The organism is Collinsella aerofaciens, from assembly GCF_964243765.1.
Classification (GTDB): Bacteria; Actinomycetota; Coriobacteriia; order Coriobacteriales; family Coriobacteriaceae; genus Collinsella; species Collinsella aerofaciens_BU.
The window spans coordinates 57063-172405 of the sequence record NZ_CAXTGI010000002.1; the positions used below are offsets into that span (position 1 = coordinate 57063).

General features: G+C 58.2%; 96 protein-coding genes, 2 tRNA genes and 2 pseudogenes (2 of these 100 cut by a window edge). 82 read left to right on the forward strand and 18 right to left on the reverse strand.

Features of this window, described 5'->3' with window-relative positions; translation table 11 throughout:
• Positions 1–1287, reverse strand: the 5' portion of a protein-coding gene (locus tag ACESSC_RS01780; RefSeq protein WP_158555300.1) for an AAA family ATPase. The gene continues 147 nt to the left of window position 1, outside the view; only the first 1287 of its 1434 coding nucleotides appear in the window; its start codon is at positions 1285–1287; its stop codon lies beyond the left edge, outside the window.
• 350 nt (positions 1288–1637) lie between these two features.
• On the opposite strand from ACESSC_RS01780, the gene ACESSC_RS01785 reads away from it, so the two are divergent.
• The 7 genes from ACESSC_RS01785 (at position 1638) to ACESSC_RS01815 (ending at position 19295) form a co-directional block, all read left to right on the forward strand.
• Entirely contained in the window at positions 1638–1838 is a 201-nt protein-coding gene (locus tag ACESSC_RS01785; protein ID WP_199411019.1) for a hypothetical protein, read from the forward strand.
• 353 nt (positions 1839–2191) lie between these two features.
• Positions 2192–3154, forward strand: coding sequence for a dTDP-glucose 4,6-dehydratase (gene rfbB, locus ACESSC_RS01790; protein WP_373160995.1), 963 nt, complete (start codon positions 2192–2194; stop codon positions 3152–3154).
• A gap of 105 nt (positions 3155–3259) precedes the next feature.
• On the forward strand, positions 3260–6658 hold the full coding sequence (locus ACESSC_RS01795) for an RICIN domain-containing protein (RefSeq protein ID WP_373160996.1): 3399 nt from the start codon (positions 3260–3262) through the stop codon (positions 6656–6658).
• A 197-nt stretch (positions 6659–6855) separates the two neighbouring features.
• Positions 6856–10419, forward strand: a complete 3564-nt coding sequence (locus ACESSC_RS01800) for an RICIN domain-containing protein (RefSeq protein ID WP_373160997.1) — start codon at positions 6856–6858, stop codon at positions 10417–10419.
• A 71-nt stretch (positions 10420–10490) separates the two neighbouring features.
• Positions 10491–14015 (forward strand): RICIN domain-containing protein, encoded by a 3525-nt coding sequence (locus ACESSC_RS01805; RefSeq protein ID WP_373160998.1) that lies wholly within the window; start codon positions 10491–10493, stop codon positions 14013–14015.
• A 306-nt stretch (positions 14016–14321) separates the two neighbouring features.
• Positions 14322–18314, forward strand: coding sequence for an RICIN domain-containing protein (locus ACESSC_RS01810; RefSeq protein ID WP_373160999.1), 3993 nt, complete (start codon positions 14322–14324; stop codon positions 18312–18314).
• Positions 18315–18362: 48 nt separating this feature from the next.
• The gene (locus ACESSC_RS01815; RefSeq protein WP_147330831.1) at positions 18363–19295 is read left to right on the forward strand and encodes an RICIN domain-containing protein; all 933 of its coding nucleotides are present in this window, start codon (positions 18363–18365) and stop codon (positions 19293–19295) included.
• A 187-nt stretch (positions 19296–19482) separates the two neighbouring features.
• On the opposite strand, the gene ACESSC_RS01820 is transcribed toward ACESSC_RS01815, so the two are convergent.
• The gene (locus ACESSC_RS01820; RefSeq protein ID WP_233504181.1) at positions 19483–20436 is read right to left on the reverse strand and encodes a glycosyltransferase family 2 protein; all 954 of its coding nucleotides are present in this window, start codon (positions 20434–20436) and stop codon (positions 19483–19485) included.
• Positions 20437–20658: 222 nt separating this feature from the next.
• Here ACESSC_RS01820 and ACESSC_RS01825 point away from each other — a divergent pair, with 222 nt between their 5' ends.
• From ACESSC_RS01825 to ACESSC_RS01850, 6 genes are all read left to right on the forward strand, one after another.
• A complete protein-coding gene (locus tag ACESSC_RS01825; protein WP_373161001.1) occupies positions 20659–22488 on the forward strand; it encodes a DUF6020 family protein in 1830 nt (609 codons plus the stop codon).
• A gap of 1 nt (position 22489) precedes the next feature.
• Entirely contained in the window at positions 22490–23512 is a 1023-nt protein-coding gene (locus ACESSC_RS01830; RefSeq protein ID WP_117736708.1) for an acyltransferase family protein, read from the forward strand.
• Between the two features lie 18 nt (positions 23513–23530).
• A complete protein-coding gene (locus tag ACESSC_RS01835) occupies positions 23531–25675 on the forward strand; it encodes a hypothetical protein (protein WP_373161003.1) in 2145 nt (714 codons plus the stop codon).
• 66 nt (positions 25676–25741) lie between these two features.
• Positions 25742–26761 (forward strand): dTDP-glucose 4,6-dehydratase, encoded by a 1020-nt coding sequence (gene rfbB / locus ACESSC_RS01840; protein ID WP_117736706.1) that lies wholly within the window; start codon positions 25742–25744, stop codon positions 26759–26761.
• 265 nt (positions 26762–27026) lie between these two features.
• On the forward strand, positions 27027–28097 hold the full coding sequence (locus ACESSC_RS01845; protein ID WP_373161004.1) for a glycosyltransferase family 2 protein: 1071 nt from the start codon (positions 27027–27029) through the stop codon (positions 28095–28097).
• A gap of 18 nt (positions 28098–28115) precedes the next feature.
• Positions 28116–29336, forward strand: coding sequence for a glycosyltransferase family 2 protein (locus tag ACESSC_RS01850; RefSeq protein WP_117736704.1), 1221 nt, complete (start codon positions 28116–28118; stop codon positions 29334–29336).
• 133 nt (positions 29337–29469) lie between these two features.
• Here ACESSC_RS01850 and ACESSC_RS01855 read toward each other — a convergent pair whose 3' ends face one another.
• Complete coding sequence (locus ACESSC_RS01855) at positions 29470–30600, reverse strand: LicD family protein (protein WP_373161006.1); 1131 nt, start codon at positions 30598–30600, stop codon at positions 29470–29472.
• 3 nt (positions 30601–30603) lie between these two features.
• The gene (gene tagD / locus ACESSC_RS01860; protein ID WP_117736702.1) at positions 30604–31155 is read right to left on the reverse strand and encodes a glycerol-3-phosphate cytidylyltransferase; all 552 of its coding nucleotides are present in this window, start codon (positions 31153–31155) and stop codon (positions 30604–30606) included.
• Positions 31156–31434: 279 nt separating this feature from the next.
• Between tagD and ACESSC_RS01865 the strand changes: the two genes are divergently transcribed.
• The 7 genes from ACESSC_RS01865 (at position 31435) to ACESSC_RS01895 (ending at position 37687) form a co-directional block, all read left to right on the forward strand.
• Positions 31435–31902, forward strand: a complete 468-nt coding sequence (locus tag ACESSC_RS01865) for a sugar nucleotide-binding protein (protein WP_233504180.1) — start codon at positions 31435–31437, stop codon at positions 31900–31902.
• 134 nt (positions 31903–32036) lie between these two features.
• Positions 32037–32849 carry an ABC transporter permease gene (locus ACESSC_RS01870; RefSeq protein ID WP_117736701.1) on the forward strand — a complete coding sequence of 271 codons (813 nt, stop codon included), beginning with the start codon at positions 32037–32039 and terminating at the stop codon, positions 32847–32849.
• A gap of 9 nt (positions 32850–32858) precedes the next feature.
• Positions 32859–33614, forward strand: a complete 756-nt coding sequence (locus tag ACESSC_RS01875) for an ABC transporter ATP-binding protein (protein ID WP_373161007.1) — start codon at positions 32859–32861, stop codon at positions 33612–33614.
• Position 33615: 1 nt separating this feature from the next.
• Positions 33616–34725, forward strand: a complete 1110-nt coding sequence (locus ACESSC_RS01880) for a glycosyltransferase family 2 protein (protein ID WP_373161008.1) — start codon at positions 33616–33618, stop codon at positions 34723–34725.
• An 8-nt stretch (positions 34726–34733) separates the two neighbouring features.
• Complete coding sequence (locus ACESSC_RS01885; RefSeq protein ID WP_373161009.1) at positions 34734–35792, forward strand: glycosyltransferase family 2 protein; 1059 nt, start codon at positions 34734–34736, stop codon at positions 35790–35792.
• Between the two features lie 21 nt (positions 35793–35813).
• Positions 35814–37049 (forward strand): glycosyltransferase family 4 protein, encoded by a 1236-nt coding sequence (locus tag ACESSC_RS01890; RefSeq protein ID WP_373161010.1) that lies wholly within the window; start codon positions 35814–35816, stop codon positions 37047–37049.
• A gap of 77 nt (positions 37050–37126) precedes the next feature.
• Positions 37127–37687, forward strand: coding sequence for a nucleoside hydrolase (locus ACESSC_RS01895; protein ID WP_373161103.1), 561 nt, complete (start codon positions 37127–37129; stop codon positions 37685–37687).
• A 554-nt stretch (positions 37688–38241) separates the two neighbouring features.
• On the opposite strand, the pseudogene ACESSC_RS01900 reads toward ACESSC_RS01895, so the two are convergent.
• A pseudogene (locus ACESSC_RS01900) lies at positions 38242–38619 on the reverse strand (glycosyltransferase family 2 protein); the annotation flags it as partial.
• 122 nt (positions 38620–38741) lie between these two features.
• Here ACESSC_RS01900 and ACESSC_RS01905 point away from each other — a divergent pair.
• The 4 genes and pseudogenes from ACESSC_RS01905 (at position 38742) to ACESSC_RS01920 (ending at position 41923) form a co-directional block, all read left to right on the forward strand.
• Positions 38742–39508: pseudogene (locus ACESSC_RS01905) on the forward strand (ABC transporter ATP-binding protein).
• Between the two features lie 53 nt (positions 39509–39561).
• Positions 39562–39635: transfer RNA gene (locus ACESSC_RS01910), tRNA-Arg, on the forward strand.
• A gap of 312 nt (positions 39636–39947) precedes the next feature.
• Positions 39948–41243, forward strand: a complete 1296-nt coding sequence (locus tag ACESSC_RS01915; protein ID WP_373161011.1) for an AAA family ATPase — start codon at positions 39948–39950, stop codon at positions 41241–41243.
• On the forward strand, positions 41240–41923 hold the full coding sequence (locus ACESSC_RS01920; RefSeq protein WP_373161013.1) for an HNH endonuclease family protein: 684 nt from the start codon (positions 41240–41242) through the stop codon (positions 41921–41923). Before ACESSC_RS01915 ends, ACESSC_RS01920 begins: the two co-directional genes overlap by 4 nt.
• A gap of 363 nt (positions 41924–42286) precedes the next feature.
• On the opposite strand, the gene glf is transcribed toward ACESSC_RS01920, so the two are convergent.
• The 9 genes from glf to aroF all read right to left on the reverse strand — a co-directional run bounded on the left by glf (position 42287) and on the right by aroF (position 51946).
• A complete protein-coding gene (gene glf / locus ACESSC_RS01925; RefSeq protein ID WP_373161015.1) occupies positions 42287–43411 on the reverse strand; it encodes a UDP-galactopyranose mutase in 1125 nt (374 codons plus the stop codon).
• A gap of 78 nt (positions 43412–43489) precedes the next feature.
• Entirely contained in the window at positions 43490–43927 is a 438-nt protein-coding gene (aroQ, locus tag ACESSC_RS01930) for a type II 3-dehydroquinate dehydratase (protein ID WP_373161016.1), read from the reverse strand.
• A gap of 83 nt (positions 43928–44010) precedes the next feature.
• A complete protein-coding gene (locus ACESSC_RS01935; RefSeq protein ID WP_373161017.1) occupies positions 44011–45261 on the reverse strand; it encodes a shikimate kinase in 1251 nt (416 codons plus the stop codon).
• Entirely contained in the window at positions 45262–46407 is a 1146-nt protein-coding gene (gene pheA / locus ACESSC_RS01940; protein ID WP_373161018.1) for a prephenate dehydratase, read from the reverse strand.
• A 43-nt stretch (positions 46408–46450) separates the two neighbouring features.
• Positions 46451–47548, reverse strand: coding sequence for a chorismate synthase (aroC, locus tag ACESSC_RS01945; RefSeq protein ID WP_373161019.1), 1098 nt, complete (start codon positions 47546–47548; stop codon positions 46451–46453).
• Position 47549: 1 nt separating this feature from the next.
• Positions 47550–48869 (reverse strand): 3-phosphoshikimate 1-carboxyvinyltransferase, encoded by a 1320-nt coding sequence (gene aroA / locus ACESSC_RS01950; protein ID WP_117757150.1) that lies wholly within the window; start codon positions 48867–48869, stop codon positions 47550–47552.
• Entirely contained in the window at positions 48863–49969 is a 1107-nt protein-coding gene (gene aroB, locus ACESSC_RS01955; protein WP_373161020.1) for a 3-dehydroquinate synthase, read from the reverse strand. The genes aroA and aroB overlap by 7 nt, the downstream gene beginning before the upstream one ends.
• Before the next feature lie 36 nt (positions 49970–50005).
• Complete coding sequence (locus ACESSC_RS01960; protein WP_373161021.1) at positions 50006–50920, reverse strand: prephenate dehydrogenase; 915 nt, start codon at positions 50918–50920, stop codon at positions 50006–50008.
• 3 nt (positions 50921–50923) lie between these two features.
• A complete protein-coding gene (gene aroF / locus ACESSC_RS01965) occupies positions 50924–51946 on the reverse strand; it encodes a 3-deoxy-7-phosphoheptulonate synthase (RefSeq protein ID WP_117629151.1) in 1023 nt (340 codons plus the stop codon).
• 204 nt (positions 51947–52150) lie between these two features.
• On the opposite strand from aroF, the gene ACESSC_RS01970 reads away from it, so the two are divergent.
• The 19 genes from ACESSC_RS01970 to rsfS all read left to right on the forward strand — a co-directional run bounded on the left by ACESSC_RS01970 (position 52151) and on the right by rsfS (position 72021).
• Positions 52151–52227 (forward strand) — tRNA-Arg (locus tag ACESSC_RS01970).
• Positions 52228–52303: 76 nt separating this feature from the next.
• Positions 52304–55021, forward strand: coding sequence for an HAD-IC family P-type ATPase (locus ACESSC_RS01975; protein WP_373161023.1), 2718 nt, complete (start codon positions 52304–52306; stop codon positions 55019–55021).
• Positions 55022–55124: 103 nt separating this feature from the next.
• Complete coding sequence (locus ACESSC_RS01980; RefSeq protein ID WP_373161025.1) at positions 55125–56273, forward strand: zinc ribbon domain-containing protein; 1149 nt, start codon at positions 55125–55127, stop codon at positions 56271–56273.
• Between the two features lie 101 nt (positions 56274–56374).
• Positions 56375–56917, forward strand: coding sequence for a peptidylprolyl isomerase (locus ACESSC_RS01985; RefSeq protein WP_055249980.1), 543 nt, complete (start codon positions 56375–56377; stop codon positions 56915–56917).
• An 11-nt stretch (positions 56918–56928) separates the two neighbouring features.
• Positions 56929–58233, forward strand: coding sequence for a tetratricopeptide repeat protein (locus ACESSC_RS01990; protein WP_368130459.1), 1305 nt, complete (start codon positions 56929–56931; stop codon positions 58231–58233).
• A 127-nt stretch (positions 58234–58360) separates the two neighbouring features.
• Entirely contained in the window at positions 58361–59392 is a 1032-nt protein-coding gene (locus ACESSC_RS01995; RefSeq protein ID WP_006236061.1) for a rod shape-determining protein, read from the forward strand.
• A 78-nt stretch (positions 59393–59470) separates the two neighbouring features.
• Complete coding sequence (gene mreC, locus ACESSC_RS02000) at positions 59471–60412, forward strand: rod shape-determining protein MreC (protein ID WP_373161026.1); 942 nt, start codon at positions 59471–59473, stop codon at positions 60410–60412.
• Positions 60413–60423: 11 nt separating this feature from the next.
• Complete coding sequence (locus tag ACESSC_RS02005) at positions 60424–60990, forward strand: rod shape-determining protein MreD (RefSeq protein WP_372540878.1); 567 nt, start codon at positions 60424–60426, stop codon at positions 60988–60990.
• A 13-nt stretch (positions 60991–61003) separates the two neighbouring features.
• Positions 61004–63073 (forward strand): penicillin-binding protein 2, encoded by a 2070-nt coding sequence (gene mrdA / locus ACESSC_RS02010; protein WP_373161028.1) that lies wholly within the window; start codon positions 61004–61006, stop codon positions 63071–63073.
• Positions 63074–63082: 9 nt separating this feature from the next.
• On the forward strand, positions 63083–64309 hold the full coding sequence (locus tag ACESSC_RS02015; protein ID WP_099431830.1) for an FtsW/RodA/SpoVE family cell cycle protein: 1227 nt from the start codon (positions 63083–63085) through the stop codon (positions 64307–64309).
• Between the two features lie 18 nt (positions 64310–64327).
• A complete protein-coding gene (locus ACESSC_RS02020; protein ID WP_055249990.1) occupies positions 64328–65257 on the forward strand; it encodes a YcjF family protein in 930 nt (309 codons plus the stop codon).
• A 10-nt stretch (positions 65258–65267) separates the two neighbouring features.
• Positions 65268–67145, forward strand: a complete 1878-nt coding sequence (locus ACESSC_RS02025) for a TIGR03960 family B12-binding radical SAM protein (RefSeq protein WP_373161029.1) — start codon at positions 65268–65270, stop codon at positions 67143–67145.
• Positions 67142–67954 carry a TIGR03936 family radical SAM-associated protein gene (locus ACESSC_RS02030; RefSeq protein WP_195404108.1) on the forward strand — a complete coding sequence of 271 codons (813 nt, stop codon included), beginning with the start codon at positions 67142–67144 and terminating at the stop codon, positions 67952–67954. The genes ACESSC_RS02025 and ACESSC_RS02030 overlap by 4 nt, the downstream gene beginning before the upstream one ends.
• 67 nt (positions 67955–68021) lie before the next feature.
• Positions 68022–68396, forward strand: coding sequence for a 50S ribosomal protein L21 (rplU, locus tag ACESSC_RS02035; RefSeq protein ID WP_035138585.1), 375 nt, complete (start codon positions 68022–68024; stop codon positions 68394–68396).
• A 33-nt stretch (positions 68397–68429) separates the two neighbouring features.
• A complete protein-coding gene (gene rpmA, locus ACESSC_RS02040) occupies positions 68430–68687 on the forward strand; it encodes a 50S ribosomal protein L27 (RefSeq protein WP_006236075.1) in 258 nt (85 codons plus the stop codon).
• A gap of 85 nt (positions 68688–68772) precedes the next feature.
• Positions 68773–70236 carry a GTPase ObgE gene (gene obgE / locus ACESSC_RS02045; RefSeq protein WP_195404107.1) on the forward strand — a complete coding sequence of 488 codons (1464 nt, stop codon included), beginning with the start codon at positions 68773–68775 and terminating at the stop codon, positions 70234–70236.
• A gap of 3 nt (positions 70237–70239) precedes the next feature.
• Positions 70240–70917 carry a nicotinate-nucleotide adenylyltransferase gene (gene nadD, locus ACESSC_RS02050; RefSeq protein ID WP_055249998.1) on the forward strand — a complete coding sequence of 226 codons (678 nt, stop codon included), beginning with the start codon at positions 70240–70242 and terminating at the stop codon, positions 70915–70917.
• A gap of 86 nt (positions 70918–71003) precedes the next feature.
• Complete coding sequence (gene yqeK / locus ACESSC_RS02055) at positions 71004–71537, forward strand: bis(5'-nucleosyl)-tetraphosphatase (symmetrical) YqeK (RefSeq protein WP_197736885.1); 534 nt, start codon at positions 71004–71006, stop codon at positions 71535–71537.
• Between the two features lie 28 nt (positions 71538–71565).
• Positions 71566–72021 (forward strand): ribosome silencing factor, encoded by a 456-nt coding sequence (gene rsfS / locus ACESSC_RS02060; RefSeq protein WP_055250002.1) that lies wholly within the window; start codon positions 71566–71568, stop codon positions 72019–72021.
• A 98-nt stretch (positions 72022–72119) separates the two neighbouring features.
• Here rsfS and dinB read toward each other — a convergent pair whose 3' ends face one another.
• Entirely contained in the window at positions 72120–73373 is a 1254-nt protein-coding gene (gene dinB, locus ACESSC_RS02065; protein WP_195404106.1) for a DNA polymerase IV, read from the reverse strand.
• 201 nt (positions 73374–73574) lie between these two features.
• Between dinB and rpsP the strand changes: the two genes are divergently transcribed.
• The 26 genes from rpsP (at position 73575) to ACESSC_RS02195 (ending at position 100307) form a co-directional block, all read left to right on the forward strand.
• A complete protein-coding gene (rpsP, locus tag ACESSC_RS02070; protein WP_022094749.1) occupies positions 73575–73916 on the forward strand; it encodes a 30S ribosomal protein S16 in 342 nt (113 codons plus the stop codon).
• 42 nt (positions 73917–73958) lie between these two features.
• Positions 73959–74204: a KH domain-containing protein gene (locus ACESSC_RS02075; protein WP_171021534.1), complete on the forward strand. Its 246-nt coding sequence runs from the start codon at positions 73959–73961 to the stop codon at positions 74202–74204.
• Positions 74205–74238: 34 nt separating this feature from the next.
• On the forward strand, positions 74239–74730 hold the full coding sequence (gene rimM, locus ACESSC_RS02080) for a ribosome maturation factor RimM (protein WP_226812527.1): 492 nt from the start codon (positions 74239–74241) through the stop codon (positions 74728–74730).
• A gap of 10 nt (positions 74731–74740) precedes the next feature.
• Entirely contained in the window at positions 74741–75499 is a 759-nt protein-coding gene (gene trmD, locus ACESSC_RS02085) for a tRNA (guanosine(37)-N1)-methyltransferase TrmD (protein WP_055250008.1), read from the forward strand.
• 2 nt (positions 75500–75501) lie between these two features.
• Positions 75502–76065 (forward strand): signal peptidase I, encoded by a 564-nt coding sequence (gene lepB, locus ACESSC_RS02090; RefSeq protein ID WP_055250011.1) that lies wholly within the window; start codon positions 75502–75504, stop codon positions 76063–76065.
• A 59-nt stretch (positions 76066–76124) separates the two neighbouring features.
• Positions 76125–77036 carry a glycine--tRNA ligase subunit alpha gene (locus tag ACESSC_RS02095; protein ID WP_006236091.1) on the forward strand — a complete coding sequence of 304 codons (912 nt, stop codon included), beginning with the start codon at positions 76125–76127 and terminating at the stop codon, positions 77034–77036.
• 3 nt (positions 77037–77039) lie between these two features.
• Complete coding sequence (gene glyS, locus ACESSC_RS02100; RefSeq protein ID WP_373161032.1) at positions 77040–79136, forward strand: glycine--tRNA ligase subunit beta; 2097 nt, start codon at positions 77040–77042, stop codon at positions 79134–79136.
• A 34-nt stretch (positions 79137–79170) separates the two neighbouring features.
• The gene (locus ACESSC_RS02105; protein ID WP_373161033.1) at positions 79171–80046 is read left to right on the forward strand and encodes a pyruvate, water dikinase regulatory protein; all 876 of its coding nucleotides are present in this window, start codon (positions 79171–79173) and stop codon (positions 80044–80046) included.
• A 346-nt stretch (positions 80047–80392) separates the two neighbouring features.
• Complete coding sequence (ppdK, locus tag ACESSC_RS02110; protein WP_373161034.1) at positions 80393–83143, forward strand: pyruvate, phosphate dikinase; 2751 nt, start codon at positions 80393–80395, stop codon at positions 83141–83143.
• Between the two features lie 209 nt (positions 83144–83352).
• On the forward strand, positions 83353–83694 hold the full coding sequence (gene rplS / locus ACESSC_RS02115) for a 50S ribosomal protein L19 (protein WP_006236098.1): 342 nt from the start codon (positions 83353–83355) through the stop codon (positions 83692–83694).
• A gap of 93 nt (positions 83695–83787) precedes the next feature.
• Positions 83788–84576 (forward strand): ribonuclease HII, encoded by a 789-nt coding sequence (rnhB, locus tag ACESSC_RS02120; RefSeq protein WP_373161035.1) that lies wholly within the window; start codon positions 83788–83790, stop codon positions 84574–84576.
• A 189-nt stretch (positions 84577–84765) separates the two neighbouring features.
• Positions 84766–85251 carry a YraN family protein gene (locus ACESSC_RS02125; protein ID WP_373161036.1) on the forward strand — a complete coding sequence of 162 codons (486 nt, stop codon included), beginning with the start codon at positions 84766–84768 and terminating at the stop codon, positions 85249–85251.
• Positions 85251–86774 carry a YifB family Mg chelatase-like AAA ATPase gene (locus ACESSC_RS02130; protein WP_373161037.1) on the forward strand — a complete coding sequence of 508 codons (1524 nt, stop codon included), beginning with the start codon at positions 85251–85253 and terminating at the stop codon, positions 86772–86774. Before ACESSC_RS02125 ends, ACESSC_RS02130 begins: the two co-directional genes overlap by 1 nt.
• Positions 86774–87706, forward strand: a complete 933-nt coding sequence (locus ACESSC_RS02135; RefSeq protein WP_373161038.1) for a DNA-processing protein DprA — start codon at positions 86774–86776, stop codon at positions 87704–87706. Before ACESSC_RS02130 ends, ACESSC_RS02135 begins: the two co-directional genes overlap by 1 nt.
• Before the next feature lie 14 nt (positions 87707–87720).
• The gene (trmFO, locus tag ACESSC_RS02140) at positions 87721–89058 is read left to right on the forward strand and encodes a methylenetetrahydrofolate--tRNA-(uracil(54)-C(5))-methyltransferase (FADH(2)-oxidizing) TrmFO (RefSeq protein ID WP_373161039.1); all 1338 of its coding nucleotides are present in this window, start codon (positions 87721–87723) and stop codon (positions 89056–89058) included.
• Between the two features lie 8 nt (positions 89059–89066).
• On the forward strand, positions 89067–89975 hold the full coding sequence (locus tag ACESSC_RS02145) for a tyrosine recombinase XerC (protein WP_373161104.1): 909 nt from the start codon (positions 89067–89069) through the stop codon (positions 89973–89975).
• Positions 89976–90194: 219 nt separating this feature from the next.
• On the forward strand, positions 90195–90923 hold the full coding sequence (rpsB, locus tag ACESSC_RS02150; protein ID WP_006236109.1) for a 30S ribosomal protein S2: 729 nt from the start codon (positions 90195–90197) through the stop codon (positions 90921–90923).
• Positions 90924–90968: 45 nt separating this feature from the next.
• A complete protein-coding gene (tsf, locus tag ACESSC_RS02155; RefSeq protein ID WP_373161040.1) occupies positions 90969–91838 on the forward strand; it encodes a translation elongation factor Ts in 870 nt (289 codons plus the stop codon).
• Positions 91839–91955: 117 nt separating this feature from the next.
• Positions 91956–92678, forward strand: coding sequence for a UMP kinase (gene pyrH / locus ACESSC_RS02160; RefSeq protein ID WP_040359955.1), 723 nt, complete (start codon positions 91956–91958; stop codon positions 92676–92678).
• A 2-nt stretch (positions 92679–92680) separates the two neighbouring features.
• Complete coding sequence (frr, locus tag ACESSC_RS02165; protein ID WP_089573404.1) at positions 92681–93217, forward strand: ribosome recycling factor; 537 nt, start codon at positions 92681–92683, stop codon at positions 93215–93217.
• Position 93218: 1 nt separating this feature from the next.
• Positions 93219–94013 (forward strand): undecaprenyl pyrophosphate synthase, encoded by a 795-nt coding sequence (gene uppS, locus ACESSC_RS02170; RefSeq protein WP_089573403.1) that lies wholly within the window; start codon positions 93219–93221, stop codon positions 94011–94013.
• A 2-nt stretch (positions 94014–94015) separates the two neighbouring features.
• Positions 94016–94915 carry a phosphatidate cytidylyltransferase gene (locus ACESSC_RS02175; RefSeq protein ID WP_231500749.1) on the forward strand — a complete coding sequence of 300 codons (900 nt, stop codon included), beginning with the start codon at positions 94016–94018 and terminating at the stop codon, positions 94913–94915.
• Positions 94915–96102: a 1-deoxy-D-xylulose-5-phosphate reductoisomerase gene (dxr, locus tag ACESSC_RS02180; RefSeq protein WP_117564265.1), complete on the forward strand. Its 1188-nt coding sequence runs from the start codon at positions 94915–94917 to the stop codon at positions 96100–96102. The genes ACESSC_RS02175 and dxr overlap by 1 nt, the downstream gene beginning before the upstream one ends.
• A 25-nt stretch (positions 96103–96127) precedes the next feature.
• Entirely contained in the window at positions 96128–97489 is a 1362-nt protein-coding gene (locus tag ACESSC_RS02185) for a M50 family metallopeptidase (RefSeq protein ID WP_117564266.1), read from the forward strand.
• Positions 97490–97502: 13 nt separating this feature from the next.
• On the forward strand, positions 97503–98585 hold the full coding sequence (ispG, locus tag ACESSC_RS02190) for a flavodoxin-dependent (E)-4-hydroxy-3-methylbut-2-enyl-diphosphate synthase (protein WP_373161041.1): 1083 nt from the start codon (positions 97503–97505) through the stop codon (positions 98583–98585).
• Entirely contained in the window at positions 98586–100307 is a 1722-nt protein-coding gene (locus ACESSC_RS02195) for a proline--tRNA ligase (RefSeq protein ID WP_373161042.1), read from the forward strand.
• A 176-nt stretch (positions 100308–100483) separates the two neighbouring features.
• Here the strand turns inward: ACESSC_RS02195 and ACESSC_RS02200 are convergent, their stop codons facing one another.
• A complete protein-coding gene (locus tag ACESSC_RS02200) occupies positions 100484–101248 on the reverse strand; it encodes an aminoglycoside phosphotransferase family protein (protein WP_006236119.1) in 765 nt (254 codons plus the stop codon).
• Positions 101249–101336: 88 nt separating this feature from the next.
• Positions 101337–103985, reverse strand: coding sequence for a bifunctional acetaldehyde-CoA/alcohol dehydrogenase (gene adhE / locus ACESSC_RS02205; protein ID WP_055250041.1), 2649 nt, complete (start codon positions 103983–103985; stop codon positions 101337–101339).
• Positions 103986–104316: 331 nt separating this feature from the next.
• Here adhE and ACESSC_RS02210 point away from each other — a divergent pair, with 331 nt between their 5' ends.
• Complete coding sequence (locus ACESSC_RS02210) at positions 104317–105093, forward strand: transposase (protein ID WP_117637246.1); 777 nt, start codon at positions 104317–104319, stop codon at positions 105091–105093.
• Between the two features lie 186 nt (positions 105094–105279).
• On the opposite strand, the gene rpmB is transcribed toward ACESSC_RS02210, so the two are convergent.
• Entirely contained in the window at positions 105280–105468 is a 189-nt protein-coding gene (rpmB, locus tag ACESSC_RS02215) for a 50S ribosomal protein L28 (protein WP_373161043.1), read from the reverse strand.
• A 449-nt stretch (positions 105469–105917) separates the two neighbouring features.
• On the opposite strand from rpmB, the gene pyrR reads away from it, so the two are divergent.
• From pyrR to ACESSC_RS02275, 12 genes are all read left to right on the forward strand, one after another.
• Positions 105918–106502 (forward strand): bifunctional pyr operon transcriptional regulator/uracil phosphoribosyltransferase PyrR, encoded by a 585-nt coding sequence (gene pyrR / locus ACESSC_RS02220; protein ID WP_006236123.1) that lies wholly within the window; start codon positions 105918–105920, stop codon positions 106500–106502.
• Between the two features lie 4 nt (positions 106503–106506).
• Entirely contained in the window at positions 106507–107451 is a 945-nt protein-coding gene (locus ACESSC_RS02225; RefSeq protein ID WP_373161044.1) for an aspartate carbamoyltransferase catalytic subunit, read from the forward strand.
• Positions 107435–108724 carry a dihydroorotase gene (locus ACESSC_RS02230; protein WP_117786050.1) on the forward strand — a complete coding sequence of 430 codons (1290 nt, stop codon included), beginning with the start codon at positions 107435–107437 and terminating at the stop codon, positions 108722–108724. The genes ACESSC_RS02225 and ACESSC_RS02230 overlap by 17 nt, the downstream gene beginning before the upstream one ends.
• A 116-nt stretch (positions 108725–108840) precedes the next feature.
• Positions 108841–109608 (forward strand): dihydroorotate dehydrogenase electron transfer subunit, encoded by a 768-nt coding sequence (locus ACESSC_RS02235; protein ID WP_373161105.1) that lies wholly within the window; start codon positions 108841–108843, stop codon positions 109606–109608.
• A 14-nt stretch (positions 109609–109622) separates the two neighbouring features.
• The gene (locus ACESSC_RS02240) at positions 109623–110531 is read left to right on the forward strand and encodes a dihydroorotate dehydrogenase (RefSeq protein ID WP_373161106.1); all 909 of its coding nucleotides are present in this window, start codon (positions 109623–109625) and stop codon (positions 110529–110531) included.
• Positions 110525–111241: an orotidine-5'-phosphate decarboxylase gene (gene pyrF / locus ACESSC_RS02245; protein WP_022094720.1), complete on the forward strand. Its 717-nt coding sequence runs from the start codon at positions 110525–110527 to the stop codon at positions 111239–111241. The genes ACESSC_RS02240 and pyrF overlap by 7 nt, the downstream gene beginning before the upstream one ends.
• A 239-nt stretch (positions 111242–111480) precedes the next feature.
• Positions 111481–111789 carry an integration host factor, actinobacterial type gene (gene mihF / locus ACESSC_RS02250; RefSeq protein WP_006236130.1) on the forward strand — a complete coding sequence of 103 codons (309 nt, stop codon included), beginning with the start codon at positions 111481–111483 and terminating at the stop codon, positions 111787–111789.
• On the forward strand, positions 111790–112359 hold the full coding sequence (gene gmk, locus ACESSC_RS02255) for a guanylate kinase (RefSeq protein ID WP_099431806.1): 570 nt from the start codon (positions 111790–111792) through the stop codon (positions 112357–112359).
• Between the two features lie 5 nt (positions 112360–112364).
• Positions 112365–112646: a DNA-directed RNA polymerase subunit omega gene (locus ACESSC_RS02260; RefSeq protein ID WP_035138532.1), complete on the forward strand. Its 282-nt coding sequence runs from the start codon at positions 112365–112367 to the stop codon at positions 112644–112646.
• A complete protein-coding gene (gene thiI, locus ACESSC_RS02265) occupies positions 112647–113891 on the forward strand; it encodes a tRNA uracil 4-sulfurtransferase ThiI (RefSeq protein WP_373161045.1) in 1245 nt (414 codons plus the stop codon). It begins immediately after the preceding gene.
• Positions 113892–114104: 213 nt separating this feature from the next.
• Positions 114105–114818, forward strand: a complete 714-nt coding sequence (locus ACESSC_RS02270) for a helix-hairpin-helix domain-containing protein (RefSeq protein WP_158550964.1) — start codon at positions 114105–114107, stop codon at positions 114816–114818.
• A 101-nt stretch (positions 114819–114919) separates the two neighbouring features.
• Positions 114920–115343, forward strand: the start of a protein-coding gene (locus tag ACESSC_RS02275; RefSeq protein ID WP_373161046.1) for a DNA internalization-related competence protein ComEC/Rec2. 1775 nt of this gene lie beyond the right edge of the window; 424 of the gene's 2199 nt are visible here — the first part of the coding sequence; its start codon is at positions 114920–114922; its stop codon lies beyond the right edge, outside the window.

The following is a 115343-nucleotide window of genomic DNA, read 5'->3' on the forward strand; positions in this document are numbered from 1 at the left end:
CATCCTGGCATACCTCTTTGCCGGGTTAGTGGTGGTGAAGGCAATGAAGCCACGATCGATGGTTTCAAGTGGCCTCAGGTTGTGGCAGGTGAATATGAGCTGGCCCTGACCGTGTTCGGACACGATGCTGAGCAACTCGCCCAAAAGGTACTCAAACACGCCAGAATCAATCTCATCGATCACAACCGTCACAGAGGGATCGTTGAACATGAGTATGAGGAGGTGGAGGAAGGACACGATGCGCTTGATGCCCTCAGACTCGCAGCTGAGGGGGATGGTCTTGCCGTTGCGCACAGAGACGAGCTGGACATTAACCCCAGTATCACCGCTCTTCATAACCTCCGCGCCAAGCTTAAGAAGTGAGACCTCAAGACCTGGAATGAGTTCGCGAAGGACGATGTTCATGTTCTCTATGGCAGTGTTCACTGGCTCATAAATACGCTCGGGTATTGTCTGTGCGCCACTCATAGGCAGTATGGCTCCACCGCCCGTTATCTTCTTTCCCCCAACAACACGGAATGGAAAGGGCAGCGCATCGAGAGCAAGCATTCCTACATCACGAGTATTCAGCACGAACATTTGAACTGCCGCAAACCTCTCCAGGGCGTTCAGTGCGTTCATAGCATCTTTGACCGTCTGAGAGGGGGCTCCCTCATCCTTATTCTTTTCACGGATGGTCTGTTTTAGCTTTTTTGAAAAGATGAATGAGCGAGACTCACGATACGCCAGCCTCTTCTCGACCGTCAGCTCGACGCCCTCTTCTGAGTCTTTACCTATGAGCTGTTTGTATTTGGCAGCGGGACCAAAAGCACCGTTGCCAGACGTGTCAATCAGTGTTGTCATACGGGACTTCTTGCCAGGCGTGTCATTAGCCACGGCAAGCCGCTCGTCAAACACTAGAAGCACGAATTTCTCGCCTTCTTCAGGTTGGTCTTCGGTTTCGCTTAGCTCCGCAACATCGCTTTTCACTTTAAATGAATAGACCACGCGATAGGCATTGCTGCCGTCAGGCTGGCGGACGCTCAGCTCGCATTCCACGATACCAAAATCCGCGTCAACACTTACCAGTTGCGCGAAACGCCTATCGAGCCTGCGCCCCATCATGCACTGTTGAGCCATCTGAAGGGCGTCGACAAGCGTAGACTTGCCAGAGCCGTTCTGCCCGTACATTCCGAGCACGCTGGCCCCTTCCGGACGACGGGAGTTGGAGAAAGACACCTCCCCATGCCCAACGTTCTTGAGGTTATCTATTGAAATCCGTTCGAAGCGGATAATTGGAGCAGCCATGAGTTCTCCTTTCTGTGCCATATAAACAGTTTAGGGAAAACTCAATTCAAACACAAGATTCGAAATATATAATATCGTTTATCAATTTGATAGCCTCTTCTTCGGCAGACGAGCAACTGAGTAAAGCCTACTTATCTAGACGAGCTCTACAAACCGATAAACGCAGGCCCTAAGACAATCGTAGAGGGCTAATTATGGAAACACTGCGAGCTCGATATTGAGGGATGCGAGAGGGCCTCCAGCATTCGCGCTGGAGGCTGCGAGCGCAACCACGTCGAGATAAGGAAGCTGCTGCCCAAGGCGCCGGCCTCAGGTTCGACCGGCTCTCCCCGGCCGACCCGGCGTTCCCGATGCCGCACGTGAACTCCGAGCCCCGCGGCGCGCTCGGCTTCGCGACGCCCGCCCGCGCCTTCAGGGCGATGCTCGGTGACGACGCGGCGGCGCTGCCGGGCGCCTACGGCGTGGAGGACGTGCCGCTCGGCGAGCTCGATCTGACGCCGGGGCTGATAGGGTGGGCGCGCGCGGAGAGGGGCGATGCCCCGCTGTCCTAGCCTAAGGGGAAACTGAATAGACAGACCGGCCGTCCGGCTGAGTCTGGGAAGAGGTGCCGGGCGGAGGGCGGGGACGGCCGCCGGACCCATCGAAACACATCTCCACTTTTCCTTCAACTGGGAAAATGCCGCCCCCCGGGGCCCGGGGCCTCGGGGGCGTTCGACTTACTGCGGGAACGGCCTATCCGTTCAATGTGTTCGGCTGAGATCGGAAATCAACCGGCTCGATACGTGTTTTACCGCATTGCTGTAGCGCTCTGGGCCCGCATGCGAATTGGGTCGCGGCTGCCGGCCAAGTTGCTCTCCGCGATGTCACTGAATTGTGGGAGAATTGGTCAACAATAGCTGGGGGGATGGCGGTGCGTATAGCGTCACCATATAAAAATATTCTTGTGACGGGTGGTTGCGGTTTTTGCGGATCCGCCTTCGTCTGTTTTGTCGTGGACAGCGCTCCCGATGTGCACGTTACCGTTTTGGATAAGCTTGCCTACGCTGCAGACCTCGATAGCATCGCCGGGTTGTCTAAAGATGGGGTTGAGCTTGTCGTGGGGGACGTTTGCGATTCGAATCTTCTCGAGCGATTGGTTCCGGGCCATGATGCCATCGTTCACTATGCTGCCGAGTCTCATAACGACAATTCAATTGCCGACCCCGCGCCGTTTATTGCGACGAACATTGAGGGCACGTATACGCTCCTTCAGGCGGCCCGTGCATTCAATGTTCGCTTTCATCACATCTCGACCGATGAAGTGTTTGGTGATCTGGCGCTTGACGACCCTCGTAAGTTTACCGAGGAATCGCCGTATCGGCCTAGCAGTCCGTACTCCAGCTCTAAGGCCGCATCTGATATGTTGGTAAGGGCCTGGTCACGCACGTATGGCCTTAAAGCGACAATCTCAAATTGCTGCAATAACTACGGCCCACACCAGCATTCTGAGAAGTTCATCCCGCATTCGATTGCATGCATTCAGCGCGGCGAGCGTCCTAAGTTGTACGGCGATGGCTTGAATGTACGCGACTGGATTCACGTGGAGGATCATGCTCGCGCCGTTTGGTCCATTTTGACTAAAGGAGCGGTGGGGGAGACGTATCTTATCGGTGCTAATTGCGAGCATAGCAACCTCGAGGTTCTTAGGACCATTCTTAAGGCAATGGGGCAGAGTGAGGATTACGTTGACTGGGTGAGGGATCGCCCGGGGCACGATCGGCGTTACGCAATAGATGCGAGCAAGCTTTGGCGCGAGTTTGGCTGGACTCCTATTCATAATGACTTTACAGCAGAGGTTTCACGGCTATGTTGCGAAACGCCTCTTTAATTTGGTTGACCTTTCGGGGCCTAGCCCTTGCTATTCACGAATCCTTTGACGACGAAGAAGGCTTCTTGCCATAAAGTGTAATTAACTTTGCGAGAGGGGACGGCTATGGGCAATTGGAAAGCCTTATTTGTTTCGGTGTTTAGCACGCTACTGTTGGGATGCTGCCTTGTTCCTGCGTTTGCAGAAGATGCTGCAATTGCTAATCAAAATGGAAGCTCTGCTATAGCTATGGAGCAGTTGAACGTTCCTGACGATGCTTCTGGCGTTCATTCGGCCTTGGATGACGTATCTGATTCCGAGGCATCGGATACGACCGATGTTGTGACACCAGAAATGCCCGGGTCCGTTTACGACCTCGCCTCTGAGCATGCCGATGATCTTGTGGATGGACTTTATACCTTTGGGTCTTCGGTTGACAGCAAGTTTATGCTGGATGTTCCTGGTGGAACGGCAGGTGCCGGTAAGAAGTTGCAACTGTACGGAGCCAACAATACGAATGCCCAGATCTGGCATGTGTCTCACGATCAGAATGGCTTCGTTGTTATCTCTTCTGTCAAGGGCTGCACGCTGGATGTTTCGGGCGGAAGAGCCAGTAACAGAAATCCTATTCAGCTTTGGTCCGATAACGGGACCCTTGCGCAACGCTGGATTGCAATCAAGGAAACCGACGGCAGCTATACATTGATTTCGGCGCTCAACCAGTCGTTTGCCATTGATGTTTCGGGCGGAGTTGCCGCTAATGGCTCTGCCGTGCAGTTGTATGAGACAAACGGTACGGCGGCTCAGCGATGGGTGCTAACCCCCGCCAAAACTGAGCGGCAGCAACTCGATGATCGAGCGGCGGCGCACCTTGCCGACCTTCCCGATGGAACATACGCTATGTTGGCCTCGAGCGATTCGTTTGCGCTAATTGCAGGCGGCGGATCACTGTCCTTCGATAGGTTCGGGTATTCAGGTGTTCAAACGTTCGATGTTTCGACAACGGAGAACGGGTATCGCACCATTGCGATTCATGGTGCTGGGGCGGTTCTAGATGCGGCGGGCGGCAATGACGCCAACGGCACGAAGCTGCAGACCTATGCCGCCAATGGAACCAAGGCTCAAAAGTGGATCATTGAGAAAGATGGCGAGCACTTTCGTATTGTGTCGGCTCTGAACGGGCAAAAGGTCGCAGACGTCCCCGGTGGCTCTATTGCATCTGGTGCCGGGCTTCAGCTGTATAGTGCAAATGGAACGGCTGCCCAATCCTTCTACTTTGTGGATCCGACGGTCGTGCGTTCTGAGCTCGATAAGCTCGCTTCCGTTAACCGAGAAGTCGTCAAAGACGGGGAATATGCAATTACTGCCGGTCCAGATTTGTCTCGTATGGTTCTCGATGTTGCTGGTGGTTCAACTTCTAGCGGCGCAAACGTGCAGATCTTTCAATCGAATACGACTGCCGCTCAGCGTTGGCGTGTTTCTCATGACGATGATGGCTACCTCACGATAACGAATGTAAAGTCCGGCAAGGTACTTGATGCTTCCGCGGGTTCAACTTCTTTGGGAACGAACGTCCAACAATACGCGGCTTGTGGCGATGCGAACTATGCACAAAAGTGGATTGCGGTACCGAATAACGATGGAAGCGTTCGACTTCTTTCTGCTGTCTGGCAACAGCGCACGCTTGACGTTGCCGGTGGCTCTCTGAACTCTCAGACAAACGTGCAGTTGTATGCTTCGAATGGAACTGCCGCGCAGCGCTTCACTTTTATTGCCGCAAACCCTGCGTCAGTTGACCCATGCGATGACATTTTGAAAGACAAGGGTTGGTGCGTTATTTCGCCCTCCTCAAATGGCTCTGTTGCCTTTGACGTTGCTGGTGGCTCATTAAAGAACGGGGGCAACGTTCAGGCATATTCCTGCAACGGCACGCTGTCCCAGCTATTTAAGGCTGAGTACCGAGACGGTTATTATGTTCTTCGTAATGCTGGCTCCGGTAAGGTGCTCGATGTCGCAGCGGGCGACGTTGTCCCCGGAACGAATGTCCAACAGTGGGATGAAAGCCCCAACGACAATCAGCTCTTTAGCGTCGTTGTCAATAAAGACGGAAGCTATTCGTTCATAAATAAGGCTACGGGGCTCATGCTCGCGGTGTCCGGTTCAAATTTGGTTGCTGCTATTGTGGGAGATTCCGTCCAGACATCGTTTGTTTTTGCCGAGCAAGAAGACTTGCTGAGCGAAGGCCTTTATGAGATCTATCCGTCTGCAAATTCCTCCTATGTGCTTGATGTCGCGAGCGCATCTGCTGACTCCGGAGCCAACGTTCAGCTCTATTCCAACAATGGTTCCTTCGCCCAAAAATGGCTGCTTAAAAAGGTGGATGGAGCGAAGAATACCTATACGTTTGAATCTGTTTGCTCAACTAATAGACTTGCTGTTTCCGGTACCAATGTTTGCACGATGGCACCGGCAGATGTGAAGGCGCAGCAATGGGTGGCGCGAATCGATAGCAATGGTATTGAGTTTGTGTCTGCGGATGACCAAGACCTTTCGCTTGATGTGAAGGGTGGTAATTTTGCATCGACTTCCAATATTCAAGTCCACTCTTCCAATGGCTCCGCTGCGCAGAGATTCCGCCTGCGCGCTACTTCGGCAACCATCGACAATGGTACGTATTTCATCCGAATGGCTTCTCGCGCGGGTTCGGTCTTAGATGTTTCTGGCGGATCGCGCTCGGACGGTGCGAACGTTCAGATTTGGCAGAACAACGATTCGGGTGCTCAAAAATGGAACTTCTCTCGTAACGGTGATGGCTCTTACAACATCGTAAATGCCGCTAGTGGCAAGGCTCTTGACGTAAAAGATGCGGCTACATCTTCTGGAACCAATATCCAGCAATGGCCTAGGAACGGAAGTGCTGCTCAGCGTTGGTATATCGATTATGTACCCGGTGGATTTAAGCTGTCTTCCGCTCTGAATGGAGCGTTCGTTATCGATGTTTCTGGAGGCAGCAGCGTGAATGGAACGAACGTTGCTCTGTACGCAAGCAACGATTCAAGGGCGCAGCGGTTTACCTTCAGTGCCACTATGTACGTGCAGCCGCTCCCTGCCGATCAGCAGGCAATGTATAACCGTGCACAATGGTATAACAGCAACACGGAATGGCTAATTTTGACTGATACCATTGGATGCCGTACAGGTATTTTTAGGGGTTCTCGCGGCAACTGGAAGTTATGGTCTTTCTGGCAGTGCGCTCCTGGCAAGAATGAGTCGCCGACCGTGCTGGGTGAGTATTCCGTTTACGGAAAGGGCCTTTCGTTTGGGCATGGATATACCTGCTGGTACTACACACAGTTCTACGGTGACTATCTGTTTCACACGCAACCCTGCTATACGGGAACGTTTAATGTGATGGATCCCACTATGGGGCAACGCGCATCTGCGGGATGCATTAGGCTTACAACGGACCATGCAAAATGGATTTACGAAAATCTTCCCTACGGAACGAAGGTCGTTAATTACTAAGACAGAAGGCGGAACGCGTACTGCGTTCCGCTTTTTGCGCAAAGATTTGCATGATACGCATAACCGCGATTAAATGAATCTTGGGCACGGCAGTTTTGCTTTGTGCACCTCGCATGATTTGATGGTCGAGTCATGCGAGTTGTTTGTGGCAACAGATGTTGTGTTAATGGAATTGGCGAGGCTGTCTGGGGGATGTCGTGGGTCGTAAAAAGTGCGTTTGCATTTCATTGCGAATGGGGTTTTTGCTTGGGTTGCTATTTGCATTAACCCTCGTTCAAAAATCGGGTTCTACCGCGTTTGCTGAACCCTCTCCGGCCTATTCTTACGTTGAAGAAGTTACGAAGGCTGAAGGCGATGCAGATCCTTCTCAGGATTCGTCTTTGGACGAGACTGCTGAAGATGTCAGCGTGAGCGATGGGGACTCGGATATCGAGTCTGAATCTTCCGCCGAGTCAGGTGATTTGTCTAAATATTCGACCCTCGATGCTGGTACGTATTTTCTTACCTCGACTTTGCCGGGGCATCGAGTGCTCGATGTTCCGGGCGGTTCGGTGAGTGCCGGCGCTGCGATACAGTTATATGGGAGAAATGAGACGGCTGCACAGCAGTTTCTCCTTGTTGATCTTGGCAGCCGTCAATACGCTTTTAAGAACATTAAGTCGGGGCTGTACCTTTGCTACCCAAACGATGCCTCTCGTTTCTCGGACCATCCGCGTCTTACACAGAATACTGGCGATGATGGCGTTTGGGGTTTTGCGTGGCATGCTCGACAGGTTGGCGGCGGATATGTCTTTTCGCCTGTCGTCGATGATGATTTTTCCATCGACATCGCTGGCGCCAGCGATTCCAACGGAACAGAAATCCGCCTCTATCAATCCAATGAATCCGCTGCTCAGACGTTTACGCTCGAGAAGCCCAAGGCTACCATCCTCGCCGAGCTTGCCGCCGCCCACGCCTCCGACCTCGCTGACGGCACCTACTATATTCGCTCGGCAAAAAGTCCCTGGCAGACGCTTGATGTTGCGGGCGGATCTAGGTCATCGGGTGCGAATGTCCAAATATATGCTCTCAACGCCACAAATGCACAAACGTGGACCGTTTCTCATGACCAAAATGGCTTTGTCACATTAACCAGCAGTGGTTCCGGTCTTGTTCTTGATGTTTCTGGTGGAAGCGCTCAATCTGGAACGAATGTTCAGCAATACGCGTCAAATGGTTCTGCGGCGCAAAAATGGATTGCCGTTAAGGATGGGGTCGCCATCAAGCTGGTGTCCGCACTTGATCCGTCGATCTGCCTTGATATCGCCGGTGGCAATACAAGTAGCGGCACGAACGTGCGAACTTGGTCGGATAATGGCACGATTGCTCAACGTTGGACATTTTTCAATTTAGATGTTCAGCGCGAACAACTGGATGCACTTGCCCAGCAAAATGCTGGCAATATTGCTGATGGGCGCTATGTCTTTGCGCTCGGCGTCGGAGGAGCTAAGGTTCTGGACGTGAACGGTGGTTCTAAAGACAACGGCGGCAATGTTCAGTCGTATGTGTCGAATATGACGGCGGCTCAACAGTGGGACGTTTCGCATGATGAACTCGGCTATTTGATTATTAAAAATGTTTCCTCTGGCAAGGTGCTTGATATTGCGGGCGGCTCTTGTACGTTGGGAACCAATATTCAACAGTATTCATCCAATGGATCGCGTGCCCAGCGCTGGATCGCCGTTCCCTCGGTGCCGGGTGGCTCGTTCCGGTTGCAGTCCGCGGTCCTGTCCGATCTTGTTCTAGATGTTGCAGGCGGATCTTCCTCGAATGGTGCCAATATTCAAACATATGCGAGCAACGGTACCGCCGCCCAAAACGTTCGTTTTGTATCAGTCGTTCCCGATGTAGCCCCGTCCGACGATCTTGGTTTGGACGGCTGGTTCACTATTTCGCTGGCATCGGATTCATCTCGTGTGTTTGATATCTCCGGAGGGTCCTCTTCTAATGGGGCAAACGTCCAGACTTATGCTGCTAATGGCACGTTTGCTCAGGTCTTTAAATTTGTATATGAGAATGGCTACTATCGAATCGTGAACGCCCAGTCTGGCAAGGCTCTCGATGTCGATGGTGGCAATGTGTGCCCTGGAACAAATGTCCACCAATGGGGCGGTGACGGCAATAACGCAAATCAGCTGTTTTCCATTGTTCGTAACGATGACGGTTCCTATACGGCAACGAACAAGGCAACCGGATTGGTTCTAAGTGTCGCCAACTCTAATGTGTACGGAGACATCTCGTCTGATTCCGCGTCGCAGCGTCTTGCCTTTACAAAGCTGACCTCGCTTTTGCCCGAGGGCTTCTTTACCATTTCGAACTCTGCTTCCTCCTCTGCTGTTTTGGACGTTGCGGGCGGCTCGGCCAGTGATGGCGCTAACGTTCAGCTCTATGGAAGCAACAAGTCGATTGCTCAGAAATGGAAAGTTGCCAAGGTTGCTGACCGAGATAATACGTATACCGTTGAAAGCCTGGTGTCGGGCAAGGTCTTAACGGCAGATGAAGATGGCAACGTTTGCGTCCGATCTTTTGATAATGGTGATGCTCAGCTTTGGACCGCACAGATTGACAAGGGCGGTATCAACTTCGTTAACGTTGCAACCGGTAAGGTCCTCGATGCCGCAGGTGGCTCAACCCGCAACGGAACTAATATTAGGCTGTATGATTCTAACGGCACCTTGGCACAGTCTTTCAAGTTGTCTGCCTGCTCGTTAGTTGATTCGGGTACCTATGTTATTGCCGCTGCTTCTAACCGTTCTAAGGTGCTAGACGTGGCGAGTGGCTCTCGCTCCAACGGTGCTAACGTGCAGCTTTGGTCTTCCAATGATTCTGGCGCTCAAAAATGGAACGTCAGCGTTAACTCGGATGGAAGCATTTCGATTCAAAACTGCCGAAGCAAAAAATATCTCGATGTCCTGAATGCTCAGGGCGCTTCGGGCGCTAACGTTCAGCAGTGGCAGGGAAACGGAAGCTCCGCTCAGCGTTGGCGTGTTGACTACGTAGGCGGCGGCTCCTTTGTCATTCGTTCTGCGCTTAATGACTCACTCGTTTTGGACGTGAACGGGGGAGCGCTTAATGATGGAGCCAATATCCAGATTTACGCTGCTAATGGCTCCGACGCGCAGGGATTTTACTTTGCCCAGACGAGCTATACGCCCGAGGCGGTAAATCTGGCTGTCCCAGTTTACAATCAGTACTCCGTTGGTCTACCCAACGGCTGTGAATCGGCGGCCCTGACCAACGTCCTTAACTATTACGGTTTTGGTGTTGGTCCGTGCGAGATGGCCGATCGATGGATCCCCCGTAGCTCTTGGGACTTTGTCTGGTGCTTCTGGGGAGACCCTCACAGCTATAACAATGGTAACGAGATCTGCGCTCCTGGACTCAATAGGGCTGCCAATAATTTCCTGGCAAGTAGGGGGAGCAGCCTGCGTTCGTACGACGTGTCGGGAACCTCTCTGTATGACCTCTGCAATTACCTTGATGATGGACATCCGGTCATTATTTGGACTACCGTTCATCAGGGCAATGTTGGAAATATCTATGCCCGACAGGGTGGATATTTTGCTTGCGTTAACTCGCATACCGTTGTTCTGAAGGGTTATAACCGTCAAACAAATAAGGTCATGATCTCCGACACCATCGATGGCTATACCACCTGCGATCGAGATTGGATTGCTTGGGTCTACCAGCAACGAGGTGCGCAAGCGGTCGTTATTAAGTAACCAATTGCAACTATTTTGCGGCTCGTATCAACTATTATAGATTCAGTGTTAATTTGAATCGGGGGTCTGATATGAGTTCCAGCCGATATGCCCGTGGCCTTGCTGCTATTTCGGTAGTGGCTTTGGCTGCGGGTCTTTTTGTTTCCTCCGTTGGAGTGTCTCCGTTATTTGCCGAAGAAGTGTCCACGAACGAATCCGACGCTAATCGAGTAATCGAATTGGGTACTGCCGATAGCGGTGATGGCAGCTTCGCTCCGAATAGCTCGACTGCGCTATCTAGCGAGGGGCGATCTGAAGACCCGTCGACATCTGCCGTCGAATCGGTCGATGCTACGACGTCTCTAGATGCCGAGAACATTGAGGACTTAGCCGTTAAAAACAAAGGGACACTCTCTGACGGTGCGACCTATGTTTTTGCTTGCAGCAATGCCTCGCGCAAGGTGTGGGACGTTGCGGGAGGATCTTCCTCAAATGGCGCTAATGTTCAGATGCACAACTCGAATATGACTCAAGCTCAGCGCTGGTTGGTACATGAGGACGAGAACGGGTTTTTAACTTTCGAAAACACCGGTTCTGGTTTGGTGCTCGATGTCTCTGGCGGTATAGCCGAGTCTGGTCGTAACGTTCAGCAATATGTGGCTAACGGCACGCGCGCGCAAAAGTGGATTGCCGTTAAGGACGCCGATGGAGGCTTGACGATACATTCCGCCCTTAACTTTGATTACGTGCTCGATATCACGGGTGGTAGCTCTGCTGATGGAGCTAATATCCAGCTATATAAGGCCAATCAGACCGCCGCGCAGCTGTTTTTTGCAATCGACTCCAATCCGGTCGTTGACTCTTTAGGACAGAACGTCGCCGACGGTGTTTATTGTTTTGAATCTGCCGGGTTGGTGCTCGATGTGAAAGGCGCTTCTGCTGAGTCCGGTGCGACTCTTCAGTCGTATGCAAAGAACGATACCGTTGCGCAGGCGTTCCGTCTTACGTATGACAGTGCATCCGGTTATTACACGATCGCTTCGCTTGTTTCGGGCAAGTTGATTGACGCCGATTACGGTAGCGTCGTACCCCGCGGTGCCGCCCATCTCTACGGATCTCTTGACGACGCTGGTTCATATACAAAGAATCGTTTTTGGATCCTCGAGCCTTCTGGAGAGGGTTTTGCCATTAAAAACGTCGCGAATGGGTTATATCTTTCATTTGAAAGTGGCGTTGCCGCTACCTCTACTGATGCTGCTACCTGGACTTTGACGCAGGCGAAGGGCTTTACCTGGACGCAGGCTGATGTCGATGCCTTCGCTGCCGCACAGGGCTTGCAGATCCCCGATGGAACTTACGCCCTCGGCATGGGCTCATCTCCGCGGAGTGTTGTCGATGTTTCTGGTGGCTCTGCTTCGAATGGTGCCAACATCCAAATCTATGCCTCTAACAACACCGCAGCTCAACGCTGGGTTATCAAGAATACGCTCGACTCAAATGGTCAGCCTACCGGCTATGTGACGATTGCTCATGCAGGAACCTCTTCGGCCCTCGATGTCACGGGTGGAGGAAAAAAGTCCGGCACCAACGTTCAGCAATATGCCGTGAATGGCACCGCCGCGCAGCGATGGATTCCTGTTAAGCAGGCAAATGGGTCATTCGTGTTTTATTCCGGCCTTGGACGAAATCTTGTCTTAGACGTAAGCGGCGGAAGCGTCTCTAATGGCGCAAATGTTCAAATATGGACCGCAAATGGTTCTGCAGCGCAACGCTTTATTGCCATTAACGTAAATCCTCATGTTGAGGAGGGCACCCAAACGGTTGCCGATGGCATGTACCAGATTAATTCCGTGTCGGATTCTTCAAAATGCCTTGACGTGGCAGGGGGCTCCACCTCTAACGGTGCTCGCGTTCAAACGTATTTTGCAAATGGTACGCTAGCACAGTGCTTCAAACTTTCATATGACCCTGCTACAGGGTTTTACTCGATTCGCGCTGCGAGGACTGGTAAGGGACTCGATCTTGATGGCGGCGATATTATTCCTGGCGCAAAAGTTCAACAGTGGGATTTCCCCGGAATTGGGTCAAACCAGCAGTGGCGTATCGAGTCTGACGGGGATACCTATTTAATCCGATCCGTTGCGAGTAATTTGGTACTGGAGCGAAAGCCCGACGGCTCCGTAACGACTGCTGTTGAAAACGGTAGCGCTTCGCAGCAATGGACCTTTGAATCATTTACCGTGACGCTCAACGAGGGCTGCTACTCAATTTATTCGGACTCGGCAGGTAAAAACGTTGATGTCTCTGGCGGCTCTTATGCAGAGGGCGCCCCGCTACAGGTTTATGCGGGGAACGGGACTTTGGCTCAGAAGTTCTGGGCTCGTGCCGACGGTCAGGGATACTACTCGTTTCAGTGTGTCAATTCTGCCAAGTATCTCTCGGCGCGTGAATCTGACGGCGCTGTTATTCAGATTTCGGACAAGGATTCTGATGGGGCTAAATGGTCGCTTGGTGTCTGCTTTGGTAAAGGTATCGAGTTAAAGAACAAAAAGACTGGCAAGGTCTTGACTGCTCCGGGATCTGGCAACTCCATTGTTTGCACTGACGAGAATAGCTCTGCGGCACAAGGGTGGGCAATCGCATCCGTCTCCCTGATTTCTGATGGATTCTATGAGTTTGCTCCCATGCATGCGACTGGGCAACGACTTGATGTGGCTGGTGGGTCTCGCTCGAATGGCGCAAACGTTCATATATATGCTTCTAACGGTACATTAAGCCAGCGTGTGTGGGTCCGTAGCGTTGGCGGCGGCTGGTACTCGCTTACGGCTTGCTGCTCTGCTTACCCTCTTGATGTTCTCAACTGTTCCAATGCGGATGGCACTAATGTTCAGCAGTGGCAGTGGAATGGGTCGAATGCGCAAAAGTGGCGCTTCGAAATGGGGGAGAGTGGAATCAAGATTATCTCTGCCTGCGGCAATAAAGTTCTTGATGTAAGCGGTGCGGCTACTGCGAATGGGTCCAATATCCAACTGTGGTCTTATAACGGGTCCAGCGCTCAGGGCTGGCGCGCTATTTCTGCAGAGCGTCCTGCGAAAATTGGTTATCAGAATCCTGCGAGCTATCCGCAGGTTAGTAGTCTAACGGTTAGGCTTCCGAGCTATTGCACAGGTGAATTTACCTATGTGACGCCGTCTCGCATTGCAATTGACGCCACGCGAGATGATTGCGTTAATGCCTTTATCCAGCGTGCCTATGAATATGTCGGTACCAGGTATATCGAGCCCTACTCTACCGCGCCTGGTGGCGCCGTCGATTGCTCGGGGTTTGTGCTGCAGTGCCTCTATGCCACAGGTATGGATATGGGTATCTACAACCCCTATAACCATCGCTGGCTTTCCTGGCAAACCTACAACTCTATGAATTGGTATAACAACGGAACGTTTATGCCCGTAAGTGTTGGTAATATGCAACGTGGCGACGTCATTTACTACCGCGGCCATATTGCCATCTATTTGGGCGGCGGGCGCATGATTGACTCTTGGCCCAAGCAGGGTGTCGGTGTTCACGGCGTTTACGAGCGCGGCAACCCGATTGGTGCTGCTCGTCCGTTTGTGTAAGCTAATTTCCGTAGATTGAGGTTATATGCCTGAGACAGGTTTTGGGCATGTTGGCAGGATGGTGATCGAACCAATTGGATAGTTGTTATGATTGTTACTGCCCCGTCTCACTCCAATACGTGGGCAGGGTCCATCTGGGGCGATACTGCAATTATTATTGGAGATGGCAAAGTAATTGAGAACATTGGTCGTGTTAACGTCCGAGGGCTTGATGACTGGGTCAATTATTATGGGACAACGTATACGCCGCTTTGGGGCTGGTATCGCAATATCGCTCTTTGTTAGCTTGGGTTTTGGTTGATTAAAATGCGCAAGATTACATATGTTGCATCATCTTTGTTGGTCGCCTTCGGTCTGCTTTGCGGGCTGGGGGCAACCCCTGTTTTTGCCGATGACTCCTCGCTTCCCGTCGACGCTTCTTTAGAGGAGCGTCTTGCCTATGGCGAGGCACATCCCGACGATGACCTTGGCACCCATACCGCCGGTAGCTCGATGGAAGGTGAGCCGCTTGCCGCGGCACTCGATGCTCGCTCGGCTAATGGCTCCCCGTATTGGGGCGGTTCTAACGCATCTAAAACGTTCTATAACGGCTTCGACGAGGTGTTTGCATCTCCTGCCCTTAAGGTTATCGACGTCTCGGAATGGCAGGGAACGATTGATTGGAATAAGGTTAAAAACTCAGGCGTGGATGCTGTCATTTTGCGTTTTGCGCATTCAACGAGTCATTTCGACAAGCAGTTTGAGCGCAACCTGAGCGAGGTCCGTCGCCTGGGGATCCCGTTCGGTCTGTATATCTTTAGTACCGCCCAGAATTCGAATGACGCTACCAGCGAGGCGTACTTTACCCAGCAGATTGTAAGTAAATACGGCCTGTACGATTTGTCGTTGCCGATCTTTTACGATCTTGAGTCGTTCTATGACGGCAACGGTAATCCAATATCTCCTAATAGTGCCTCGGCATATGAGGGCATTGTGAATGCGTTTTTTAATACGCTGTCTGGTTTTGGCATTAACAACGTCTCTATTTATTCCGGCCGCTGGTATACGGATACCTATCTAAAAGCTGCAAGTGTGCGCCCCCGTGTTTCTTGGATTGCGGAGTACGGCCCTAAACTCAAGACCTCATTTAGCTGTGCTGGCCAGTATGGGTGGCAGTACACATCTTCGGAGCGCCTTAATGGTATTACCGCTAACACTGTCGATATGAGCGCTTTTTCCTCTGCCGATTTTGTCAATGTGCTCAATCTGCCTGATTTTGCTCTTGCTGATGGAACTTATTACATTGATTCGATTGCAAAAGATTCCTCGAGCGTTACCGTTTGCGAAGATGGAAGACTTTCTTTGCATGGGGCTCAGGGAACGGCTAATCAGCGTTTCATCATTGAGTCGGCTGGCTCGGGGGCGTATCGAATCAAGAATGAAGCAACTAGTCAGTATCTCTCCGTAGCGGATAGAAACGCCCGGAGTGGTTCCCTAGTTGTTCAGGCGTCATATGCCCAGGACGACCATCAACTGTGGCACGTTCGTACTGCCGATAACGGATTCTACATTCAGTCAGCTTTGGGTAATTGGGTGCTCGATTTGAGTGGAGGTAGCACGGCAGATGGTGCTTCGGTCCGCATCTGGGCTCCGAATAAATCGACCGCGCAGCGTTTTACATTCGCATCGACGTCGTCCATAAAAACTGACACAGCTTTTGCCATAAAGAGCGTTCTCGATCCGCAGCTTGTCATGGATATCTACGGCGGTTCATCTGATAACCGAGCGCGGCTACAGATCTATAACGCCAATAATAGTCAGGCTCAGATGTTTACGTTTAAACAGGTTGGCAATGGCTTGTACGAAATCGTAAACGTTAACTCTGACAAGCCCTTTGAGGCTCAAGGCGGATCTGTCTCCAATGGTGGAGCAGTTTCCCAGTATTCATCCAACGGCACTTGCGCGCAGCATTGGTCCATTGTTGATTGCGGTAATGGCGAATACTCGTTCATAAATTCGAAATCCGGTAAAGCCATTGACGTTCCGGGCGGTAATGGCGTGAGTGGGTCTGCGCTTCAGATTTATACGTACAACGGATCTGATGCACAGAAATGGACGCTTGCGCCAGCGCGCACTATTCGCCAGGAGCTCAATGATCTCGCTGCTTCGGGCAAGGGTCTTGTAAATGAGGGCGTTGAATATGCCATCGGCTCTGTCTCTGAGCGTCAGGTAATCGATATTGCCGGCGGATCTATAAATTCCGGTTCCAATCTTCAGCTATATGCATCTAACGCAACTAAGGCTCAGCGTTGGACGTTTTCCTATGACAAGAATGGTTATGTGACCATTACGAATGTGAAGTCGGGAAAAGTCTTAGATGTTTTTGCCGGCAGCAAAAAAGCAGGTGCCAATGTTCAGCAGTACGCGTCCAATGGCTCTTGGGCTCAGAAATGGATCCTTGTCGATTGCGGTGACGGCTCTTTCAAGATTTGCTCTGCGATTAGGACTGGCTTTGTCTTGGACCTTGCCGGAGGCTCCACTGCAAATGGAGCGAATGTCCAGGTTTATGACGATAACGGTACCGCTGCGCAGCGATTCCGTCTGTATACGGCCGGAGAAGTTTCTAAGGCTCAGACAATCGATTCTCAGTCTGCTGTTGTAACGGCTTCTGATGGTCGCGTATTTGATGTACCTGGCGGCAACGTGGATAGCGGAGCTGCCATTCAGCTGTATAGCGCTAATGGTACTATTGCGCAGTCGTTTGGCTTTGAATTTGATGATGAAGCGGGCCTTTATGCTATAAAGTCTGCGAAATCCTATCGCTACCTATATGCTCAGGATGGGGATATTGTTCCTGGGGCCGCGGTTAAGCAAGGGAGTCCGTCGCCCTCGTCGCAGATTTATGATTGGGCTGTCGAAGATGCGGGTAACGGCTTATATCGTATCGTTAACGCTGCAACGGGTTGTGCTTTGGGTGTAAGTGATTCTGGCAAGCTTGTAACGGTTTCCAGAGGCGATGCGCGCGAGCTATCGGTTGCATTTGCACCATCCGACTTTAAATGTTTGCGCTCCGAACAGGATGCTGATGCTGCGGCTCATATGTCTGATTTGCCGGATGGCGAGTATATTGTCAGCTCGAGCAGGAACTATTCCTTTGTACTGGATGTTTCTGGTGGGTCAAAAGATAACAGTGCCAACATCCAGTTGCACACGTCGAATATGAGCAATGCTCAGCGTTGGATCGTTTCCCATGACGATAAGGGCTATGTTACGTTTACGAACGTTGGCTCCAATAAGGTGATTGATGTCGCCGGCGGAAACGCCTCGTCTGGTACGAATGTTGCTCAGTATGGTTCCAACGGCACGTTTGCTCAAAAGTGGATTGTTTCCAAGCAATCCGATGGCTCATATCTCATTGAGAGTGCTCTTAGGCCCGGATTCTATCTTGGATCCAAGGGAGGCGGTGCGTCCAATGGTGTAAATGTTGAGTTGAGCGTCAATGATAACAATTCGCACTTTGCGTTGTTTAGTACTTCTCCATCAGTTGCTAAATGCGAGGATATTCTTCCTGCTGGGTATTTCACTCTGAGTCCCGCCTGCAATTCCACCGGTAAGGTCCTTGATATTGCCGGTGGTTCAAGCTCCAGTGGGGCAAATGTCCAGCTTTACAGTAGCAACGGTACGCTTGCTCAGCTGTTTAGCTTTGAATATCACGACGGTTACTATGTAATCCGTAATGTAAAGTCTCAAAAAGCGCTTGACGTGGATGGCGGCAAGCTCGTTCCGGGCACTAATGTCCAACAGTGGGAATGTGATTCGGCCAATGCTAATCAGTTGTTTTCTGTAGTCGACAACGGCGATGGGACGCTCTCTTTTATTAATAAGGCGACTGGCCTGTTTTTGGATATTGTTGGAGCTTCTGACAGTGTTCAGGCGAATTTGGACGCATATCTCCCCAATGGAAGCGCTGCTCAAAAGTTTACGCTTCATCAGGTTACAGAGTTTTTGAGTGAAGGTGCTTTTTCCTTTGAGTCGGCCACGGCCTCGAAAGTCTTGGATGTTGCTGGCGGATCCGTGGAGGACGGCGCTCCGGTCCAGCTATATACATCGAACGATACGCTTGCGCAAAAATGGTATGTAAGCAAAGTGGCAGGGTTGGACAACACGTTTGAGATTGAGTGCATCGGCTCTGCGAAGGTTCTCTCCCTTGCTGATGACGGGAAGCTTGTCCAGCAGACATCAAGCGGCGCCGATTCTCAGCGGTGGCACAGTGCGCTGTCTGGCGGCAAGGTTGCGTTGCAAAATGCAGCTACAGGTTAGTATCTCTGTGTTTCGGGCTCTTCCTCGACATTGGGCGTGGTTGATTCGTTGGAGCTGCCCGGTGTTCGATTTAACGTAAAGAGCGTCGGGGTTCTTTCTGAGGGGTCATATACCATCCAGCTTATGGCGAACCGGTCGTATGTATTCGATGTGTCTGGTGGATCAACGGCTACCGGAACGTCAGTTGGATTTTATGGTTCGAACGGAACGGCGGCTCAGATTTGGGATGTTCGCAAGAATTCCGATGGAACATATGAGATATCTAGCGCTAAATCCTGCAAGCCTCTCGATATCAAGGGCGGCAATCAGTCGGCTGGTAATGGTGTCCAAATTTGGACCCGTAACGAAGGCAACGCTCAAAAATGGAATTTGGTTTACAACAGAGGAGAGGGCTATACGATTCGGTCGACCAGTGGACTTGTCTTGGCTTCTTCTGGCGGCGCGCTTGCCCTTTCTGAAGATAATGGTACCGCCAATCAGCGTTTTGCCTTTGAAAAGGCTACCTATATTCCTCCTGCTTTAACTGGAGTTCAATGGAAGGGTTGTGCCCATTATTCGTCGTCTCGCTACGGCGAAGACTGGAGCGTGATTGTGATTCACATCTCTGAGTGCACAGCGCTTTCCCAGATTGATAATACTTTTTGGGGTACACGCGAAGCCTCGGCTCATTATGGCGTGGCACCAGGGCAGATTCACCAGTATGTCGGTCTCAATGACACGGCTTGGGCCGTTGGCGACTGGGAGTGGAATAAACGCTCGGTGTCTATCGAGCATGTGGGAACTACGGCAAATCCGCCTTCGTATGCTACCCTTGATACAAGTGCACAGCTCATGGCTGCACTTGCAAGATCTAAGGGTTGGAGACATTTGACGATGGGGGATAACGTTGGGATACATAAGTGGTATTCATCAACAAGTTGCCCCGCCGGAACAGACGTCAATTGGCTTGTTGCGAAGGCAAATCAGTATTTGGGCAACTAGCCTGTTATTTGAACGCCAATGTAATTGGCTACGTCTCCAATTATCATATATCCGCAAGCTTAGGAGAGATTGGTATGTCAGCAAGTGGTATCCATCCTGGCTGTTGCGCGTTCGTTTGTGTAGAGGGGTAAATGAAAAGGCCTGAAACCATCTGGTTTCAGGCCTTTTCCTATTCTTAATTGAACGGTTAATTTTTTCTGCCCTCTTGGAATACTCGGTAGACCTGAAGCTCCCATTCTTTTCGCTCAGTTTTGGCGACGTTGTCAAGGATGAGGCCGGTAGCAAGCGAGAGCCCGCACAGGAACATGAAGGCTACCGCAAGCACTGCAGTGGGGAGCCGTGGAACAAGACCGGTTGCGAAGAATTCTCCAATGACTGGAAGGCCGAGAATCAGGCCAACGAGAGCGAGTACCAATGCGATAAGGCTGAAAAACTTGAGAGGACGATAGTTCTTAAATAGGCTGGCGATGGCACACACAACTTTTACACCATCTCCAACGGTATCGAGCTTGGACTCCGAACCTTCTGGGCGGTCGCGATAATCGATGGGGACGTCGGCAATCCTCCAGCGTCGATCGACCGCATGAATGGAGAGTTCCGTCTCAATCTGAAAGCCTTCGGAGAGGACTGGGAAAGTCTTTACGAAGGGGCGAGACATGGCCCGGTAGCCGGTCATGACATCGTCGAAGGAATAACCATAGATCCAGCGAATCATTGTGCGGACGAGGTCGTTACCAAAGCCATGAAAGGCGCGTTTGTTCTGCTCTGCGTAGGTACCGTTAGAGAGTCGATCGCCCACGGTCATATCCGCTTCACCAGAGAGGATTGGGGCGGCGAGCGCTGCGGCAGCTTCCGCCGGATAGGTGTCATCCCCATCGACCATGAGGTAGCAATCTGCGTCAATATCGCGGAACATCTGCCTCACGACGTTGCCCTTGCCTTGCCTGGGTTCGTGGCGAACGATTGCGCCCGATTCCTTCGCAAGTTTTGCGGTTTCATCGCTTGAGTTGTTGTCGTAGACGTAGATGGGTGCGCCTGGCAATGCGGAGCGGAAGTCGGCTACTACCTTAGCGATAGTGACGGCTTCGTTATAACAGGGGATGATGACGGCAACGCGTGATGCGTCGATAGAGATAGTCAAGGAGGTACCTTTCAGAGTGGAACAAACCTGCTTAAGAATATACCGTTATTTCGCCTTGCATGCTATCTGCGCAATTACGTCACGCCTCTCGGTCTTGTTCCATGATGATGTGAATCCGAGCTGGATTATAATTCTGGAGACTTCGTCATAATGAATGAAAGGGCTGATCGTCGGATGCGACTGTGTATGACATCAAGAAGTTCTATATGCATGTGGAGGCTTATGTTTTTTAAGGAGCGCATTCGCGAAATCGATGTTGCTGCGTTGGTTGCAGCGTTTCTGATTGCAGTTTGCTTTGTTGTCGGGCTTCAGGTCTATCATTCCGTATATTTAAATGAGTCCTTGATTCAGGGTGTCGGCTCTATCGTCTTTTGCATTATCGTGATGTCCTTGCTCGTCCTTGCTCTATATGTCTTGATCGTTTGCGTCTTTACTTGGGTCGACGCTCACTCAGGAAAATCTCTGGATGAGGACGAGGTTCGCGGTCGCTCTTCGTTTTCTTGTGTACTTAAAGCAAACTTGCTTCGTTACTCTTTAATTGTGCTGGCATGCTGGCTCCCGGTCATGCTCATTCGTTTTCCTGGAAATATAGATCCGGATACGTTTTGGCAGCTCCTCCAGACCCGAGGCCTCGCTTTGACAAGCGATCACCATCCTTGGTTTGACACTGTCTTGTTTGGCCTTTTTTGGTCTATCGGGGATGTTTTTGGCAGTCATGCCTTCTCGCTCTTGGCGTATTCTGTGTCGCAGGCTGTGCTCACTGCGATTTCGTTTGCTGTCTGTTTTTGTTATTTTAGATGGCTGGAAGTACACAGTATTTTGCGGAGGGGTATTGTTGCACTCGTGTCTCTTCTCCCGTTTTTCCCAATGTTTGCACAAACAATGGCGAAGGACACGTTATTTGCTGCGGTTTGGGTTCTTTTCCTTCTGTTCTACTTTGAGACCGTTCGCACAAAGGGGGAAGTGCTTAAGAACTTTCGTGTGGTTGCTGGTGGGTTTTTGCTCTTGGGTCTTATTGTGCTTACGAAAAAGACCGGAATATATTTGCTCGCGCTTTCTCTGGTGCCCCTGATTCTTATCTGTCGGGCTAATAAGGCTCGGCTTCTTCTGCTCACGGTTTCCGTGGTGTGCCTGTTTTTTGTTTGGACTAACATCGCACTGCCTGCTTGGGGCGTTGTGAAAGGCAGCTCTGCTGAGATGATGTCGATTCCATCGCAGCAGGTGGGGTATTACCTGTCTAGATATTCGGACGAAGTGACGCAGGATGACTGGCGGGTTCTTGAAGGCGTTTATGCTTCACCCGAAGTACTTGGGACTGTGTATCAGCCTGCGCGTGCTGATGCAACGAAGATGTACTGGAAAGGGTCGTCGACCACTGAGACAAAGATTGAATTTCTAAGTTGGTATTTCAGGACGGCGCTCAAGCATCCGAAGACATTTCTCGATGGTGCTCTGGCAACAATGCTTCCCCTGTTCTATCCAGATGGGGTTACCGAGGGTGATGAGAGCTTCATTTTCTATCGAGATAACCTTGCGTCGGCCGCTACCGGGGATCCGGGGCTAGTGGGGGCTATCCAGTCTTATTCTGGCGGTTCGGCTTCCGCGAGCGATATGGATTCTTTGTTCGCCGGCTCGTTCCGTATTCCGGTAGTTGCTCGAATTTCCGACATTTTTGATAACCTTTACCTCAAGATCGCCGAGCTGGTTCCACTGCTATTTCATAAGGTTACGCATGCCTTGTATATTCCAATAATCGTGCTCTGCTACTGCATGTCTAGAGCAAGAATGACGACTGAGCGATCTCCTCTGGAGGTCCTCCTCTCTTTTGCGCCGGTTATTGCTGTGTACTTGTCTCTGCTCGCAGGTCCAATTGCGTTACCTCGTTACATGGCAACCCCGGTATACGCTACGCCGTTGTTGTTGGCGCTGCCTTGGGTTCTCGGGATGGCGAATTCTGGGAAGAGCGGTCATGATGATGAAGTCGCCGATGCGGAAGCGAAATTAATTTTTAGAATGGTTGATCCTGGTTTGAGCGAGAACGTTGGTGAATGATATGGCGAAACGACTTACCTCTTTTGATATCGCGAAGGCGGTCGCTTTGATTGCAGTTGTCGTTGGGCACTGCAGCTTTGCCGGTGTGCCCCAAGGCGTTGTAAAAGCGTGCTACTCCTTTCACATGCCGCTGTTCTTTATTGTGAGCGGCTACTTTTTTAAACAGCAGGAAGACGAGAGAGCCCTGCTTCGGAAGAGTGTGAGTGGGTTGCTAGTTCCATATCTGGGGACAAGCCTCATCCTGATTGTTTTAATGGTATTTAGAACCATATTTGACGGTGGGCTAGTTGTCGAAACTGTCCGCTCCTGGACCGTGGCGGCTTTATACGGATCCGGGGCTGTTCTTGACTCTATGCCAGAAGGGGTAATGGCTATTGGGGCTATTTGGTTTCTACTTGCGTTATTCTGGTCGCGGTTGTTGCTAAATGCGGCGTTGAAGACTGACTATCCAGCCTTGGTATGCCTCGCCCTCTTTATCGTTGGCATTGGTTCTGCGGACTCCATCTGGTTGCCCTTGGCTGTTCAGCCCGCAATGTGCGCCGTTCTGTTCTTATATATTGGGTTCAAGATCAAGGAATCGTCTCTTTTGAGGCGGGGTGGCATGTCTCCAATTCTATGGGGCTTTTCCTTCTGTATTTGGTTGTATTGCGCTAGATACCATGGTGTTCTGTACATGGTTTCCAACACGTATGCTGCAGGGGCAATGGATGTTATTGGTGGAGTGTGTGGCTCCATCTGCCTCCTAAAGTTTTCTGAGGTATACATTTCTAAAATTCCCGTCTTGTCCAGCATGTTAAAGTTCGTGGGAAAGAACTCTCTTGCCTTTTTCTGCATGCATCTCGTTGAGTTAGATGTGATTCGGTGGGATCTGATTTGGGAGATCATGTCTCAGATTCCGCATGCATGGGTTCTTATGGTGTTGATGCAGGTTGCGTGCACGGGGCTGTTCGCTGGCGTGGTTTATTGTTTGCCGCCTTTCCTGTCTGGTTTGTTTTATCCGGCCAGACGTGCGAAGTCCGCATAGTTTAGTTTGGAGAACTTGATGACTCCTATAGAGTGCGCGAGAAATAACATTGAGCCTGTTAGCCACGATGGTTCCAGCATTTTGCAGAAGATTCTTCGGTATTTTGCTATTTCACTTATGATTGCAATGGCCTTGGAGATTCTCGTATTCAATTTCCCGTTCTGGGAATCTTTGCTATTTGGGAACGCGAAAGAAGTGGATTGGAGCCTTGGTCCTGGATTGGAGATTCAGGATGACAGGACGATTAAGGTCGTAGATCCCGAAACCGCCTATATTGAATTCGATGCCGATGGATGTCGTGTCGAGAATCTTTACCTTGATATCGCTGTTCCAGGCTGGACATCTTCGTCATGGAGAACGTCGACTGGCCCTTATTTAGCAATAAAGGTTCTTGCTACTGACGAAGCGAACTCATCTTTCTTTGAACTTCCTTCTTACAATTACTGCGGCGGTATGGAAAGCTCGAAATACCTTCGCCTGCATCTTTCTGGGGTTTCACATAAGATGCGGGTGCTTATTCAAGAAGAATCGGGGTTCAGCTTTGATTTTCGAGGCGCGTCTATTAATGCCATGAGGCCGTTTTGCTTCGAGCTCATCCGATTTGGGATTGTTGCATTATTGGCTTGTGCGCTCCTTGCTTTCCGACCCTCATCTAGTCTTTACAGGACTAGATTGTTTCCAATTCGCCCTGTTGTTATCGGATGCATTGTCGCGTTAATGACCGTTGAGATGGCGGGATCTGTTGTTGTCAGCCGATTGTCTGGGGTTGTTGACAATCCAGCTAACGGTCCAACAATTAGCGGGCCGGTTGCATTTGACTTCAATCAATACAATCATCTTGCGGATGCGTTTTTGTCGGGCAAGGTTTCCTTAGACCTTCCCGTGTCCGCCGTTCTCTCTGATATGGAAAACCCGTACGATACTTCAGCTCGAGCTCAGGAATTATCTCAGGCTGGTGAGTATTACTACCTCGACTATGCTTTTTATAACGGGCATTACTACTCGTATTTCGGTGCGCTTCCGGCATTGGTTGCGTTTGTTCCCTTCAAGTTGTTAACTGGCCGTGATCTTAGAACGGATCAAGTCGTTCTCGCTTTGGGGGTGATCTTCATTTGCGCTTTCAATGCGTTGCTGTATTGCTTGGCAAAGCGCTATCGACAAGATGTCTCCCTTGGTCTGTTCGCACTTTCTTCAGTGTCATTTTTTGTTGCGAGTGGACTGCTGCACCTTGTTTTTCTCCCACAGATTTATTCTGTCCCTATTTTATCTGGCTTAATTGTTGTGTTCTTGGGCTTGTCGTGTTGGATATCTGTGGAGCGTTTGGATGGAGACCACGGGGGCTTCAAGAAGAGCTACCTCATCCTTGGTTCATTTCTGATTGCCCTGTCATTGGGCTGCCGGCCCCAATACGTGCTGGTCTCTTTGCTTGCCTTCCCGATTTTTTGGAATGCGATATTTCGGGAACGTCTGTTTTTCTCAAAAAAGGGCGTTGGCAACACGGTGTCGGTAATTGCGCCATTTATTCTCGTTGCAATTCCCGTCATGCTGTATAACGGCATGAGGTTTGGATCGGTCTTTGATTTTGGTGCCGCATACAACCTGACTGGTAGCGATATGACTTCGCGAGGAATTGACCTATCGCGGTCCCTTCCCGCTTTGTTCCAGTATTTGGTTCAGCCTTTGAGTATTTGCGCACGGTACCCGTATGTTTTCGGTGTAGACATGGCTGTTGATTTCCAGGGCTATTGGTTTTATGAGCCTTATCTTGGAGGATTGCTGCCCATCGCTCCGTTCTTGCTCGTGGGCCTTGCTTGCATTCCGCCCGTGTTCTCCAAGAGTAAGCAGAGTCAGAAGGCTGCCATCATCTTTTCGCTCATTGTCGCATCGGTAATCCTTTTTGCGGATTTCCAGATTGCGAGTATTACAATGCGATACTTCAGTGACTTCTCATGGTTATTGATTTTGCTTGTGTTTGGAGTGCTGCTTCAGACTCCTGGTTTTGTGGAAGGTAAAGGTGTGATTTTTAGGATTACGGTTGCACTTATCGGACTGACAATCCTCTTGGGGTTTTGGATCTTGTTGTCTCCCGATCGTTATGGCGCTCTGGTGAGCACATGTCCGTCCGTGTTCTATGGTGTGGCTCAGATGCTATGTCTTGTTTGATTTCATTTCGCAAACAAGGAAAGTCTAAGTCTCGTTATAAGCTCGGGCGATAGGGAAAGGCGTACCTTGTCCGAGAACTTCGAACCCACCAACATCATCGTCACGGGCGGCTGCGGCTTCATCGGCAGCAACTTCGTGCACTACGTCGTGAACAACCACCCCGACGTGCGCGTCGCCGTCCTGGACAAGCTGACCTACGCCGGCAACCCCGAGAACATCGCCGGGCTGCCCGCCGACCGCGTGGAGCTCGTGGTGGGTGACATCTGCGATGCCGCGCTGCTGGACGAGCTCGTCCCCGGCCACGACGCGATCGTCCACTACGCCGCCGAGAGCCACAACGACAACTCCATCGACGACCCCACGCCGTTCCTGCGCACCAACGTGGAGGGCACCTTCTGCCTGCTGCAGGCCGCGCGCAAGTTCGGCGTGCGCTACCACCACGTCTCCACCGACGAGGTCTACGGCGACCTGGCCTTGGACGACCCCGCGCGCTTCACCGAGGAGACGCCCTACCGCCCCAGCTCCCCCTACAGCTCCACCAAGGCGGCCTCCGACCACCTGGTGCGCGCCTGGCACCGCACCTTCGGCGTGAGGGCGACCATCTCCAACTGCTCCAACAACTACGGCCCCTACCAGCACGTGGAGAAGTTCATCCCGCGCCAGATCACCAACATCCTGGACGGCGTGCGCCCCAAGCTCTACGGCGACGGCCGCAACGTGCGCGACTGGATCCACACCGACGACCACTCGAGCGCCGTGTGGACCATCCTCACCAAGGGCGAGATGGGGGAGACCTACCTCATCGGCGCCGACGGCGAGCGCTCCAACATCGACGTGCTGCGCGCGATACTCACGCGCTTGGGAAAGCCGGCCGACGACTTCGACTGGGTGCGCGACCGCCCCGGCCACGACCGCCGCTACGCCATCGACTCCACCAAGCTCCGCCGCGAGCTGGGCTGGGAGCCCAAGCACACGGACTTCTCCGAGGGGCTCGACCAGACCATCGCCTGGTACACCGAGAACCGCGCCTGGTGGGAGCCCGTCAAGGCCGCTACCGAGGCACGCTACAAGGCCCAGGGCCAGTAAGTTACCACTGATTGAGGGCGCCGTTGCGAACCACTCGCGGTGCCCGAGTACGAGAGACGCCTTCTCGGCCCGTGCGCGCCCTTGCGGACCTGGGGATGACCCCCGGGGAAGCTCACCGCGCACGGGCCGGGGCTTCGATAAGATATCGATGTTATTGTTGCGAAGGTCGCTTATGCGCGGCACTTGAAATGCGAGAAGTGGCGCTGAGTGCTTATATTCCTGCTAACATAAATACGTTGGTTCAGATTAAAGGATGGTCGTTTGAATGGCTGAAGCCCCTGCAGTCTCATTGTTGGTTCCAATTTGTAATGTCGAAAAGTATCTTCGCCAGTGCCTTGAGTCGGCTCGCGAACAATCACTTTCGAACATCGAGATTATATGCATAAACGATGGGTCGACGGATAGCTCCCTCGATATCATCAATGAATATGTCGAAGCCGATCCTCGCTTCCGAGTTCTTGACAAGCCTAATTCTGGCTATGGCGACTCCATGAACAAGGGTCTCTCGATGTGCACCGGTGAGTACGTCGGCATTCTTGAGTCGGACGATTTCTTGGACTCAGGTGCATTGGAAACAATGTATCGAGCAGCCAAGCAATGCGACGCCCAGGTGGTTAAGTGCGACTTTTATCTGTACTGGTCTCTTCCCGAAGAGCGCAATGAGAAGTTCGGCTGGGTCGATGCGCTTCTTGAAGGCCATGTGAACCCCCAAGTGGAGCGAGAGGTGTTTTATCGAAAGCCATCGATATGGTCGGCTATCTATCGAAGGGATTTCTTGGAGAAGAACGATATTTCGTTCCTGCCTTCGCCGGGCGCTTCGTATCAAGATGCTGGCTTTAACTTCAAGGTATGGGCTTCGTGCGATAACGCGGTCTTGCTTAATGAGGCCTTCCTACACTATCGCCAGGATAATGAAAAGTCCTCGGTCAATTCTCCTGGCAAGGTTTTCTGCGTCTGCGACGAATACGAGGAGATGCATCGATACCTCGATTCGCATTGTCAGGCCAGGATATATCTGCGATCCGTCCTAGCAAAAATGCGCTTCGATAGCTATGAGTGGAACTATGACCGGCTGTCTCTTGAGCTTCGAGAGCAATTTGTTCCTCGGATGGTTGAGGATGTGAATTCTGATCTACAGCAAGGCTATAGTGATCTCAACATTTTCGAGCCCTCCAAGCGGCTTAATCTAATTCTTCTGCTTCACGATTCCAAGTTGTATGGAGTGCTTCGGTCTTCGGATGGCTCACGTACTCGAAAAGAGCGCTTTGTTAGGTTGATGCGGGCGGGGGGATTGCTGTCTGCAATTCGATTGGCTTTGTTCCGATTGACCCACTAACTAATTCCGGAGAAGTGAATGACCAAGCTGAGTATCATTGTTCCCGTCTATAACGTTGAACGGTATCTCCCTGTCTGCCTTGATTCTATTCGAAACCAGACATTTAGGGATATCGAAATAATCTGTGTCGATGATGGGTCAACCGATAGATCTTCGAACATTCTGGAGATGTATTCGAAGGTCGAACCTAGAATGCGAATCATCAGTAAAGAGAACGGGGGGCTGTCTTCCGCGCGCAACGCTGGTATTCGCTGTGCCACGGGTGACATTGTTTGCTTTGTTGATTCTGACGACTTCTTGGACAAGACGGCTGCAAAGCGTATAACTGACGCCTTTGATTCCACGCATGCTGATTTGATTACGTTCGGTGGGCGCGTGTATCCTCAATTCCTTTCTAATTGGTGGCTGGATAAAGTACTTTCTCCTCGCGACACAATGTATGCGTCATTCGATCCGTCTCTTTTTGCTCTCGAGGCTGCTGAGCCGTTCGCTTGGAGAACGGCTTGTCGTCGCGAATTTCTAATTGAAGAGCGACTGTGGTTTGATGAGGAACTTCGGTTTGGAGAGGACAAGTTATTTCATTACATGGCTTATCCTCGGTCTCGGAAAACCGTGTTTCTGTCTGACAAACTGTATGACTATCGGGTGAATCGAGCCGATTCCCTTATGGCAACCAGAAATGACGATAAGGTCTTGAGGATATATGACCATCTACGAATCTCGGATCGTATATGCTCGGATTGGAAACAGTCTGGGAATGCTGAGCGCTTTGGATCTCAATTGCTCAGTTTAATTGGTGAGTTTGTGTTCATGGATGTCATGACAGCTCCTGTTCAGGATAGGACAATGCTCGCCAATTTTCTAAAGTCGATCTTGGAGACGTACTTTTCGGACGTTCAATTAAAAGCGCTCCTCCATGATAGAGAGTACGGTGCGATGGCTCGTGCGATACTAATCGATCGACGTCGCCTATTTGGACCACGTCGAAAGATGATGTTCTATCTTGGAACTCTTAGGAATAATCCCATTGACTTTTTGCGACGGGGTCGAGAGAGGCTCGCTTCATTGGGCGCTGTTCTTAAGATGCGCCAGATGGCGGGTCGGATTTTTCCTCCGTCGTCTCGGACTGTCGCGCTACGTCATCTTGAATCAGAATTTGTCCAGAAGGAAAGCGTCGCGCTTCTGAACTCTATCGAGCTTCTACGTATTGAGCTAGGGAATGTTGAGTCGGAGAAGTAGCGTATCAGGTACCAGGCCGTATCTCTTTGGCTGTGAGGCTGCGGCAATCGGAGGCTCCGTCAGGATCTGACGGAGCCTCCGTGTTTCTTCTAGCTCGTTTGTTGTCCTATGAGAAAGACGGGTATTTCATTGGCTAAACGGTATCTGGATTCTCAAGATGAAGAGATTCCAAATTGCTGTCAGTTAAATCGACGTGAGCAAAGTGCGTTGAGATATCGTCAGGTAATGAGTAGATGTTCCCATACACTTCAGTTAATAACTTTTCAATATTTGCCGGTGCTTCACATGGCGCACCTTCAAACGCGATGCGTTGAGTTGGAAGAACGTCGCCTTTCGAGCATATCCAATCATATCCATTGAGATCGGTCAGATTGTCGATTCCCCAAATGAGCCCACTGCCGTTGGCGGAGATGATTCCATCATCTTCCGCTTGGTTTAAATAGGCATCAAAGATGGCTGCGGCCTTTTCTCCTAATATTGAATTTTCGGAAACATACCCCGCTGCTTGCCACTCTTGATACCAATCCTGAGAGATGAAATGTTCGATCATTTCGCCTCTCAGGGCAGCCTGCTTCTCAAACGTTGCATGTGTGACGTCGCTGACCTTGTCAAAGAGAAAAAGGTCAAGGAAACAGGGAATATTCTCGTTGGAGTATTTGAAGCGAATCTGTCGGCAGAAGGCAAATGCATCGTAAACGACGGAAACTGAGTAGCGTGAATCGTCCTCAACTATTTCTACCAATTTTTTAATATCTGCTCGAGTCATCCCGAGGTCTGTATCATCGTCCCATGGAATGAAACCTCCGTGTCTGACAGCGCCCAGGAGAGTTCCAAAAGCAATCCAGTAGTCAAGATTGTGTGCTTTACAGAGCTCATTGAATTCTGACAATAATTGTGCGCAGCCTAGTTGATGTAGCCGTAATGGGCCTGTGGCGGGCGGAATGCTTTTGAAGAAACGTTTTCGAGCATCTTCTGGCAGCTCTCCGTCTTTCCTGTAGAGTTCCCATAGCATGATGACGGTCTTCGAATCGTGGGCTTTAATCGCCTTTTCAAGCCGTTCGAATTCACAGGTAAGATGTCCGTTAATGCCGATGTCTGCTTGTTCGGTTCTAGAAAAAACGCGGTCATATTGGGCCGTTGTTTCGCATTTCAAAGACTCGATCGAATCCCTGAGGGATTCGATCGAGTCTTTGAGTGATTCTATTGAATCCCTCGTGTTTCGCACTGCGCGCCGTGTCGATGGGAGTAGATCAAGAATGTTCACTGCTTATCCTTTAAGACTCGTCTTAATGTCGCTGGTAGAAATACCGGGCGTTCGATTTAGGTATTGAACCTGGCAGATATCCCTCAGCGATTCAAAACGCGGATCGTTTTCCCAGTCACTTCCCATGCAGACTGTATCAATCTGAAAGGTCTCTACGTCTGTTGCTTTTTGTTCCCAGCTATTTTCAGGGATTACAAGGTCAACGTAGCGTATCGCTTCGAGCATTTCCTTTCGCACATTATACGAATAGAAGCTTTTCTTTCCCTTTAGTGCGTTGAATTCGTCGGTGGAAAGGGCAACAACGAGGTAGTCTCCAAGGGCAGCCGCCTGTTGAAGCAAGCGAATATGACCATAATGCAAGAGGTCGAAAGTACCATAGGTAAGAACTCGACGGAGCCCCGATTTCCCTCGCTGGTTGGCTTGCTGATGCAAAATACCCGATCTTGTGATTGTAACGCTGTGGGGTTCTTCTGATATTTCGTGAATCGGAGGATGCCTGTGAGCTTCAGCTTGCGGCTCGATTCGTATCTCGGTGTTTATTTCAGTCCCATTCATTCCTTGCACTTCCCGCGCCCTGTTGACTTGCAGTTTATATTAGCTTAATCAACGGTTTACGCCCCTATGGATATCGACGTAAACACTGCGTGCCGTTATGCGGTTTTCAGCTTGTCTCGCGGTGCCGGCAACGGGTGCATGGCGTCTTGTTCAATCGATTCGATTTTGCGGCGGGGTGCGCCGGGTGCGATCGCGAGTGGAATCGTAGCCGGCGCTGTCTGGCTGGAGATAAGGGGAGGGTCTCCAATGTGCTAGATGTTTGGCTGACGGTACCGGTTCATGAGACTGCTGGTGTTCGACGGCACGGCCGAGGCGCACGACGATGGGGAGCCCTTTAGCCCGCTGTTCGTCTACGGCCAGAACAAGAGAGCGGGTGACATCGCCGTGGCCGGCTGCCCGCGCTACTACATCATGCGCTCCAGTTGGGTCATCGGTGAGGGACACAACTTCGTCAAAACCATGAAGGGTCTGTCCGACCGCGTCGCCGACCCGGAGAATAAACTTACCCAGATTACGGTCGCGGACGACAATCTGGGCCGCCTGACCTTCACGCGCGACATGGCCGCGGCCATCTTCCACGTGCTGGACGCGAAGGCCCCCTACGGCACCTACGGCTGCACCGGCTCGGGCGCCGTGAGGAGCTGGTCCGACATCGCCCGCGCTGTCTTCGAGGCCGCTAACGGCAACGGCGGGAAGGTCGTGCCGGTGTCGACCGCCGACTGCTACGCCAGCGCCGCCTGTCCATAAGCGCGCAACCGACTCTCCTGATTGTATGCAGCTCGTCGAGGTGAGAAATCGCGCAAGCGCCCCTGTGTTATCATACGTTGTTCGGCAAGGGCGGCATCTGCCGCTAACGTGCAATCAATAGGGAGGCGTCGTCGGTGTCCTCACAGACTCTCGCAACCGAAAAAGCCCCGCGTCCGTATAAGAAGGACTTGCTCATCCTCGAGCAGCTCGTCACCAAGGACTTCAAGCTCAAATACCGCCGTAGTTTCCTCGGCGTGTTGTGGAGCGTTCTCAACCCGTTGCTCATGATGATCGTCATGTCCATCGTGTTTTCTTACATGTTTGGCAGCAACGTCCCTAACTTCCCGCTCTACCTCATCGTGGGCAACGTCACGTTCTCGCTCATGAGCGACTCCACCAACGCGGCACTTACGAGTATCATCAACGCCGCGCCCCTGCTCAAGAAGGTAAAGGTCAACCGGTACATCTTCCCGGTGCAGAAGGTCTTGTTCGCGCTCGTAAACTTCGCTTTCTCGCTCATCGCCGTGGCTATCGTCATGCTGTTCTTTCAGGTTATGCCCACGTGGCACTTCATCTGGCTGCCCCTGTGCCTGTTCTTGCTGATGCTCTTTTGCATCGGCGTGGGCATGGCCATCGGCGCGCTCTCCGTCTTCTTCCGCGACATCATCCATCTGTGGAGCGTCGTCATCATCGCGTGGACCTACCTCACGCCCATCTTCTGGGACCTCTCCTTGCTTATCGACAAGGGCGCCCCGCACTGGATCATCATGCTGGTGAAGATTAACCCCATGTACAACTACCTCGAGTTCATGCGTGACATCTTCCTGTGGCAGCAGAACCCCACGCCCACGGTGCTCCTCATGTGCATCGCGTGGGCCATCATCGCGCTCATCATCGGTATCTTCGTGTTCAAGAAGACCGAGCACAAGTTCATTCTCTACGTCTAAGGCGGCACCATGGCAGACGCTACCAACACCGAATACGCCATCGAGGTCGACGATGTCACGATGGTCTTCAACATGGCCAGCGAGCAGCTCAACTCCCTCAAGGAGTACTTCATCAAGCTCGTGCGCCACGAGTTGTTCTTCAAGGAATTCCATGCTCTGGAGCACGTGAGCTTCAAGGTTAAGAAGGGCGAGGTCATCGGCCTGGTGGGAACCAACGGTTCCGGTAAGTCCACCATGCTCAAGATTATCGCCGGCGTGCTCGAACCCACGAAGGGCACCGTGACGGTTCGTGGCAACATCGCGCCCCTCATCGAGCTGGGCGCTGGTTTCGATCTTGAGCTCACGGCGCGTGAGAACATCTTCCTCAACGGTGCGCTTTTGGGTTACTCCAAGCAGTTCATGGAGGAGCATCTGAACGAGATCGTGGACTTCGCCGAGCTGCGCGACTTTCTCGACATGCCCATGAAGAACTACTCATCCGGTATGGTTGCGCGCATCGCGTTCGCCATCGCCACTGTCGTGGAGCCCGATATCCTCATCGTCGACGAGACGCTCTCCGTGGGTGACGTGTTTTTCCAGCAGAAGTGCGAGCGTCGCATCCAGAGCTTTATCGACTCGGGCAATGTGACCGTGCTGTTCGTGAGCCACTCCATCGAGCAGGTGGAGCGCATCTGCACCTCCGCGGTGTGGATCGAGAAGGGCCACGAGCGCATGATCGGCCCGGTGGACGAGGTCTGCGCGGCTTACAAGGCGCAGTTCGACTAATATGTCCGGCGCGTGCGACGAGGCGGCCGCGAGCGAGCGCCGCCCCTTCTTTTCCATTATCATGCCCTGCTATGGCGTGGCGGCTTACCTGCCCGATGCCATAGCGTGCGTCCGTGCTCAAACGTGTGCGGACTGGGAGCTCATCTGCGTGGACGACGCTTCTCCCGATAACGTCGCGGAGCTCGTCGAGTATGCTGCCGCCGAGGATCCGCGCATTCGCCTCGTGCGTCATAAAGTTAACCATGGTCTCGCCGATGCTCGCAACACCGGCATCTCCGCCGCCCGCGGACGCTACGTTTGGATGCCCGATCCGGATGATGCGTACGCTCCCGACCTGCTCGAGCGCTGTGCCGAGAAGATCCGTTCCCAGGCCGATGCGGAGGCCAGGACCGACGTCGTGGTGTTCGGACTTACCGAGGAGCTCTTCGATGCGGACGGTTCCGTATACGGTGCGCACGACATCGTGCCGGCGCTCGACGGGGCTTTTTCGGGCTCCGATGCGCACGCGCAGGTTCTCGACCTCGAGGACCGCACGCTTCTGGGCTATGCGTGGAACAAGGTCTACCGTGCGGAGGTGCTGGACGGCATCGCGTTTGAGACCGTTCCCCTCATCGAGGACATCGTCTTTAACGTTGCGGTCTTTAACCGCGTTGAGAACCTTGCGCTCGTTGCGCGTCCCTTGTACCGCTACGAGAAGCGCGTGGCCGCCAACCTGACGGCCAAATTCGTGCCCGAGTACTACGAGGTGCATCGCCGCCGCATCGACGATGTATACCGCCAGCAGGTGTCGTGGGGCCTCGATTCCGCCGATGTCCGCTCCCGTCTCGGGGCTCGCTATGCGCGCTACATCTTGTCCGCGCTCGAGCGCAACTGCGATGCGCGCGCGGGGCTAAACTATGCGGGCCGCGTGGCCTTCTGCCGCAGCGTCATGGACGACGATCTCTTTGGTGCGCTTGTCCTGAGTGCGCGCCCTCGGGGCGGGGCAGCCCGTGTGGTCGTGGGCCTCCTCAAGACGCGCAGCGCCCTGGTGTGGTGCGCCGTCGGTCGCATCATCCACCTCGTGAGGTCGCGCGCCGGCCTCGCGTACCGTAAAGCCACGTTCTCCCGTTAGGAGCCCTCGTGCCTAAGAACACGTTCGACGCATCTGCGCCACAGCTCACCATCGCCGTTCCCGCGTACAACGTTGAGTCCTACCTCGCCCGTGGCCTCGAGTCCTACCTCGACCCGCGCTTCGTGGGCAATCTCGAGGTTATCGTTGTGGACGATGGCTCCACCGACGGCACCCGTGCGCTTGCGGAGGAGTTCGCTGCGCGCAGCCATGGCGTTATCCGCGTCATCTCCAAGAAGAACGGAGGCCACGGTTCGGCCGTGAACGCCGGCCTGGCCGAGGCGCGCGGGCGCTATTTCCGCGTGGTGGACGGCGACGACTGGGTGAACGCGGATGGTATGGCCGAGCTGCTCGAGCGTCTTGCCGACCTCGATTGCGACCTTGTGGTAGACAAGAAGCGCGAGATCGACATGGCTTCTGGCGAGGGGCGTCTGTTCCCGCTCGCCAAGGGCGTCGTCACGGGTCGTGCGCTCGACTTCTCCAGCGTTCTCACCAACGGCGACACCGTGTTCCAGATCATGATCCACACGCTTACCGCTCGTACGGACTACCTGCGTGGTATCGGCATCCATCTGCTCGAGCACACCTTCTACGAGGACTACGAGTACGTGGTCAAGGCAAGTGTGCCCGCCTCCACCATCTGCTACCTCGATATTGAGGTGTATCAGTACCTGGTGGGCAACGAGAACCAGTCTGTGAGCCAGGCGAACTACGTGCGCCGCTGGGACGATCACGACCGTGTGGTCATGGAGCTCCTGGACTACCTTGAGCGCTGCGAGCATGGCGAGGTATGCGCCGCGAGCGGGGAGAGGCTTTCGGATGAGTCCGTCTACTACGTGCGCGAGAAGGTCCACCTCATCGTGGACACGCACTACAACATTGCGTTGCTGTTCGATGAGGATCGCAGCCGTGGGCGTGCGCGCGCCAAGGCGTTCCGACGCGAGTTGAGGTGTGCGGACATAGACCAGTGGGCGCGCGGCGAGCAGCGATACCGTATGGCCACGCTCCTCAACCGCTTGAGCTTCTCGTACAACTCCATCAAGCGCTTGGTCTCCAAGCGCCGTCACTAGCACGCTACCAAGGGATGATTCATGAGCCGCAAACCGCGCATAGCCATATTCAGCGCCGACGCCAAGCTTGGCCACGAGGTCAAGGGTGCCACGCGCTACACGTTCCTCGCGACGCTTCTCGTGGAGCGTGGCTTCAATGTCGACTTTATCACGAGCGGCTTCCAGCACTGGGAGAAGCGCCAGCGTGATTTGGCGACGTTCGACACGAGCATGCACGCGTTCAACGTGAAGTTCATTGCCGAGCCGAGCTATCCCGCCAACATGTGCCCCCAGCGCATCTGGGCGCACCATGTGATGGCCAAGCGCGTGACGGCGTATTTCGATGTGGACCACGACTACGACCTCATCTACTGCCAGATTCCGCCCAACGATGTGACGCTTGCCGTGGGACGGTCCGCGAAACGCTACGGCATCCCCTTCGTGGTCGACGTGAACGACCTGTGGCCCGAGGCCTTCCGTATCGCGTTCGACGTTCCGGTGCTGTCCGACATAGCCTTCGCTCCGTTCGAGCGTCAAGCTCGTCGCGCGTACGCGTTGGCGGACGCCGTGGTGGGTACGTCCGACGAGTACGCCGCGCGCCCTTTCCGCGACCGCGCCGAGGATATCCCCAAGCTCGTGGTGTACGTGGGTAACGACCTCGAGGAGTTCGACGCGGGCGCCGCTGAGAACGTCGGCTCCGTGGAAAAGCCCGAGGGCGAGGTCTGGGTTGCTTACGCGGGTAATATCTCGGCACTATACGACTTGGAGACGCTCGTCGAGGCTGTGGCGATAGCTGCCAAGGCGCATCCCGAGCTCAGACTCAAGATTCTTGGCGATGGCCCCGAACGCGTATCCGTCGAGGCGGCGGTTGAGCGAACCGGGGCGCCTGCTAGGCTTTTGGGCTACATGCCGTACCGTGTCATGGCGGCTTGGCTCAAGGCGTCCGACATGGTGGTCAACTCGCTGGTGGCGAACGCGCCCCAGAGCGTGCCCACCAAGATAGGCGATTATCTGGCCTCGGGACGCCCCATGATTAACACGTCCATGAACGTTGAGTTTCGCGAGAAGGTCGTGCGTGACGGCTTTGGCGTGAATGTTGTGCCGGGTGACGCCGAGGGGCTCGCCAGGGTGATCTGCGAGCTTGTCGAGGACGAGGCGGGACGCGCGCGCATGGGTCGCGTGGCGCGCGAGCTCGCGGCGGCACAGTTCGACCGCCCGCATTCCTATGAGGCTACCGTCGACCTCATTCGAGGCCTGATCTCCGAGCGCACGAAGTAGATTGCCCCCGTGAGGCGTGCTCGTCCTATATTCGGACTGATAGGAGAGTGAATGGTGTGTCGGGGTTGGGCGAGGCCGTGCTTGAGGGGGCGACCGACCGCAAGCTGTCCGATGAGCCGGCAATCGTGGAGATGGCCCGCTCTATTTCCGGGTTGCCCGACGATACCAAGATGACGCTCGTTCCAGCCGGTCCCTTGACGAACGTCGCGCTGTTCCCACGTACGTACTCGGGGCGTGCCGATCGTATCGACCGCATCGTCCTCATGGGCGGCACCACGGTTGGCGGAAACGCGACCGTGTACGCCGAGTTCAACATATGGGATGACAGCGAGGCTGCGCAGATTGTGGTCTCGAGCGGGCTACACATCGTTATGTGCCGCCTCGATGTGACCCAGAATGGCGGTTGCGGCTTTGCCTTTCCGCCATTCTGGGTCACATCCGGAGTACTGGTTATGAGACGCGCTCGGCGAGCTCCAGGTATTGCGTGCGGCGCCACTTGTCCATCGTGGCGGCGTAGAGGCTTTTGGTGTTGTCGAGCTCGTACCAAGCGCCGTCTGCGCCTACTCGTTGTAGCACGGCACGACGATGGAAATGCGCGGTATGGCGGTTTACCTTGCGTTCGGGTGTCGTTGCGATAGTCACCGAAGGCGTATTTGCTATACACATTGACTTCCCACTGCTTTTTTTCGACCTTTGCCACGGAGTCGAGGATAAAACCGGTCGCGAGACTTAAGCCACACAGGAACATAAACGATGCGGCGAGCAGGGCGGTTGGGAAGCGCGGAACAAGACCGGTCTGGAAATACTCGACAATGATGGGAATGCCCAGGGCAAGACCGATTATTGCAAACAGGAGCGCAACGAGGCTGAAGAATTTGAGCGGGCGGTAGTCCTTGAACAGCGTGCCAATCATGGCGACGACCTTAATGCCGTCGCTGACGGTATTAAGCTTAGATTCGGATCCTTCGGGGCGATCGCGGTACTCAATAGGCACATCCTTGATGCGCCAGCGGTGGTCGACGGCATGGATGGAGAGCTCGGTTTCGATCTGAAAGCCCTCGGAAAGCACGGGGAACGTTTTGACAAAGGGGCGGCTCATGGCGCGATAGCCCGTCATGACGTCATCGAAGCTGTATCCGTAAATCCATTTGATCATGGCACGAACCAGATTGTTGCCAAAGCCGTGGAAGGCGCGCTTGTTTTCCTCGGCGTAGGTGCCGTTGGACAGGCGATCGCCGACGGTCATATCGGCTGCACCATTAAGAATGGGCTCGCAGAGGGCTTTTGCCGCTTCGGCGGGGTAGGTGTCGTCGCCGTCGACCATGAGGTAGCAATCGGCGTCGATATCGCGGAACATCTGACGGCAGACATTGCCCTTTCCCTGTCGGGGCTCAAAGCGCACTGTGGCGCCGTGTTCTGCCGCGATGTGTGAGGTGTCGTCTGACGAGTTGTTATCGTATACATAGACCGTCGCCTGCGGAAGCTCGCGGTGGAAGTCGTCAATGACTTTGTCGATCGTGAGGGCTTCGTTGTAGCAGGGGATAATGACGGCAATAGATTCAGAATTCACTCAATGCTCCTTTGATATTCAATCGTAGAAAGTATAGCCGTTTGGCCCTGGCATCCTGAGATGTAGCCGTCTTCCACAAGTCCGAGCGCAAATTCATCTTCTACATCTAAAGGAATGCTGTGATGACTGAATCTGTTGTTGATTACAACGAGCAGCCTCTGGCTGTCGAGGTCGACGCCACCACCATGATCTTTAACATGATGTCTGACTCGCTGATCAGCCTCAAAGAATGTTTTATTAAGCTCGCTAAGCATGAGTTGTTCTTTGAGGAGTTTAGGGCGCTTAAGCACATCTCGTTTGATATTCACCGCGGTGAGGTCGTGGGCTTGGTCGGTACTAATGGTTCCGGCAAGTCCACGATGCTCAAGATTATCGCTGGTGTGCTCGAGCCTAGCGAGGGCAGCGTTAAGGTTCATGGCAACATTGCACCTCTGATTGAGCTTGGAGCTGGCTTTGATCCCGAGCTGACGGCACGCGAGAACATTTATTTGAACGTTGCGCTAGTCGGCTATACCAAGGAATTTATCGATGCCGACTTTGATGGCATTATCGAGTTCGTTGAGCTGCAGAACTTTGTCGACATGCCGCTCAAGAACTTCTCTTCGGGTATGGTTGCGCGCATTGCTTTTGCAATCGCCACCATTACCGAGCCCGATATCCTGATCGTCGATGAGATGCTTTCCGTCGGCGACGTGTTCTTCCAGCAAAAGTGCGAGGCCCGTATTCAGCACTTTATCCAGAGCGGTGACGTGGCGGTTTTGTTCGTGTCGCATTCCATGGAGCAGGTTGAGCGCATCTGCCAGCGTGCGTTTGGATTGAGAAGGGCGACCTTCGTATGGACGGCCCGGTCGATGAGGTATGCAAGGCATACCGCGAACAGCTCAAGTAGGTTATACTTATTTGCGCTTGGCGGGCTCGCGCTTGCTTGGCGTGCGGTTATTTGCTCCATTAGCTCAGTTGGATAGAGCAGGGGACTTCTAATCCCAAGGTCGACGGTTCGAATCCGCCATGGAGCACCTTTTGTTTAATAAGCTCAGCTTTTGCTGGGCTTTTTTTGTTCACAAATGCGAAGTTGAGCTACTCTGTTTGTGCGGGGTCCACGATTTATGAGTTATGTAGCAATGCCAGATTCTAAGACAGGGGTAGATTGCGTTTGGCGGTTAGCCATCGACATCCTTACACTAACGCTGACTCGAAAGGCCTCATCTCCCGCCCATTTTTCTCTTCACAATTGAAGCCTGAAGTGGTTGGCTATAATGCTGCTAACTGAGAATTGACGCACGATTTTCCACTCGATTGGCTACTAACATAATTCACGGGAGGCTATCGTGAGCTTCGCTAACGCTGCGTTGCAAATTAAGAAACTGAAGATAACCAACTTCCGTAAGTTCGAATCATATTCAATTGAATTCGATCGTCAGCTTACCGTTTTGGTCGGCGATAACGGCACGGGTAAAAGCACGCTTATCGATGCGGCTTGCATTGCGCTGGGGACGTTGTTCCAGAAAATTCAGAACGCTGAAGCTCTGGGCATAGTCCCAGATGATTCTCGCGGAGCGGTTATCAAACAGGGCGACATGTTCGACATTCAGTCCCAGTACCCGGTGTCAGTTGAGGCATCGGGCATTGTCCTGGGGGAAGAGGTGGGCTGGCTGCGCTCGTTGAAGAGTGCTAAGGGGCGCACCACGCAAGCTGATGCCGGACGTATGATTGATGCTGGCGAACAGCTGCAAGAGCTTGTCGGTAAAGGTAATGAAGTCGTTCTGCCTGTTCTTGCCCGCTACGGGACTGATCGACTGTGGAAGCAAACGACTTCAAAAGATATAGCAACGCCCAATAGAACACGCGGTTATGAGGGCGCTCTGCGAGCTTCTGCGAATGAAGCCCGTATGAATGCGTGGTTTAAGTCTCAGTCGATTTGGGAGTGGCAGAATAGGCGAGAGAGTGCCTTATTCACTGCGGTTAAGAAGGCACTCGCGTCCTGCTTTGATGCCGCGGCGACAACCAAGGGCGCCATGGTCGACTACGACGTCGAGCTTAACCAACTTGTGTTTACATACACCACCGCAGAAGGTGTTTATCACCGCGATAGAATGCACTCTATGAGCGATGGTTATCGTGGGACGCTGAGCCTTTTCGCAGACATCGCGTACCGCATGGCAACGCTTAATCCGGCTTTAGGTTCTAGTGTGCTCGAGACACCCGGCGTCGCTATGATCGATGAGATCGACCTTCACTTGCATCCCCGCTGGCAGGCGCGGATTCTCGAGGACCTAGTTCGCATATTTCCCAACGTTCAATTTATAGTTACAACGCATTCACCTGTTGTGGTTGCATCGGTGCCCCGCGGTAACGTCCGTATTCTTGGAGAGGGTGCTGCAACGGTGCCTGCTATGGAAACGCGTGGACGCGATGCCGGGGATATTCTCAACACCGTTCTGGGCGCATTCTCTCGACCTGAAGAGGCGGCTCGATTGTTCGATTTATTTAATTGCGCCGTTGATGAAGATCGCTTTGACGATGCTAGGCTTGCGCTCCAAAAGCTTGAGGAGTTTGTGGGCGTGGACGACCCCGATGTTGTTGCCGCTAAGACGACCCTTGAGCTTGAGGAGCTGCTGTCGTGATTTCGATCGTTAAGGCTAAAGAGCCTCCGGCACTTACCAAGGCCAAGAGGGCAATACGCAATACCCCCGATACGACGTTTAATTACACAGCGCTGCGCGGAGAGGATAAGCGAGAGGTTCTGGAGGCCTTGCTTGCAGAGCAGGGTCATCTCTGCGCTTATTGCACATGCAGGATCGGCGTTGGTGATCATCCGGCTACGATCGAACATTTGATTCCGCAAAATCCTGAGGACTCTGCAGTGGATGGCGAATTGAGTCTCGATTATCACAACATGGTTGCTGTCTGCGACGGACGTGGCGGGGCAACGTGTGACAAACGACGTGGTAACAAGTCTCTTACGGTTGATCCGACCAAGCCTTATACGCTCGACAGCATTTTCTATCATCGCGACGGGCGTATTGATACTGCTGATAGGAGCGTGCGGTACGATCTTGAGGTTACGCTCGGGCTCAACGCGTCGGGTACCAACTTGTGCGGTAATCGTTCCAAATCTATGGAAGCAATTGAGAAATCCATCGACCGTGCTATCAAGCGCAAGGGTGCCGAGGAAAACAGGGCTGTAAAGAAGGCTATTTGCGCAAAGGTTCTCAGGCTGTTTGAACATCAGACGGATATGAAAGATGAGTATTTGGGTGCCAAGCTGTATAAGGCGCGTAAGCTCGTCTCAAAGTTTGCTTAGTGTCCTTTTGCTGCTGTGGTGGCATGTGGCTCTCACATGACAGTGCGCCGCCCAGCCGCATCAGCGATGCCGTCGGGGAGGTGCCTTTATCGTCCCCGAGCGGCACTTTATCGTGGTGTGTCCAAACTATTGTTTCGATGGGTTAATTTCGCCTGAATGTATTCCCTATTAACTGAATCATCTTCAGATCATCGATTGTATTTATAGCTTTATAAACGAAGCAGGGATGAGGTTCTATCGAGGTATTAGAGCTCCAGACTAAATCCCCGAGATTAAATGTACAACGATTAAGGGCGGTTCACGGTAACATGCCGTGAACCGCCCCGTTCGATTTGTTCCGGTTTGCGAAAGCTCGCTTTGTCTCTACGCCTCCGTGGGCTCCACACCCAGCTCGTTGCGGACCAGCTCAAATGCCGCGGCGATGGCCTTGTCCATGTCGTAGTACTTGTAGCCGCCCAGGCGACCGGCAAAGATTACGTCGCCCTCCTGCGCCGCCAGTTCCTCGTACTGCTTGTACAGGGCCTCGTTCTTGGCGTCGTTGATGGGGTAGTAGGGCTCGTCACCGGGCTTCCAGTCGGCCGGGTACTCGCGCGTGATGACGGTCTTGTCCTGCGTGCCGAACTCGAAGTGCTTGTGCTCGATGATGCGCGTGTAGGGGATCTCGCGCTCGGTGTAGTTGACCACGGCCACGCCCTGGTGGTCCTGCTCGTCGAGCGTCTCGGTCTCAAAGCGCAGGCTGCGGTACTCCAGCGTGCCCAGCTTAAAGTCGTAGAACGCGTCGATGGGGCCGCAGTAGATCGTCTTGGCGGCAATGTCGGGCTCGGCGGCCACGAGCTCCTTGTACTCAACGCCGCAGCGCACCTCGATGCCCTCGAGCATGTTGGCGACCATCTTGGTGTAGCCGCCCATGGGGATGCCCTGGTAGCGATCGTTGAAGTAGTTGTTGTCGTAGGTAAAGCGGCAGGGGAGGCGCTTGATAATGCTTGCGGGCAGGTCCTTGCAGTCGCGGCCCCACTGCTTTTCGGTGTAGCCCTTCACGAGCGTCTCGAAGATGTCGCGGCCTACGAGGGACAGGGCCTGCTCCTCCAGGTTTGCCGGCTCGCCGATGTTCTCGGCGGCCACCTGCTCGGCGATCTTGGCCTTGGCATCGGCCGGTGTGACGACGCCCGGCCACATCTTGGCGAAGGTGTTCATGTTGAAGGGCATGTTGTACATGTTGCCGTGGAAGTTGGCGACCGGCGAGTTGACGTAGTTGTTGAACTCGGCGAAGCGGTTGACGTAGTCCCAGACGTCCTTCATGGAGGTGTGGAAGATGTGCGCACCGTAGCGGTGGACCTGGATACCCTCGACGTCCTCGGTGTAGATGTTGCCGGCGATGTGATCGCGTCGGTCGATGACCAAGACCGACTTGCCGGCGCGCTTGGCGGCATTGGCAAAGACGGCGCCCGAAAGGCCGGCGCCGACGACAAGGTAATCGTACTGGGACATGGATATGCTCCTTTGTATGTCAATCGAACAGTTGCTTAAGATTTGGGACAAACAAACCTGATGGCTTTGTCCCAAGGATTAGTGTAGCAGATGCTCTTTCAGCAGCTCCAGCGCGTGGGCATACCCCTGCAGGCCTTCGCCGGTGATGGTGGCGAAGCAGGCCAGGCGGGCGTAGCTTACCTGGCGGAAGTCCTCGCGCGTCTCGACGGCGCTGATGTGGACCTCCACGGCGGGGATGGCGACGGCCTTGAGGGCGTCGAGAATCGCGACGCTCGTGTGCGTGTAAGCTGCTGGGTTGATGACAATGCCGTCGACCTTGCCGTAGGCCTCCTGGATCTTGTCGACGATGCTGCCCTCGTGGTTGGACTGGAAGACCTCGACGTCGTCGAAGCCCTGTGCAGCGCCCGCTTCCTGGCAAATCTGCACTAAGCGGTCGTAGTTGTCGCTGCCATAGATGCCCGGCTCGCGAATGCCGAGCATGTTGAGGTTAGGGCCGTTGATGACGAGTGCTTTCATGGTTGCTTCCTTTGCGGTCGGGCGATTCTGCGGGGAATGAAAAACCACCACAAAGGTGCCTGTCCCCTTTGTGGTGGTTTTTGTTAGAGGGCTGGGGGAAGGGTGTCGACGGCGGCGGCCGCGGTGTTGGCGGCGCAGTCGCGTGAGTCGATGATGTAGTCGGCCCAGGCGCGGTAGCGCGGCATGCGCTGCTCGGCCAGCTTGTCGATACCATCGCGGGCGGTGATGGGGCGTCCCTTGTGGGCGAGTTCGTCGAGCTTGCGGTTGAGCATCACGATCTGGCTGTTCTGGTGCAGTAGCGGGTAGTTCTCGTCGCGCGTGACCACGCCGCCGCCGGTGGAAAGCACCAGGCCGCTGCACTTGGAGATGCCGGCCAGCACCGCCGTCTCCTGCTCGCGGAAGGCCGCCTCGCCGCTCTCGACGATAAAGTCGGCGCAGGGCCTGCCCAGGCGCTCCTCGAGGGCGCGGTCCAGGTCGATGTGCTCTCGCCCCGTGAGCAGGGCAATCTGCTCGCCCACACGGGTCTTGCCCGAGCCCGGCATGCCGATCAGCGCGATGTTCTGCTCGCGGCGTGACAGGCGCTCCGTTACGTCCAGGATGCGCTCGCGCGGAGTGACCTGGCCGGTGTAGCGCTCAACGGCTTGCGCCGCCTGGGCCACGAGCATGAGCAGACCGCCGATGTAGGGGATGCCGCGGCGCTCGGCCTCGAGCATGAGTCCTGTGCGAGCGGGGTTGTAGACAATGTCGATGACGCCCTCGAGCGCATCGAGCCCCTCGAGCGTACAAGGCGCGTCGGGGCAGTGGGGGAACATGCCGGCAGGTGTGCAGTTGACGAGCAGTGCCGCATAAGATTGCTGCGCGATGTTGTCGTAATTGACCTCGCTCGTACGACCCACGGGTACGACGACGGCGCCCAGGTCACCGAGTACCATGCTCGCCGTGGTGCCGGCTCCGCCGGTGGCGCCGAGCACGAGGGCCTTCTTGCCGGCAACCTCAACGCCCAACTCCTCGAACAGGCACTGAAAACCGAAGTAGTCGGTGTTGTCGCCCCGCAGGCGGCCGTCGGCCAGGCGCGTGATGGTGTTGACGTTGCCCATACGCTCGGCCAGCGGGCTCAGTTCGTCCAGGTAGTCCATGACGGCGCGCTTGTAGGGGATGGTCACGTTGGCGCCCTCCCATTCGTTGCCCGTCATAAAGGCCTCGAGGTCCTCGGGCTCGCGCTCAAATCGCACGTACTCGAGCCCCGCGAGCTCCTTGTAGATGGTCGGGGTGTAGCTGTGGCCCAGCACGCGGCCCAGCACGCCGTAGGGGCGGGTTGCGGCGACATCGGTCATCTAGAGCACCTCCGTGTAACTGCCAAAGTAGGTGAAGCTCTCACACACGTCGTCGATGGAATCGAGCAGGTCATCGAGGGCCTTGCTGCCAAAGGGGCAGTCTAGGTCAAAGTAGAACATAAACTCAAAGTCGCGCCCGGGGATGGGGCGGCTCTCGAGCTTGATAAGGTTGATGTTGAGTGCGTAGAAGCGCTCGAGTACGCGATAGAGGGCGCCCGGTTCGTTGGCCGTGGTGATCATGAGCGAGGTACGGTTGGCGCCGGGGTAGACGCGCGGCTCGCGACTGATGACGACGAAGCGCGTGTAGTTGTTGTCCGAGTCCTGGATATTGGGCTCCAGCACCTCCAGACCATAGAGCGCCGCGCAGCTGCGCGAGGCGATGGCGGCAACGTCGGTGCGTTCGGAGCTGGCGACCATCTCGGCCGACATGGCCGTGTTGGGGTACTTGGTGGCGTGCAGGTCGTGTGCCTCGATAAAGCCGGCGCATTGGGCAATGGCCTGGCCGTGGCTGTAGACCTCGTGCACGTCCGCAAGCTTGGTGCCGGGCTTGACGAGCAAGTTGTGGTCGATTTTGAGGCGAAGCGAGCGCACGATGTGGAAGTCGAACTGGGCGAGCAGGTCGTAGACGGCGTTGACCGAGCCGGCGGTGGAGTTCTCGATGGGCAGCACGCCAAACTCGCAGAAGCCGTCGCGCACGGCGCACATGACGCCCTCGAAGGTCTCGAAAAATGCGATGTCGGGCACGTCGAAGAGCTTGCACGCGGCGATTTGGCTGTAAGCGCCCTCGACGCCCTGGCAGGCGACGGTGGCCGTTTGAGGGAAGGGCGTGTCGGAGGCTGCAGCCGTGGCGTGGGCCTTTTGCGAGACGGTGATGCCCTTGAGCTCGTTGATGTAGCGCTGCTGCTCGGCCTTGCTCATGCTCATGAGGAGACGGAACAGGGTGATGGTCTGCGCCTCGTAGCGCTCGGGCGCGCGGCTGGCGAGGTTGTTGAGCTTGGAGCGCTCACGGGCGGGGTCGAAGACGGCCTTGCCCATCTCGATTTTTGACTTGGCGACCTCGGTGGCAATGTCCATGCGCTCGACAAAGCTGTTGAGGAGCGTGGTGTCGATGCCATCGATGGCCTGGCGGATGTCAGCAAGGTCCATGGAGACCCCTTTCACGTGTCGGGGGATGTTGAGGGGTGGGTAGTTAGCGCTGGGCGGCGTCTTCGAGGAGGGCGTCCCAGATGGCAAGGGCGGCGGCTGCCTCGGCTACGGGGACAGCTCTGGGGACGATGCAGGGATCGTGGCGGCCGTGGACCGAGAGCTCGGCATTTTCCATAGCGTCCATGTCCACCGTCTGCTGCTCGCGGCCAATGGAGGGCGTCGGCTTTACGGCCATGCGCCACATGACGGGCGCGCCGGTCGAAATACCGCCCAGGATGCCGCCGGCGTTGTTGGACTCGACCTCGATCTCGCCGGTCTCGGCATCGATGCGATACGGATCATTGTTCTCGCTGCCGCGCATGGCGGCCACGGCAAAGCCCATGCCAAACTCCACGCCCTTTACGGCTGGAATGCCAAACGCGATTTGCGCGATGCGGTTCTCGATGCCGTCGAACATGGGGTCGCCGATGCCCGCGGGAAGTCCGTAGATGCCGCACTCCACGATGCCGCCGATGCTGTCAAGCTCGTCGCGCGCGGCTAGGATCTCCTCGCGCATGCGGCCGGCTGCGGCGGCGTCAATGCACGGCAGATCGTTCGAAAGGATCGCCTTGCGGTCGGCCTCGCGATAGGTCATGTCGTCCATGGGCAGATCGGAGATGCCGCCGATCTGCGCCACATGCGCCATGACCTTAATGCCGCGTGCCTCGAGCGCCTGCAGCGCGACGCCGCCCGCGATGCACAAAGGGGCCGTCAGGCGGCCGGAGAAATGCCCGCCGCCAGCGACATCGTGCATGTTGTGATACTTCACGCGCGCAGGGAAGTCCGCATGTCCCGGACGGGGCTTGCGGCGCAGCTCGGAGTAGTCCTTGGAGCGCGTGTTGGTGTTCTCGATGATCGCGGCGATAGGCGCGCCCGTGGTGTGTCCATCAACTATGCCGGCGATAATGCGGGCGGCGTCGGCCTCGCGACGCTTGGTCGCGGTCTCGTCACGGCCGGGGGCGCGACGGTCTAAGAAGGACTGCAGCTGCTCAAGGTCAACGGCGATACCTGCCGGAACGCCATCGAGCGAGCAGCCGATAGCGGGGGAGTGCGATTGGCCGAAGATGCTTACGTGCAAGACGTTGCCAAAGGTCGAGGACATGCTATTCCTCCTCGAGCGTGACCTTGCCGCCCAACAGGCGGTAGTGGTCGAAGAAATCGGGATAGGACTTGTTGACGGCCTCAGCGCCGTGGATCACGACCTCGCCGGTGGCGCGGCTCGCGGCGATGGCGGCCATCATGGCGATGCGGTGGTCGTTGTGCGAATCGACCTCGCCGCCGGTGAAAGCATCGACACCCTTGATGATGAGGTCATCGCCGGCAATGCGCACCTGCGCGCCCAGCGCGGTGAGCTCGCGGGTGGTGGTGACCAGACGGTCGGATTCCTTGATGCGCAGACGGGCGCAATCGCGGATAAAGGTGCGGCCCTGTGCCAGCGAGGCCACGGCCGAGATGACGGGCACCAGGTCCGGAATGTCGTGGGCACTCATCTCAAAGCCGGCGAGCTTGTCGGACTGCACGGTGGCGGCGTTGGTGGAGCGCACGATGCGGGCGCCAAAGCGCGAAAGCGCGGCAAGCACGTTACGGTCGCCCTGTGCGGAGCTCAGTGACACGCCCTCGACGGTGATTGGGTCGGTGCCGATGGCACCGGCGCACAGCCAAAAGGCGGCGTTGGACCAGTCGCCCTCGACGGCTACGCTGCCGGGCGTGCGGTACGAGCCGCTGCTCACGCGGAAGTTCGTGACCTCGGGCTGGCCGTCCTTGGCCGGAATGCGCTCGACGTTGACCTCGACGCCAAAGGCCTTCATGGCCTGTATCGTCAGGTTGATGTAGGGGCGGCTCTCGATGAGGCCGGTTACCTGCACGCAGGAGGGCTGGGCCAGCAGCGGGGCTGCCAGCAGCAGGCCCGAGATGTACTGCGAGCTCACGTTGCCCGGAAGCACAAAGGTGCCCGGGCGCATGCGGCCGCTCGTCTTGAGCGGAAAACCGCCCAGACCCTGTAGATCGCAGCCGGCGGCGATGATCTCGTCCGAGAGCGGGGAGAGCGGGCGGGCGCCCAGGCGGCCCTGGCCTACGAAGGTGGCATCCGCACCCAGCGCGCAGGCGACAGGCAGCATAAAGCGGAGCGTGGATCCACTTTCGCCGCAGTCAAGCGTGCCGCCGGCAAGGGCCTTGAGCAGGCCAAACTCAACACTCTTCATGGTGGGGTGGACCTGGAAGCCGTCCTCGACGGTCTCGATGCGAGCACCCAGGGCCGTAAGGCAACGCACCGTGGCCTCGATGTCGGCGCAGGTGGTATTGCAGGTGACGTGTGTCTCGCCGTTGGCAAGCGCAGCGCAGATGATCAGGCGATGCGCCATCGACTTGGACGCGATGGCGGGAACGGTGCCCTTGAGCGGGGACGGGGTGATGCGGGCTAGCATGCGGATGCGTCTCCCTTCTGGCCGAGGCCCTCGGCAATGAGTTCGTGGAAAGTGGAAAGCGGCGTGCGGTCGATGCTGCAGCGGCCAATGCCGTGCGGAATCACAAGGTCGATAGTGTCGCCCGCGCGCTTCTTGTCGTGGAGCGCCTCGGCAAAGACGGCATCGGCATCTAGGTCGCAGCGGGTCTTGAGGCCATGGCGGGCGCAGAGTTCCTCAATACGATCGGGCAGTGCAGCATCGCAAATGCCGTGCAGGGCCGCGGCGCGCGTGATGATGCCCATGCCGATCGACACGCAGTTGCCGTGTCCGAGCTCAAAGTGCTCGCAGGCCTCGACGGCGTGTCCGGCGCTGTGTCCAAAGTTGAGGAGCTTGCGCTGGTTGGTTTCGCGCTCGTCGGCGACGACCACGGCGCGCTTGATGTCGATATTGCGGGCGATGATGAGCGCTACGCGGGCCACATCGCGGTTGAGCAGCTCCAGCGTGAGCGGGGTCTTCTCCAGCTCGGCGAAAAGCTCCGGGTCGGCGATCACGGCGTGCTTGACGACCTCGCCGCAGCCGTCGGCGAACTGCTCGGGCGTGAGGGTGGCCAGACACCCCACGTCGGCGATAACCACACTCGGCTGCCAAAAGGCGCCGGCCAAGTTCTTGCCGGCAGCCAGATCGATGGCGGTCTTGCCTCCCACCGACGAATCCACCATGGCGAGCAGGCTCGCGGGGATCTGCACAAACTTGCAGCCGCGCATGTAGGTGGCGGCTACAAAGCCTGCCACGTCGCCCACGACGCCGCCGCCGAGTGCCACGATCACGTCGGAGCGCGAAAGCTCGTGCTCGGCCACAAACTCCAAAATGGCAACGTAGGTCTCGGCGCGCTTATGGGCCTCGCCGGCCTCGAAGGTGCAGATGCTCACCTCGTAGCCTGACGCCTCCAGGCTCTGCTTAACGGGCATCTGGTAGAGCGGGCCCACGTTGGTGTCCGTCACGATGACGGCCTTGGTGCCGCCGGCGGTGGCGCGCACGAGCGGCCCCGCCTGCTCCAGCAAAAACGTGCCAACATGCACCTGGTAGGGGCGTGCAGTGTCGATATCGATGGTAATCGCCATAAGCTTCGGTCCTTTCGACCTGGCGTGATGGGTTGTCTAGTGGGAGGCCTCGTCGTCGAGTGCGCGCTTAATGCGGTCGCCCTCGGCAAGGAGATTCTCCAGATAGCGCTGGTCGCGGTCCTTGAGCGCGCGGCTGTAGGCGCCAAGCGATTCGATCAGATGGTCGATCTCGAAGGCGAGCGCGTCGGCGTCATCGATCATGAGCTCGGACCACATTTGCGGGTTGAGGTGCGCCACGCGGGTGAGGTCGAGGTAGCTACCGGCCGAAAAGCCGTGGTGGACCTGGGCAGTGGGGCTTTTGACGTAGGCGTTGGATACCACGTGCGCAAGCTGGCTCGTGAAGGCGATGACACGGTCGTGCTCGGCGGCGCTGGTCACGCTGAACTTGCCAAAGCCCAAGGGGCGTACCATCTCGCGCACCTGGCCCAAAAGCTCCAGTTTGAGCGCATCGTCCACCGCGGGCGGTACGAGCACGAGCGGGGCGCCCTGGAACAGGTCGGCGCGGGAGTGCGCATAGCCCGAGTACTGCGTGCCCGCCATGGGGTGCGCGCCCACAAAGTAAAAGCCGTGCTCGCGGGCTAGCTCAAAGGCGCGCTCGCACACGATGCCCTTGACGCCCACCGTGTCGATCACCACGGGGCCCATGATGGCCTCGGTGTCGGTGGCGTCGGCGAGCGCCTGGGCGTGCGCCTCGAGCCACTCGATGCATGCCTCGGGATAGCAGGCAAGGACGATGATGTCGCATTCGCCGAGCGTCTTGTCGTTAAGCTCTCCGGCGACAGTGCCCATGCTGGCGGCCGTCATGACATCGTCATCGGGATCCCAGGCCAGCACGCGGACGCCCGCCTGCGCATAGCCGCGGGCAAAGCTGCCGCCGATGAGGCCAAGGCCGACGATGCCGGCGCACTTGGGGCCGCCCTGGTTAACGCGCGCGTTTCTCACTGTACCCATGGGCTACTCCATGGTCTCTTGGCAGACAACCTCGCGGATGGCTCGGATGCGGCGCATGGTGTCGTCGAACTGATCGGGGGTGAGGGCCTGAGCGCCGTCGGACCATGCGCGGCTGGGCTCGTCGTGGACCTCGATCTCCAGGCCGTTGGCACCGCAGGCGGTCGCGGCAAGCGCCATGGGCTCAACGTAGCGGGTGTAGCCGGTGGCGTGGCTGGGGTCGGCGACGACGGGCAGGTGCGACAGGTGGTGCAGCACCGGCACGGCATTGAGGTCGAAGGTGTTGCGGGTGCGGGTCTCGAAGGTGCGGATGCCGCGCTCGCACAGGATGACGTTGTCGTTGCCCTCGCTCATGATGTACTCGGCGGCCATGAGCAGCTCATCGATCGTGCCGGACATGCCGCGCTTAAGCAAGATCGGAGTCTTGGTCTTGCCGACCTCTTTGAGCAGAGGGAAGTTCTGGGCGTTGCGGGCGCCGATCTGCATGACGTCGATCTTCTTGTCCAGGAAGACCTGCACGTCGCGTGGGTCCATGATCTCGGTGACGATCGGCATGTCGAGCTCAGCAGACGCCTCGCACAGCAGGTCCAGACCGGCGGGGCCCATGCCCTGGTAGGCGTACGGGGAAGTGCGGGGCTTGTAGGCACCGCCGCGCAGCATCGTGGCACCGGCGGCCTTCACGCGGCGGGCGATGCGGATGAGGTTCTCGCCCTCGACGGAGCACGGGCCGGCGATGACCTGGAACTGATCGCCGCCGATCTTGACGCCGTGGCCGCAGTCGATGACGGAGTCCTCGGGGTGGAACTTGCGATTGGCGCGCTTGAACGGCTCGGAGACGCGCTGCACGCGCTCGACGACGTCCATGGACTCGAGCAGGAACGGGTCGATCTTGGTCGTATCGCCCACCAGGCCGATGATCGTCTCGTTCTCGCCGCGCGAGACGTCGGTCTTCAGGCCCTTTTTCTCAATCCAGCTGACGATATGGCTGACGGCCTCGTCGCTGGCGCTCTGCTTTAAAATTGCAATCATGGTGTGCCTCTCACCTCGATGGATAACCCTTGCAAAAACGGCCCGCATCGCGAGCCGTGTATATATGGTGCATGAGAGTTTATACTATCTGATTCGCTTTTGCCTTCTAAAGTGAGCCGTTGTGCCGCGTCTTCCTCGGAATTGCAAAGCTTTTTCTTTTATTTTGATAGCCCGTGGTGCACCTGGGTATAATGCCAAACGTTGGCCCTATTAGCTCAGGGGATTAGAGCGTCTGCCTCCGGAGCAGAAGGCCGTTGGTTCGAATCCAACATGGGGCACCATCGAACGTAAGGCCGTCCGAACCTCGCATGGTCCGGGCGGTTTTTCTTATACCGACGCGACGTGATGGGACGTGGTATGGCAGCAACGGATATCGAGCGCGGACTCTCGACCGCCGAGGTCGAGGAGCGCATCGCCGCCGGTAAGATCAACCGCAACATGGAGCTCAAGACCAAGTCGGTCAAAGAGCTCATCATCGAGAACCTCTGCACGCTGTTCAATTTGATCAACGTGATCTTGGCGTTCCTGGTCATTTTGACCGGTTCGTTTAAGAATCTGACGTTCCTGTTCGTGGTGTTCCTCAATACCGCTATTGGCGTCATTCAGTCCATGCGTTCCAAGAAGATGGTCGATAAGCTCACGCTGCTGACCTCCAAGAAGGCCATCGCGGTGCGCGACGGTGCCGAGGTGGAGCTCGACCTGGATCAGATCGTGCTCGACGACATCATCCGCCTGGGGCGTGGCGACCAGATTCCCGCTGACGCCGTGGTGGTTTCGGGCGAGGCGCTCGTGAACGAGAGCCTGCTGACGGGCGAGAGCGACCTTATTAAGAAACAGCCCGGTTCCGAGCTCATGAGCGGCAGTTTTATCGACTCGGGCCTGCTGCGCGCCCGCGTGATCCATGTCGGCGCCGACAACTACGTGGCCAAAATTAATAACGAGGCCAAGTACGTCAAAAAGGTCAATTCCGAGATCATGAACGCGCTTAACGCCATCGTGCGCTTTGCGAGCATCATCATGATCCCGCTCGGTTTGGCGTTGTTTGCCTCGAGTGTGAGCGAGCTGTGGGATGCCGCGGGAACCCCGGGCGATAGCGCGCTTTCGTGGTGCTTCTCCGAGCTGCTGGCCGGCCGCGTGCCCTCGTCGGCGCTGCTGTCCACGGTGGGCGCTCTGCTGGGCATGATCCCGCAAGGCCTGGTGCTGCTGACCTCGTCGGTGCTCGCCATCGCCACGGTGCGCCTGGCCCGCCGCAAGGTGCTGGCGCAGCAGCTCTACTGCATCGAGACGCTCGCGCGCGTCGACGTGCTGTGCCTGGACAAGACGGGCACCATCACGTCGGGCCGCATGGAGGTCGAGGGCACGTATCCGCTGCCGGTCGAGGGTATGGGTGCGGGGGAGGGCGACGCCGCCGTTCCCGTCGATACCACGGTGCTCGATTTTGCGCTGGCTAACGTCGCACGTGCGACCTCGGCCGATGCCAACGAGACCTGTCAGGCGCTGCTCAACTATTACGCCGACCGTCCGGTCGAGGTGTCCGAGCCACTGTCGGTCATTCCGTTCTCGTCTTCCAAAAAGTGGAGCGGCGCGTCGTTTGCACAGGGCTCCTATGTGATGGGTGCGGCGCAGTTTGTGCTCTCTGATCGTGCGTTTGCCCAGGTCGAGAACCGTGTCGCCGAGCTTGCCGATACCTGCCGCGTGCTCGTGGTGGCGCTCGTGGACGGCTTTACGCCCGATGGCGATATGGTGGGCGAGGCCGAGCCCGTGGGCTTTGTGACCATCCGCGACGAGATTCGTACCTCGGCGGCCGAGACCATCGGCTACTTTAACGAGCAGGGCGTGACCCTCAACGTGATCAGTGGCGACGACCCGCGTACGGTGTCGTCGATCGCGCGCGTTGTGGGCGTGCCGGGGGCGGACGCTTATGTGGACGCCACGACGCTCGATACGCCGGCCAAGCTCGATGCCGCAGTGGACCGCTACCATGTCTTTGGTCGTGTGACCCCGCAGCAGAAGCGCGAGCTCGTGCAGGCGCTCAAGCGCCGCGAGCACACCGTGGCCATGACAGGCGACGGCGTCAACGACGTGCTGGCGCTCAAGGAGGCCGACTGCTCCGTGGCCATGGCGGCCGGCTCCGATGCCGCGCGTAACGTGGCCGAGATCGTGCTCGTCGACAACGACTTTGCCTCGATGCCCGCCGTGGTGGCCGAGGGCCGTCGCTCCATCAACAACCTGCAGCGTTCGGCTTCGCTGTTCCTGACTAAGACGCTGTTCTCGATGGGCCTGGCGGCGCTGTGCATCGCGCTGCCGCCGTACCCTTTCGAGCCGATTCAGATGACGCTCATCAACTTCTTCTGCATCGGCGCGCCGGGCTTTGTGTTGGGCCTGGAGCCCAACAATGCTCGCGTGAAGGGGTCGTTCCTGACGAACGTGCTCAAGCGGGCACTGCCGGCGTCGATTGCGGTCATTTTGGCCGCGGCGCTCGATATCTTTGTGGCGCGCGTGTTCGGCTTTAACCAGCTCACGCTGTCTACGATGTGCCTACTTACGTCGTGCGCGGCGAGCGTCAGCCTGATCTGGCGTATCTCGCAGCCCCTCACGCCCTTACGTGTGGCGCTCTTTGTGTTTGTAGTTGCCGGCATCCTGACGGGTGTTATCGGATTCCCGAAGCTGCTGTCTATTGCCAACCTGTCGATGGGCCAGATGGTTATCTTGGCTGTCATCGTGGTCTTTACCTGCTCGGTGTTCTTTAAGCTCGCCACGATGATGGATTCGCTCAAGCCGCGTCGTCGTCATGCCGCAACTGGTTTTGGCCGCGGTGTGCGCGTCCGCTTGGGCCGCGGTGGCGGCAAGGTGAGCTCGACGGGTTCGACGGCGGAGCGTTTTGCCAAGCGCGTCGCCGCCGACATGGCACAGCGCCGCGAAGCTCGCACCGTTCGCGAGGCCGAGGTCCGCGCACTCGAGGGCGTGGCCCAGGCCCAGCCCAAGAAAAAGAAGGGTAGCGGAACCAAGCGCTCTCGCGTAACCAAGTCCGCCCAAGGCATCAAAGTCTCGATGCCGAGCAAAAAGAAGAAGTAACTACGCGCCCTGGCGATGTTGAATTGGTGCCTTGCTCCTGTAGGGCCGTGGCGATGTTATGCTCTAACCTCGATTATTTGAATTGCTTCGAAAAGAGGATGCCGTGATCTGCCCGCATTGCCTTAAGACTATCGAGGACGGCGCCTCGTTCTGCCCCTACTGCAACGCCTATGTGGGTCCGGGCGATGGTCCGGAGCACACCGAGTTCGTGTTCTGTGAGGGCTGCGGTGCCCGTCTTTCTCCGCATGATCGTACGTGCCCCAAATGCGGACGCCCCGCTCCGGGTATCCTCTCCGAGGACGCGGCAGCATCCGACCTGGCAGCGGGCCGCACGGCGGGCTTTCCGCGCCTAACGCAAGAGCAGATCGATACCGAGGTGCCGCATGCGCCGGCCTCTGCCGCTGCGGTGCTTTCAGACGCCGCCGACCCCAATGAGACCTGCGTGCTGCCGGCTTTCGATAAGGATTTCGGTATCCCCAAGGTCGATATTCCCATGCCCGTTTCCCTGCATGACGATGCTCAAAAACCCAAGCGCAAGGTGCACCCCGACGAGGACGCCTATCACAAGCACAAGCGTCATATTCCCAAGCCGCTTATCGTCATCGCGGTCCTTGCCGTCGTTTGCGGCGGTGCCTATTGGTTCGTGACGACCGATCCCATGGGTGTTATGCCCGGCTTCTACGACCAGTTTGGCCAAGCTGCACAAACCACCTTCCCCACACGCCAAAAGGGCGAGGCCACTGAGGACGATACCAAGCAGGACGATTCTGCCGAGGTGGTCCAGGAAGAAACCGTGCTCACCGATGATCAGCTCTATACCAGGCTCGACGGTCTGTACCAGACCATCGTGTCCTACGCTGACGCGGACCAGATTGGCGAGGTCATCGATTCTTTTAACAACGGCTATCTCCGAACGCCGCTGTCCACCCGTCAGGAGCTGTCGCAGAGTGCCTACGCCCTGCGCGACCAGATCAAAAAGACGCAAGATGAGCTCAACAACCTTAAGTATCAGGACGATACGGTCTATGCGGATGACATCGCCCACTTAAAGCAGCTTGCCGAGTGGATGTATGAGCGCGTCGACGTGATCTGCCAGAGCTGGGATATCTCGCTGGCCATTCCCGATGGCGAGTCGATGAGTTCCCACCAAAGCGAGATCCTGGCGCCCATCGCGCAGGGCGGCAACAGCGCGCTGAACCAGTACGATGCCAATGTGGGTTCCTGGAAGCCGCAGCAGCGTTCCTATAATTAGTTCGCCATAGTCGGCATAACCTACGTGCGCAATTGATGTAAGCCCGTGCTTATTGCTACAATTCGTACATATATGCTTTAAACGCACGAGGAAGGAACCACATGTTTGGTTTTAAGAAAGAGCTCTACACGCCCGAGTATCAGCTTGTCGGCGACGAGTGCGCCGTAATCGAGACGTCGAAGGGTACCATCAAGGTCAAGTTTGACGGCGAGGGCGCTCCCATTCATGTCGCGAACTTCTGCGAGCTTTCCACGATGGGCTTCTATGATGGCCTTAAGTTCCATCGCTATGTGCCCGGTTTTGTTATCCAGGGCGGGGACCCCAATACCCGCGACATGTCCGGCGCCGACGTCGCTGCCGGTCTTGAGGGCCCCGACGGCATGCCCGGTACCGGTGGCCCCGGCTACTGCATCAAGGGCGAGTTTGCCACCAATCCGCGCAACAGCCATGTCGATGGCGCCCTTGCCATGGCACGCTCCATGGATCCCGATTCCGCGGGTTCGCAGTTCTACTTCTGTCTGGGTGCCCAGCATAACCTCGATTCTGGTTACACCGTCTTTGGTACCACGGTCGAGGGTCTCGATGTGATTTCGCAGCTGCGTGCCGGCGACGAGATCGTCCATGTCGAGATCGTTCACGAGTAAAGGGGACTTTCTTGAATAGCCAGCTGATCCAACAGGGCCGCGCCGCTTACCGCGCGGGTGATTTTTCTGCTGCAGCCCAGATGCTTGGGGCGGCAAAGACTCCCGATGAGATTATGGGCGAGGCCGATCACCTTCGTGGCAACGCCTTGATGCATCTGGGCATGTATGCCGAGGCTGCCGAGGCCTATGCTGCCGCCCTCAACGACGGCACCTACGGCAAGCGCGGCGCGCTGCTCACCAACCGCGGCAAGGCGCTCGCCGCCGTGGGCGACTACACGACGGCCGCCCAGGCTTTCTCTGCCGCTACGCAGGATGCTTCCTATGCCACGCCGTTCAAGGCCTATCTGGGCCTGGGCAATGCGCTGTTCCAGTCGGGCGACTATGCCAACGCGGGAACCGCCTTCCGTCAGGCTGCCATCGACGGCGCCAATCCGGCTCCTGCCGCCGCACTCGGCGAGCTCGGTCGTTGCTTCATTAAGCTCGGCCGTCCGGCGGATGCCGTGGAGACCTACCGCACGGCTATCGACTTTGCCGGTCCCCGCGACGACACGCGTGCGCTCAACGCCGGCATGGGTCAGGCGCTTTCTGCCGCCGGCCGTCCCTCCGACGCACTCGATGCCTTTAACGCCGCTACTGCCGATGGCATCTACCAGCTCACCTCCGAGCAGGCCGACGAGCTTGCCCGCGTGCACGATTCGCTTGCCGCGCTGTCTGCCCAGACGGCCATGGCCACGGCTCCGGCGCCCGCGATGGACGCTTCTGCCGTCGATCCGCTCGATCCTACCGGCGCGACCGGTCAGTTTATGCCCGATCCCTCGGACACCGGCTTCTTTACGCTGTCCGAGTCCGAGATGGTCCAGCAGGACCGTCAGGATCGTAAGCAGGCCAAGGTCCGTCGTCGCCATCGCCACACGGGTCTCAAAGTCTTCATCGTGCTGCTTCTGCTTATTTTGATCGCCGCGGGCGGTCTGGGCTTTGCCTACACGCGCGGCTTTGGCTTCCCGTCTCAGGAGTCTGTCGTTACCGATCTGTTCCAGGCTGCCGGCGACGGTGACGCCGCAAAGGCCGAGTCTTGCCTGGCCTCGAGCCTGTCCGAGGACGCTAAGTCGATGATCATCTCCTCGATTCCGCAGGGTGCCACCGTGTCCGTCGAGGGCATGGATCAGTCCATGACCGAGACGACCGCTAAGGTGAAGGCATCGCTGTCCAAGGGCGGCGAGCAGGAGTACACCGTCAAATTCGTGCGCTCCGACAACCATATCGGCTGGGCCGTTTCTTCGCTCGATATGGATTTCTCGGCTGCTGACAACCAGTAGTGACCTTATGGGATTTAGCTTTGCCCGGCGCTTCACCGCAAGTGAGGTGCCGGGCTTGCGCTAGTATGATGAGCTAGTAGTTTTCCAGCAATCATCCAACACATCAGGAGTTGCGTTGTTTTCTTTGATGGATATGTTCTTTGGTAGCTATGCGGGCGATCTTGCCATCGACCTCGGCACCGCCAATACGCTTGTCTCCGTGCGCGGCAAGGGCATCGTCATTCGCGAGCCTTCTGTTGTTGCCATCGACAAGAACGACGAGCGCATCTTGGCGGTCGGTATCGAGGCAAAGCGCATGCTCGGCCGTACGCCCGGCAACATCGTGGCCGTTCGTCCCCTGAAGGACGGCGTCATCGCCGACTTCGATGTTACCGAGGCCATGCTTCGCTACTTTATCGACAAGGCGTCCGAGAAGCGCTATCCGTGGACTCCGCGTCCGCGTGTTGTTGTCTGCGTTCCCTCCGGTGTCACGTCGGTCGAGAAGCGCGCTGTCTTTGAGGCCACGATCCAGGCCGGTGCCCGCCAGGCCTATCTGATCGAAGAGCCTATGGCAGCCGCTATCGGCGCCGACCTGCCCGTCGAGGAACCCACCGGCTCCATGGTCATCGACATCGGCGGCGGTACCACCGAGGTTGCCGTTATCGCTATGGGCGGCATCGTCGTCTCGCAGTCCATCCGTATTGCCGGCGACGAGTTCGATCAGGCCATCCTCACGCACGTTCGTGATGCCTACAACCTGGCCATCGGCGAGCGTACGGCAGAGGACATCAAGATCAAGGTCGGCTCCGCCGTGCCGCTTAAGGACGAACTCGACGTCGAGGTCAACGGCCGCGACGTGATCACCGGTCTGCCCAAGACCGTGCGCATCGAGAGCGAGGAGATTCGTCGCGCGCTCAACAAGCCGCTCGACGAGATGGCCAAGGCCGTCAAGGACGCACTCGACGCTACGCCTCCCGATCTTGCCTCGGACCTTATGTACTACGGCATTTTGCTGACCGGTGGCGGCGCGCTGCTGCGTGGTCTCGACGTGCGCCTGCGCGATGAGACCGGCGTTTCGGTCAACGTCAGCCCCACGGCGCTCGATAACGTTGTTAACGGCTGTGCCCGCGTGCTCGAGGCCAATGCGTTTGATGGCGGCTTCGTCCAGACCAATGCTTAATTTCCAAAAGGTGGATTCCATTTGGCACGATCTTCGGGTTTCTCCACAAATCTGAATACCAAGCGACAATCAACGGGTATGCGCCCGTTGATTGTTTTCAGCCTGATTTCGGTGTTGCTGCTCACGTTTTATATTCGCGAGGGCGAGACGGGGCCGATTCATGCCGTGCGTTCGGGTGTGACGACGATTACCTCGCCGGTGCGCTTTGTGGGTTCGGCTGTGGCGGCTCCCTTCAATGCGATCGGCAACGTGTTCTCTAACCTTACGGCGTCGCAGGACACGCTTGACGAGCTTAAGAAGCAAAACGAGGAACTGACCTCTAAGGTCGCCGAGCTCTCCGAGGCTCAAAAGACCGCCGAGCGACTGGAGGGTCTGGTCGGCCTGCAGTCGACCTACAACCTCAAATCGACTGCAGCTCGTATTGTCGGCGCATCGGGCGATGCCTGGACCTCGACCGTCACCATCGATAAGGGTTCTGCCGACGGGCTTACCATCAACATGCCCGTGACGAGTTCTGCCGGTGTCATAGGCCAGATTATCGAGGTCTCGGCCAAGACGTCCACCGTGCGCCTGATTGGCGATGAGAGCTCGGGCGTGTCCGCCATGGTGCAGGATACGCGCGCCCAGGGCATGCTGCAGGGTCAGGCTGACGGCACGCTGCGTCTTGAGTACGTGAGCGTCGATTCCGACGTTAAGGTTGGCGACATCATCGTGACCTCGGGCATTGGCGGTGTGTTCCCCAAGGGTCTTCCGCTCGGCACCGTCTCGTCGGTTGAGAAATCGGCAAACGACGTGTACTACACCATTGTGGTGCGCGCTCAGACGACGGCCGAGAACAACGAGGAAGTGCTGGTCATCACCTCGCTGACCGACGAACAGTCGGCGTCGGATGAGGACGTGAACACGGCCAACAGCACGCCGCAGGGAACGTCGCGCGATGCTGCGACCAAGACGAAGGACGAGAGCTCGGATGACGGTTCCGACACGTCCGAGACGACCGATTCCGGCTCGAGCGAATAGGGGGCATGTCCATGGATCTACACGAGCAGGGGATGAGCTCCCGCACGTTTGTAATCGCTGCCATCGTGTGCGTGCTGCTGCAGGCAGGCCTGGCACCGCAGATCTCCATTGCGGGCGGTCGCGTCAACTTTATGATTATCCTGGTGTGCCTAAGCGTGTTCTCGGGCGACCCGACCCGTGCCGTCGCGTGCGGTTTTTGCAGTGGCTTGTTCTATGACCTTTCCGCTGCCGTGCCGGTGGGCGTTATGTCGCTCCTGCTGACCGTGGGTTCTTTTGCCCTGGTGCATAGCGCCGCCGGTCAGACGGGCGGTACCCCGAGTGCGCGCGGCATCACGGTGGGTGCCTTCGCGCTCGTTATTAATGTGATCTACAGCATCATCTTGCTGTTTATGGGTTTGGAGACGAGCTTTGTCGTGGCGATCTTCGGCCATGCGCTGCCGTCTTCGATCTTGACGGGTCTGGTTGCCATTCCGTTTTTGATGTCCGGCGTCGTGCCGCAGTCCGGTTATGGATTCTCCGCACGTGGCGGACGCCAGACGGGCATGCGCTTTAAGCCCAAGACCCGTAAGCTCAAATAGGGGAGGCTCGTAGATGTCTTCCCAGATGACGGTTATTATCGCCGGTGTCGTGCTGGTTGTGGCCATCGTGGTCGCGCTGGTCATCATGCGTCGCGGCGATTCCCGTTTTACCTACGATACGCAGCATGGAACGGCCCCGCGCGCCACCGAGGGCGAGGGCAATACCGCGGCGACCGCCTTTAAGGGCCGCTTTTCCATCCTCACCACGGGTGTGGGCGCGATGTTCGCGGCGCTTGCCGTCAAGCTGTGGGGCATGCAGATGGTCTCGTCGGACTATTACGAGAAGCAGGCTAATAGCAATCAGACGCGCACCGTTACCACACCCGCTGTGCGCGGCCGCATCCTCGACCGCAATGGCGTGGCGCTTGTCCAGAACCGTCCCTCACTTGCTGTCGTGGCCTACCGCGACCTTGCCGAGGATGAGGTTCTGGTTCGCCATCTTGCCAACGTGCTCGGTATGCCCTACGTGGCGGTGCTGCGCAATATTCAGGACAATTCCGAGGGCGCTCAGAGCCTGCATACCATCGCGACGGACGTCCGTCGCTCCACGGTTGCCTATATTCAGGAGCACGCCGGCGAGTTCCCGGGCGTCAAGATTGCCGAGCGTACCGAGCGCCAGTATCCATATGGCGAGACGGCATGCCATATCTTGGGCTATACCGGCACCATTACCTCCGAGCAGCTCGAGGCCCAGAATAAGAAAACCTCTGGTGATGATGATGCTTCTGCTGGCCGGATTACGTACCAGTCGGGCGATATCGTGGGCCAGGCGGGTGTTGAGAGCTACTACGAAAACCTGCTGCAGGGTATTCGTGGCGAGCAGACCGTCAAGGTCGATGCCTCGGGCAATGTGACCGGTCAGGCCGGCGCCGTGCCCGCCAAGGCCGGCTCCGACATTAAGCTCACGCTCGACCTTAAGATCCAACAGGCCTGTGAGACGGCGCTGGCGAGCGCCATCGAGCTTGCCAAGACCACTGGCTACAGCAATGCCGGCAACGGCGCTGTGGTGTGTCTCGATCCCAACAATGGCGAGATCCTGGGCATGGCGAGCGAGCCCAAGTTCGATCCGTCCGTCTTTATCGGCGGCGTCTCAAATGACGTGTGGACCGAGCTCAATGATGACAAGGGTTCGCACCCGCTGCTCAACCGCGCCATTAGCGGACAGTACATGTCGGCCTCGACCATCAAGCCGCTTTCGGCACTGGCCGGTCTTGAGTTTGGAACCTACACTTCAACACAGACAACCAACTGCACGGGCTATTGGACGGGCTTGGGCAAGGCTTGGGGCAAGCGCTGCTGGTTGACGTCTGGCCACGGCACCATGACGCTGCAGTCGGGTATCGCCAACTCGTGCGACCCCGTCTTCTACGACATGGGCAAGGCGTTCTTTTATGACGAGCAACATTCCGAGGGGCTGCAGGAGGTCTTTCGTCGCTGGGGCCTAGGCAAGACCTGCGGTATCGATCTGCCGAGTGAGGGCGCGGGCCGTATTCCCGATGCCGAGTGGAAAGAGTCGTACTTTACCGACGCCTCTGCCGAAGACCGCAAGTGGAATGCCGGCGATATGACCAACATTGCCATCGGCCAGGGCGACATCCTGGTGACGCCTCTGCAGATGGCATGCGCCTACATGGGCCTCGCCAACGGCGGTAAGCAGTACGTGCCTCACGTGTTTTTGTCTGCCGTGTCGCGCGATGGCGACGGCGATGCCTATAAGTACAACGGCAAAGGCAAGAAGAAGCGCCTGGAGGCCAAGATCAACAGCGATTCGGATTTGGCTCTTGTTCGCAACGGCATGCACGACGTGATTTACACGGCATCGACGTCCCTGGCGGCTCACTTTGGCACCCTGACGCCGCAGGTATACGGCAAGTCGGGCACGGGCGAGAAAAGCGGCGAGGACGAATACGCGTGGTTTTGCGCCTATGCGCCGGCCGATGATCCCAAGTATGTCATCGCTACTGTTCTGGAGCAGGGCGGCGGTGGCTCAGATACCGCGATGCATGTCGTGCGCGATGTGCTCGGCGTGATTTATGACGAGCCCGATACCTCTTCGGCCTCGGGCGATTCTTCGGTTCGATAGGAGGTTGCGATGGATTTTTCTCCGGCGGATCTGTTCCGTTCAACCAAGACCGGCTCTCGCAGCAGCCTGGACCGCGTCAACAAGCAACTTTCGGCCTCGCGCGGCACGTTTCGCCAAAAGGTGCATATCGGTGTGCTCGTGGCTACAGTGGCGCTCGTCGCCTACGGTGCCATCATTATCTGGTCGGCTTCGCAGTTTAAGGCCGATGCTTCGTTCTCACGCCATCTGCTGGGAATTGGTATCGGGGCGTTGCTGGCGGTGCTGGTCTGGCGTACCGACCTGCGCGGTATTTCCAACTTCTCGACGGCGTTGCTCGTCATCGACCTGATCGTGATCTTCTCGCCCAAGATTCCGGGTCTGTCCTATACGGGCGGTCTGGGCATGACGGGCTGGATCAAGATTCCCGGTATCGGCTTGACATTCCAGCCGGTTGAGCTTGCCAAGCTCATCACCATCTTCTTTATCGCCACGCTTGGCTCGCAATACAACGGCCGCATCGATACCGTTCGCGACTACGTCAAGCTCTGCGGTATGCTGTCCATCCCGTTTTTGGCCGTCGTCGCCATGGGCGACCTGGGCTCGGGCCTGGTCGTGCTGGTTTCGGGCGCCATCGTCATCTGCATGAGCGGCGCACGCCGCGAATGGGTGCTGTCGACCTTGGCCCTGCTCGTGGGCTTGGTGGCCCTCGTCCTGGCACTCGATTCGGTCTTTGATTCGTTGCTCGGCCACGATGTGCTCATCAAGCAGTATCAGATGAACCGTCTGACGGTCTTTATCGACCCCGATAATGCCGATTCGGACGATGCCTACAACCTGCAGCAGTCGCTTATCGCCGTTGGCTCGGGCGGCTTCTTTGGTAAGGGCTTGGGCCATGCGACGCAGTCGGCCGGCGGCTTTCTGCCTGAGTTCCACACCGACTTCGTCTTCGCCTTCCTGTCCGAGACCTTTGGCTTTTGCGGTTCCTTTTTGCTCCTGTGCCTCTACGTGCTGCTGATCTTTTCGACGATTCGCGTCGCCTTTAAGTGTGAGTCGCTGTTCTTGCGCCTATCGTGTGTGGGCATCGTTGGCATGTGGGCGTTCCAGACCTTCGAAAACATCGGCATGTGCATTGGCATGATGCCGATTACCGGTATTCCGCTACCGTTTATTAGCTTTGGTTCGTCTTCGATGATGATTCAGCTGCTGACGGTGGGTATCGTACAATCCATATGGCGGCATCGTTCGGGCGCCGCGTAACCGCTGGAGGGGTTTGCTATGAAAATTCCCGTAGATAAGCTGACCCGCGCTTTTAAGATGGGCGCGTCCGTTAAGAAGGATTCCGATACGCCGGTGCGCGTCTCGGTCTATCTGGATTCGTCCGCCTCGCGCTTTCTGGCCGAGACGGTGCGTGACGCCTTTGTGCCGCAGACGACCTCGGGCATTGTGCGCGTCGAGCGTCTGGGGGAGGAGCGAATTGCGCCAAAGACCGATACCGATGTGGTACTGGTGCTCTCGTGTGGTTCCGACCGCTTGGAGAGTGCCGTGCAGGAGCTCGTGATCGCCGGCGCGCCCGTGTGCGTGCTTGCCGAGTCTGCTGTGGAGGTGCCGTTTATCGAGGAGTCCACGCCCATGCTCGGCGTGGTGGCGGCAACCGATAAGACGTATCTGCTCGAGACGCTTGCCCGCTGGATTCTCGATCGCACCGAAAAGGAAACGGCTTTTGCGGCGAACTTTGCCTTCATGCGCATCGCGGCGGCCAATCGTATCATTACCTCGTGCGCGCTCACCAATATGGCGACCGGTGCGCTGGTGTTTTTGCCGGGCGCCGATTATCCCGTTATGGCGCTGGCTCAGGTGGGCATGCTCTTTGAGCTCGCTGCCGTCTTTGGACGCGGCATTAAGCCTGAGCGCGGCTACGAGGTCGCGGGCGTGCTTGCCGGCGGTCTTGTGATCCGCGCGGTCACCCGTGCGCTCGTCAAGCAGACGCCGCATATTGGGTTTGCCGTCAAGGCGCTCACTGCTGCCGCGGGCACCTATGGCATGGGCCGTGCGCTCGTTTCGCTCTACGAGCGCGATGTCGACTACAGCCGTGCCAACGAGGTGGTCACTGCCACGTTCTCCCGCGTTCGCGATCTGGTGACCACGGTCGCGGGCGCTACCCGTCCTATGGCGTCCTACCAAGACGCATCCGATCTCGCTGCTTAGGGGTTTTCCGTTGCGCGTTCCGTATCAAGACTGCTTTCATTTAATTGAGCCGCTGCTCGCCAAGGTCGAGAAGCCGAGTCGCTATATCGATCACGAGTGGGGCACGCTTTCAAAGGCCGATGCCGACTACCGTTGCTGCTTGATCTACCCGGATGTGTACGAGGTTGGTCTGCCCAACCAGGGCATCGCCATCCTCTACAATATCCTTAACCAGGCCGAGAGCATCTCCTGCGAACGTGGCTACGTGCCGTGGCCCGATATGGGTGACGCCATGCGCGAGGCGGGCATTCCGCTGCTCTCGCTCGAGGGTGCAGCGCCGGTCGCTTCGTTTGATATCGTCGGCCTGCATGTGCCGCACGAGATGGCGGTGACGAACTTCCTCGAGGCTCTCGATCTCGCTGGCATTCCGCTGTTAGCGGCCGACCGAGGCGAAGACGACCCCATCATCATCGCCGGCGGTCCCTCGGTGTACAACCCCGAGCCGTACGCGGCCTTTTTCGATGCCATCCTCATCGGCGAGGGCGAGGAATCGCTGCTCGAGACCTGCCAGCTGCATCGCCGCCTGCGTGACGAAGGGGTCCCGCGCGCGCAGATTGTTGAGCAGCTTGCATCCATTGCCGGCAACTACGTGCCGTCGCTCTATGAGGTTCGTCACGACGAGCCCTGCTCGCCGCATGGCTACACCGTGCCGCGTGAGGGCAAGGATGCGCCGACCGTGGTCTACAAGCGCGTCGTCGAGGATTTCGGCGCCACGAATCCGCTGTCGCAGTCGTGCGTACCCTATGCGCAGCTGGTCCACGACCGCCTGTCTATCGAGATCCTGCGCGGCTGCGCCCGCGGCTGTCGTTTTTGCCAGGCCGGCATGACGTATCGCCCGGTGCGCGAGCGCTCGGCCGACCAGATCGTCTCGTCGGTGATTCAGGGTCTGGAAAAGACCGGCTATGACGAGGTGTCGCTGACCTCGCTCTCCACGACCGACCACTCCTGCATTCACGACGTGCTCGGCAGGCTCAACCGTCGCCTGGAGGATACGGGTATTCGCGTGTCTATTCCGTCGCAGCGCCTGGATTCGTTTGGCGTGGATATGGCCGAGTCGGTCGCCGGCGAAAAGAAGGGCGGCCTGACGTTCGCACCCGAGGCCGGCAGCCAGCGCATGCGCGACATCATTAACAAGAACGTGACCGAGGAGGACCTGGACCGTGCGGCCAAGGCGGCCTTCGAGGCCGGCTGGAACCGCATGAAGCTCTACTTTATGATGGGCCTTCCCGGCGAGCGCGACGAGGACATCGTGGCCATCGCCAATCTGGCCGATCACGTGCTGGAGCTCGGTCGTTCCGTGGTGCCCAAGGCTCGTCGCGGCTCGATCTCGGTGTCCATCTCGGTTTCGGTCTTTATCCCCAAGGCTGCCACGCCGTTCCAGTGGTGCCCGCAGCTCGACTACGACGACGTCAAGCGTCGCCAGAAGCTGCTTATCACGAGCGTTCGCAACCGTGCCGTCCGCGTGCATTACCACGATGCCGAGACCTCGCTCATCGAGGCCGCTCTGTCCCGCGCCGGTCGTGACATGACGCCCGTCATCATCGATGCTTGGCGCGCGGGCTCTCGCTTTGACGCCTGGGTAGAGCATTTCTCGCTCGATAACTGGAAGGAGGCTGCTGCCAAAAACGGCATCGACCTCAATGAGCTCGTGCACCTGCCCTACGAGTTGGACTGGCGCCTGCCGTGGGAGCACGTGAGCCCCGGCTGCACGCGTGGCTTCCTCGAACGCGAGTACCGTCGCTCGCTCGAGGGCGTTACGACTCCCGACTGCACCCGCACGTCGTGCACCGGCTGCGGAATCTGCCCCACGCTCCACGCCAAGAATGTATTGATGGGTGATCGCGCATGAGTGAGCGCCTGACCGACAACCCCACGCTCTTTAGACTTCGTGTTCGCTATGGCAAGCGCGATCGCCTTAAGTACCTGGGCCATCTCGAAGTGATCCATACCATTGAGCGCATCGTGCGCCGTGCGGGACTTCCCTATGCCGTCACGCAGGGCTTCTCTCCGCACATGCGCGTGGGCTTCTCTTCGGCGCTGCCGGTTGGTACGTCGTCGACCTGCGAGTGGTATGACCTGTTTATGACCGAGTTCGTGGCGCTCGACGAGGCGTTTGAGCGCCTGTCTGTGGCGTCTCCGGCCGATCTGGCACCTATCGAGGCAGCGTACATCGACGTGCGCACGCCGGCGTTGACGGCGCAGCTCACGCGCTTGTCGTATCGCATCGACCTGCACTTGGATCCCGAGGCGCCCGTAAGCGCCGATGAGGTGCGTCGTGCGATCGACACGCTGCGCGCGGACCATGGCATCGACTACGCGCGCGGCAAAAAGAGCAAGCGCTTGGATTTGGATCACACGCTCGTGGGCTATGAGCTCACGGCGGGGGAGCGCCCGGACCATTTGGTGCTCATGCTCGACACCCATGCCGATAACGAGGGCTCCATGCGTCCGGAAATTTTGCTTTCTGCAGCTGATGTTTTGTTGCAGGGCTTGACCCCGGGCGTGGATGCACCTATTGTTTCCACCGGTATGCAAGACCTCGTGACCATCTGCTCCTACGATGTCGAGCGTCAGAATCAAGCATGCGAGGACGACGAGGGCCGACTCGTCAGCCCCATACCTGTACGAACTTGTGGATTTGCTCCACATACTCGTTGACGGGGGTATTTTCGCCTGCTACTATATTCGGCTGTTGCACTAACTGATGCATGAAGGGCAAGTAAACATGTACGCAATCGTTAACACGGGCGGCAAGCAGTACAAGGTCGCCACCGACGATGTCATCACCGTCGAGAAGATCGAGGGCAATGAGGGCGACAAGGTCACCCTGCCGGTTATCTTCCTCAACGATGGTAAGAAGATCGTCACCGATCCCGACAAGCTGGCCAAGGCCAAGGTTACCGCTCAGATCGTTGAGCAGTTCAAGGGCGAGAAGCAGCTGGTCTTCAAGTTCCACAAGCGTAAGCGCTATCGTCGTCTGAAGGGTCACCGTCAGCAGCTCACCAAGCTGAAGATCGTGAAGGTCCAGGCTACGTCCCGCGCCAAGAAGGCTGTCAAGGCAGAGGCCGAGGCTGTTGCCGAGGCTCCCGTCGCCGAGTAGATTACACTCGTAACGAAAGAGTAGGTATACACAATGGCACACAAAAAAGGACTCGGTTCCTCCCGTAATGGCCGTGACTCCCGCGGTCAGCGCCTTGGCACGAAGCGCTATGCCGGCCAGACGGTAACCACGGGCACGATTCTCGTCCGTCAGCACGGCACTCACATCCACCCGGGTGAGAACGTTGGCCGTGGCAAGGACGACACGCTGTTCGCGCTGGTCGACGGTACCGTTGAGTTCCACAAGGGTATCAAGCACAGGGTCAGCGTACGCCCGCTCGCGAACGCGTAATTCACCCTTCATAGAGCACATATGTGGGAGGCACTTGAGTTTTAGGATTCAAGGGTCTCCCTCTTTTTTGTAGGAGGCGATTCTGTTGTCACAGTTCACCGATATCAGCCGCATTAACGTGTGCGGCGGCGACGGCGGAGCCGGATGCATGTCGTTTAGGCGCGAGGCATTTGTTCCCAAGGGCGGCCCCGATGGCGGCGACGGCGGTCGTGGCGGCAACGTCGTCATCCAGGCCGACGCTCAGCTTTCCTCGCTGATTGATTACCGCTTCAAGCATCATTTTCGTGCTGAGCGCGGAACGCATGGCCAGGGTGCCCGCCGCAATGGTAAGAGCGGCGAGGACCTGATTCTCAAGGTCCCTATGGGCACCGTGGTGCGCGAGCTCGACCCCGAGACGCAGACACCGATGTTTGAGATTGCCGACCTGGTACACGACGGCGAGCGCGTTGTCGTGGCGCCCGGTGGCGCCGGCGGTCTGGGCAATACCCACTTTGTGACGTCGGTGCGTCGCGCGCCCGCGTTCGCTCAGCTGGGCGAACCGGCCGAGGAGCACTGGATTGAGCTCGAGATGAAGCTTATGGCCGATGCCGCGCTCGTGGGCTTTCCCTCGGTGGGTAAGTCTTCGCTCATCGCGCGCATGAGTGCCGCCCGTCCCAAGATCGCCGACTATCCGTTTACCACGCTCGTGCCGAACCTCGGCATGGTGCGTGCCGGTGAGTATTCTTACGTCGTTGCCGACGTTCCTGGTTTGATCGAGGGCGCGAGCGAGGGCAAGGGCCTGGGCCACCAGTTCCTGCGCCACATTGAGCGTACGGCCCTGATCATGCATGTCGTCGACATGACGGGCGGTTTTGAGGATCGCGACCCGGTTGAGGATTACCGCATCATCAACCGTGAGCTCGAGCAGTATGGCGCAGAGCTCTCGGAGCGCCCGCAAATCGTTGTCGCCAACAAGTGCGATGCGCCGGGCACGGCCGACAAGATTGCCGACCTCAAGCGCGCCGCGCTCGACGATGGACATATGTTCTTTGCCGTGTCCGCCGTGACGGGCGCCGGGCTCAATACGCTGATGCTTGCCGTGGGCGAGCAGGTGGCTAAGCTTCGCGCCGAGCTGGCGGTTTCCGATGAGCCGGTCGATCTTCGCGACGAGGAGTGGGAGCGCCGCCGTCTGCAGCGCGAGAAGCGGTTCCGCATTGTCCAGGAGGAGCCCGGTGCCTTCCGTGTGGTTGGTCGTGCCATCGAGCGCATGGTCATCCAGACCGACTGGGAAAACGAGGAAGCCGTCATTTACCTGCAGCATAAGTTTGCGCGTATGGGTGTTGACGACGCGCTCGAGAAGGCCGGTTGCCGTGCGGGCGACGAGGTCCGCATTTGCCAGCGTGCCTTTGACTTTGAGGGCGCTGAGGACTTCTCGGAGTACGAGGAGCTCGAGGACGCTGGCGTTGAGGTTATTGACGTAGCGGCCGAGGACGCAGACGTGGTTGATGCCATTGAAGGCTCCGAAGGCACTACCGAAGTCGACGTTGTTGAGACCCCGGAGGGCGAGTAAGCCATGTCGCTGCGCGGTGGAATCGGTTTGCCCGAGCTGCCCATAAAAGAGGGCAAAGAGTTTCGGCTTGGCATTATGGGCGGCACCTTCGACCCGATTCATTACGGGCACTTGGTGACTGCCGAGCAGGCGCGCGAGTCGCTCGACTTGGACGCTGTGCTCTTTATGCCGGCCGGCTCTCCTGCCTTTAAACTCGACAAACCGGTGACGCCTGCTGAGGACCGTTATGCCATGACGGTTCTCGCCACCGCCGCGAATCCGGCTTTTTTGGCGAGCCGTTTCGAGATCGACCGTCCGGGCGTGACCTATACTGCCGATACGCTTCATGCCCTTCGCGACTTTTACCCGCCGCAGGTAAAGCTCTACTTTATTACGGGCGCCGACGCGATTATCGATATTGTGACCTGGCATGATGCCGAGCGAATCGCTGAGCTTGCTACCTTTATTGCGGCGACGCGACCGGGTTTTGATATCGATACGGCGCGTGCCCGAATCAAAGAGTCGGGGCTGCCGTTCGATGTTCGCTATATTCAGATTCCGGCGCTGGCGATCAGCTCGACGAACATTCGTAAGCGAGTTGCCCGCGGCATGAGCGTGCGCTATCTTACGAGCGAGTCTGTGCTCGGCTACATTCGCAAGCGCAGTTTGTATGTCGATCTGGGTCAAGAAGATTTTGAGTGATGGGGGCTACGTTGTCGGTTGAGGATCAGTTTGAGGGCGATGAGCGCGCGCTGCTCAAGCGCATTCAAGAGCTGCTCGATGTTCGCATGAAAGATAAGCGCAAGCGCTATGTGCATTCGCTGGGTGTTGCCGAGACCGCACTTCATCTGGCCGAGGTCTACGGCGTTGACCGCTTTGATGCCGCTGCCGCCGGCTTAATTCACGACTGGGACAAGGTGCTTTCCGATGACGAGCTCGTGGCCCGCGCGCTTCACTATGGCATCAAGGTTGCCGGCTCTCCTTCCGCCGCGACGCCGCTTTTGCATGGCCCTGTTGCCGCCTATGAGCTTCCGCAGCTTTTTCCCGAGCTGTCGCCGGCAGTCTTTCAGGCTGTCGACCGTCACACCGTGGGTGCTTGCGACATGACGCCGCTCGATATGGTGGTCTTTGTGGCAGATGCCATCGAGCCCAACCGCCACGGCGACTATGCCCATGCGCTGCGCAAGATGGTGGGGAAGTCCTCGCTCGACGAGTTGTTCTTCTCCTGTTTTGCGCAGGGTCTGGTCTATGTGATCCAGTCCGGGCGCTATCTTTATCCCACGGCTATTACGATTTACAACCATTACGCCCAGCTGCGCTAGCTCGGGTGTGTCTAGAAAGAGGTATTCCATGGCCGACGAGACCATGACTGACGAGCAGATTCTTGAAGGTGTGGAGCACAAGAGTTTCGTTGCCACGTCCGACCGCACCGCCGCCTCGCTGTCCGCGAGCGGTGTCGCCGCCGAGGATGTCGCCCGCGCCGCCGCGCAGGCCGCCTACGACAAGAAGGGCGAGGACGTGCAGGTGCTCGACCTGACCGAGCTTTCCGACGTGTGCGACTACTTTGTGCTTGCCACCGGTACCAACAACCGCCAGGTCGATTCTATCGTCGACGAGATCGAGGAGAAGGTCGCCGCGGCTTGCGGCGAGCATCCGTTCTCCATCGAGGGCCGCGAGCAGAAGACCTGGATGCTCATGGACTACGGCTCGGTCGTCGTTCACGTCTTCACTCCCGAAGCCCGCGACTTCTACCGTCTAGAAAAGCTCTGGGGTGACGCCCCCCAGCTCCCCCTCGACCTCCTCTAGTGGCTCATTTGATACGGGGCTTTTAGTTAGCCTCGCGCATTTTGCCGGGCAGTTGCGGTTTTCCGTACCTGCCCGGCTTTCTTTTTGCCCAAAGGCGGTTAATCGTTGAAGCGGGATTGGCGGCCGAAGGATAGGGCGGTGTCGCCGAACTTGTCTCGGACGGCGTCGATAGCAACCGAGAGGTCGCGTCGGTCGCTGGATTGGGCTCCGCGGTCGTCGACTTCGCAGAACAGGTCGGTCTGGATGCCGCCCTGATGGTCAAAGTCGCTCATCCCGATACCCGCCAGACGCACATGCATGCCTTCCTGCCAGATGTTGTCGAGCAGTTCGAGCGCAACCGCCACAAAGATGTTCTCATCGTCGGTCGGATGAGGCAGCCGGCGCTGTGCCGAGCGACCGCTTCCATACGAATACTTGAGCTTGAGCGTCACCGTGGCGCCCGTCAGTCCCTGACGGCGCAGGCGGCGTCCCACTGACTCGCCCAACAGCGCAATCGCCGCTTCGATGTCCCCGCGCTCAGTCAAATCTTTCGCAAAGGTGCGCTCATTGCTCACCGATTTAACCTCACGCTCTTCATCGAGACTTGTGACTTCGGAGATTTCGAGTCCCAGCGCACGCTGGCGCATGCGTTCGCCGTTGACGCCAAAAATAGAGGCCAAGGTGGATTCCGGTGCACGTGATAGCTCGCCGAGGGTGTAGATGCGCATGCGGCGCAGTCGTTCCTCGGCCGAGCGCCCGATGCCGCTCATGACAGACACTGGTAGCGCGGCCAAAAAGCGCTGTTCCGTCCCGGGGCGCACAATCGTCAATCCAAACGGCTTGTCACGCTCGCTTGCGATCTTTGCGACCGTCTTGTTGCAGCCCACGCCAATGGAGCACGTCACTCCCAGCGCTGCCACGCGGTCGCTTATACGCCGCGCAACCAGTCGCGGGTCTTCGGGCGCAAAGCGACCCGGTGTGATATCGATAAAGGCTTCGTCGATGGATACGCGCTCTACGCGCGGCGTCTCCTCGGCAAGAATCGCCATGACCTGCGCGCTCACCTCGCGGTAGCGATCAAAGTGCCCGTGCGTCCAAATGGCTTGCGGGCACAAGCGCCGCGCCTCGGCCGAGGCCATGGCAGAGTGCACGCCAAAGCGACGCGCCTCATACGAACACGTGGACACGACGCCACGCGAATCGGCGTCTCCGCCCACGATGAGCGGCTTACCGCGCCATTCGGGATGATCGAGCATCTCCACGCTCGCAAAAAACGCATCGAGGTCCATGAGGCCCACCGCCGGACCCGTCCAGGGAGGCGGCGTGACGCCCATGGCATCCTCATAACCGTATGTATGTTCGCGTATTTCCATGTCATGAGTATACCGCGCAGCTCATGTGGGGTGCGTGTATGTGCTTGCAAATCCCGAATTCTTGTCTAAGATATGGATTTGCCCTCGACTACACCGAAGAAGTTGGTCTCACGGACTTCACCTGCCCGCGTCGATGGCGTATTATGTTCAACTGTTTGTTTGTAGTTGCAGCCTAAAGCTGCTTGGTTGGAGGAGTTTCCTTTGGCAGTCAAGATTCGCCTTGCTCGTCACGGCGCTAAGAAGCGTCCGTACTACCGTGTCGTCGTCGCCGATTCCCGCGCCCCGCGTGACGGTCGTATCATCGAGGAGGTTGGCCGCTACAACCCGATGACCGCCCCCAAGACCATCAACCTCGACCTCGAGAAGATCGCCGACTGGCAGTCCAAGGGCGCTCAGCTCACCGACGCCGTCGCCGCTTTGGTCAAGGCCGCCAACGAGGGCGAGAAGACCGAGACCGTCGTCAAGAAGTCCAAGAAGCAGCTCGCCAAAGAGGCCGAGGCCGCTAAGGCTGCCGCTGAGGCCGCTGAGGGCGCCGAGGAGTAAATCGTGCCTGAGGTTGACGCTGCACAGCTCGAGGGTGAGGCAATGCTCTCAGATCGCATCGCCGATCTCGTCGAATATCTCGTTGTTCAGATCGTCGACGACCCGGATTCCGTGAGCCTTGAGGTCATTGATGGTGATGACGCCTCTACGATTGAGGTTTCTGTCGCCGAGGATGACGTCGCTAAGGTCATCGGCCGTCGTGGCCGTACCATCAAGGCCATTCGCACGCTCGCCCGTGCACTGGCCGCTCGCCTCGACACTGCTGTCGAGGTAGAGGTTCTGGGCTAGGACCTTGAGGTCCCAGTACAAAAACATCGCCCGTGTGGTCAAGCCGCACGGAAGGAAGGGGGAGGTCCTCGCGCAGCCGCTGCGGGGGCTTCCTTCTGTATTAGAGCCGGGTATGCGCGTCGCCCTGACGCCGCCGGCGCTCAAGCGCGACCGCTTTTGCACGGTCGTGTCCGTCACCGATACGGGCGATGGCGATCTGGTCTCGTTTGAGGGCATTGACGACTTGACGGCCGCCGAGGGCATCACGGGATGCTATGTGCTGGCAAATCGCGACGACTTTGAGCTCGATTCGCTCGATGCTGCCTATACCGACCTGATGGGTCGCGAGGTGGTCGACGAGCGCTTCGGTTCGCTCGGCACGATCGTCGAGATCATGTCGACGCCCGCTAACGATGTTTGGGTTGTCGAGGGCGATCGGTACGGCGAGGTACTGATTCCCGTGATCGAGCAGGTTGTGCTCGATCTTCCCGACACAGGAACAATTTCCGTCCACGTTATGGACGGCCTGATCGATATGGACAAGTAGGGAGGACAACATGCTGATCGAGACCCTTTCGGTCTTTCCCGAGATGTTTGAGCCCGTCATGTCCACATCGATTTTGGGCCGCGCCCGCAAGGCCGGCCTTTTTGATTTTAAGGCGTATAACCTGCGCGACTGGACGCACGACCGCCATCGTACCGTCGATGACGAGCCGTACGGCGGCGGGCAGGGCATGCTCATGAAGGTCGAGCCTATCGCAGAGGCCATCGAGGCCATTAGCTCCGAGGGTCCTAAGCCCACCGTGGTGTTTTTTACCCCCTGTGGCGAGCCCTTTACACAGCATGTGGCCGAGCGCCTGCTCAAAAGCGAGCGCTTGCTGTTTGTGTGCAGCCGTTACGAGGGTGTCGACGAGCGTGCCTATGCGTATGCCGACGAGCGCCTGTCGATCGGCGATTACGTGCTCACGGGCGGCGAGCTTCCCGCTATGGTCGTTGCCGATGCTGTCGTACGCCTGATTCCCGGCGCCCTTGGTGACGAGATGAGCAACGTCGACGAGTCGTTCTCGACCGCCGAGGACGGAGGCCTGCTCGAGTATGCGCAGTACACTCGCCCTGCTGAATTCAACGGCGAGGGCGTGCCGCCGGTGCTCGTGAGCGGTGACCATGCCAAGGTCGATGCCTGGCGCCGTAAGAATGCCATCGAGCGCACCTGCCGCTGGCGTCCCGACCTGATCGAGACGGCACGGCTTACGCCCCAGGAGCGCGCATACGCGCAGGAGATTCTGGACGCTTCGTATTCGCAGAGCGAGGAGTGAGAATGGTTCCATCGCAGCATTCCGCGTTGAGGGGCGCTTTTGAGTGGGTCGCGGTCATCGCGATCGCGCTCGTGGCCACCTTCCTGATCCGCACCTTTGTGGTCGAGCCCTTTGTGGTACCCACCGGCTCCATGGAGGACACGATCGAGATTGGCGACCAGATCCTGGCGCAAAAGGTGAGCCTCGAGCTCGGTCAGCCCGTCAAACAGGGTGATATCGTGGTGTTCCACAACCCCGATGCCACTTCCGAGCATGATGTTCTTGTCAAGCGTGTTATTGCCACGGCCGGCCAGACGGTCGACCTGCAGGACGGCAAGGTGGTCGTTGACGGCCAAGCGCTCGACGAGGACTATACGACTGGCATGAGTTGGCCGCTTTCGGTCCAAGCGCCTGGCGCCCAGGTGAGTTATCCCTACACCGTTCCCGACGGGTGCGTGTGGGTGATGGGCGACAACCGCGAAAACTCTGCCGACTCGCGCTACTTTGGTCCCGTCGATCGCTCTGATTTGATCGCTGTGGCGCTTGTGCGCTACTGGCCGCTCAACCGCATCGGCGCTATCGACTAAAAACCGCTATAGTACAGTACCTAACCGTGTAATCGTTTCGACGAGGGGATATTAGAGGCATGAACGCTTCATCGCTTTCCTTCCAAGACATCATCCTGCGCCTCCAGCAGTACTGGGGCGAGCAGGGCTGCGTCATTATGCAGCCCTATGACTCCGAGGTCGGTGCCGGTACCTTCCATACCGCGACCACGCTGCGCTCGCTCGGTCCCGCCGAATGGCGCACCTGCTATGCGCAGCCCTGCCGCCGTCCCGCCGACGGCCGCTACGGCGAGAACCCTAACCGCATGCAGCACTACTATCAGTTCCAGGTGCTCATTAAGCCCTCTCCGGTTAATGCTCAGGAGCTTTACCTGGGGTCTCTTGCTGCCATTGGCCTGGACCCCAACGACCATGACGTCCGTTTTGTCGAGGACGACTGGGAGAGCCCGACGCTGGGCGCCTGGGGCCTTGGCTGGGAGGTCTGGCTCAACGGCATGGAGGTCACGCAGTTCACGTACTTCCAGCAGGTGGGCGGTATCGAGGTCGACCCCGTGCCCGTCGAGATCACCTATGGCCTGGAGCGTATCGCCATGTACGCTCAGGGCGTCAACTCGGTCTACGATCTGGTGTGGAGCTATCTGCCCGACGGCACGCCCATGACCTACGGCGACGTGTTCCTCGAGAACGAGCGCGAGTTCAGTGCCTATAACTTTGAGGTCGCCAACGTCGAGATGATGCGTCAGAAGTTTGACGACTACGAGGCCGAGTGCCATTCCTGCCTGGAGCGCAAGCTGCCGTTGCCGGCGTACGACTGTGTCATGAAGTGCAGCCACGCCTTCAACCTGCTCGATGCCCGCGGCGCCCTGTCCGCGGTCGAGCGTGCCAACTACATCCTGCGCGTCCGCGCCGTCGCCAAGGCGTGCTGCGAGGCCTACATGGCCGAGGTCGCCGGAGTCAACGAGAATGCCGACCAGGAAGGCGAGGTGGCGTAAGCCATGGCAGACGCTAAGGATTTCCTGTTTGAGATCGGTACGGAGGAAATGCCCTCTGCACCGCTGAACAATGCCGTCAAGCAGCTTGGTACCATGATCGCCAAGGGTCTCGACGAGGCCGGTCTGGCCCACGGCGAGGTCCGCGTGATCTCGAGCCCGCGTCGCCTGGCTGCGCTCGTTGCCGACGTTGCCACCGCGACCGATGAGGTTCACGAGGTCAAGCGTGGCCCCGCGGCAAACATCGCCTTCGACGCTGACGGTAACGCCACCAAGGCCGCCCAGGGCTTCGCCCGCAAGTGCGGTGTGGCTGCCGAGGACCTGGTCCGTCGTGAGGATACCGACGGTCGCGAGTATGTCTTTGCCGAGAAGAACATTCCCTCCGCACCGGCAACCCCGATCCTGACGGCCCTGTGCGAGAAGACCATTGCCGGCCTGCAGTGGCCCAACTACCGCTCCCAGCGCTGGGGCCACGAGCACGCGACGTTCGTGCGTCCGGTCCGCTGGATTTGCTGCCTTCTGGGCGAGGATGTTGTGCCTGTGTCATTTGCCGACGTGACGAGCGGCAACACCACGCGCGGCCATCGCGTGCTCGGCCCCGGTGACCACGTTGTCGCCAGCCCCGCCGCCTACGAGCAGGTACTCGAGGACGCCGGCGTGCTTTCTGCCGAGCGCCGTCGCGAGGCCATCCTTGCCGGTATCTCCGAGGTCGAGGCCGCTCGCCCCGGCTGCCATGTCGATACGCCCAAGAAGGTCTTTGAGGAGGTCATTAACCTCTGCGAGTGGCCGACGGTGCTCGTCGGTACTTTCGACGAGGAGTTCCTCAAGGTCCCGCACGAGATTATCTGCGAGTCCATGCTCACCAACCAGCGCTACTTCCCGATCTATGACGGCGAGGGCAAGCTGACGCGTGAGTTCGTGGTCGTCTCCAACAGCAAGCCCGAGAACGCCGAGCGCGTGATCGACGGTAACGAGCGCGTCGTGCGCGCCCGTCTGGACGACGCTAAGTTCTTCTACGAGGAGGACCTGAAGATCTCCCTCGACGAGTTCCGTGAGCGTCTGTCCAAGGTTGCCTTCCAGGAGAAGCTCGGTAGCGTGCTCGCCAAGTCCGAGCGCATCGAGCAGCTCGCGCTCGCTATCGCCCGCGAGGCTCACCTGGGCGCCCATCTTGCCGCCGACGCTGCTCGCGCCGCACACCTGTGCAAGGCAGACCTGGTGTCCAACGCCGTCGTCGAGTTCACGAGCCAGCAGGGCGTGATGGGCGGTTATTACGCGACCGCGATGGGGGAGAACGACGAGGTCGCCCATGCTATTCGCGATCACTATCGTCCCCGTTTTGCCGGTGACGAGCTGCCCGAGGGCACCGCTGGCTGCATCGTAGCCTGTGCCGACAAGCTCGATACCATTGCTGGTATCTTTGCCATCGGCGAGCCCCCGACCGGCTCTTCCGACCCGTACGCGCTGCGTCGCGCCGCCATCGGCATCATCAACATCCTGCGCGATCGCCTGCCGATTGACCCCACGTCGCTGATCGACTTCGCCCTTGAGCTCTATAGCGAGCAGGGCATTGAGTTCGACTCCGCCGAGGTCGCCCAGCAGGTTCGCGACTTCTTCCACGGCCGCCTGGTGAGCATGGCCCGCGACGAGAAGATTCCGGCCGATACCGTCGCCGCCGTCTCCGCGGTGCACATCATCGCTCCGTCCGTCTTCTTCGCCCGCTGCGCCGCGCTCGACGAGGCTCGCAAGAACGATGCCGAGACCTTCGACAACCTGGCTACTGCCTATGCCCGCGCCGCGCACATCTCCAAGCCCGAGCTGGGCGCGGAGTACGACCGCAGCCTGATGGGCGAGGTCGAGCTGGCGCTCGCCGACGCCTCCGAGGCCGCTCAGACTGCTGTCGATGCCGCCCTTGCTGCCGAGGATTACCCGTCCGCATTTGCCGCCCTTGCCGCCCTGCGTGCGCCCATCGACCGTTTCTTCGACGAGGTTATGGTCATGGACAAGGACGAGCAGCTTCGCGATAATCGCCTTAAGCTGCTCAACCGCTTCGAGGCCGTGTTCTCCGGCATCGCCAACATCGGTGAGCTTGCTCGCAAAAAGTAAGCCAGCCTGCGCATAAGCGCAAAAGGAGCCCCGCATGGATTGCCCGGTCACCGCTCGTCCCACCGTTATCGTTATCTCCGACTCGCTCGGTGATACCGCTTGTGAGGTGGTGCTTGCGGCGTCCGGGCAATTTGATGAAGGGGCTTTTCGTCTGTTGCGCCTGCCCAAGGTGAACTCGGTTGAGCAGGTCAAGTCGTTTGTGGGCCCGCGTGTCGATGCAGACCATCGCGATATTGCCGCGTTCCACACCATTGTCGATCCGGCGCTTCGCGCCCGCGTGCTCGATTACCTTGGCATGCTGCATATCCGTTCGGTCGACCTGATCGGCCCGACACTTGCCGTGCTGTCGTCGCTCATCGGTGTGCCGCCCAAAGGCGTTGCGGGCGTGATTCACAAGACCGATGACCGCTATTTCCATCGCATCGAGGCCATGGAGTATTTTGTTGAGCATGACGACGGGCGCGGCTGCGACGATCTGTCGGGTGCCGATATCGTGCTGCTGGGCGTATCGCGTACGTCAAAGACGCCGCTGTCGATGTATTTGGCCTATCAGGGTTACAAGGTTGCCAATGTTCCGTTGGCCCATGGTATGGAGCCGCCGAAGTCGATTTACGAGGTAGATCCGATGCGGTTGTTTGGCCTGATTTCGACCGTCGACGTCATCTCCGAGATTCGCGATAGCCGCTTGGGCGATGACTATGCCCGTGCCGTCGCCGGCTCCTATGCCGAGCCCGAGAGTGTGCGTAGTGAGCTTGCGGAAGCCCGCGCGCTCATGAAACGCCTGGGCTGCTTTGTAGTGCGTACCGACGGCAAGGCGATTGAGGAGAGCGCCTCCGAGATCATTGCCCACCTCGAAGAGATCCGAGAAGCCAGGGCCCGCCGTGCCGCCCGTCGCGCTCAACAGCAGTAGTCCTTTCTGTGATGATTTTTCTGGGACGGGGATTAAAAAATCATTAGGTACTCAATGATTTTTTAATCCCCGTCCCAGAAAAATCATCGGAGTGGCTAAATAGCCTGAATTGATAAAGCGATTTAGCAAAAACATCGCATCTGACCTGCATTCTTCTTGTAGTGGTATCTTCATAAGGTAACCAACTTTACCTACCGTTTACCGCCTGTTTTAGCACGTTTACCAAACCGCGCACCCTCTGCTCAAGCCTGCCCAAAACCCGCCGTATAGTTCCCTCACGGCCCGCATCCGGCGGGTCGATTCGTTACCACGGTCGTGCGCGAGAGCGCATGGAAGGGGAAGTATCGTGAGCGATTGCAAGAGGGTTTACCGTTTTGGAACCGACGCCCAGGGCACCTGTGTCACCGAGGGCGACAAGTCCATGAACTTCGTGCTTGGCGGCAAGGGCGCTAACCTTGCAGAGATGAGCCGTATCGGCCTGCCGGTTCCCGGTGGCTTTACCATTACCTGCCAGACTTGCGTCGAGTACTCCGGTGCCGGCAATGTGTGGCCCGAGGACGCTCTCGATGAGATCGTTGCCGCCGAGGCGGACCTCGAGGCCCGCTGCGGCAAGAAGCTCGGCGACGCCTCCGATCCGCTGCTCGTGTCGGTTCGCTCGGGCGCTCCGTTCTCCATGCCTGGCATGATGGACACGGTTCTCAACCTGGGCCTCAACGACGACTCCGTTCAGGGCCTTATCGCCCAGACACAAAACCCGCGTTTTGCCTGGGATAGCTACCGTCGCTTTATCCAGATGTTCTCCAACGTCGTCATGGGTGTCGACGCCGACCTGTTCGAGAACGCGCTGACCCAGGCCCGCCTGGTCGCCGGCGTTCGCGTCGATTCCGAGCTTTCGGCCGAGGACCTGCAGGAGCTCGTCGAGACCTTTAAGGGCATCTTCTCCGAGAACGTCGAGGCCGTCCTGTATCCCGAGCTCGAGGTCGCCGACGGCAAGCCCGTCTTCCCGTACGATCCTGAGCTTCAGCTGCGCCTTGCCATCCAAGCCGTCTTTGGCAGTTGGATGAACGAGCGCGCCTGCATCTACCGCAAGCAGCACGGCATTTCCGACGAGCTCGGTACTGCCGTCAACGTCCAGGCCATGGCCTTTGGCAACAAGGGGGAGACCTCTGCGACCGGCGTCGCCTTTACGCGCAACCCGGCCGACGGCACCAAGGAGTTCTACGGCGACTTTCTGGTCAACGCCCAGGGCGAGGACGTCGTCGCCGGCATCCGTAACACCGAGCCCATCGCCGACCTCAAGACTACCCCGGGCCTCGAGTCTGCAGGTGAGGAGCTCGAGCGCGTGTTCCTGACGCTCGAGGATCACTATCGCGACATGTGCGATATCGAATTCACCATCGAGCAGGGTAAACTTTGGATGCTTCAGACTCGCGTGGGCAAGCGCACCGCTACCGCCGCGCTGCGCATCGCTATCGAGATGGTCGAGGAGGGCCTCATCACCCGCGAGGAGGCCGTGAGCCGCATCGATCCCGCGCAGCTCGATCAGCTCCTGCACCCGCAGTTCGACGCCTCCAAGAAGTACGAGGCCCTGGCCAGCGGCCTTAACGCCAGCCCCGGTGCCGCCGTGGGCGAGGTCGTGTTCTCGAGTGACGACGCCGTCGCGCGTTCCGCCGAGGGTCACAAGGTCATTCTGGTTCGTTGGGAGACCAACCCCGACGACCTGAAGGGCATGGTCGCCGCCGAGGGCATCCTGACCAGCCATGGCGGCAAGACGAGCCATGCCGCCGTTATCGCCCGCGGCATGGGTACGCCCTGCGTCTGCGGTGTCGAGCGCTTCCATATCGACGCTGCCGAGAAGGTCGTGCACATCGAGGGCAGCGACCGCGTGCTGCGCGAGGGTGATGTCATCTCCATCGACGGTACCCAGGGCATCGTCGTCGACGGCGCCGTCGTCCTGGTTTCGGCCGAGCTCACCGGCGACCTGGACACCATCCTGTCCTGGGCCGACGAGATTCGCTTGGACGAGACCTGCGGCCACGCCAACCACGTGCGCGTCAACGCCGACAACCCCGAGGATGCCGCGCTCGCGCTCGAGTTTGGCGCCGAGGCCATCGGCCTGTGCCGCACCGAGCATATGTTCCTGGGCGACCGCAAGAACATCATCCAGAGCTTTATCCTGTCCGATGACGAGGCCGTAAAGCAGCAGGCCCTGGCCGACCTGCTCAAGGTCCAGACCGAGGACTTCCTGGCGATGTTCAAGACCATGTCCGGTCGCGATGTGGTCGTGCGTCTGCTCGATCCGCCGCTGCACGAGTTCCTTGACGATCCGCGTGAGCTTGAGGTCGCCATCACCAAGAAGGAGGCCGCCGGCGCCAGCGAGGAAGAGCTTGCCGCCCTGCGTGCCCGCCTGCGTCGTATCGACGGCATGGTCGAGTCCAACCCGATGCTCGGTCTGCGCGGCGTGCGCCTGTCCGTCGTCTTCGGTGACCTGCCGCTCATGCAGGTCCGTGCCGTGGCAACGGCTGCCGCCCGCCTTATCAAGGAAGGCGTCGACCCGCGTCCCGAGATTATGGTCCCGCTCGTTTCCATTACGGCCGAGCACGTTCAGACTCGCGAGGTCATCGAGCGCGTGATCGCCGAGGTCTCCTCCGAGGAAGGTGTCGAGCTCAACATTCCCGTGGGTACGATGCTCGAGCTGCCGCGCGCTTGCATGGTCGCCGACGAGATCGCGCAGCACGCCGACTTCTTCTGCTTTGGCACCAACGACCTCACCCAGACGACCTTTGGCTTCTCGCGCGATGACGCCGAGGCCAAGTTCATCCCGCTGTACATGCATAAAAAGATCCTGAAAGACAACCCCTTCGAGACCATCGACGCGGCAGTGCTGGAGCTCGTGCGCTTGGCCGTCGAGAAGGGCCGCGCCACCAATCCCGACATGCACTTTGGCGTGTGCGGCGAGCACGGCGGCGACCCCAAGTCCATCAAGGGCCTGTTTAACGTGGCCGACGTGGACTACGTGTCCTGCTCGCCCTATCGCGTGCCCCTCGCGCGCCTGGCTGCCGCTCAGGCTAAGCTCGAGGCCAAGCGTTCCGCCTAACGTTTTGGGTTTAGACGCCTAGCGCAGCCCCCTTCATGCCGCCCGTCTCATTCGTGAGACGGGCGGTTATCATGTGCGGGTTTTGTCTTTTTGTCTGCGTGAAAAAATGTTCTTGCAGCAGAAACCCGCGCGTGTATACTCGAATACGTTTGTTCAACTACGTGCCGGCCAAGGTGGTACGGCACCTCTAGAAGAGTAAGGAATTGCACATGGATTACATCCGCGCAATCGAGCGTCAGCAGATCCGCGAGGACATTCCTCAGGTTCGCGTCGCCGACAACGTCAAGGTTCACTATCGCATTAAGGAAGGCGACCGCGAGCGCATTCAGGTCTTCCAGGGCGACGTCATCCGCATGGCCGGCGCCGGTGCCCGCGAGACCTTCACCGTCCGCAAGATGTCCTTCGGTGTCGGTGTTGAGCGTACCTTCCCGCTTCACAGCCCCAAGATCGCCAAGCTCGAGGTCGTTCGTCATGGTCGCGTCCGTCGCGCCAAGCTGTACTACCTCCGCGACAAGGTGGGCAAGGCTGCTCGCATCCCCGAGAAGCGCTAAGAAGATCGCAGCGTCTGTCCACTCGTTTGGACACAAGGGTCACCTTCGGGTGGCCCTTCTTTTTATCTGATTTGCATGCAAGGAGGGCCTGGTATGGCCAATATGACGAGCTCGGTTTCGGCATCGCAGGTTGCCGGTGAGTTGGCGAGCGCTACGTTTGAGGAGATCCCCGCCCTCGTGGAGCATTATCGCGAGGACCCGCGCCAGCAGGTGATCAAGGCTTGCGAGCGTGCTCTTAAGCGCCATGCCAAGGAACTTGCCGAGCGCGAGCGCGTCAATGACATGTACGAGCTTATGCATGAGCTTGGCGGCGATGGGGTGGTCGTTGGTGTCGACGAGGTGGGTCGCGGATCGGTGGCCGGTCCTTTGACGGTATGCGCCGTCTGCCTTCCTATGGAGCCGCGCGTCTGGGGCATCAACGATTCCAAAAAGCTCACGCCGGCGCGCCGCGAGTTGCTCTCAGTGAAGATTGCCGAGGTGGCGACGGCAATTGGTTTTTGCCATATCGCGCCTAAGGATATCGATGAGATGGGCATGGCCCGCGCCATTCGAGCCGCTGTCGCGGGCGCCGTGGCCGATACGGGGTTCGAGCCCGATTGCGTGCTTATGGACGGTAACCCCTTGGGCGCCGTTCCCAACGAGCGCGACGTGGTGAAGGGCGATGCCAAGATCGCCTGTATCGCCGCGGCGTCCATCATGGCCAAGGTCACGCGTGATGAGATGATGGTCGAGTACGATGCCGAGTATCCCGAGTACCATTTGGCCGAATCGAAAGGCTACGCAAGCCCCGAGCACATCGAGGCCATTCGCAAACATGGACTTTGTCCACTGCACCGCGTGAGCTTTTGCGGAAACTTTCTGCAGACTGAGCGCCTTTTCTAGGTCAATTGTGGAGACAGGGACCTCAGGGGTTTTATAAACCTGCTGGTAGCGGGCCGTATGCAACACCATTGCTGCGTACGGCCCGTTTTTTGACGGCATTTGGTCAGCTTTTGGTTTGCTTCCGGTACTTACCCGCATGAAAGGTGCCCTCATCATCGGGGCAATGCAGCGTGCGGGAAAGGAGACCCCATGAGTGCCGCAAGCAAAAAGAGCAAGACGCAGCAGCTCAAGGAGCGTTGGGAAGAAGGGGAGCTCGATTGCGGCTCGATCACGCCCGAGTTTATCAAGGGGCTCAGCCCTCGAGAACTCGGCATGTTGGGCGAGCTTATCGCCATCGACTACTTTAACGAGCGCGGCTATGCCCTGCTGGAGCAAGGCTATCGATGCTCGGAGGGCGAGGCCGACTTGGTGTTGCTTGACGAGCTCGACGATGTGGTGGTGATGGCCGAGGTCAAGACCAGGCGGGTCGCGCTTAATTGCGAAACGCGGGTGTTTCCCGAGGAAGCGGTGAACGCCCAAAAGCAGCGGCGCTATCGTCGCATTGCGAGTTGCTACCTCATGGAGCATTATCCGCTCAAGGCAATTCGCTTCGATGCGGTGGGCGTCACCATTCGCGGCGGGCATATCGCCGAGATCGAGCATCAGTACAACGCGTTCGATTGGCAGGTGTCGTGATGGCGTTCGAGACCTTTGCCGTTCACGCGGCCTGTATCCGCGGCGTTGAGGCGATTCCCGTCACGGTCGAGGTGTCGCTTGCGGGCGGCATCCCGGGCATCCAGATGCTCGGTATCCCGAGTATGGAGGTGATGGAGTCGCGCGGGCGTATTCGGTGCGCGATGCGCTCAGCCGGGTTCGAGATTCCGCGCTCGGGCATTACGGTTAACCTGGCGCCTGGCGATATCCGAAAGACTGGTAGCGGCTTTGATTTGCCTATAGCCATTGCGGTGCTTGCGGCCGACGGACAGATTCCCCGCGACAACCTCGATCGCTGTCTCATTGCCGGCGAGCTTGGCTTGGATGGCACGGTGCTTCCCGTAAAGGGCGAGGTGGCATTCCAGCTGCTGGCTCGCGATATGGGGCTGTCTTTTATCGCCGGCAGGTCCGACCAACATGTTCCGCTTGCAGGAGTCGACTGCGGTTTTATTGATCATCTGTCGCAGCTTGCCCACGGTATGGGCGAGGCGGCTCGGCACTATCTGGATTCTGAAGGGTTCGAGGCCACCTTTGAGCCCGAGCTCGATTATGCCGACGTGTTGGGGCAGGAGGTGGCCAAGCGCGGCATGGCGCTTGCGGCGGCAGGGGAGTTGGGCTTGCTTATGATCGGGTCTCCGGGATCGGGCAAGACCATGCTTGCACGCCGCATGACGGGTATCTTGCCCGAACTTTCCGTCGAGGACCAGCAGGAGGCGTTGTGTATCCATTCGGTCCTAGGTGAGAACATCGATGGCCTGCTTGCGGGACATCGGCCGTTTCGAAGCCCCCATCACAGTATTTCGACTGCGGGCCTCATCGGCGGAGGGCGACCGGTGCATCCGGGCGAGATTAGCCTGGCGCACGGCGGCGTGCTCTTTTTGGATGAGCTCGCCGAGTTTCCCACCGGTGTGTTGCAGACGCTTCGACAGCCTATCGAGCGCGGCTATGTCAGGATCGTACGCGTTGACGGGGCCTTTACGTTTCCCTCGCGTTTTCAGCTGCTTGCGGCGAGCAATCCCTGCCCCTGCGGTTTTTTGGGCGATCGCGAGGTGCCGTGTCGCTGCTCGGCATCGATGGTCGAGCGCTACCGGTCAAAGCTGCGCGGTCCCCTGGCCGACCGTATCGACCTGATGATCGACGTGACCCGCCCCGATCCGCAAGTGATTATCGAGGGCGCCGAGGGCATGTCGTCGGCCGAGCTGCGCGACTACGTTATCCGCGGTCGGGCCTTTCGCGCCTGGCGTGAGGCTCGTATGGACGATATGGATGCCGAGGCAGAGGATGACGAGTCTCGCTCCATCGATGGCGTCGTGTCGACTTTTGCGCTCGACGGGGCGGCGGAGAAGTGCGTGCTCGGCCTGTCGAAACGCACGCATCTCACGGGGCGCGGTATCGTGCGCCTGGTGCGCATCGCGCGCACGATTGCCGATGTCGCCGAAAGCGAGCGGGTGACGCAAGACCACGTGCTCGAGGCCGCCATGTATCAGGGAAGGAGGGATCAGTGATGGATGAGGCCCGCTACGAGCTGCATCCCGCAGACGAGCTGTATCCCGCTTCTATCTTGGAGCTTTCCGATGTGCCGCAGACGCTCTTTGTGCGCGGCAACCCGGAGGTGCTCTCGACGCCGGCGCTCTCGATTATCGGTGCGCGTAAAGCGTCTCCCTATGGCCTTGCCGTCGCGGAGCTTGCGGCCAAGGTAGCCGTGGAGGCGGGGGTGACGGTGGTTTCGGGCGGTGCGGTCGGTTGCGACCAGGCGTCGGGTTGGGCCGCGGTCAATGCCGGCGGCAAGCACGTCGTGGTGCTTGGAACGGGCGCCGATGTGGTCTACCCGCGCTCGAGTGCAGGGCTTATCGCCCGCACGCTCGATGCCGGCGGGGCGGTCGTGTCGATCTCGCCGTGGGGCATGGGGCCGCGCAAGTTTGCCTTCCCGCGGCGCAATCGCGTGATCGCCGCGCTGTCGCAGGCGCTCTTTGTGTCGGAGGCCGGCATGCCTTCGGGTACGTTTTCTACCGCCGAGACCGCCATGGACTTGGGGCGCGAGCTGCTGGCCGTGCCGGGTTCCATTTTGTCGCCCGAGTCACGTGGCACGAATTACCTCATTGCGAACGGCGCCTGCTGCATTATCGACGAGGAATCTATCGAGATGGCAATTTCGCGCATCTATGGCACCCTGCGTTACTCGCGACCCGATGCGCCCGGCATCGCCGATCTGGATCCCACGCAGCAAGCCGTGATGCATGCCCTCATCGCCTCGCCGCTCAAGGTCGATGATATCGCCGCGCTCGTCTCCCTCGATGCCGTCGGCGTGCTTAAGCTCCTGGGTTCGCTCGAGCTCGAGGGCCTCATCGAACGCATGATGGATGGAAGGTATGCGCCCTCAAAGTTTGCGCTTCACGCCCAGACACCCTTCGGTCACAATGGAAAGCGTGTCAATTAGAAAGGTGTTTGCAGATGCTCTTTGATCAGGTGACGGTTATCGGTGGCGGTCTGGCGGGATCGGAATGCGCGATCCAGCTGGCAGATCGCGGGTTTGCCGTAAAGCTGTGCGAGATGCGCCCGCAGGTGAGCTCTCCTGCCCACCATACCGATCACCTGGCGGAGCTCGTCTGCTCTAATTCGTTTAAGTCGACCCGCCCCGATTCCGCCGCCGGCCTGCTGAAGGCCGAGCTCGAGCGTATGGGTTCGGTGCTGCTCGACTGCGCTCATCGCGCCGCCGTTCCCGCCGGCGGTGCCTTGGCGGTCGACCGCGTGAAATTCTCCGAGCTCGTCGAGGCCGAGGTTGCCGCCCGCCCCAATATCGAGGTCGTCCACGGCGAGGTCACCCAGATTCCCGAGGGTCATGTGGTTATCGCCGCGGGCCCTTTGTGCTCGCCGGCGTTGAGTGAGGAGGTCATGAAGCTTGTCGGTGGCGACGCCCTGGCGTTCTTTGATGCGGCCGCCCCGATTGTCGATGCCTCGACGCTCGATATGGATGTGCTGTTCTCGCAGTCGCGCTACGAGGAGCAAGGGAGTGGCGACTACCTCAATGCCCCGCTCAACAAAGAAGAGTACGAGGCCTTTATCGAGGCACTCACCACGGCCGACCGCGTGGTGCTCAAGGATTTTGAGGGCGGGGACCTGTTCCAGGCCTGCCAGCCCGCCGAGGAGGTTGCACGCACGGGCAAGGATGCCATCCGCTTTGGTGCCATGAAGCCCGTCGGGCTCACCGACCCGCGCACCGGTCGCCGTCCCTGGGCAGCGATTCAGCTGCGTGCCGAGAATAAGGAGAAGACCGCCTATAACCTGGTTGGCTTCCAGACCAACCTGACCTTCGGCGAGCAGAAGCGCGTCTTCCATATGGTTCCCGGCCTGGAGAACGCCGAGTTCTTCCGTTACGGCGTCATGCACCGCAACACCTTTGTCGATGCGCCGCACGTGCTCGACGGCACCTTTGCCGTACCCGGAACGAGCGTGCGTCTTGCAGGGCAGATTACCGGCACCGAGGGGTACATGGAGGCTGTGGCGACGGGTCTGCTCGCCGCGCTCAACACCTATGCCGAGGCCATTGAGGCCGCTCCTATCGAGCTGCCGCGTGTGGGCGCCCTGGGCGCGCTCGTGGGCTACGCGACCGATCCGGCCACGGTGGGCTATCAGCCCATGCACGTCAACTTTGGCCTCGTGCCGCCGCTCGAGGACGGTAAGCGTCGCAGCAAGCGCGATCGCTACCAGGCCTACGCGGACCGCGCGCTTAAGGCCCTGGATGCCTATCTGGAAACGCGCTCCGATCTGTTTGGAGGCGACCGTTCATAGTCTTTGACCTGTACGATGCCGTCGACTCGTTCATCGCCTACATTGCGCATGTCGAAGGGCTCGCTCCCAATACGGTAACCGCCTACGCCTCTCGGCTGGAGCACTTCGCCGCGTGGTGCGACCGTGAAGGTGTCGACGCTCGCGCCGCCGACGTACGGACGGTTCGCTCCTATTTGGCCGAGCTTTCGCGTAACCAGGTGGCACCTCGGACCCTTGCGGCGCACCTGTCAGCCATTCGCTCGCTCTATCGGTGGATGGCTGCCGAGGGGATCGTTGAGGGCGATGCGGTCTCGGCGATATCCTCGCCCAAATTGCCGCGCGACCTTCCCGGCGTGTTGACGACCCAGCAAGTCGAGGCGTTACTCAAGACCCCTGACACCTCGGCGCCAGCGGGGCTGCGCGATGCGGCGATGCTCGAGCTGCTCTATGCCTCGGGCGCCCGTATCTCTGAGCTCGCAGCACTCAATGTGGAGTCCATTGCGTGGTCCGAACGCACGCTGCGCCTGTGGGGCAAGGGGAGCAAAGAACGTATCGTCCCTCTGTATCGTCGTGCGCTCGAGGCGACGCGTCTCTATATTGAGGAGGGGAGGCCGGAGTTGCTCGCTCAGGCAAAGCGTCGTGACCCCGCTACCGGGCCGCATCCGCTGCTTATATCGGCGCGCGGTAATCGCATGAGTGCCGCCATGCTCAGGCGGCGGTTTCATATGCTGGCGACGCTCGCCGGCATTCCGGCCGACATCGCCCCGCATGCGATGCGCCATACCTTTGCGACCGACTTGCTCGAGGGCGGCGCGGACCTGCGCTCGGTTCAAGAGCTGCTAGGTCATGCGAGCCTGTCCACGACGCAGATCTACACGCATCTCACACCCGATCGGCTTAAGCGGGCTGTGGCTCAAGCCCATCCCCGCGGCGAATAGTGGCTGGGACGTCCCGCGCCGCGCTCAGGTGTGTGGTTTTGATTGCGGGTTGGCAGGAAGATGCATTCCTGCTATCATTCATCGGGTTGCTTCACGGCAACAGGTTTTTATCACGCACGCGCGGCTACTTCATACCGTGGTGCCCGGGCTTTGGTAGCACATGTCCGGGTTGGTTTTGGAGGATGACCCCGCGCGGAGGCAAACCACAGGAGGTTTAACATGGCTACCAAGATTAATATCCGCACCCTGCTCGAGGCCGGCTGCCACTTCGGTCACCAGACCCGTCGCTGGAACCCCAAGATGAAGCCGTTCATCTTCGGCGAGCGCAACGGCATCTACATCCTCGACCTCAAGCAGACTATCCTCGACGCCGACCAGGCCTACACCTTCGTCAAGAACGTCGCCAAGGGCGGCAACGTGCTGTTCGTCGGCACCAAGAAGCAGGCTCAGGAGGCCGTCAAGAACGCTGCTGAGCGCGCCAACATGCCTTACATCAACCAGCGTTGGCTCGGCGGCATGCTGACCAACTTCGTCACCATCCGCTCCCGCATCAACCGCATGGAGGAGCTTGAGGCCATGGTCGAGGACGGCCGCATGGCAGTGCTCCCCAAGAAGGAGCAGGCTGTTCTCGGCAAGGAGCTCACCAAGCTCCAGACCAACCTCGGTGGCGCCCGCGACATGAAGGGTCTGCCCCAGGCTCTCTTTGTCATCGACACCAAGCGCGAGGAGAACGCCATCAAGGAGGCTCAGCGCCTGAACATCCCCGTCGTCGCTCTGATCGACACCAACTCCGATCCCGACGAGGTCGAGTACGGCATCCCCTGCAACGATGACGCTATCTCTGCTGTCACCCTTATGTGCGAGCTCATGGCTGACGCCTGCCTCGCTGGCTCCGGCAAGGAGCAGGTCTCCGAGGCCGAGATGGCCGCTGAGCCCAAGGCCGAGTAAGTCAGTCTTAGTTAATTCTTTTTCATCTCTTTGAAAGGAACCACAATGGCCCAGATTACCGCCGCTATGGTCAAGCAGCTCCGCGAGATGACCGACTCCCCGATGATGGAGTGCAAGAAGGCTCTCGTCGAGGCTGACGGCGACATGGACGCCGCTGTCGACGTTCTGCGCAAGAACGGCCTCGCCAAGGCTGCTAAGAAGGCTGGCCGCGAGACCAACGAGGGCGCTGTAGCCGCGTTCGTCTCCGAGGATGGCAAGACCGGCGCTCTGCTTGAGCTCTCCTGCGAGACCGACTTCGTTGGCTCCAACGCCAAGTTCACCGGCTTTGCTTCCAAGGTCGCCGAGGTTGTCGCCACCACCGAGCCGGCCGATGTCGATGCTCTGCTCGAGAAGCCGATGGGCGAGGAGACCGTTTCCTCCGAGCTCACCGAGATGATTCACATCATGGGCGAGAACATGAAGATCTCCCGCTTCGCTGCCCGCAAGGCCGAGAACGGCGCGCTCGCTTCTTACATCCACATGGGTGGTAAGATCGGCGTCCTCGTCGAGTTTGCTTTCGAGAAGGCCGAGACCGCTCAGGCTGAGTCCTTCAAGACCTTCGCTCACGACGTTGCCCTTCAGGTTGCCGCCGTCGCACCGATCTGCGCTACTCGCGATCAGGTTCCGGCCGAGACCGTCGAGCACGAGAAGCAGATCTACATGGCCCAGGCTGCCGAGTCCGGCAAGCCCGAGGCTATCCAGGAGAAGATGGCTGTTGGCCGTCTGGAGAAGTTCTACAAGCAGTCCGTGCTCACCGAGCAGGAGTTCATCAAGGACAGCTCCCTCACCATCAAGAAGTACGCTGAGCATGTCTCCAAGGAGCTCGGCGACACCATTACCGTCGTTGCCTTTGACCGTCTGGTCCGTGGCGAGTAAATAAGCTCTTGTAGCTGGTAATGAGCAGGCTGTGGGTTTTACTCACAGCCTGCTTTTTCATGGCTCTTATCAGAGCCTTTGATATCATATTGAGAGTCTAATTAAAGGAGGATCGCTTTGTCCGACATCCGATATAAACGCGTGCTTCTTAAGCTTTCCGGCGAAGCACTGATGGGCGACGGCCAATATGGCATCGACCCCAAGGTTACCGACCATCTTGCCAAGCAGGTCAAGGAGCTGCTCGCCGTTGGCCATGAGGTCGGCGTCGTTGTCGGCGGCGGCAATATTTTCCGTGGCATGGCCGGCGCTGCCGGTGGCATGGAGCGTGCTCAGGCCGACTACATGGGCATGCTGGCAACCGTTATGAACGCGCTTGCTCTGCAGGATGCCTTCGAGCATAACGATGTTCCCTGCCGCGTGATGAGCGCTATCCAGATGAACGAGATCTGCGAGCCCTATATTCGCCGTCGCGCCATCAACCACCTTTCCAAGGGCAATGTCGTTATTTTTGCCGCCGGTTCGGGCAATCCGTACTTTACGACCGACACCGCCGCGGCTCTTCGTGCGTGCGAGATCGGCGCTGAGATTCTGATTAAAGCCACCAAGGTTGACGGCATCTACGACAAGGATCCCGTCAAGTGCGCCGATGCCGTCCGTTTTGACAAGATTACCTATCACGAGGTTCTCGTTCGCGGCCTGCAGGTTATGGATTCCACGGCTACGGCTCTGTGTCAGGATAACCGTATGCCTATTTTGGTCCTCAACATCGATGGCGAGGACACCGTCAAGCGCGCGCTCGCGGGTGAGCCCGTCGGCACGCTCGTCTATCAGGAGGATTAAGCATGGCAGAGAACATCACCGCCCATATGGACAAGTCGCTCGAGTCCCTCAAGCATAACTTCTCCAAGGTCCGTACCGGTCGCGCCAACGCCAACATTCTGTCCGACATCACCGTCGATTATTACGGTGTCCCCACGCCGGTCACGCAGATTGCCGCCGTCAAGACCCCCGAGGCTCACATGCTGCTCATCGAGCCGTGGGACAAGGCGCTCATCAACGCTATCGTCAAGGCCATCGGCGCTTCCGATCTGGGCATTACCCCCAACTCCGATGGCACCGTCGTTCGTCTGCCGTTCCCGGCCCCCACTGAGGAGCGCCGTCGCGAGCTCGTCAAGGAGTGCCGTGAGTACGCCGAGCAGGCCAAGGTGTCTATCCGTAACATCCGTCGCGACTTCAACAATAAGCTCGAGCGCGATGAGGAGCTCACCGAGGACGATGTCCGTCGCGAGCAGGCCAAGGTCCAGAAGCACACCGATGAGTATGTCGCCAAGGTCGAGGAGCTTCTGAAGGAAAAAGAAGCCGAGGTCATGGAGATCTAAGGTGCAATACGACGAGCATAAACTGGTCGAGTACTTTGCCGACGCCCCTGCGGGCGTCGGTTTTTCCGACCTTGACCTCAATAACATTCCGCACCATATCTCGTGCATCATGGACGGCAACGGTCGTTGGGCCACGTCGCGCGGTCTTGCACGCACCGAGGGTCATAAGGCAGGTATCCTCTCGCTGCGCGAGATCATTACCGCCTGCGTGCGCCTGGGCGTCGACGTGCTTTCTGCCTATGCGTTTTCTACCGAAAACTGGAACCGTCCGCAGCATGAGGTCAACGTCTTGATGCATCTGTTTGCCAAGACGTTTATCGACGAGCTGCCGCTTCTGAAGCGCGAAAATGTGCGTGTTGTCTTTTTGGGCGACATTTCCGCGCTGCCCAAGAAGACCCGCGACGTTTTTGAACGCGGTCTTGCCGAGTGCGCCGATCACACCGGTATGACGCTGGCGCTTGCCGTCAACTACGGCGCGCGTGCCGAGATTACCCGCGCTGTCCGTCAGATTGCACTCGACGCTGCCGCCGGTAAGATCGATCCTGCCGCAATTGATGACGACATGGTGGCTTCCCACCTCTATACCGCCGGCCTTCCCGATCCTGAGCTTGTGATTCGCACCTCAGGTGAGCTGCGCCTTTCGAACTATCTGTTGTGGCAGGTGGCTTATTCCGAATTCTACGTCACCGATACCTATTGGCCCGACTTTGATCGTTGGGGCCTTGTCGACGCCATTTTGGCCTATCAGGGCCGTGACCGTAGGTTTGGTGGACTGAGCAAGACCGAGGAGGCTTAATCGTGTCCGATCGTCCCAAGGCATCTGCTCCCAAGACGCCTGTGCGCAAAGCTGCCACTGCGGGAGCGCCTGCAGCGAAGAGCGGCACCGGTTCGTGGCTGGCGGGCTTTATTACCCGTGCCGCCGCCGGTATCGTCTACGCCGTTGTCTTTATCCTGTGCCTGGTTTTGGGTATCGTGCCCACGGCCATCTTTGTTTCTGTCATGAGCGGTCTGTGCTGCTATGAGTTTTTCCGTATGACAAGGCTCGATGGCAAGATGGCTAACGAGCGCATGGGTATCGCTGCTGCCGTACTCTTTCCGCTGTCGGCGTTGGGCGATTCGATGTTGCTGAATGCCCTGCTTTTTGCCTTGATGCTCGCTGTGGGCATTTGGTATGTCTGGTCGCCGCGTACCCGCATCTCTGATGTGGCCGTGACGCTCATGGGTCCCATCTACACTGGCTTTATGCTGTCGGCTATCGTGCTGCTGCGCGATGCCGTGCCCGGTTTTGCCGGCGCCCTGCTTTCAGTGGGCGTTTGCGCGTCCCTTTGGGTCTCCGATTCGTTTGCCTACATCGTGGGCAGCCGTATCGGCAAGCACAAGATGGTTCCCAAGATCTCCCCCAAAAAGAGCTGGGAGGGGTTTGCCGGCGGCATCTTGGGCTCGGTTTTGATTTGGCTCATCCTGTGGGCGACGCACTTCTACAAGCTCAGCCTGCCCTATGCGCTGCTATGCGGCGTGGTCGTGTCCATTCTGGGCGTTATCGGCGACCTTATCGAGTCGCGCATCAAGCGCGGTGTGGGCGTCAAGGATTCCGGCAACCTTATCCCGGGCCACGGCGGAATGCTCGATCGTAGCGATTCGCTTATCTTCGGTTGCATCACCGCACAGCTGTTGCTGATGATCGGAGGCGTGCTGTAATGTCCTTCCAGACGACGTATGGCCCCGATGGACGCCTTCGCGTTGCCATCCTGGGTTGTACGGGCTCTATCGGCACCCAGGCGCTCGATGTGTGCCGCCAGCATGCCGATCGCCTGCAGGTGACGGCGCTGTCCGTTAATTCCAGCACCTCGGAGCTCGTTGCCGCTGCCCGCGAGTTCTCGGTTCCGGCGGTTGCCGTTGCCGATGTCGCTCATGGCGATGACGCCGTGCTGCAGGAGTTGCCCGAGGGCACACAGCTCGGCGTTGGCGCGCAGGCGGTTTGCGAGCTCGCGCGTCGCGACGATGTCGACTGCGTGCTCGTCGCTATTGTGGGCGCCGCCGGTCTCGAGGCGAGCCATGCGGCCTTGACCTCGAATAAGCGCCTTGCCCTTGCCAACAAGGAGTCCCTCGTCGTCGGTGGCGACTTGCTTATGCCGTTGGCGCAACCGGGCCAGCTTATTCCGGTCGACTCTGAGCATTCCGCCATCTACCAGTGCTATCTGGGGGAGAACCCGCGCGAGGCCCACTGCATTTGGCTCACCTGCTCGGGCGGTCCGTTCTTTGGCCGCACGCGCGACGAGCTCGATCGCGTGACGCGTGCCGATGCCCTCGCGCATCCCACGTGGGCCATGGGTGCCAAGATCACCATTGACTCCGCCACCCTCATGAACAAGGGCCTGGAGCGCATTGAGGCCATGCATCTGTTTAACTGCGACCTCGATTTCATTAACGTGGTCGTGCAGCGTCAGTCCAAGATTCACTCTATGGTCGAGTTCGCCGACGGCTCCGTGATGGCGCATCTCGGTGCATCCGACATGCGTATTCCCATCCAGTTCGCGTTCTCGTATCCCGAGCGTTGGGATACTCCGGCGCCTCGTATCGATTTCCGCGAGCTGGGGCAGCTCACGTTTGATGCTGCCGACATGGATACCTTCCGCTGTCTGGCACTGGCCGAGCGTGCCGGCAAGACGGGTGGCACCATGCCGTGCGTGCTCAATGCCGCCAACGAGGTCGCCGTCGATGCCTTCCTGCACGATGGCTGCAGCTTTACCGATATCGATCGCATTGTGGAATCCTGCATGGACGCCCACGATATGCAGGTGGTCGATTCGTTTGAGCAGCTTCGCGACATCGATGCGTGGGCGCGTGAAAAGGCTGCGCAGGTGCTCGCCGCAACCCGTTCCTAACCCATAAGGATTGCTTTTTCGTTTTATGGATACTGTTCTGAGCGTTCTCTCATCGGTCTTTTGGGGCCTGCTGATGCTTTCCGTCCTCGTGTTTTTGCACGAGGGCGGCCACTTTTTGGCGGCGCGTGCCTGCGGCGTCCGTGTGACCGAGTTCTTTTTGGGTCTGCCGTGCCGCTTTGACATCCATTACACGTCGCGTCGCATTGGAACCAAGTTTGGCGTGACCCCGCTGCTGCTGGGTGGCTACGCTGCCATCTGCGGTATGGATCCGACCGATGTTTCGTGCGCCGACCGCGTGCTCGCGGCTATCTATCGTCATGGTCGCGTGACCGTGGCCGACCTTGCTGTCGAGCTCGAGCTTTCCGAGGAGGATGTGCTCGAGGCATGCGCCCTTTTGCTGGGCTGGGGCTCCATCGCGCCCTGGTATGAGGAAGGGGAGAAGCCCTCGCCGAGCTACTATCCCACCAAATATCAGACGTTGCCGCGAGACAAGGCAGGCTATACCACCTTTGATGGTCGCCGTTTCGATCGCGAACATGCGACTGCCGAGGGCGATGTGTGGGAGCTGCCGTGCGGCGAGGCCGAGTTCCTTGCGCAAGAGCGCTCGCACACCTATCTTGGCCAAGGCTTTCTCAAGCGCGCCTTTATGCTGCTCGCGGGCATTATCGTCAATATCTTGACGGGTTTTTTGCTCCTTATGAGCATCTATTCCATTGCGGGTGTCACCGTGCCGATGGATACCAACGTGATCGGTCAGGTTGACGAGGGGTCTATTGCCGCCAAGGCGGGTATCGAGGGCGGTGACGCGATCCTTTCGGTTGACGGTGTCTCATGTTCCACTTGGATGGATGTCTACGATGCCATCGGCAAGGCTGCCGGTAAGGACGATATCGCCATCGAGTACGAGCGTGACGGCAAGCAGCATTCGACCACGGTTGCGCTCAAAGAGGACGAGCGCCTAGGTGTGTATGCCTCTACGCAGGTGGTCCGTTTAGACCCCATCACGTCGGCTCGCCTGTCGTTCTCCTATGTCGTGCAGACAGCGGATGGCGTGATGCGCCTGCTCCAGCCGCAGCATACGATGGAGATTCTCGATCAGTCTTCTTCGATCGTGGGTATTAGCGTTATGTCCTCACAGGCCGCTGCTGCCGGCCCTGCCACGTTCCTTTCGTTTGCCGCCCTCATTTCGTTCTCGCTTGGCTTTATGAACCTGCTGCCCATCCCACCACTCGATGGCGGCAAGCTGGTCATCGAGATCATTCAAAAGATTGCGGGCCGCGAGCTGCCGCTCAAAGTGCAGACAATCGTCAGCTATGTCGGCATCGCGCTCTTTGCACTGCTGTTTGTCTATATGCTTCGTTCCGACATCCTTCGTTTTATTCTGTAGGGGAGTGTTTGGATTGTCTTTATCCCATCCTTTGCCTCGCGAGTTGACGCGCCCCGTGCATGTGGGCGGCGTGCAGATCGGTGGTGGCGCTCCGGTCGTGGTTCAGTCTATGACCTGCACCGATACTGCTGATGCCCAGGCAACGCTTGCGCAAGTGTGCGCGTTGGCGCAGGCTGGCTGCGATATCGTGCGCGTGAGCGTGCCTACCGAGGCTGCGCTCGAGGGCTTTCGCACGATTTGTGCCGAGTCTCCGGTGCCAATCGTCGCCGATATCCATTTTAACCATAAGCTTGCCATTGGCGCTGTCGAGGCTGGTGCCTCTAAGCTGCGCATCAACCCCGGCAATATCGGCGATTGGGCCAAGGTTGACGCTGTCATCGATGCCGCGGGTGCCGCGGGCTGCGCGATTCGCATTGGCGTGAACGCGGGCTCGCTTGAGCAAGATATTGCCGAGCGAGACGACCTCACGCAGCCCGAAAAGCTCGTGATGTCGAGCGAACGCTTTGTGCGGCACTTTGAGGACCGTGGGTTTACCAACATCGTGCTATCCGCCAAGGCCCATAGCGTACAGACGACGCTTGATGCCTATCGCGCCCTGTCGCGCGAAATACCGCATGTTCCGCTCCACCTGGGCGTGACGGAGGCGGGGACCAAGCTTCAGGGCACCATCAAGAGCTCTGTAGGCTTGGGTATCTTGCTTTCCGAAGGCATCGGTGACACCATGCGTGTGTCGCTCACGGCCGATCCGGTTGAGGAGCCGCCGGTCGCCTGGGGAATTTTGCAGTCACTGGGCCTGCGTCGCCGTGGTCCCGAGATTGTCTCTTGCCCCACGTGCGCCCGCTGCCAGGTTAACCTGATTCCCATCGCCGAGGAAGTAACCGAGCGGCTTAAGAACTATGCCGCGCCGCTTTCGATTGCCGTCATGGGATGTGCCGTTAATGGCCCCGGTGAGGCTTCTGATGCCGACCTGGGCGTTGCTTGCGGACGTGGTCAGGCCTTGCTCTTTTCGCATGGCCAGATCATTGGTAAAGTAGCTGAGGATCAAATTGTCGACGCGCTTATGGCCGAGGTCGACAAGCTTATTGAGGAGAAGTAAATGACTCGAGCAATGTATATGTCTAAGCTCTATGCGCCGACGCTTAAAGAGGATCCGGCGGACGCTGAGCTCGCCAGCCACCGCCTGTTGCTCCGTGCCGGCATGATCCGCAAGGAGGCCGCCGGCCTGTATTCCTATCTGCCGCTTGCTTGGCGCTCGATCCGCAAGATTGAGAACATCGTGCGCGACGAGATGGACGCTGCCGGCGCCCAGGAGCTTATGATGCCCATCATGGTCGATGCCGAGCTGTGGCGTGAGTCCGGCCGTATCGATGCCTATGGCAAGGAGCTTGTGCGCTTTGATGACCGCCACGGCCGCGAGTTTGTGCTCGGACCCACGCACGAGGAGACCGTGACTGCCCTGGTGCGCAATGAGTTGCGTTCCTACAAGCAGCTGCCAGTGAACCTCTATCACATCCAGGACAAGTTCCGCGATGAGTTCCGTCCCCGCTTTGGCCTGATGCGCGGCCGCGAGTTCATCATGAAGGACGCCTACAGCTTCTCCGCCACGCAGGAGAGCCTGCAGGAGGAGTACGACAAGATGAAGCAGGCCTATGCCAACATTTGCGAGCGCTGCTACATCAAGGCTCTGCCCGTTGTCGCCGACTCCGGCGAGATCGGTGGCGATACCTCCGTCGAGTACATGGCTTTGGCCGACGCTGGCGAGGCTTCGCTCGTCTACTGCGACGATTGCGGCTTCGCTGCCGACGATGAGGCCGCAAGCACCAAGGTCGTTGTGACCGAGGGTCCTGGCGACGGTACGCTTACCAAGGTCGAGACTCCGGGCATGGGCACCATCGAGGCCGTTGCAAAGTTCTTCGGCTTCCCCGAGAACGGCACGCGCAAGTCTCTGGCACTCCTCGACGCCGAGGGCAAGCCCGTCGTGGCCATTGTTCCGGGCGACCACGAGCTCAACGATTGCAAGGCCGAGCATGTCTTTGGCAAGGCCTATCGCATGATGACTGATGAGGAGCTCCAGACCTACGGTCTGCATAAGGGCTTTATCGGACCGGTTAACCTGCCCGAGGGCATTCGCCTGGTGTGCGACGAGAGCCTGCGCGAGTCCAAGCAGTGGGCCTGCGGTGCCAACGAGGTCGATTATCACTTTACCGGTGCCTGCCCCGAGCGCGACTTTACCGTCGATGAGTGGGCAGATCTGGTCACCGTCGTTGCCGGCGATCCCTGCCCGCACTGCGGCAAGCCGCTCTCTGCTGCTCGCGGCATCGAGGTCTCGCAGGTCTTCCAGTTGGGTACCAAGTATTCCGAGGCCATGGGCGCCACCTTTATGGACGAGGACGGCAAGGAGAAGCCGCTTATCATGGGTTGCTACGGCGTGGGCGTGTCCCGCTCGCTTGCTGCCGTCGTGGAGCAGCACAACGACGAGCACGGTATCGTCTGGCCGGTTTCCGTTGCCCCGTACGAGGTCGCTGTGATTCCGCTCGATCCCAAGAAGGAGGAGTGCGCAACCGTCTGCGACCAAATCGTCGAGGGCCTGTGCGCCGAGGGTATCGAGGTTGTCGTCGATGACCGTGACGAGCGTCCCGGCTTTAAGTTTGCCGATAACGACCTCATGGGCTTCCCGTATCAGGTCGTTCTGGGTAAGCGTGGCCTCAAGAATGGTACTGTGGAGCTCAAGGACCGTGCCATGGGCGAGCGTGAGGACGTGGCGATCGACGAGGTCGTTGCCAAGGTTGCCGAGCTTGTTAAGGCGGCCCGCCGTTAATCGACGTTTCTGCTATTAGATGTAATTGCGGGACTGCTCCGTATCTCTCTTAGGAAGAGATGCGGAGCAGTCTATTTTGTTGCGTGAATAAACTCGATGGGTAAAGGAAAACCCCACAGCCCATATGAGCTGCGGGGTTTTCTTGTGCCTCCGATGCGAAATAAATCGCTCAGATATTACTGATAATCGACGACGTCGATCCAGTTCTTCAGGAACTCATCGTTCACGTTGCGCTTACGAGCGAGCTCGGAAGCGGCGACGATGCTCGTCCACTGACGCACGACCTGCATGGGCATGTCGGCGCGGTCGCAGTAGAGCTCCAGGTAGGCCTCGGCCTGATCCTTGCTGTTGAGGGCGAAGAGCAGGTAGGTGGTGGCAACGTCGGCAGCAGGGGAGCCCTGGGTGGCGTGTGCCCAGTCGCACACATAGAGCTGGCCGTCGTCGCCGACGATGACGTTGGAGGGGTTGAAGTCGCCGTGGCAGACCTTGAACTCCTTGGTCATGCCGTCCAGACGCTCCTGAAGGTTGTAGCGCGTGGTGGCATTGAGCTGATCAAGGCTGTCGATCATGCGGGCGAACTTGTCGCGCTGACGGTTGAGCAGCGGGGAGGTGTAGCCGTGGATCTCGATCTGGAGGTCGACGAACATCTCGAGATACTCACCAAAGCGCTGGGGCTCGGCAGTCATCTTCTCGGCAAGGGTGGTGCCCGGAACCTTCTCGGTCACGAGCGCCCAGCCGTTGGCGTTCTCGAGCTGGGAAACCTCGAGAGCCTTGGGGCTGCGGATGCCGCACTCATTGATGCGGGCAAGATTCAAAGCCTCGTTGAACACGTCGGAGACAGGCTTGGTCTCGTTAAAGACCTTGACAATCTTGTCGCCCAGGTCGTAAACGACCTTGTTGCCACGGCGGACGAGCTCGGTCTTGGAATCGGGTAGCAGCATGGTTGCATCCTTTCAACGATGCGATAGAAGCGACGGCGGGGGTGTGTGAAACACCCGTGCACCCCCGCCGTTAAAAACCGTGCTAAAACTAGCAGACGGCGTAGTCCTGAGGCTCGCGGCCGTAGTAGGCGTCCAGGTAGAGCTCCTTGATCTCGCTCATGAGCGGGTAGCGCGGGTTTGCGCCGGTGCACTGGTCGTTGAATGCCTGCTCGGTCATCTCGTCGAGGGTGTCGAGGAAGTACTGCTCGTCAACACCGTAGTCGGCGATGGTCTTCTTGACGCCGATGAAGTCCTTGAGCTCCTCGAGCTTCGTGATGAAGTTCTCGAAGACCTCCTTGTCGTCCTTGCCCTCGATGCCGCAGTACTTGGCCATCTCGGCGTAGTTGTGCAGCGCGTTGGGGTAAGGATACTGGGAGAAGGTGCCCATCTTGACGGGAGCCTCGGCGGCGTTGTAGCGCATAACGCGGGTCAGGATGACGGCGTTGGCGAGGCCGTGGGGCAGGTGATGGAAGGCGCCGAGCTTGTGAGCCATGGAGTGGTTGAGGCCCAGGAAGGCGTTGGCGAAGGCCATACCGGCCATGCAAGAGGCGTTGTGCATCTCCTCGCGGGCATGCGGGTCCTTGGCGCCGTTCGTGAAGCTGGAGGGCAGGTTCTCGAAGACGAGCTTAGCAGCGCGCTCGGAGAGGCCCTTGGTGTAGTCGGAAGCCATGATGGAGACGTAGGACTCGATGGCGTGGGTCATGACGTCGATGCCGGAGGCAGCGGTCAGGCCGCGCGGGGCGGTCATGCAGTTGTCGGCGTCGACGATAGCCATGTTGGGGAGCAGCGCGTAGTCGGCGAGCGGCCACTTGATGCCGGTCTCCTTGTCGGTGATGATGGCGAACGGCGTGCACTCGGAGCCGGTACCCGAAGAGGTCGGGACGGCGACGAAGTAGGCCTTCTTGCCCATCTCGGGGAAAGTGAAGATACGCTTGCGGATGTCCATGAAGTCCATGGCCATGTCCTCAAACTTGCACTCGGGGTGCTCGTACATCATCCACATGATCTTGCCGGCGTCCATAGCGGAGCCACCGCCGACGGCGATGATCACGTCAGGCTCAAAGAGAGCCATCTGCTTGGCGCCGCGACGTGCGCACTGCAGCGACGGATCGGGCTCGACGTCGTAGAAGCAGTCGTGGGCGATGCCCATCTCGTCGAGCTTGGCCTCGATGGCGCGGGTGTTGCCATTCTTGAAGAGGAACTGGTCGGTGACGATGAAGGCGCGCTTCTTGCCCATGACAGTACCGAGCTCGTCGAGGGCGACGGGCGTGGAACCCTTCTTGAAGTAGACCTTCTCGGGAGCGCGGAACCACAGCATGTTCTCACGGCGCTCGGCCACAGTCTTAACGTTGATCAAGTGCTTCACCCCAACGTTCTCGGAGACGGAGTTGCCGCCCCAGGAGCCGCAGCCCAGGGTCAGAGACGGCTTCATGCCAAAGTTGTACAGGTCACCGATGCCGCCGTGCGAGGACGGGGTGTTGATGACGATGCGGCAGGCCTTCATGACGTGCTCGAACAGACTGATCTTCTCGGCCTGGGCGGGGTGCACGTACAGAGAGGCGGTGTGGCCCGGGCCACCGGCGAGCACCAGGTGCTCGGCCTTGTCGACGGCCTCCTGGAAGTCCTTGGCGTGATACATGGCCAGGACCGGGGAGAGCTTCTCGTGGGAGAACTCCTCCTTGGCGGGGTCGGTGGAGGTGACCTCGGCGATCAGGATCTTGGTCTTGGCGGGAACCTCGATGCCGGCGAGCTCGGCGATCTTGGCGGCAGCCATGCCGGGAATGCGGTGATCGAGGGCGCCGTTCTTGAACATGGCGGCACGCAGGGCCTCCATCTCGGCACCCTGCTTGACGAAGTAGCAGCCGCGCTTCTGGAACTCGGCCTTAACCTGGTCATAGATGGTGTCGATGACGGTCACGGACTGCTCGGAAGCGCAGATCATGCCGTTGTCGAAGGTCTTGGAGTGGATGATGGAGTTGACGGCGAGCAGCACGTCGGCGGTGTCGTCGATGACGACCGGGGTGTTACCGGCGCCAACGCCCAGGGCGGGCTTGCCCGAGGAGTAGGCGGCCTTGACCATGCCCGGGCCACCGGTGGCGAGGATGATGTCGACGTCGCGCATGACCATGTTGGTCAGCTCGATGGAGGGGACATCGACCCAGCCGATGATACCCTCGGGGGCGCCGGCCTTGACGGCGGCGTCAAGCACGAGCTTGGCGGCGGCGATGGTGCACTTGGCGGCAGCCGGGTGCGGGGAGATGATGATGGCGTTGCGGGTCTTCAGGCTGATCAGCGTCTTGAAGATCGCAGTGGAGGTGGGGTTGGTCGTCGGGATGACGGCGCCCACGATACCGATGGGCTCGGCGATCTTGGTGATGCCATAAGCCTCGTCGCGCTCCAGGACACCACAGGTCTTGGTGTTCTTGTAAGCGTTGTAGATGTACTCTGCGGCGTAGTGGTTCTTGATGACCTTGTCCTCAAGAACGCCGCGGCCGGTCTCCTCGATGGCCATCTTCGCCAACGGGATACGAGCCTTGTTGGCGGCCATGGCGGCCTCATAGAAGATCTTGTCGACCTGCTCCTGCGTGTACGTAGCAAAAAGCGCCTGGGCCTCTCGCATCTGAGCGAGCTTAGCCTCAAGCGCCTCTACGTTGTCCACAATTGCGGGAGTAGTGTTTTCCGGTGACTTTTTCACCATTTGTGTCTCCTTGCGATCGGAGATTTACCCTACGTCTTGCATGATAGCAAGAAATTATTCGGCGAACGGTAAGATTCCCGTAAAAGGCATACTAAAACGCTTCAATAAACTGAAGCGTTTTAACTAAAACTATCTGCCAGTGCATCGCCACACTCATTGGGGACAGACTTACATGAGTGGTTTCACTCATTTGGGACAGACATCGATTTGCGATTTTGTCGTTTTGGGCCTGTTTTTGTTGCTGATTGGATATAAATAGGTCACAGGCTCAGCATTTCGCGTTCCTTCTCTCCTTTTAGGTGTTGCCTGTACGGCTTTGAAAGGAGAGACCATGCCCCGATGCGCCCGCGAAATATCGCTCACCGGCTATTACCACGTCTTTGACCGCGGCAACTCCAAACAGATCATTTTTGAAGATGATTCCGACCGCTATCGTTTCTTATCGGACATCTCAGACAGGTTTGCGTGCCATGACGTGGCGGTGTTGGCCTGGTGCCTTATGGATAATCACTTCCATTTGATGGTTGATGACCCATATGACAACCTTTCAAAGGCAATGCAGTGCGCGCTGACGGCCTATGCCAAGTATTTCAATGGAAAAACGGGAAGAACGGGTCACCTGTTTGATAATCGCTATTCGCGGATCGCGGTCGAGTCGGACACGCAGGCGGTGCAGTTGCTCGATTATATCCATCTCAATCCTGTGAAAGGTGTGCTCGACTCGCTCGATGCCTACCGCTGGTCAAGCTACAAGGCATACCAGCTGGGATACGATCCCTTTGATATCTGTGACGCGGCCCCTATGCTCGATATTGTCGGAGGCTCTCGTTGCTATTGCGAGCATCTCGAGGAAGTTGCCGGGCGCATCTGGTCAGTGGAGATTCTTCCGCGCCGACGGATCCCCGATGAGGACGCCCTTTCCGTTGCGCGCGAAGTTTTGCCGAGCATGGATCCTGCGCTGCTCAAGGCCCTGCCACGCTCCGAACGTGATGCCTGTCTGCTGAGGCTCAGGCGGGCACATCTCACGGTCAAGCAAATTGCCCGTATCACCGGTATCGGCGCTACAAGCGTGACCAAGGCCACTGTAGGCTGGAAGGAGGCAGCGTGAGGTAGGGGCCGAACCGCAGTCGGCATGCGTTACGTCTGTCCCCAATGCGTGAAAACACTCATGTAAGTCTGTCCCCAATGAGTGCAAAAAGGCGCCCTCCGTGGGGGAGGACGCCTTTGGTAAGTTCTATATGAACGCGAGGTCTTTGACCCGGAGAGTCCGAGGTACTTGTTGGTAAGACCTTATTTAGGAGCGCGAAACCTTGCCAGACTTGAGGCAGGTGGAGCAAACGTTCATCTTGCGACGATGACCATCGACGACGACGTAGACGCGCTGGATGTTGGGGCGGAACTTACGGTTGGTGACGCGGTGAGAGTGGCTGATGGAGCGACCGGCAACGGGGTGCTTACCGCAAACTTCGCAAACTTTGGACATAACTGACCCTCCTTGGGCGACAAACGAACATGTCGCGTTAACAAACAAGCCTGAACTATAGCACAGAAGCAGCTCCCTGTGCGTAATCTACACAGAGATATTCCTCTTTTGGCGATAGTGCTCACGCCACGGCCCTGGACGTAGATCCGATTTGCGTGTAGCAGAGGGGATTATGCCAGCTCGTGCGTGCGTTTTCAAGCTCGTCCCACAAATATATAGGTTTATGGAGCACCTGCGCCCGTTTACGGATTGTTCTGTATTTATGCTCGCAATTAAGCTCGAGGTTGGCTACACTATCCCTTGACCATTAAAGGGGTACGAGATACCCACATGGAATTACATAGCTGCCAAAGAGCAGCCCTTCCTGTGGGTGTCTGGTCCGCTTTAAGCGGTCGGGCATCTATTTTTTTGACTGTGTCAGCAGTCAAGACATGTGAGGAAGGAGATCGATGGGCACGACTTCCCCCAAGGCGGTCATCATGGACGAGACCGCCGTCAATCGAGCGATGACCCGCATCGCGCACGAGATTCTCGAGCGCAACGAGGGCTGTGAAGACCTCGCTCTGGTCGGCATCGTCACGCGCGGCGACCTTCTGGCAAAGAAGCTCGCCGAGGAGATCAAGGAGATCGAGGGCGTCGACGTTCCGCTCGGCAGCCTGGACATCAGCTTCTACCGCGATGACTATGCGACCAATTTCGCTCCCGCGATCCACGCTACCAACATTCCCTTCAGCGTCGACGGCAAGCGCGTCGTGCTGGTGGACGACATCCTGTATACGGGCCGTACTATCCGCGCCGCTCTGGATGCCGTCATGGACCTGGGCCGTCCGAGCCGCATCGAGCTGGCAGTTCTCGTTGACCGCGGTCACCGTGAGCTCCCCATCTCGCCGGACTTTGTCGGCAAGAACGTTCCCTCGTCGCATGAGGAGAACGTGCACCTGTATATGAAGGAAGTCGACGGCCACACCGCCGTCGAGATTAACGACGTCGCGCCGGGTTCCCACGTGGGCTCCGCGCCGCTGGGAGGTGAGTAGTACCGTGGCGTTCAACCATAAGCACCTGATCGACATTACCGAGTACTCCGAAGAGGACATCAAGCTCATCCTCGAGACCGCCAAGGCGTTCTCCGAGGTCAATGAGCGTGCGATCAAGAAGGTCCCCACGCTCAAGGGCAAGACCATCGTCAACATGTTCAACGAGCCTTCGACGCGCACCCGCAGCTCCTTCGAGCTCGCCGAGAAGCGTCTTTCGGCTGACAGCCTCAACTTTGGCGGCTCCTCGACCTCCACGGTCAAGGGCGAGAGCCTCGTCGACACCGTCGAGACCCTCAACGCCTACAAGATTGATTGCATCGTCGTTCGCGATAAGCACGCCGGTGCTCCCTACATCGTCACGCAGAACTCGCCCGCGAGCGTCATCTGCGCCGGCGACGGCAAGCACAACCATCCCACGCAGGCCCTGCTCGACCTGTACACCATCTGGGAGCACAAGGGCGACTTCCACGGTCTTAAGGTCGCCGTCGTCGGCGATATCGCGCACTCCCGCGTCTGCGGCTCGCTGATCCCCGCCCTTAAGATCATGGGCTGCGAGACCTACGCCGTCGCCCCCGGCACGCTGCTGCCGCCGGCGCCCGAGGTCCTGGGCTGCGACCACGTGACGAGCGACCTCGATTCGGTACTCCCCGAGCTGGACGTCGTCTACATGCTGCGCGTGCAGCAGGAGCGCCTCGAGGGCGCTCCGTTCCCGACCATTCGTGAGTACCACAAGCTCTTCGGCCTGACCAAGGACCGCGAGAAGCTCATGAAGCCCGACTCGATCATCTGTCACCCGGGCCCCATCAACCGCGGCGTCGAGTTCGACTCCTATATGGCCGACCACCCGCAACGCTCCGTCATCCTGGAGCAGGTCTACGCCGGTATCTGCGTGCGTATGGCTATCCTGTATCTGCTGCTTGGAGGTGCCGATAATGGCCTTGCTTCTTAAGAATGCCCACGTCGTCGACCCGTCCGTCGAGCTTGACGGTGTCGTTGACGTCCTGATTGACGGCGATAAGATCGCCGAGGTCGGCGAGAATCTCGCCGTCGAGGGAGCCGAGGTCCGCGACCTTTCCGGCAAATATCTCGTCCCCGGCCTGGTGGATATGCACGTTCACCTTCGCGAGCCCGGCTACGAGGTCAAAGAGGACATCGAGAGCGGCACCCGTGCAGCTGCCAAGGGCGGCTTTACCGGCGTGTGCGCCATGCCCAACACCGATCCCGTCACCGATAACGGCACCGTCGTGGAGTTCGTCAAGTCCCGCGCTGCCGAGGTCGGCCACTGCCGCGTCTATCCGTCGGGAGCCATGACCCGCGGTCTTAAGGGCGAGGCCATGTCCGAGATGGGCGATATGGTCGCCCACGGCGCCGTCGCCTTCACTGACGACGGTCGTGGCGTGCAGGGCGCGGGCATGCTCCGTCGCTGCATGGACTACGGCAAGATGTTCGGCAAGGTCTTTATGAGCCACTGCCAGGACGAGGACCTGGTCGGCCACGGCCAGATCAACGAGGGCAAGGTTTCGACCCGTCTGGCTCTCGAGGGCTGGCCGGCTGCCGGCGAGGAGCTCCAGATCGCCCGCGACATCGAGATCGCCAAGCTGACCGGCGCCAAACTGCACATCCAGCACATCTCCACCGCCCATGGCCTGGAGCTCGTGCGTGCCGGCAAGGCCGCTGGCGTTCAGGTTACCTGCGAGGCCACGCCGCATCACATGTTCCTGACCGAGAACGACCTGGACGAAACCTACAACACTTCTCTCAAGGTCAACCCGCCGCTGCGTACCGAAGCGGACGCCGAGGCCATCCGCCAGGGCGTCATCGACGGTACCGTCGACGCTATCGTCACCGATCACGCTCCCCACACTCCGTGGGAGAAGGCCCGCGAGTTTGAGCTTGCGCCCTTCGGCATGATCGGCCTCGAGACCTCGCTGTCGCTCGTGCTCACCGAGCTGGTCAACACGGGCAAGATGAGCATGGGTCGCATGGTCGAGCTCATGGCCATCAAGCCTCGTGAGATCCTGGGCCTCGACCAGGTTCAGGTCAAGGCGGGCTCCGTTGCCGACCTGACTGTCTTCGACGCGTCTGCCACCTGGACGGTCGGCGAGGACGGCTACGAGTCGCGTGCCGAGAATTCCGGTTTTGCCGGCCGCACGCTCACCGGTCGTGCCACCGATGTGTTTGTCGGCGGCAAGCAGACGCTCGCCGACGGCTGCATCTGCTAGCATAGCCTTATCGCTTTTGTGCGCGGCGCCCTTGCGGTGCCGCGCTTTCTGTTCGCCTGAACCATGCAACCGCATGGGGGATTGGAGCGTCTATGCCCACACCTTCCACTGCACGCATGCACGACTTCGAGGTCGTCTCGAACAAGGAGATCGCCGAGGGCATCTTCTCGCTCGTAATCTCGGCCCCCAAGCTTGCAAGTGCGCTCAAGCCCGGTCAGTTTGTGAACATCGCCGTGCCCGGCGATGCCTCTTCGCTGCTTCGCGTGCCCCTGAGCTTCTATCGCGCCGATGCCCAGGCCGGCACCGTCGAGCTGTGGTACGCCGTCGTGGGCGACGACACCCTTCGTCTGTCGCAGATGGCCCCCGGTTCCACCTCTAATCTGCTGGGCCCTGGCGGCCACGGCTGGCTTGTGCCCGAGGGCACTAGGAAGGCGCTGCTCGTGGCGGGCGGCATCGGTGTTCCGCCCGTGCTGTGCCTTGCCGGCAAGCTTGCCGAGCAGGGTGTGGCCGTCGACGTGTGCCTGGGCTTTGGCACCGCGTCCAAGGCCGTGGGCATCAATGAGTTCCGCGCTCTGTGCGACACGGTCGACGTGTGCACCGACGACGGTTCGCTTGGCACGCACGGTTTTTGCACTGATCCTGCCGCCGAGCTGCTCGGCGAGGGCGGCTACGACTACGTCGCCAGCTGCGGTCCCGCCGTCATGATGAAGAAGGTCGCCGCCGCTGCCGCCGAGGCTGGTGCGTACTGCGAGGTGTCGCTCGAGCGCATGATGAGCTGTGGCTTTGGCGCCTGCAACACCTGCAATGTCGAGACGGTCGACGGTATGAAGGGTGCTTGCATGTGCGGCCCCGTGTTCGATGCTTCCAAGGTGGTGGTCTTCTAGTGGGTACCGTGAACATGGCCGTCGATTTCGGCGGCGTCAAGATGCAGAACCCCATCAACACCGCAGCCGGTACCTTTGGCTACGGTTGGCAGTTCCAGAACTTCTTTGATGTTTCCCAACTGGGCGCCATCACCACCAAGGGTTGTGCAGCCGAGCCCTGGCCCGGCAATCCCGCGCCCCGCATGGCTGAGATTCCCGGCGGTATGATCAACTCCGTGGGCCTTCAGAACCCCGGCGTGGCTGCCTTTGCCCGCGAGTCCGGTCCGTGGCTCGAACGGCTGTCCAAGGACGGCTGCCAGGTCATCTGTCAGGTTGCCGGCCACTCCGTTGACGAGTTTGTCCGCGCGCTCGAGATGTATGTCGAGCTGTGCCCCTGGGCTGCCGGCTACGAGATCAACGTGAGCTGCCCTAATATCGCCGCCGGCGGTGCCGCCATGGGCTCCACGCCCGAGGGCGCCTCTTCCGTTATGGCTGCCTGCCGCAAGGTGACTGATAAGCCGCTGTTCGTAAAGATGGCGCCGGTCAACGTCGCCGAGATCGCCAAGGCCCTCGAGGCTGCCGGCGCCGACGGCCTTTCGGTCATCAACTCCATCCAGGGCATGGCCATCGACGTCCATACCCGCAAGTCCCGCGTGGCCAAGCCCAAGGGCGGCCTTTCGGGCCCGCTGTGCCACCACATCGCCGTGCGCATGGTCTGGGAGGTTGCCCAGGCCGTCGATATCCCCATCAACGGTGTCGGCGGTGTCATGACTGGTGAGGATGCGGCTGAGTTTATCCTGGCTGGCGCCACCTGCGTGTCGGTCGGTATGGCCAACTTCGTCGATCCGTGCGCTTCGCTCAAGATTGCGCATGGGCTCGAGGCCTGGGCCGAGTCCCAGGGCGTGAAGGACATCAACGAACTGGTAGGTGCTTTCGAATGCTAGAGACCGATGCCCGCGACCGCGTAATCGTCGCTCTCGACTGCGACCGCGAGCGTGCGCTCGAGCTTGCCCACGAGCTTTCGGGCCATGCCGCCTGGCTCAAGGTCGGCATGACGCTCTATTACGCTGAGGGTCCCCAGATCGTCAAGACCTTTAAGGACCTTGGCTTTAAGGTCTTCCTCGACCTTAAGTTCCATGACATTCCGCATCAGGTGCGCGGCGCTGCCCGCTCGGCCTCGCTTGCCGGTGCCGACCTGCTTTCGGTCCACGGCCTGGGCTCGGGTGCTATGCTCGCTGCCTGCCGCGAGGGTGCCGAGGAGGCGCGTGAGGACCGCGCCAAACTCGTCGCCATCACCGTGCTCACGAGCATGAATCAGGATGCCTTGAGCGAGATCGGCGTCGAGTCGCCCGTGGCCGAGGAGGCCGCCCGCTTGGCAAAGCTTGCTCAGGCCAACGGCATCGATGGCATCGTATGCTCACCGATGGAGGCTCACGACATGCGTGAGCTGCTGGGTCCTGATGCCCTGATCGTGACTCCGGGTGTGCGTCCGGTGGGTGCCGCCCTTGGTGACCAGTCCCGCGTGGCGACGCCTTCCCAGGCTATCGAGCGTGGCGCAAGCCACATTGTGGTGGGCCGTCCCATCACCGGTGCCGACGATCCGGTTGCCGCCTTTGACGCCATCGTCGCCGAGCTGGTCGAAAACGTCGCGTAAAAGATTCCCCTAAGTCACCACTTTTGGGTCTCATTAGCACAAAATAGCCCCTGTGCCTGCGTAAACTTTCCCATCCTTTGTGTGGAATCGCAGGTCAGGGGCTTAACTTTGGGCGCAGTATATTGCACTTTTTGCGGGTATCGTCTAACCTATGGAGCCGCGATTAGGCATTTTGTACGTTCTACGTGCTAAAATGCCAATTATTGAATCAGATATAACCCAACTATTTGGAGGTACGAATGGCACTCCCTCAGCTTACCGACGAGCAGCGCAAGCAGGCTCTTGAGAAGGCTGCTGCCGCACGTCACGCCCGCGCTGAGCTTCGCGAGCAGATCAAGAAGGGCGAGAAGTCCCTCGAGTCCGTGCTCAACTCCGATGACCCCATCGCTTCCCGCATGAAGGTTTCCACCCTCATCGAGTCTCTCCCCGGTTATGGCAAGGCCAAGGCCGCCAAGATCATGGAGGAGCTCGGTATCTCCGCTACTCGTCGCGTCCAGGGCCTCGGTGTCCGTCAGCGCGAGCAGCTCCTCGAGCAGCTGACCAAATAAGTGAGCGCTCAGGATTCCAAGCTCTTTGTGATTTCTGGACCGTCAGGCGCAGGCAAGGGTACGCTCGTCACTCGTGTGCGCGAGCGCCGCTCGAACCTGGGTCTGACGGTTTCGGCTACCACGCGAGCACCACGCAAAGGTGAGGTCGACGGCGTCAACTACTTTTTTCTGACGCGCGAGGAGTTCGACCGCCGCGTGGCAAACGGTGAGTTTGTTGAGTGGGCCGAGGTCCACGGTAACTGCTACGGCACGTTGGTGAGCGAGGTCACATCCAAGCTCGCCTCGGGCTCGTCTCTGATTTTGGAGATCGATGTCCAGGGCGCCCTGCAGGTGAAGGAGCGTTTCCCCGAGGCCGTGCTGATCTTTATCAAGCCGCCTTCGCTTGAGGTGCTCCGCGAGCGTCTAGTCGGTCGCGGTACCGAGACGCCCGAGACGATTGAGCTGCGTATGGCAAACGCCGCCGATGAGCTTGCCCTTGCCGACCGCTACGACGACGTCGTGGTGAATGACGATCTCGACCGCGCGACCGATGAGCTCGTTCGCGTTCTCGATATGCATGAAAGGATCTGAGGTCCGTGTCCGTTGTAAAGCCTTGCATTGACGATCTTCTGGAGAAGACCGATCACAACCGCTTCCTGCTCGCTTCGCTTGCCTCCAAGCGCGCCTGCGACATCAATAGCATGCTGCGTGGCCAGCACAACCGCGTGCTTGCCGTTCAGGATGTCGATGACATCACCATCGGGCTTTCCGGTGCCGATACCATCTCGATGGCTATGGACGAGATTGTCGACGGCGACATCTCTTACGACGAGGCCCGTTACGAGAAGGCGCTCGGCCACAAGGTTGCTGAAGCCTAAATGGCGGCTCGCGTCTGCCTAGTCCACTATCACGAGGTTGGGCTGAAGGGCAAGAACCGCGCACATTTTGAGCATATCCTCATGGATAACATCAAGGCGGCCTTGGCCGCCTTTTCCGTGAACGCCGTGTCTCGAATTTCCGGTTATATCCTCGTGACCTTTAACGAGCATCAGGCCGACGAGGCGGCGCGTGTCATCCGCACCGTCCCCGGCGTTGCCCGTGTGTCTTTGGCGTATCACACCAACCGCGACCCGCAGGAGTACTGCGCCGCCGCTGTGAAGGCGCTGCGCGAGTTTGGTTCCTTCGATTCGTTTAAGGTGCACGCCAAGCGCTCCAATACTGACTATGAGCTCACCTCGATCGATATCAATCGACAGGTTGGCGAGGTGCTGTGTGAGGCGTTTCCCGATAAAAAGGTCCAGATGCACGACCCCGACGCGAAGGTGCACGTTCTGGTGGTTCAGGGTAGTGTCTACGTGTATGCGCGCTCCGAGCGCGGCGTTGGCGGCCTTCCGGTGGGTTCTGCCGGCAAGGTCGTGACGCTTCTGTCGTCGGGTATCGATTCTCCGGTGGCGACCTGGATGCTCGCGCGTCGCGGCGCGGTGTGCGTGCCGGTGCATTTCTCCGGTCGTCCGCAGACGCCCGACACGAGTGAATACCTGGTGCAGGACATCATCCGTGCGCTTGAGCCGGGTGTCCAGATCGGCCGCCTGTACGTGGTGCCGTTTGGCGACTGCCAGCGTGAGATTTCGGTCACCTGTCCCAGCAACCTGCGCGTGATCATGTATCGCCGCATTATGTATTCGGTTGCTGAGCGCATTGCACACATCGAGGGTGCCAGGGCCATCGTTACGGGCGAATCGCTTGGGCAGGTTGCCTCCCAAACGCTTGAGAACATCATGGCCGTCAACGAAGCCGTGAAGATTCCCGTGTTCCGTCCTCTCATCGGTTCGGACAAACAGGAGATCATCGCACGCGCCGAGGAGATCGGTACGTTCGATATCTCGACTGAGGCCGCTCCCGACTGCTGCACGCTGTTTATGCCACGCCGTCCCGAGACGCACGCTAAACTCGATGCCGTGCATGAGGCCTGGGAACTGTTTGATCACGAGGAGATGATTGAGCGTCTGCTCAAGCAGACCGAGTACATCGACTTCGAGAGCAACACGTACAAGGCCCCTAAGACCTTAAAACGCAAACATTCTGAGCTTGCTCCGCGTGAGATTTACCAAGATCACGAGTAAATATGTGCATAGACCGACGATGCGCCTGCATCGTCGGTCTTTTGCTATCTGGGCATTTTGCGGCTAAGTGTTCATTTGCTGACGTGTGCCTGAATAAATGGACATTATTTCGTAAGGTTTTGGTCAGCTTTTGGTTTGACCGCGAAAACCGGTGTGGACGTGCGGAAGCTGCGGCGTTCGTTTCCTGACACGATGGTGTTGGGAGGTTTTGCTATGGCGCAGCGCGAACAACACGAACGAGTCAAAAAGATGGACCGCTGGGCGGGCAAACTGCTCGGTCATAAGGCAGTGGTGATGGCGATACTGGTCGTCATTGCGATGGCGAGTGGACTGGCAATGGCGAACTTTGGCGGCGGTGCCGGCGGTGTGTCGTTTGAGCGCACTGATGGTTCGGGCACGTTAGTGGAGCCGGGATCCGGCGATGCTTCGAGTGGAAAGACATCTGAAGGCTCTTCGCCTAAGGCGTCTGCCGCGGCAGAGGTCTATGTCGATGTTGATGGCGCCGTGGTGTCACCCGGTGTATATCGCCTCAAAGACGGGGCGCGGGTGGCTCAGGCGATTGATGCCGCCGGCGGGCTGGCGCCCGAAGCAGACGTTACGGGGCTTAATCGTGCATCCAAGGTCACTGATGGACAAAAAATTCACGTTCCAACGGTAGGGGAGCAGCAGGTGTCCATTGCGGAAGCCGGTGTTGATGGTGGGACTTCCGCATCATCAGGCGTCGGTGGCGCAACAGGCCTAGTAAACATTAATACGGCAAGCTCGGCAGAGCTGCAGACGCTCTCGGGAATCGGTCCCTCAATGGCACAGTCGATTATCGATGAGCGGACAAAGAACGGTGCTTTTGCCTCGGTTGACGATCTGATGCGCGTGTCGGGAATCGGCGAGAAGAAGCTTGCCAAAATCAAAGATTGCATCTGCGTATGAGTGCGACCGAGCGAGAGCACGTGATGCCTCCGCGGCCCCTGATTCCGTGGACGATGGCCATTTGTGCCGGCTTGTGTGCGAGCTGCGGATTGGTGCTTAACATGGCAGCCGATTTGCTGCTGGGAGAGCAGCCAGCGCCCGTCACATTGCTTATAGCCATTCCCATTGCGGCTGCGGTATTCGTTGTGCTGGCTCAATCTTGTGCGCGGCTTGCCCCTTTGAAGCGGTGGCTGTATGCCGCGTCCGTCGGTCTCATAGCGGGTGCGGTCGTTTCGGCGTGGTGGGCCGTGGGTGCGCTCAACGCCTCGAAGACGCTCGACGGTCGAGCGGCAAGCAGTCTCGAGTTTGTCGTGCAGGGTGACCCATCCATATATGACGACGTGTATTCCTATACCTGCGAGGCGCGCTCGGACGGTAAGAACTTGGCAACGGTTCGCCTATCGTGTGACCGTGAGTTCAAGGTCGGGGCGCACGTGCGTGTTATCGGTCGCGTGTCACGTTTTGAGAACGATGCGTATGGGCGCT

Bases quoted from the DNA above. Each gene is read 5' to 3' on its own strand.
- ACESSC_RS01785 (WP_199411019.1), top strand. From the start codon at position 1,638: ATGCCGCACGTGAACTCCGAGCCCCGCGGCGCGCTCGGCTTCGCGACG.
- rfbB (WP_373160995.1), top strand. From the start codon at position 2,192: ATGGCGGTGCGTATAGCGTCACCATATAAAAATATTCTTGTGACGGGT.
- ACESSC_RS01795 (WP_373160996.1), top strand. From the start codon at position 3,260: ATGGGCAATTGGAAAGCCTTATTTGTTTCGGTGTTTAGCACGCTACTG.
- ACESSC_RS01805 (WP_373160998.1), top strand. From the start codon at position 10,491: ATGAGTTCCAGCCGATATGCCCGTGGCCTTGCTGCTATTTCGGTAGTG.
- ACESSC_RS01810 (WP_373160999.1), top strand. From the start codon at position 14,322: ATGCGCAAGATTACATATGTTGCATCATCTTTGTTGGTCGCCTTCGGT.
- ACESSC_RS01825 (WP_373161001.1), top strand. From the start codon at position 20,659: ATGTTTTTTAAGGAGCGCATTCGCGAAATCGATGTTGCTGCGTTGGTT.
- ACESSC_RS01830 (WP_117736708.1), top strand. From the start codon at position 22,490: ATGGCGAAACGACTTACCTCTTTTGATATCGCGAAGGCGGTCGCTTTG.
- ACESSC_RS01835 (WP_373161003.1), top strand. From the start codon at position 23,531: ATGACTCCTATAGAGTGCGCGAGAAATAACATTGAGCCTGTTAGCCAC.
- ACESSC_RS01845 (WP_373161004.1), top strand. From the start codon at position 27,027: ATGGCTGAAGCCCCTGCAGTCTCATTGTTGGTTCCAATTTGTAATGTC.
- ACESSC_RS01850 (WP_117736704.1), top strand. From the start codon at position 28,116: ATGACCAAGCTGAGTATCATTGTTCCCGTCTATAACGTTGAACGGTAT.
- tagD (WP_117736702.1), bottom strand. From the start codon at position 31,155: ATGAATGGGACTGAAATAAACACCGAGATACGAATCGAGCCGCAAGCT.
- ACESSC_RS01865 (WP_233504180.1), top strand. From the start codon at position 31,435: ATGAGACTGCTGGTGTTCGACGGCACGGCCGAGGCGCACGACGATGGG.
- ACESSC_RS01875 (WP_373161007.1), top strand. From the start codon at position 32,859: ATGGCAGACGCTACCAACACCGAATACGCCATCGAGGTCGACGATGTC.
- ACESSC_RS01880 (WP_373161008.1), top strand. From the start codon at position 33,616: ATGTCCGGCGCGTGCGACGAGGCGGCCGCGAGCGAGCGCCGCCCCTTC.
- ACESSC_RS01890 (WP_373161010.1), top strand. From the start codon at position 35,814: ATGAGCCGCAAACCGCGCATAGCCATATTCAGCGCCGACGCCAAGCTT.
- glf (WP_373161015.1), bottom strand. From the start codon at position 43,411: ATGTCCCAGTACGATTACCTTGTCGTCGGCGCCGGCCTTTCGGGCGCC.
- aroQ (WP_373161016.1), bottom strand. From the start codon at position 43,927: ATGAAAGCACTCGTCATCAACGGCCCTAACCTCAACATGCTCGGCATT.
- ACESSC_RS01935 (WP_373161017.1), bottom strand. From the start codon at position 45,261: ATGACCGATGTCGCCGCAACCCGCCCCTACGGCGTGCTGGGCCGCGTG.
- pheA (WP_373161018.1), bottom strand. From the start codon at position 46,407: ATGGACCTTGCTGACATCCGCCAGGCCATCGATGGCATCGACACCACG.
- aroC (WP_373161019.1), bottom strand. From the start codon at position 47,548: ATGTCCTCGACCTTTGGCAACGTCTTGCACGTAAGCATCTTCGGCCAA.
- aroA (WP_117757150.1), bottom strand. From the start codon at position 48,869: ATGCTAGCCCGCATCACCCCGTCCCCGCTCAAGGGCACCGTTCCCGCC.
- aroB (WP_373161020.1), bottom strand. From the start codon at position 49,969: ATGGCGATTACCATCGATATCGACACTGCACGCCCCTACCAGGTGCAT.
- ACESSC_RS01960 (WP_373161021.1), bottom strand. From the start codon at position 50,920: ATGGGTACAGTGAGAAACGCGCGCGTTAACCAGGGCGGCCCCAAGTGC.
- aroF (WP_117629151.1), bottom strand. From the start codon at position 51,946: ATGATTGCAATTTTAAAGCAGAGCGCCAGCGACGAGGCCGTCAGCCAT.
- ACESSC_RS01975 (WP_373161023.1), top strand. From the start codon at position 52,304: ATGGCAGCAACGGATATCGAGCGCGGACTCTCGACCGCCGAGGTCGAG.
- ACESSC_RS01985 (WP_055249980.1), top strand. From the start codon at position 56,375: ATGTTTGGTTTTAAGAAAGAGCTCTACACGCCCGAGTATCAGCTTGTC.
- ACESSC_RS01995 (WP_006236061.1), top strand. From the start codon at position 58,361: ATGGATATGTTCTTTGGTAGCTATGCGGGCGATCTTGCCATCGACCTC.
- mreC (WP_373161026.1), top strand. From the start codon at position 59,471: ATGCGCCCGTTGATTGTTTTCAGCCTGATTTCGGTGTTGCTGCTCACG.
- ACESSC_RS02005 (WP_372540878.1), top strand. From the start codon at position 60,424: ATGGATCTACACGAGCAGGGGATGAGCTCCCGCACGTTTGTAATCGCT.
- mrdA (WP_373161028.1), top strand. From the start codon at position 61,004: ATGTCTTCCCAGATGACGGTTATTATCGCCGGTGTCGTGCTGGTTGTG.
- ACESSC_RS02015 (WP_099431830.1), top strand. From the start codon at position 63,083: ATGGATTTTTCTCCGGCGGATCTGTTCCGTTCAACCAAGACCGGCTCT.
- ACESSC_RS02020 (WP_055249990.1), top strand. From the start codon at position 64,328: ATGAAAATTCCCGTAGATAAGCTGACCCGCGCTTTTAAGATGGGCGCG.
- ACESSC_RS02030 (WP_195404108.1), top strand. From the start codon at position 67,142: ATGAGTGAGCGCCTGACCGACAACCCCACGCTCTTTAGACTTCGTGTT.
- rplU (WP_035138585.1), top strand. From the start codon at position 68,022: ATGTACGCAATCGTTAACACGGGCGGCAAGCAGTACAAGGTCGCCACC.
- rpmA (WP_006236075.1), top strand. From the start codon at position 68,430: ATGGCACACAAAAAAGGACTCGGTTCCTCCCGTAATGGCCGTGACTCC.
- nadD (WP_055249998.1), top strand. From the start codon at position 70,240: ATGTCGCTGCGCGGTGGAATCGGTTTGCCCGAGCTGCCCATAAAAGAG.
- yqeK (WP_197736885.1), top strand. From the start codon at position 71,004: ATGAAAGATAAGCGCAAGCGCTATGTGCATTCGCTGGGTGTTGCCGAG.
- rsfS (WP_055250002.1), top strand. From the start codon at position 71,566: ATGGCCGACGAGACCATGACTGACGAGCAGATTCTTGAAGGTGTGGAG.
- dinB (WP_195404106.1), bottom strand. From the start codon at position 73,373: ATGGAAATACGCGAACATACATACGGTTATGAGGATGCCATGGGCGTC.
- ACESSC_RS02075 (WP_171021534.1), top strand. From the start codon at position 73,959: ATGCTCTCAGATCGCATCGCCGATCTCGTCGAATATCTCGTTGTTCAG.
- trmD (WP_055250008.1), top strand. From the start codon at position 74,741: ATGCTGATCGAGACCCTTTCGGTCTTTCCCGAGATGTTTGAGCCCGTC.
- lepB (WP_055250011.1), top strand. From the start codon at position 75,502: ATGGTTCCATCGCAGCATTCCGCGTTGAGGGGCGCTTTTGAGTGGGTC.
- ACESSC_RS02095 (WP_006236091.1), top strand. From the start codon at position 76,125: ATGAACGCTTCATCGCTTTCCTTCCAAGACATCATCCTGCGCCTCCAG.
- glyS (WP_373161032.1), top strand. From the start codon at position 77,040: ATGGCAGACGCTAAGGATTTCCTGTTTGAGATCGGTACGGAGGAAATG.
- ACESSC_RS02105 (WP_373161033.1), top strand. From the start codon at position 79,171: ATGGATTGCCCGGTCACCGCTCGTCCCACCGTTATCGTTATCTCCGAC.
- rplS (WP_006236098.1), top strand. From the start codon at position 83,353: ATGGATTACATCCGCGCAATCGAGCGTCAGCAGATCCGCGAGGACATT.
- rnhB (WP_373161035.1), top strand. From the start codon at position 83,788: ATGGCCAATATGACGAGCTCGGTTTCGGCATCGCAGGTTGCCGGTGAG.
- ACESSC_RS02125 (WP_373161036.1), top strand. From the start codon at position 84,766: ATGAGTGCCGCAAGCAAAAAGAGCAAGACGCAGCAGCTCAAGGAGCGT.
- ACESSC_RS02130 (WP_373161037.1), top strand. From the start codon at position 85,251: ATGGCGTTCGAGACCTTTGCCGTTCACGCGGCCTGTATCCGCGGCGTT.
- ACESSC_RS02135 (WP_373161038.1), top strand. From the start codon at position 86,774: ATGGATGAGGCCCGCTACGAGCTGCATCCCGCAGACGAGCTGTATCCC.
- trmFO (WP_373161039.1), top strand. From the start codon at position 87,721: ATGCTCTTTGATCAGGTGACGGTTATCGGTGGCGGTCTGGCGGGATCG.
- rpsB (WP_006236109.1), top strand. From the start codon at position 90,195: ATGGCTACCAAGATTAATATCCGCACCCTGCTCGAGGCCGGCTGCCAC.
- tsf (WP_373161040.1), top strand. From the start codon at position 90,969: ATGGCCCAGATTACCGCCGCTATGGTCAAGCAGCTCCGCGAGATGACC.
- frr (WP_089573404.1), top strand. From the start codon at position 92,681: ATGGCAGAGAACATCACCGCCCATATGGACAAGTCGCTCGAGTCCCTC.
- dxr (WP_117564265.1), top strand. From the start codon at position 94,915: ATGTCCTTCCAGACGACGTATGGCCCCGATGGACGCCTTCGCGTTGCC.
- ACESSC_RS02185 (WP_117564266.1), top strand. From the start codon at position 96,128: ATGGATACTGTTCTGAGCGTTCTCTCATCGGTCTTTTGGGGCCTGCTG.
- ACESSC_RS02195 (WP_373161042.1), top strand. From the start codon at position 98,586: ATGACTCGAGCAATGTATATGTCTAAGCTCTATGCGCCGACGCTTAAA.
- ACESSC_RS02200 (WP_006236119.1), bottom strand. From the start codon at position 101,248: ATGCTGCTACCCGATTCCAAGACCGAGCTCGTCCGCCGTGGCAACAAG.
- adhE (WP_055250041.1), bottom strand. From the start codon at position 103,985: ATGGTGAAAAAGTCACCGGAAAACACTACTCCCGCAATTGTGGACAAC.
- ACESSC_RS02210 (WP_117637246.1), top strand. From the start codon at position 104,317: ATGCCCCGATGCGCCCGCGAAATATCGCTCACCGGCTATTACCACGTC.
- rpmB (WP_373161043.1), bottom strand. From the start codon at position 105,468: ATGTCCAAAGTTTGCGAAGTTTGCGGTAAGCACCCCGTTGCCGGTCGC.
- pyrR (WP_006236123.1), top strand. From the start codon at position 105,918: ATGGGCACGACTTCCCCCAAGGCGGTCATCATGGACGAGACCGCCGTC.
- ACESSC_RS02230 (WP_117786050.1), top strand. From the start codon at position 107,435: ATGGCCTTGCTTCTTAAGAATGCCCACGTCGTCGACCCGTCCGTCGAG.
- ACESSC_RS02235 (WP_373161105.1), top strand. From the start codon at position 108,841: ATGCACGACTTCGAGGTCGTCTCGAACAAGGAGATCGCCGAGGGCATC.
- ACESSC_RS02240 (WP_373161106.1), top strand. From the start codon at position 109,623: ATGGCCGTCGATTTCGGCGGCGTCAAGATGCAGAACCCCATCAACACC.
- pyrF (WP_022094720.1), top strand. From the start codon at position 110,525: ATGCTAGAGACCGATGCCCGCGACCGCGTAATCGTCGCTCTCGACTGC.
- mihF (WP_006236130.1), top strand. From the start codon at position 111,481: ATGGCACTCCCTCAGCTTACCGACGAGCAGCGCAAGCAGGCTCTTGAG.
- thiI (WP_373161045.1), top strand. From the start codon at position 112,647: ATGGCGGCTCGCGTCTGCCTAGTCCACTATCACGAGGTTGGGCTGAAG.
- ACESSC_RS02270 (WP_158550964.1), top strand. From the start codon at position 114,105: ATGGCGCAGCGCGAACAACACGAACGAGTCAAAAAGATGGACCGCTGG.